The organism is Tianweitania populi (genome assembly GCF_014652875.1).
GTDB lineage: Bacteria > Pseudomonadota > Alphaproteobacteria > Rhizobiales > Rhizobiaceae > Tianweitania > Tianweitania populi.
In genome coordinates this window covers 734935-845531 of sequence record NZ_BMZQ01000001.1, presented here as the reverse complement: position 1 = coordinate 845531, position 110597 = coordinate 734935, and the positions used below count along the sequence as shown (strand labels likewise).

Sequence of the window (110597 nt, the reverse complement as noted above, 5' to 3'; positions counted from 1 at the left end):
AAAACTTTGCAGTCATCCCGGCACCACCATTGATGTTTTAGATAGGTTCTAAGAGTGGTATTGTGCACGAGGAGTTTTCCTCACATGCAATACCCGGTGATCTAGCCCTCAGCTGCAGCCGCTCGTCGATCCGCAGGTATCGCACTTCTCGCAAGTCCCATTCCGCACCATCGTGAAGTTTTGGCACTCCGAGCAGCAGTTGCCCGTATAACCCTGCATCAGGGCCTGCGAGCGGCGTTCGGCGGCGATCGCCTTTGCGTCGGCGGCGTCCTTGGCGGCGGCGTCGGTGAAGAGGGCGCCGGCGGGGGACGCGTGGCTGGCCTCAGTGATCTCGTTGGCCGATGGGCCTTCTTCGAACGTTACCTGTTCAGCCAGATCCGCCTGACGCTCTTCATACTCGCGACGGAACGCGCTTGGCTCTTCCTGGACGACCGTCTTCAGCGTCGTGACGGACGCGCTGATGGCCCGTACGTTGGAGGTGCTGACTACGGTTGGTGCCGTGCGAATGGGTGTGGTGGTCCCGGAGGGACTCGAACCCCCGACACCTGCAGCCGAACCGACTGCGCCCTGCCCGGCCGAAGCCTTGCTGCCCGTGCCCGCCGAACCCTTCGCGCTGCCCTGCTCAGTCGCGCCGCCCGACACCAGAACCGGCTTGTGGCCGCGCATCAGGCCGCGGGAATAAGGCGATGCCTTGCCCTCGTTGATGCCCTTGCCGAGCGTGGTGTTGGAGAAATCCGACACGTCGACATGCGCAAGGTCGTTGCGGCCGAGATAGGAAATCGCCAGCTCGCGGAACACGTAATCGAGGATCGAGGTCGCGTTCTTGATGGCATCGTTGCCCTGCACCATGCCGGCCGGCTCGAAGCGCGTGAAGGTGAAGGCCTCCACGAATTCTTCCAGCGGCACGCCATATTGCAGACCGATCGAAATCGCGATGGCGAAGTTGTTCATCATCGCACGGAAGGCAGCGCCCTCCTTGTGCATGTCGATGAAGATCTCGCCGAGGCGGCCATCGCCATATTCGCCGGTGTGGACATAGACCTTATGACCGCCGATGACGGCCTTCTGGGTGTAGCCCTGGCGGCGGTTCGGCATCTTTTCGCGGTCGCGCACCAGCTTCTCGACGATGCGCTCGACGATCTTTTCGGTGACCTGCGTGGCCTGAGCCGCCGCTGGCGCCTGCAGCAGTGCTTCGATCTGCTCTTCCGCCTCGTCCTCGTCATCCGAGATCAGCGATGCGTTGAGCGGCTGCGAGAGCTTGGAACCATCGCGGTAAAGCGCGTTGGCCTTGAGCGCCAGCTTCCACGACAGCATGTAGGCGCTCTTGGCGTCATCCACCGTCGCATCGTTCGGCATGTTGATCGTCTTGGAGATCGCACCCGAAATGAACGGCTGGGCAGCCGCCATCATGCGGATGTGGGATTCCACGGACAGATAACGCTTGCCGATCTTGCCGCAGGGATTGGCGCAATCGAACACAGCCAGATGCTCGTCCTTGAGGAAGGGCGCGCCTTCCAGGGTCATCGCACCGCAAACATGGACGTTGGCGGCTTCGATCTCCTTGCGCGGGAAGCCGAGGGCCGGCAGCATCTCGAACGAGAAGTCGTTGAGCTGCTCGTCGGTGAAGCCGAGCGCTTCCTTGCAGAAGTCTTCGCCGAGCGTCCACTTGTTGAATACGAACTTGATGTCGAAGGCCGACTTGAGCGCGGCGTTGACGGCAGCGATCTTCTCGTCGGTGAAGCCCTTGGCCTTGAGCGTCGATGGGTTCACACCCGGCGCCTGGTTCAGGTTGCCGTGGCCGACGGCGTAAGCCTCGATCTCGGCAATCTGGCTCTCGGAATAGCCGAGGGTGCGCAGGGCTTCCGGCACGGCGCGGTTGATGATCTTGAAGTAACCGCCGCCGGCCAGCTTCTTGAACTTCACCAGCGCGAAATCGGGCTCGATGCCGGTGGTATCGCAATCCATGACAAGGCCGATCGTGCCGGTGGGCGCGACAACCGTTGCCTGGGCGTTGCGGTAGCCGTGGAATTCACCGAGCGCGATGGCGCGGTCCCAGGCGTCGCGGGCGCGTTCGGCGAGTTCGGTCTGCTTGAGGTCGGAAGCAACCAGCGGAACCGGGTTTACCGACAGCTTCTCATAGCCGGTGGTCTCGCCGTAAGCGGCGCGGCGATGATTGCGCATGACGCGCAGCATGGCTTCGCGATTGCGGACGTAATCCGGGAACGCGCCGAGTTCGCGCGCCATCTCGGCCGAGGTCTCATAGGCAACGCCGGTCATGATCGAGGTGAGCGAGGCGCAGATTGCGCGGCCTTCCGCCGAGTCGTAGGGGATGCCGGAGGTCATCAGCAAACCGCCGATATTGGCGAAGCCGAGGCCGAGCGTGCGGTACTCGTAGGACAGCCTAGCGATTTCCTTCGAGGGGAATTGCGCCATCATAACGGAGATCTCGAGCACCATCGTCCACAGGCGAACGGTATGCTCATAGGCCTGAACCGCGATGGTGCCGTCGCTGTTGCGATAGGTCAGCAGGTTGATCGAGGCGAGATTGCAGGCGGTGTCGTCGAGGAACATGTATTCCGAGCACGGATTCGAGGCGCGGATCGGGCCCGCGGCCGGCGAGGTGTGCCAGTCGTTCATCGTCGAATTGAAGTGCAGACCCGGGTCAGCCGACGCCCAGGCGGCGTAGCCGATCTTTTCCCAGAGGTCGCGCGCCTTGAGGCTCTTGTGGACCTTGCCGTCGGTGCGGCGGATCAGGTTCCACTGGCCGTCATTTTCGACCGCGCGCAGGAAGTCGTCCTTCAGCGAAACGGAGTTGTTGGAGTTCTGGCCCGAAACGGTAAGGTAGGCTTCCGAGTCCCAGTCGGTGTCGAAGGTCTTGAAGTCGATCGCGGTCTGGCCCTGGCGCGCCATCTGGATCACGCGCTTGACGTAGTTTTCCGGCACCGCGTTCTTCTTGGCGGCCTTGATCTCGCGCTTGAGCGCGGGGTTCTTGGCGGGATCGAAGCAATCGCCTTCCGGACCTTCGCAGTTCACGCAGGCCTTCACGATGGCGTCGAGGTGACGTTTGACGATCTTGGAGCCGGTGACGAGGGCCGCGACCTTCTGCTCCTCGTTCACCTTCCAGTCGATATAGGCTTCGATATCGGGATGGTCGGCATCGACTACGACCATCTTGGCGGCGCGGCGCGTGGTGCCGCCCGACTTGATGGCGCCGGCGGCGCGATCGCCGATCTTGAGGAAGGACATCAGGCCCGACGACTTGCCACCGCCCGACAGGCGCTCGCCTTCGCCGCGCAGGTGGGAGAAGTTGGAGCCCGTGCCCGAGCCGTATTTGAACAGGCGCGCTTCACGCACCCACAGATCCATGATGCCGCCCTCGTTGACGAGGTCGTCACCCACGGACTGGATGAAGCAGGCATGTGGCTGAGGGTGTTCGTAGGAGGACTTCGACTTGGTCAGCTTACCGGTGAACGGATCCATGTAATAATGGCCTTGCCCCGGACCATCGATGCCATAGGCCCAATGCAGGCCGGTGTTGAACCACTGCGGGCTGTTGGGCGCGACGCGCTGGGTGGCGAGCATGTAAGCGAGTTCATCGCGGAAGGCCGACGCGTCTTCTTCAGACGCGAAATAGCCGCCCTTCCAGCCCCAATAGGTCCAGGTGCCGGCCAGACGGTCGAACACCTGGCGCGCATCGGTCTCGGAGCCGTAACGCTCGTCTTCCGGCAGTTCAGCAAGAGCGTCCAGATCGGCAACCGAGCGCCACAGGAAGGACGGAACGTCGTTCTCCTCGACTCGTCTCAGGCGAGCCGGAACGCCGGCTTTGCGGAAATACTTCTGTGCGAGAATATCGGCCGCGACCTGAGAGAACTGGGCGGGCACGTCGATGTCGTCCAAGCGGAACACGATCGAACCGTCGGGATTCTTGATTTCGGAAAGCGCCTTGCGGAACTCGATCTCCGCATAAGCGGACTGGCCGGGCTTGGTGAAATGCCGTGCGATGCGCATGGTTCGTCCCTTCGACGTCGTCGTCTATATCTGGGGCCTCCCGCCCGGCTCAGTGCCGCGGCGTGTGAGTCCATCCTTTGATTTCGAACCAGCATCCTGCCGGTCCATCCCACCCGACGCGGTTTTTACAGCCGCGCACACTACTGAAACTCGATCGATCGACATTGAGTCTTGCGACCTCGTCGATCCCATGGGCTGGCTTCTATCCCGCCCCTTCCGCCGCATCTAGTGCAGCAATGCCACTCATCTACAAGATATAGTGTTTAGGAAGCGTAACTTTGAGATGCTGGCAGTCCCGTGCGGCACATGAACCGCCCATCCGCCACGCTCTGCGCGGTTGTTGCACTGCTCCCGATGATCCAGCGGTTTCATACCTGGAGGCCGACAACGAACAAGGCCGGCCGCACTCTCAACAGGAGCGCATGAGCCATTAAGCACCCCCTGCCCGGGCACGGTCAACGATTCGTTTCCGGCAAATAGTCGGCACAAGATATTGATCGGAAGAGTGTGGATAACGGGGACGCTTGTTCTGTCCGGGCTTGGCGCAATTTCCACCTGACATCTGTCCACAGAAAAGCTGCATCCGTGACTTCAGTCGCGGGTCGCTTGGAAGCTCGTCTTGCACTAACAAGCAACCATGGAGAGCAACGTTTCACAGCAACACAATCAGAACATGCGCCTCCCGTTTGAAACGACATGCCGGCCATTGATGGCTTACGGACTGGCCATACTGATTGGACTGTTGTTCTTTGCGGCTTTGTTTCCGCTGTCGTTCCTGCTTGGGCAAGGCGCGTACTTCGAACAGGCCGATGCGGCACAGCATGTCAGCGGCTGGCTACTATTTGCAGCCGACAGATGGCGCTTGCCACTTCTTCTGACACAGCGGGTCGATTCGCCTACGGGTGTACCGATCTTTCTGACGGACAGCATTCCGCTGGTGGCACTCCTGCTCAAGCCCTTTTACGGGCTGCTGCCGGATGGCTTCCACTATTTTGGCATCTGGCATCTCATCATCCGGATAGGTCAGGCAGTGGGTGGCGTGTATCTGATCCGTGGATTGGGATGCCGGAGCCTGTTCGCAGCGCTGGCAGCGGCTCTTTTCTTCCTGTGCTGGCCAGCCAATCTGTTTCGGCTCGGGCATACAGCATTGGCCACTCACGCCTTGCTGCTGGTGGCACTTGCCTTCTATGTCCGCGCGCGTCTCTACGGCTGGAGAACATCCCGAACCCACCTCGCCTTCGCAGTTCTGGACGCAACAGCTTTACTGACCCATCCCTATCTCGGCATCGTCGTTCTTGCGGTTCACGTCGCCTTCGCGATCGATCGTGCATGGCTAGAACGCAAACCGCTCGAGGGCCTCGGATATCTCGCCGCAACTTCCGGCGGGCTTGCCCTTCTTCTTTGGCCGCTCGGCTATTTTGCGAATACAATCCGCTCGAGCGGCGGCTTCGCACATTACTCGATGAACCTGCTCTCGCCGCTCTGTGGCAGCGACTTTGCGCCGTGCACTCTGATGGATGCGACTGGCGGGCAATATGAGGGGATGAACGCTCTAGGCTTGGGGACATTTGTCCTTCTGCCTTTTGCGCTCTTTGTTTCCCGGCGTAGGCTCTTGCCGATGATCGGTTCCGCTCCCGGCTTGATGCTCGTGATGCTCGGCTTGACCGCGTATGCGCTATCCAACATCATCTGGTTTGGACCTGCGATCGTCGGCCACTACAAAGTCCCCCACCTCCTTATACCTTTGATCGACATCTTTCGGGTCTCAGGCCGATTCTTTTGGCTGGTGGGATACGGCATCCTTGCCTTCGGCTTAGCGGCACTTCTTCTGGAAAAGCGGACCTGGGCTAAGTTGCTCATACTTGCCGCGCTCATCGTACAGTGGGCGGACACGACGTCGTTTCGAAACGCCATTCGTGAACAAACGAGTGCGCCGGCTCTTTACGATTTCGAAGATTGGAAGACCGCGTTTCCAGATCTTCGGCACATCGACATATATCCCGCCTATCGCTGTGACACGTCCATACCGGACGCACCCTATGCCTTCCTGCAGTTGCTAGCAGCACGGGTGGGGGCCACCATCAACACATCCTATGTGGCGCGGCCATCAAGCAGATGCGGTGCAGGAGATCGTGGTGGTACAGGCAGATTGCCTGCGGACAATCTCTTCGTTGCCTTGAACGGGGAAACAACTCATCGGCCTGCTCTTATCAGCAAAGCCATTGCGGACGGTCTCTGCCGCAACGTCGCCGTGCGCGATCAAACCCTGCTGATGTGCAGCAACGATCCCCGTGTGAACTGGGCTGCACTTGGCCCTGCTGTGCAGCCAGTTCTCCCTTGAACGATCAGGCTGCTTTCCGCTCGCCCGTTGGCGAAAAGGTACGGATCATCGCGGCAAGTTCGGGTTCGCGAACTTTGTCGGCGGCTTCCGATAGCGACATCCAGCGACGCTGCCGCTGGCCGCGCTCGCGCCAGGTCTTTGCGACGGATTGCACTTCGAGCGGGTAGACCTGAACCTCGTAGGAGACGGCGTCGGAGCGCTTCTCGTAGTTGTAGGAGCCGAGCGTCTGCGGTGAGATTGTGCCTGCGATACCGGCTTCCTCGCCTGCTTCGCGCGCAGCGGCATCGAACAGGGCTTCGCCGCCTTCGGGCCAGCCTTTCGGCAGGATCCAGCGGCCGGAACCGCGGCTGGTAATCAGCATGACTTCGATGCCATCGCCGGAACGACGCCAAGGCAAGGCAGCAACCTGGAGCCGGTGCGACCGGAACCCGACAAGGCGCTGCAAGTGCATCATTAAATATCGCCCCGCCTTGCTTGCCCGCATCGCTTAGATCCCCATTTGATCGCGCGCCCAGCGTCGACCTTTGTCTTGGATATGCCCGGCGAATCTGGCCTTTCAACAACCACGCTGCATAAACGTGGGCGACAACCAGGATGGGGTCGCCCTGCTTGCGCGTGGCTGGCGCGGATAAAGAAGGGAAGCCGAATGCCGACGATCGTGCTTTATGGCCTGGCGGCTGCAGCGGAAATCGCGGGCTGCTTCGCCTTTTTTGCGTGGTGGCGGCTCGGCCAATCCGCGCTTTGGCTCATTCCCGGACTGGGGTTGCTGATCGCCTTTGCGCTGTTGCTTGCGCTGGTAGACAGCCCGGCAGCAGGGCGAACCTATGCCGCCTATGGCGGCATCTACATTGCGGCGTCACTAGTATGGCTGTGGCTGGCGGAAGGCTTTCGGCCCGATCGTTTCGATCTGGCGGGTGCTGCGATCTGCCTGATGGGAGCGGCCATCATCATCGCCGCTCCACGCTGAATCACCTTTAGCCGAACTGGCCTTCGGCGATCGGCTTCTGGAAGGTGAAGCCCATATCCCACGGGAAGAAGATCCAGGTATCCTGCGAGACTTCCGTCACGAAGGTATCCACCAGCGGCCGACCCATCGGCTTGGCATACATGGCGGCGAAATGTGCCTTGGGCAGCATGGCGCGGACAACTGCGGCGGTCTTGCCGGTGTCGGTGAGATCATCGACGATCAGGACGTCGGCGCCTTCGTTCTCGCGCAGCGCCGGCGAAATTTCCTTCAGGACCTGCATTTCGCCCTGGTCCTTATAGTCATGGTAGGACGCAACGCAGACGGTTTCGAGAACGCGGATGCCGAGTTCGCGCGCGATCACCGCCGCAGGCACAAGGCCGCCGCGAGTGATGCAGACGATCGCCTTCCACTGGTCCTTGTGGGCCGACAAACGCCAGGCGAGCGCGCGCGCATCGCGATGAAACTGATCCCAGGTAACGGGAAAGGCTTTTTCCGGAAGGGACATTGTGCGCGAACTCCAGGCAAGTTGGGTGCGCGGGGTTAGCCGCAAAAGCGGCCGTGAAGCAAGAGCTAGGCTGTTTTTGCCGCCAGCTGATCCACCATATCCGCAACTTCGGCGCGCACCGTTTCCAGCACGTCGGCATCCCGCGCGCGCACCACGAGCTCGGTGTAGAAGGCGCCATTCTCATGGCTTTTCGGATAAGAGCCGATGATCGTGTCGGGATGCGCCTTCTGGATCGCGCCCAGCGGACCGCCGATCGTGCCCTCGCCTAGCGGACAATGCACGGTGGCCGAAAGCATCTTGATGCCGGTCTTCAGTGTGGGAATGACATTGTCGAGCATGGCCTGGAAGATCGACGGCACGCCGGCCATGACATGCACATTTTCCACCGTGAAGCCGGGCGCTAGCGAAATCGGATTGTCGATATGGCTTGCGCCGATCGGCATGCGCGCCATACGCTTGCGGGCTTCGGTGAAGTCGAGACTGCGCGCGGCGTAGTGCTGTTCCAGGAGTTGGTAGGCTCTCGGATCGTAGTCGCAGGGCACGCCTAACGCTTTGGCGATCGAGTCGGCCGTAATGTCGTCATGCGTCGGGCCGATGCCGCCTGTGGTGAACAGGTAGGTGTAGCGGGCCCGCAGCGCGTTCACCGCCGCCACGATCTCGTCTTCCTCATCGGGAACGACGCGCACTTCCTTGAGGTCGATGCCGACGGCGTTCAGCATATCGGCGAGGTGGCCGATGTTCTTGTCCTTGGTGCGCCCGGACAAAATTTCATCGCCGATCACGATCATGGCGGCGGTCACGAGGTCGGTCATGCGGGCGCTCTCCTGGCTGGTGGCAGAGGTGTAAGCGCGCGAAAGCTGCGCCGCAATATGCTTGTTCCGGTGAACGATGTGTCGGCAGGTAGCGTCCTTTCATCGAACGGTGAGACACGTATCTTATTGTCTTTGACGATGCCGGAGCGACCGGCGCGAAACGCGAAGGAGCCGATGTTGGCAAAGGTACTTGTTCTCTATTATTCGAGCTGGGGCCACATGGAGCAGATGGCCAAGGCTGCTGCCGAAGGCGCGCGTCAGGCCGGTGCCGAAGTGACGATCAAGCGCGTTGCAGAACTCGTACCGGCGGAAGTCGCTCAGGCCGCCCATTACAAACTCGACCAGGAAGCCGAGATCGCCGATCCGCTTGAGCTGGAAAACTATGACGCTATCATCGTCGGCGCTTCGACGCGCTATGGCGCGATGGCCGCTCAGCTGAAGAACTTCTTCGACCAGACCGGCCCGCTTTGGGCGCGCGGCGCACTGTTGAACAAGGTCGGCTCGGTGATGGTCTCGACCGCGACCCAGCACGGCGGCGGCGAGATCGCGCTGATCACCACGCAAATCCATTTGCAGCATCACGGCATGGTCATCGTGCCGCTGTCTTACGCCTATCAGGGCCAGATGGGGAACGACGTGGTGCGCGGCGGCTCGCCCTACGGCATGACCACGACCTCGGATGGCGACGGTTCTCGCATGCCCTCGGCGCAGGAACTCGAGGGCGCGACCTTCCAGGGCAAGCGCGTAGCTGAGATCGCGGCCAAGCTGCACGGCTGAACGGTTCGCACCTGATGCTGGATGCGGGCGGCCGGTGCCGCTCGTTTTCATTTGCGGCCTTGTCGCTGAGGGGCGGCTGTTTACATGAGGGCCTTACCCACCCGCCGAGGATCCGCCCGATGTCTGCGCTGACGATTGTTCTGATCTGCGTCGGCGCATTCGTGGGTGCCGCTTTAGGGCTGATCGGCTGGGGATGGGTTTCCACGCGGCGCATCGCGGCTGAAGCCGAACGGATGGTGCCGCCGCTCGGCAAGTTCATCGAGATCAATGGCAGCCGCATCCATTACTACGAGGTCGGCGAAGGGCGCCCGCTCCTGATGATCCACGGTCTGGGCGGGCATTATCATCAGTTCCGTCAGCCGCTGATGGATGCGATCGGTCCGGGTTACCGCATGATTGCGCTCGATCGCGAGGGATCCGGACATTCGACGCGGGCGCCGGGGCAGACGGGTCGCTTGCCGGAACAGGCGGCGTTGATCAAGGCGTTCATCGACAAGCTTGAGCTAGACAGGCCAATGCTGGTTGGGCACTCGCTGGGCGGTGCGGTGGCGCTGCAAACGGCAGTTGATTATCCGCAAAGTATTGCCGGGCTGGCACTCCTTTCGCCGCTGACGCAGATGATGGATGCGCTGAAGCCGGAGTTTCGGAGGCTCTACCTGCCGTCGCCGCTGTTTCGCCGCTTTCTGTCGCATACGTTCGCCGTGCCGTTGACGGTCCGCAATGCCGACAAGGTCATGCGTTTCGTGTTCGGGCCGAACACGCCGCCGGACGATTTCGCCACCGAAGGCGGCGGCATGCTGAGCCTGCGGCCGGGGCACTTCTATGCGACTTCCAGCGATCTCGTTGCCATTCCGCTCGATCTGGCGCAGCTGCAAGCGCGCTATGGATCACTGAAGATGCCGGTGGGCGTTCTTTATGGGACGGGTGATCAAGTGCTGGACTATCGCGTGCATGGCGAACGGATGCTGAGCCAGGTCCCGAACCTCGACCTCGAACTGCTCGATCAGGTCGGACACATGCCCCAATACGCAGACACGAACCGCGTCGCCGCCTTCATCCGGCGCATCGCGGAACGGGCTTTTGCAGTTGATCGCAAGACGGCGGTAGGCTAGCCAGACGATGATGTGGGCGTGGCGGAATTGGTAGACGCAAGGGACTTAAAATCCCTCGATCTTTGATCGTACGGGTTCGATTCCCGTCGCCCACACCAGCTACAAGGACTAAGTTCTGGCCACCAAAGACACTGCGGATCAGTCGCGCTCCCAGGGCGGGATGAAGCGGCGATCCTGGTAGTTGGCGATGCAGTCCGAATGCAGCGGGCTCAGCCACTCCCGCGATTTCATGTATCCGATCGCTTCAACCGGAATGCCGCCACCGAGTGGTTCGACGACGATCTTGGTACGAAAGCTGCCGGACTTGGCGACATCTTCCAACTCATCGAGCTTGTCGAGCGTTTCCACCTCGTAAAGCTCGCCGGTGATGCGCAGGCCTTCGCCCGGTTTGTCCAGCATCATCGGGCCGTAGAAGTCGGCAGCGATGAACATCGGATAGGGTTGGGTTGTTTGGACGGGCCCGAGATACCTCGCATCCGCAAGGCCGAGTTCGAAAAAGGGAAAGCCCCGCTTGAGGGTCCCGTACACAAAGACTTTTATCATGGCGGCGGTAAAGCGAGTGCGAGCGAAGACGTTCCGCACAAGCGCACTCACGTCTTCGTAACAGCCGCATCCTGCTGACAGACCATGAAGAAAGGCGGGAAGGTTGCCCTGCCCCTTCAGAGCGCCCCGACGCCGTGTCTTGCAGTCAGCGAATATCATGATAAACGAAGTCAAGATTTCGCTACGCCACCGCAATGCGTTAGCGAAATGCATATGGGGGTGTGACAAAGATGACGATTTCAACCGCAAAGCCCAGCGCGGAGGCGATCCGTGCAGCCCGGCTGGAGAAACCTAAGAGCATGGAGCGCGAGCTTGCGGGCGAGCTTGGGATTTCGGAAGGCGAGTTCGTGGCAGCGTTCTGCGGCGCCAGTGTTGTGCGGATCGAGCCGCGTCTGGCTGACTTGCTGCCGGCTCTGGGAACGCTCGGCGAAGTGATGGCGCTGACGCGGAATGCCAGTGCCGTGCACGAGAAGGTTGGCATCTACAGGAACGTCACCGTGGGTGCCCACAACGCGCTCGTTCTTGGCGGCGACATCGATCTGCGCATCTTCCCCAAACATTGGGTTCACGCCTTCGCGGTGGAAAAAACCGACGGCGACACGGTCAAGCGCAGTCTGCAGTTCTTCGATGCGTCCGGCGAGGCCGTGCACAAGGTGCATCTGCGCCCCGCCTCCGATGTGGCAGCCTATGAAGCCCTGATCGCGCGCTTCCGCTCTGATGATCAATCAACGAGGATTGCCGTGAAAACGCTCGCGGACGAACAGCCTTCAAACGAGGCCGGCGACGCAGACGCGCTTCGCTCCAAGTGGGAGAAGCTGACGGATACGCACCAGTTCTTCGGCATGCTGCGCAGTTTGAAGCTGACGCGTCATCAGGCCGTTCACATGATCGGCGCCGATCTTGCCTGGCAGGTCGAAGTCGATGGCGCGACGACCATGATGGAGGGCGCTGCCCAGGCTCAGGTGCCGATCATGTGCTTCATCGGCAGCCGCGGCTGCATCCAGATCCATTCTGGCCCGGTGCAGACCATCAAGGCCATGGGACCGTGGATCAACGTGCTGGACGAAGGCTTCCATATGCATCTGCGCAGCGACCACATCACGGAGGTTTGGGTCGTGCGCAAGCCAACATCCGACGGGTTTGTCACCTCGCTTGAGGCCTACGATTCCAACGGCAAGCTGATCATCCAGTATTTCGGCAAGCGTCACGAAGGCGAAGGCGAGTTGCCTGCCTGGCGTAACCTGGTGGAAAGCCTGCCGCGCTTGGCGCAATCGCAGGCAGCGTGAGGTCGTGATGCGTTCGTTTTCTCTAACCGCGCTTGCCCTGCTTGCCTTTGTCAGCACGCCGCCGGCTACTCATGCCACCGAAGTCGAAACGGTGCCGAACGCCCAGCGCGTCGTGGCCGTTGGCGGGTCGATCACCGAAATCGTGTATGAGCTTGGCGAGCAAAAGCGGCTGGTCGCGCGCGATTCGACCAGCCTATACCCGCAAGAGGCGCTGACGCTGCCGGATATTGGCTATATGCGCCAACTGCCGACCGAAGGGGTGATGTCGGTTGATCCCGATGCAATCCTGCTTCTCAACGGCAGCGGCCCGCCGGAAGCGATCGAGGTCTTGAAGAAGGCGTCGGTCCCTCTGGTCGGCATTCCCGATCGTTTCAGCCGCGAAGGCATTGTCGATAAGGTGAAGGCTGTTGGCCATGCGCTGGGCGTCGATGCGAAAGCCGAGGCGCTGGCTGCCAAGCTCGACGCCGAGATCGCGTCTGCCGAAAAGACGGCAGCTGAAGCGAAGGAGAAGAAGCGCGTGCTCTTCATCCTCTCGGCGCCCGGCGGCAAGATCATGGCCTCCGGCCAAGGTACGGCTGCCGATGGCATCATCGCCATGGCGGGCGCCGAAAACGTCATGAGCGCCTTCAAGGGCTACAAGCAGGTCACCGACGAAGCGATCATCACGGCAGCACCGGATGTGATTCTGATGATGGATCGCGGCGACCATGGCGCGTCCGACGAGCAGCTGTTCAGCCATCCGGCACTGGCCGAAACGCCAGCTGGCAAGACGAAGAAGGTGATCCGCATGGAAGGAACCTATCTGATCGGCTTCGGCCCGCGCACGGCCGGTGCGGTTCGCGATCTGGCGGCGGCGCTGGCCAAGCCGTGACTGCGATGACCGCCGACATGGGCGCAACGCGCCGATCAGTGCCAGCCGGCGATCGCTCGGCGCGCGCGCGGCTGGTGATCCTCCTGCTCCTGGCCGTGCTGGCGGGCGTTGCGATCTTCAGCCTGGGCTGGGGCAGCTCGGATGCTTCTGCTGCGGCCGTCGTCTGGCATTGGATCAGCGGTGATGGCGCGGTGTCGGCGCGCGACCGGCTGATCATCGAGGATATCCGCCTGCCGCGCATGCTGCTCGGCATCCTGGTTGGCGCGTCACTGGCCGTTTCCGGCGCGGTGATGCAGGGACTGTTCCGCAACCCGTTGGCCGATCCCGGCCTGATCGGCGTGTCCACTGGCGCCAGCCTTGGCGCGGTGATCGTGATCGTGCTCGGTGGCGGGATGATTGCGCCGGTGCTCTCCTGGCTCGGCATCTATGCCCTGCCCGTCGCCGCCTTCTTTGGCAGCCTTGCATCGACCATCGTGCTTTACCGCGTGGCGACACGTCAGGGCCAGACATCGGTGGCAACCATGCTGCTGGCGGGCATTGCAATCGCCGCCTTGGCCGGCGCGTTCATGGGCCTGCTGATCTTCTGGGCCGATGATCGACAACTGCGCGACCTGACCTTCTGGGGACTGGGTTCGCTGGCTGGTGCGACCTGGACCAAGATCGCGGCAACGACACCGATCATCGTACTCGCGCTTGCAGCAACGCCATTTCTAGCACGCAGCCTTGATGCGATGGCGCTGGGCGAAGCGGCGGCGAACCATCTTGGCGTCCCTGTGCAACGCTTCAAGAACATCGCGATCGTTGCAGTAGCGGCAGCCGTTGGCTCGTCCGTGGCGGTCAGCGGCGGCATCGGCTTTATCGGCATCGTGGTGCCGCATCTGCTGCGCCTGTCGATCGGCCCTTCACACCGCTACCTGCTGCCGGCTTCGGCGCTGCTGGGAGCCGCACTCCTTCTTTTGGCGGATGCGGTGAGCCGCACGATCGTGGCGCCGGCGGAACTGCCGATCGGCATCGTGACGGCAGCGTTCGGCGCACCCTTCTTCCTGTGGATCCTGTTGCGCAGCCGCGGAGTGCTCGACCTATGAGCGCGCCCATGATCGAAGCGCGCAATGTGGGCGTGTCGCTTGGTGGGCGCGCGATCATCCGCGATGCGTCCCTGCAAGCGCCGGCGGGCAAGGTGACGGCGATCGTAGGGCCGAACGGCTCGGGCAAGACGACCTTCTTGCGCGCGATCTGCGGCGATGTCGCGTTTTCCGGCACGGTCACGATCAACGGCCACGATCTTGGCGTGATGAAGCCGTGGCAGGCCGCATCCATGCGCGCGGTGCTGCCGCAATCCACGACGCTGTCATTTCCTTACACGGTGCGCGAGATCGTGCGGCTTGGGCTGCTCAATGGTCGATCCGGCGTGCGCGCGAATGAGGTCGAGCATCTGCCAGAGATGGCTCTGGAGCGCGTCGATCTGGAGGGTTTTGCAGGGCGCTTCTATCAGGAGCTTTCCGGTGGCGAACAGCAGAGGGTGCAGCTGGCGCGCGTCCTGTGCCAGGTCTGGACGCCGGTGCTGGACGGCATGCCGCGCTATCTGCTGCTCGATGAGCCCGTGTCGAGCCTCGACATCCGCCACCAGCTGGTGATCATGAAGATCGCCAGAGATTTTGCGGCTGATGGCGGCGGCGTGATCGCCATCTTGCATGACCTCAATCTGACGGCGATGTTCGCCGATCAGGTCACGGTGATGCGGCAGGGACAGGTGGCAGCTTCAGGCGCGCCGAGTGCGGTGCTGCAGGACGAGCTAATCGAGGACGTGTTCGGCTGTGCGCTGCGGGTCGGTGCCGTGCCACCGGCTGGAATGCCGTTTGTGCTGCCGCAGTCGGCGCTGCACGCCTGAGGATCAGCCGGCCATCCGCCGCAGAATATAGGTGTCCATGATCCAGCCGTGCGCCGCGCGGGCCTGTTCGCGGCGCGCGACGATCTCGTCGGCAACGTCGGAGAGCAGTCCCTCGATCAGCAACTCGTCAGCCGTGCCGAGATAGGCGCCCCAGTAGATCCGGAAGTCGGCCACATCCAGATGGCGGAAGGAGCATTCGCCATCGAGCATCACGACGGCGGTGTCGGCGCCGACCGGGAAACCATCGCGCAGACGGCGGCCAGTGGTGATGACAACGGGGTCACCGATTCTGTTCAAGGGAATGCGGTGGCTGGCGCAGAGCTGCTGAATGCTCGTGATGCCGGGCACGACTTCAATGGCGAGGTCGAAGGGCGCAGCACGCTCCAGCCGCTCGATGATCCGCAATGTGCTGTCGTAGAGCGAAGGATCGCCCCAGACGAGGAAGGCCGCAGCGCCATCTTCCGCCGTATGCGTTGCCAGCAGATCAGCATAGGTTTCGGCGATGGCGTGATGCCAGTCGTCAACCCCCTGCCGGTACTCGCCGGACTGGTCGCGCACCGGCAGGTCGAACTCGACAATTCGAGTTCTTGCATCCGTGATGAAGCGCGCGCAGATCTGGCGCCGGACCTCGGCGAGATCATCCTTGGCCTCGCCCTTGCGCGGGATCAGCACGACATCGGCGCGGTTTAGCGCGTTGATCGCCTGCACGGTCATGTGCTCGGGATTGCCGGTGCCAATGCCGATCACAAGAAGCTTGCGCATGATCTAGCCGTCCGACACGCCGGCTTCGGCGAAGGTCGCCATGCCGTTGTGGCAGGCAATCGCGCCGCGCAGGATGTTGACCGCGAGACATGCGCCGGACGCTTCGCCGAGCCTCATGCCGAGATCGAGCAGCGGCTTCATCTGCAACGCGTCGAGCAGGCGGCGGTGACCGGCTTCGGCGGAGACATGGGCAGCCCAGGTATGCGCGAGCCCGTTCGGGTCGAGCTTGGCGAGCGGCAAGGCTGCGGCGGTGGACACGAAGCCGTCGAGCAGCACGGGGACTTGGGCGTGCCGCGCAGCGAGGATCGCGCCGAACATGGCGGCCAGTTCGCGGCCGCCGACGCGGCGCAGCGCTTCTAGCGGATCGCTAAGCGCGTTGCCGTGGCAAGTCTTCGCATCGTCGACGGCGGATGCCTTGCGCTGAAGGCCCTCATCATCAACGCCTGTGCCGCGCCCGACCCAATCCGCGCCCTCGCCGCCCAGCAACGCGCAGGACAAAGCGGCGGCGACGGTGGTGTTGCCGATGCCCATTTCGCCGAGTACGACCAGGTCTGGCCGATCCTTTACCGCCTCGTAGCCGATATTCACCGCATCGAGGAACGCCTGCTCATCCATGGCGGGCGCGATGGTGAAGTCGACGGTAGGCTGGTCGATGTCGAGCGGGATGACCGTGAGGTTCGCGCCGGCCTGTCGCGCAAGCTGGTTGATGGCAGCACCCCCGTGTTCAAAGTTGGCGACCATCTGCGCCGTGACTTCCGCCGGAAAGGCAGACACGCCGCGATTGGTGACGCCGTGCGAGCCGGCAAACACGAAGACCTCGACGCGATCGAGCTTCGGCTTTTCGCGACCTTGCCAGCTGGCTAGCCAGACCGCTAGCTCCTCCAGCTTTCCGAGGCTGCCAGGTGGCTTGGTGAGAATGCCCTGACGATCGCGCGCTTGTTCAGCCGAGGTGTCATCTGGCGCCGGCAGATCGCGGCAGGCGGTGCGGAGCTGGTCGATAGAGGTGAAGTGGGTCATCGGGGCATCTTTAGTTGAGCGCGGCGACGGCAACAATCAGCACGGTGACCTCGCCGGCCTGCTGGATCGCACCAAGCACATCGCCGGTCTGGCCGCCGATCTGCTTCAGCGCCAATGTGTGCAGGGTGATGATGACCACGGCGAGGAGGACGGCGGCAAGGATGGCGTGGCCGAACCCGAGCGGCGCCAGCGCGACGACGCCGATTAGCAGCGCCAGTGTAGCGCTTTCCTTCGGCACCAGGCCGACGCCAGCGGACACGCCGTTGGCGCGCGCGTTCGGCAGCGTGTGCATGGTGTAAGGCAGCAAGGCTCGTGACGAACAATGCGCGGCGATCAGCACGCCGAGCATGATCCAGAAGCCATAGGGTACGAGTGCGGCCATCAGGCTCGCGCGCAGCAGCAGCGAAAGCACGAGCGCGGCAACGCCGTAGGTGCCGATGCGGCTGTCCTTCATGATCCCGAGCTTGCGCTCGCGCGTGGAGCCGCCGCCGAACCCGTCCGCGACGTCCGACAGGCCGTCCTCATGCAGCGCGCCGGTAATCAGGAGCAGCACGACGAGCGCCAGCCCGGCTGAAGCGAGCGGCGGCAGGTCGAAGGCGTGGCCGACCGTCAGGGTAAGTGTCGCGGCAAGAGCGGGAACAAGCCCGGCGAGCGGCGCGGCCCACAGGGCGCGGCCAAAACCATCGGGCGCCAGACGGTAGGCCGGCATCGGCAGGCGCGTGAAGAAGCCGAGGCAGGCGTAGATTTCGCCCAGCCAGTCACGATCCCTGCCCGACCCCATCTTCATGCGCGCGCAATCGCGTGGAAATAGGTGCCGGACACGTGGCCGCGCCGTGCGCCGGAAAGTCCGAGCGCGTTGCCGATGCCGTCGGCGAGCTGTGCCAGCGGCTCGTCATGGCCGGGATCGATCACGCGGGAATAGTGGAATTCATGACCGCGCACGGCGTCGCCGGCGCGCCCGACTGGGCAGTCGGCTTGCAGCACCGCCTGCCGGTAGCCGAGATTGAGCTTACGCTTGGCGTAACTGGTCGCGTGGCCAAGCAGGCCGGCCATGTGGTGCGTGACGCCGTCGGCATCCTCCAACGCCTGCCCCAACACCATGAAGCCACCGCATTCGCCATGCACGGCGCGCGTTTCGGCAAAGCGGCGCAGGCCAGCCTTGAAGTGTTCCGATGCCGCGAGCCGACCGGCATGGAGCTCGGGATAGCCGCCGGGAAGCCAGCAGGTGTCGCAGCTTTCGTCCGGCGCTTGATCGGCCAGGGGCGAGAACGGCACGATCTCCGCGCCCGCCTCGCGCCACAAACGCGACACATGCGGATAAACGAAGGTGAAGGCCGCATCCGAGGCAAGTGCGATGCGCTGGCCGGGCGGCGGCAAGGCGCGGGTGATCGCGCCGGCGCCGGCGCTGACCGGCTGGGCCAGCCGGATCACCGCCTCAAGGTCGAGGCTCTTCTCCATCGTGTCGGCGAGACGTTCGATAAAGGCCTCCAGCGCCTCGTGCTCGCTGGCTTGAACGAGGCCGAGATGGCGTTCCGGCAGGGCCATGTCCGGGTTGCGATAGACTGCGCCCACGACCAGAATGCCGCGCGCTTCGATGGCCGCGCGGGCCTGATCCTCGTGCCGGGCGCTTGCGACCTGATTGAGGACGACACCACCGATCCGCACCTGAGGATCGAAGGTCGCGAAGCCATGGGCGACCGCCGCGGACGTGACGGACTGGCCAGAGATGTCGAGGACCAGCAGCGTCGGCAGGCTGTAACGCCGCGCGAGTTCGGCGGCAGCGCCGGAGCGTCCGGGTTCGGAGCGAATGCCGTCAAACAGGCCCATCGCGCTTTCAACAACCAGAAAATCAGAGGCTTGCGCCTGGTCGCTGATAAGATGGTCGAGCAGATCGGGCATCATGGCCCAGCTATCGAGATTGACGCCGGGCTGGCCTGTGGCGGCGTGGTGGAAGCCGGGATCGATATAGTCAGGGCCGGACTTGCCGCCGCGAACCGTATGGCCGCGTCGTGCCAGCGCCCGCATCAGGCCGATGGTGACGCTGGTTTTTCCCGAGCCGGAGCGCGGCGCGCCGATGATCAAACCGCGCGCGCTCATGGCAGGATCACCTCGCGCATGAGCGAGCCCAGCGCATGGCGATGGCGCACGATCTCGCCCACCACAATCAACGCCGGCGGCACGATGCCGGCGGCGCGCACATCGGCATCCACTTGGGCGAGTTCGGAGACCAGCAGACGTTCCTTGACAGTGGTCGCCCCCTGAATGACGGCAACCGGCGTGGTATCCGCAAGCCCGCCGTCGCGCAGGCCCGCAACGATGATCGGCAGATTGCTCATGCCCATGTAAACCACGATGGGCTGACCGGTGCGGGTAAGCGAGGCCCAGTCGAGATGATCCTGATCGTCAATGCCGTGACCTGTGGCGAGGATGATCGCCTTGTTCACGCCGCGCAGCGTGGCCGGCATTCCAGCGGCAGCGAGCGCGGCGAAGGCGGATGTGACGCCCGGCAAGAAGCGGAAAGGAACGCCCACCGCGCTGAGCGCCGAGGCTTCCTCGCCGCCGCGCCCGAACACGTTGGGATCGCCACCCTTGAGCCGGAGCACGCGCTTGTTCTCCCGCGCCAACCTCACGATCAACTCATTGATGAAGCTTTGGCTAGCGGAAGGCTGGCCGGCGCGTTTGCCGACATAATGCCTTTCGGCTTGCGGCGCGGCTTTGAGAACGGCGGCATCCACCAGCGCGTCATAAACGATGGCATCGGCTTGGCCGATGGCGGCCACGACTTCCAGCGTCAGGCCGGCCAGATGGCCGGGGCCGGCGCCTGCCAGCCAGACATGGCCGGGCTCGAAGGACGGCACCTGCACATCAAGCCGCGCGAGGGTTTCGACTAGGCTCATAGGCTGTCGCGCCCCCGGAAGCGGCGCTGATAGGCGGGATCGTAGAGCGAGCTTTCGCGAAAATCTTCTGCGCCCAAGCCGGGGCCGACGAAGATCAGCGCCGTGCGGTCGATTGGATCGGCGGCGACCTGGGCTTCGATCGTGCTGAGGGTGCCGCGCAGGATGCGCTCTTCCGGCCAAGTCGCGCGCACCACGATGGCAACGGGGCAATCTGCGCCATAGAGCGGCGTGAGGTCGGCGACGACGCGGTCGAGCGCGTGGATGGCGAGGTGGATCGCAAGCGTTGCGCCGGTCGCGCCGAAAGCAGCGAGGTTTTCACTGGCGGGCATGGCCGAGGCGCGGCCGGATACGCGGGTCAGCACAAGGCTTTGCGCGACCTCCGGGATGGTCAGCTCGCGCTTAAGGGCAGCAGCAGCAGCGGCGAAGGATGGGACGCCGGGGGTCAGCGTGTAGTCGATGCCGAGCTTTGTGAGGCGGCGGATCTGTTCGGCGACCGCGCTCCAGACGGAGAGATCGCCGGAATGAAGGCGGGCGACATCATGGCCGTCGGCGTGAGTGCTGGCATATTCTGCCTCGATCTCGTCGAGCGACATGGGTGCGGTGTCGACGATGCGGGCGTCAGTGGGGCAGTATTCGAGAAGCGCTTTCGGCACGATCGAACCGGCGTAGAGGCAGACCGGGCAGCGCGCAATAAGATCGCGGCCACGCACCGTGATGAGGTCCGGCGCGCCAGGTCCGGCGCCGATGAAATGCACAGTCATCAATCCACTCCGCGGACAGCGAGCGCGCAGGTCACGCCGTCTTGTACCAAGCGTGGCCCAAGCAGGCGCGCATCGGCGCCGCAGCTTGCCAAGGCAGCGGCTTCGCTGGCCGAGCCGAGGCCGGTTGCGGCCAGCGAGGCATCGCTACGGGTCAGACCCCCGGCGTCCGCTGCTTTCAGTTGAGCATCACTCGGCACGGCCAAGGGAATGCCGAGGATTTCGGCCGCTTCGATCAGGCCGGGTTCGTCGCTTTTGCCCGGCACAGTCGACAGCAAAGCGAGGCCATCACGCGTTAGGCCATGCGCTTCCAAGGCCGTATCGAGCACGGCGAGCACGACCATGGCGCGAGTATCTTTCGTGCAGCCGAGGCCAGCGACCATCATGGCTTCACCCATGACCATTGCACGACCGGCATGGCCGGGCGCCAGCCGCTCATGGAGCCGATCGCGGATGCCCGTGTCACGGCGAATTGCGTGAGTTCGCCGCCGTGCTGGGCGTGCAGCGCGAGCAACACCGCTTCCATTTCAAGCGTGACACTGTTGGCGACGAGGCGGCCGCCGGGCTTGAGCGCGGCGATTACGGCGTCCATCGTGCCAGCGTCCGAACCGCCGCCGCCGACAAAGATCGCGTCAGGCTGCGGCAGGTCTGCGAGCGCATCCGGGGCGCGACCCTCCACCAGCGTCAAGCCCGGCACGCCGAAGTGAGCAGCGTTGCGGCGGATGCGGGCGGCGCGTTCGGGCTCATGTTCCACGGCAATGGCGCGCAAGGAGGGGTGCGCCAACATCCACTCGATGGCGATCGAACCGGATCCGGCGCCGACATCCCATAGGAGTTCGCCGCGGCGCGGCGCGAGCGCCGACAGCGTTGCAGCGCGGATGGCGCGTTTGGTGATCTGGCCGTCATGCTCGAACAGGTCGTCGGCTAAGCCGAAGCCGAGCGGCAGGATGCGGGCGTCATTTTTCGCGACGACTTCGATGGCGAGGACGTTGAGCGGGTTGAAGGCGGGCAAGGACTCGCCTGCGGTCCAGGAGGTCACACGCTCCTGCGGACCACCGAGCGCTTCAAGAACATGCAAGCGTGAGGTGCCAAATCCGCTGTCCTTTAACAGCGCGGCGATGGTCGCTGGCCCGCTTCCGTCCGACGTCAAAGCAAGAATCCGACGGCCGGGATGCAGTAAGGGGCGAACGAGATTGACGGGCCGCCCATGCAGCGAAAGTGTTTCGATATCCTGCAAGGCCCAGCCCAGCCGGGATGCGGCGAGACTGAATGCGGAGGGTGCGGGCATCACCTCGATCTCTTCGGCATCGATCACCCGCGCGATCGTGGCGCCCACGCCGAACTGGAACGGATCACCGGAGGCTAGAACACAGACCTTGCTTCCTTGCAGGGCAACGAGGTCTTGCATGGATGGGTCGAAGGGCTCCGGCCAGGCGCGTGCTTGGCCCTGGATCAGCTCGGCGGCGAGCGCGAGATGACGACGGCCGCCCATGACGATGGCGGCGCCCTGCACTAGTTGCCGTGCGCGCGGCGACAAGCCATCGATGCCATCTTCACCGATGCCGACGACCGAAAGCCATTTGGCATCTGTTGCGGTGAGCCCAAGCGGATTATGCAGCGGCATGGGCAAACCACACCTTTTGATCCTTGGCGGCACCGGCGATGCGCGGCAACTGGCGGAGCGCCTGAGCGCGCGCGACGACCTGCGCATAACGCTGTCGCTGGCGGGCCGCACGAAGATGCCGCTGCCACAGGCGGTTAGGACGCGCGTGGGTGGCTTCGGCGGCGTGGACGGGTTGGCCGAGTATGTTCGCGCTGATCACGTCGACCTGCTGGTGGACGCAACGCATCCCTTCGCCGCGCGAATAAGCGCCAACGTCTTCGTAGTCGCGCAAGCGACTGACACGCCGTTGATCGTGCTTGATCGGCCGGCTTGGGAGAAGGCCGAGAGCTACCAGTGGATCGAGGTGGATGACGTTGCCGCGGCAGCTATGGCCTTGGGCGACGAGCCTCGCACGGTGTTTCTGACCATCGGTCGCCAGGAACTTGCGCCCTTCGCTGACCATCCGCAGCATCGTTATGTGGTGCGCAGTGTTGATCCGGCCGCTGTCACCTTGCCGAACTCGACCGTCATTCTCGACCGCGGACCGTTCGATGCCGAAGCCGAGGAAGCGTTGATGCGCAAGCATGGGGTTGAGATCGTCGTCAGCAAGAACAGCGGCGGGAATGCGACTTACGGCAAGATCCTCGCTGCGCGCCGCCTCCATCTGCCGGTCATCATGGTCAAACGCCCTCGCCCATCCGGCGCGCAGACCGTCGGAAGCATCGCGGCCGTCGAGGACTGGATCGACGCTCATGTCGCGGCCTTTACCGAGCGCGGCGCATAAACCAGCGGCTCGCGGCCGGGCCGCTCGATCAGGCGGGTTTCGGGCGAGCCGATGAGGATGCAGGTCGCCATGTCGGCCATGCCGGGATCGGCTTCGCTGAGCGGAACGATGCGGATGCGCTCGTCGGGGCGACCGGCGGCGCGACCGAACACGACCGGCACGTTTTCAGGCAGAACGGTGCGCAGGATCTCGAAGGCACGGCCGAGTTGCAGCGGGCGCGCCTTGGAGATCGGGTTGTAAAGCGCGATCACGAAGCCGGCGGATGCGGCGGCAAGAAGCCGGCTTTCAATGAGGTCCCAGGGCTTGAGATTGTCGGACAGCGACATCGTGCAGAAGTCGTGGCCAAGCGGCGCGCCAACGCGGGCGGCGACGGCGAGCATGGCGGTGACGCCCGGCACAACGGAGAAGTCGAGGTCTCGCCATTCCGCCGGTCCATGTTCGATAGCCTCGCACATGGCGGCCGCCATGGCGAAAACGCCGGCATCGCCGCCGGACACGACGGCCACATGCCGCCCCGACACGGCGAGTTCGAGCGCGGCCCTCGCGCGGTCGAGTTCCTCGCGGTTGTCGGAGGCGTGCAGGGTCTGGTCGGGTCGCACCTGGAGGCGGTCGAGATAGGGCTTGTAGCCGAAGAAATCGCTGGCGGCTTCGATCGCTGCGCGCGCTTGCGGCGTCATCTGATCAGGATTGCCGGGACCGGTGCCGATGACTGTGAGATGCCCACTCATGCAAGACCCTCGGCCATCTGCAAGGCGGCAGCCAAATTCTCGCCGGGCTTGGCAGCCCAACCCGGCACCAGCACGATGGAGAAATAGGGCGCGACGTCGTCGGCTTTGTCGGCGAGCGGCGTGATCGCCATGTTGGCCATGGTGCCGCGCTCGACATAGATCGCGCGCTCGAGCTTGCCGGCAGCGGCTAGCGCGCGGCGGATCTTCGGCAGGTTGCGGCCGACCTTCATAATGACGGCGGCATCCGTGTCCATCAGGCGGCGCGCAAGGACGTCCTCGGACAAGGTGCCGGGCAGAATGCTCAGGATGTCGTCGCCCTGCACGATCGGAACGCCGGTCGCGGACCAGCAGCCCGACATGGCGGTTACGCCCGGCACGACTTCGGTTGGGAAGCGATGGGCTAGCCGGACATGCAGGTGCATGTAGGAGCCGTAGAACAGCGGATCGCCTTCCGACAGCACGACAACCGTGTGGCCGGCACGAAGATGATCCTCAACTTGTCTAGCAATATCTTCGTAGAAGTTATTGATGGGGTTGATGTAATCCGTGTGATCCTTGTGGATCTCGGTGGTCACGGGATAGATCATCGGCAGTTCGATAACCCCCGGGCGGATATGCGTGTCGACGATGGTGCGAGCGTTGCCCTTGGCTCCACGCTTGGCGAAATACGCCACCACATCGGCCTCGGCGAGATAGCGCGCGGCCTTCAGCGTCAGGAGTTCGGGATTTCCCGGGCCAGTGCCGAGGCCGATCAGTTTGCCGAGGGTTGCGCTCATAGGCCGGGCCTCGCAAGGGCGTTCACGGCAGCGGCGGTCATGGCGCTGCCACCCATGCGGCCGCGCACCACGGCGAAGGGTATGCCAAGCTTGCTTTCGGCCAGTGCGTCCTTCGATTCCATGGCGCCGACGAAACCGACTGGCATACCGATGATGGCTGCGGGTCGCGGGGCGCCGGCGGCAATCATGTCGAGGAGGTAGAACAGGGCTGTCGGCGCGTTGCCGATGGCGACGACGGCGCCTTCCAGTTGCGGGCGCCAGAGTTCGAGCGCGGCGGCGGAGCGGGTGTTGCCGATTTCCTTGGCAAGTTCCGGCGTACGCGGATCGCGCAGCGTGCAGATCACGGGATTGGTGGCAGGCAGGCGGGCGCGGGTGACGCCTTGGGCGACCATTTCGGCGTCGCAGAGGATGGGCGCGCCGGCTTGGAGGGCAGCACGGGCGTCCGCGACGAAGCTTGGCGAGAACTCGAAAAACTGGGCGGCCTCAACGACGCCGCAGGCATGGATCATGCGGACGGCAACGTCGGCTTCGGCTTCGGAGAAGCGGGAGAGATCGGCTTCGGCGCGGATGATGGCGAAGCTTTTCTCGTAAATCGCATCGCCTGATTTGATGTAGTCCGTGGTCATGAAGCCCGCTGCATGGGTGTTTGCGTCATCAGCCTGTCGCTGAAATCGGGCGGGAGCACTATCCCGTTCGCGACGATCTTGCGAGAGCCGGGCATGCCGATCACAGAAATGAACGTGCCTGATGGCTTCGAACACTCCTTTTCGCAGCCCGAAAGATGCAGAAGAAATGGCAGATCCTGCCCAATCGCCGATTTGGCAGCGAGTTCGGCCGCTAAGGCGTGAGTATTCAGATGCGCGGAGGCGCAAGCCGGGGCTCCGGCACACGCGACGATTCGCAAACGGGGATCGTCAGGCTTGGTGATGACGTCGAACGCCGTGGATCGATAGAGCGCTGCTTCCGCCGCAGGGTGGTCCGGGCACAGCATGATCAGCATGCGTTCGGGTGACAGGCGAAGTTCGCCGATGCCGAGGGTCTGCAGATCGGCGCAGAGGGCGATCAGGGTCTCGGCGGTGACGGTGCCGAATGGCAAAGCGATCACCGCTGCGGAGCGGCCATCGGTCAGCGGCAGAATATCACTAGGATGGAAACGGTCCGGTTCCGCCTCTCGAGGCTGGGCTGGTGGCTGCACTGTCTCGAAGGTCGGCAAGAGATCGCGGCCGCGCGTCTTGCGGCCACCTTCGGCGATCGTGCGGAGCAGAGCGATGGCGGATTGAACCGCCAAGTCGGCATCATAGACGCCGACGAAGCGCGCCGTCTGAGCATCGCCGGCAATGGCGACCTGCCAGGTGTCGGCATTGAGCGCGGTCAAGCGGATATCGGCTTTGACGCCGTGGAGCATGGAAGGGCCGCCGCCATCAACGACAACGGAGACTTTGGGTCCGAACTGGGCGGCAAAGCTGGTCGCCTGGCTCTTGATGGCCTCGGCAAGCGGTCGAGGGTCGGCACGCTCTTCTGCGCAAAGGCCGGCGAGCGGTGCGATGTCGAGCGGAAGGCCAGTGCGGATGGCGAGGCCGAGCGCTTCGACGGCGGCGTTCATGTCGGCGACGGTTTCGTCGCGCAGGCCGCGGATTTGCAGGCTGCCGCGCAGGGTGACTTCGAGCAGGCCGTTGCCGCAGCGCTTTGCGGCTTCCGCAACGCCTGCGAGAGCGACTGGCGAGATCGCGCCGTTTATCGGGTTGATGCGCGCGAGCAGACCGTCACCGGTCGGCATCGGCTTGGACAAGGACGGACATTCTCCGCGCTGGCGGTGTGGGATGATGGTGGTCGTCATGCTGCCACCTCCCCAATTTCGGCTTCGGCGATCAGGGCGGCGAGATCGTCATCGGTGGAGTTGCGTAGGGGGTGCCACAGGCCGCGGCGGCGGGCCGAGGCAAAGCGTTCGGCGATGAAGCGGGCGGCGGCGGGGTTTTCGCGTAAGAGGAAGGCGCGCACGGTTTCGTCTTCGAGGTAGGCCGTGTGCAGGTCGCCGATCAGCGCGCCGGGCACGGCGTCGGTGGTTTCGGCAAAGCCGACCAAGCGGTCGACGGTTTCGGCGAATTCGGATGCGCCGCGCGGACCGTGGCGCAGCTGGCCGGCGATAAAACGCGGATTGAGGGCGCGGGCGCGGACCGTGCGGTTGATGGTCTGGGCGAGCGAACGGGCTTTCGGCGTCTCGGCCTTGGTGGTGTCGAGCACGATGAGATCGGCCTTGCCGCCGAGCACCTTGACCGCTGCCGCGAAACCGCCGATGAAGGCGACATCAGCCGAACCTTCCAGGATGTCGCGGCCGGGATCGTCGGCATTGTGGACGAGGAGATCGGCTTCCACCAGACGGTCGGCGAAGCTCCCGTCGTGACGGCCCTCGCCGTCATGGCCGCCAAAGGCGTGCGAGGCGCCGTCAAGGTAAGCGCGGCCGAGCTCGGCGCGGTCGTCCCAATCGCCGGATGCGAGCTTATCTTCCACGCCGGATCCGTAGGTGCCGGGCGCGGAGCCAAAGATGCGGGCGGTTGCCTGGCCGGAGCGCTTGGCGGTGGCGAGCGGATTGTCTCCTTCCGCTTCATCTCGCGCGGCAACGGCGGCGACGGCGGCATCGATCAGGGCGATTTGGGTCGCAAACATATCTCGGAACAGGCCGGAAATGCGCCAGGTGACATCCACGCGCGGCCGGCCGAGCTGAGCCGGCGGCAGAACCTCGATGCCAGTGACGCGGCCGGTAGCGGGATCCCATTGCGGCCGGCAGCCCATCAGCGCCAGACCCTGGGCGATCTCTTCTCCGCCGGTGCGCAGGGATGCGCTACCCCACAGGTCGATAACGAGCGCGCGGGGCCAGTCGCCGTGCTCCTGCATATAAGAGCGCAGGACTTCGGCTGACGCCTTTTCGCCGAGCGCGAAGGCGGTGGGCGTCGGCAGAGTGCGCGGGTCGGAGGTGAAGAGGTTGCGGCCGGTGGGCAGGACGTCGGTACGTCCGCGCGCAGGTGCGCCGGCGGGACCGGGGCGGATGTGGCGGCCGTCGAGAGCGGCGAGCAATGCGGTGCGTTCGGCTTCCGCGCATTGGATACGCGTGGGATCGTCACCCTCGGCACGGCCGAAAATGTGCAGGCCGTCCTTGACCGCGAAATCCTTGAGGTCGCAGAGCCAGGCATCGATGCGGACCAGTGCGGCGTCGGGATCGTCGGCGGCATCAACACCCGCCTCGCCCGCCAGCCCGGTTTTCTGCGCGGTTTCTACGATGAGCTTGGCGAGCCGGTCGCGGCGTCGGCGATCGAGGCCGTCGGCCTGGCTGTATTCGTCGACGAGGCGCTCGAGTTCCTGCTGCCCGGGCGACAAGCCTGCGCCTTCCAGAGGCGGCGTGAGATGGCCGATCGTGACGGCCGCGATGCGGCGCTTGGCCTGCGCGGCTTCGCCGGGGTTGGAGACGATGAACGGATAGATCACCGGAAGCGCGCCGGTGACGATTTCGGGGAAGCAGTTCTGCGACAGCGCAGCGGTCTTGCCCGGCAGCCATTCCAGCGTGCCATGTGCGCCGACATGGATGATCGCGTGACTGCCGACGATCTCGCGCATCCAGAAGCCGAAGGCGACGAGCGAGTGGCGCGGTGGAAGAGCGGGATCGTGATAGTCGGCGCGGCGATCGGCGGAGCGGCCGCGATCGGGCGCAAGCGCCACGGTGACATTGCCGAAGCGCAGCGCACGGAAGGCGAACCGGTCCTCGTCGGCGTCCGCTTCGGGTTCGCCCCAGGTGGCGCTCAGCTGAGTTTGAGCGACTTCAGCTAGCTCTTTAAGAAGGCTCTTATATGCCGTAACATCAATATATTCGCGCGAGCTTTGAAGATGCTGCATGAGCTCGCGGGGAAGCTCGGGAATGTCCGCGACCGTGTAGCCGGCGGCACGGAGATCGGCGAGCATGGCGAGCACGCTTGCCGGAACATCAAGGCCAACGGCATAGCCGGTGCGGCCAGCAGCCCCGGGATAATCCGGCAGGAGGATGGTGATCTTGCGCTCAGTCGGCGGGGTTTGCGCCAGGCGCAGGAAGTTGGCGATCCGTCGGGCAACGTGGGCGACGCGGTCGGGTTCCGGGCGGTTGATCTGCGCCGAACCTGGCAGCAGACCGGGCTCCTTGAAGGAGATGGCGCCCGCGAGAATGCGGCCGTCGAGTTCGGGCAGCACGACATGCATGGCGAGATCGGCCGGCGCGAGGCCGCGCTGGCCGCTTTCCCAGGCTTCACGGCGGGTCGTAGCGGTGACGATCTGGAAGACCGGCAGGCCGAACGTGTCGAACAGGGTTTCCGCACCGGGCTCGGCGCCACTGGCGAAAGCGGTGGCAGTCAGGATGGCGGCTGGGCGATGCTGGGCGACGGCTTCGCGCAGGAAGGCCTCGACCTGTGCGTCGCGCAGGCTGGACACGTAGATCGGCACGGGCTTGAGGCGGCGCGCGGTGAGTTCGTCGGCAAGCGCTTCGATCGGCGCGACATCATCGGCGAGCAGCATGGAGCGATAGAACAGGATCAGCACGGGTGAGCCGGCGCCCGCCTCGTCCGGCCGATAGTAGCCGGCGCGCGGAAGCGGTTCGGCTTCTTCCACCGCGCGCTCCTGGCCCGCCAGCATCGCCATACGCTCGACCACGCGGCGCATGTTCTCCGGTCCGCCTTCGCGGAAACAGACGAGCAGCGCCTGCCGCTCTGCGGGCTCCATAGTGGATAGGTGGGCGAGGCGCTCATCCTCGACACGGCATTCGCCGGGCAGAAGCGCCAGCTTCACGCCGTGCCGGCGCGCGGTTTCACTCAGGCGATCACAACCATAGCGCCACCAATCGTAGCCGCCGAGCACGCGCACGACGATGACCTTGGCTTGGCTCGCGATGCGCTCGACCCAGAGATCGACGGACATGGGGTGGCGCAGATCGCGCAGGGCCGCAAGGCGGAGATCCGGCAGGGTTCTGTCCGCCTTAGCCGCACGATCAAGGCTCGCAAGGTCGCTGTCGGAGAAGGACAGCGCAACCATGTCCGCAGGCTGCTGGCCGAGATCGACAGGCTCGATCAGGTCATCCAGCGAAGCTGTCGTGGTTGCGAGGATGTGCATGACGGCAGTGTACTACGCGGCGAGGATTTTCTCGATGGCCTGACGATCGAGCCCCTTCAGACCGATCACGACCAACCGCGTGCCGCGCGTTTCGTCGGCCTTCCACGGGCGGTCATAATAATGCGCGACGCGAGGGCCGACGGCCTGCACGAGAAGGCGCATCGGCTTGCCGGACACGTCTGCGAAGCCCTTGAGACGCAGGACGTTCTCGGTTTCAGCAGCCTTGGCGACCTTTTCAGCGAGCGCGTCGGGATCGTTGATCGCGGGCAGTTCGACGATGAAGGTATCGAAGTCGTCATGCTCGTGATCGAAGGCGCCGTCATGGCCCGTCTTGCGGTTTTCGATGTCGTCTTCCACCGCAAGGCCAAGGCCGAGGAATACAGCCGGATCGATCTGGCCATGGGCGGACGGCACGATTTTCACCGCACGCGGCAGATGGCCGGCGATGCGGGCTTCGGCACGGCTCACGGCTTCGGCGTCGAGCAGATCACTTTTCGAAAGCACGATGAGGTCGGCGCAGGCGATCTGGTCGTCGAAGACTTCTTCCACGGGATCGTCATGATCGAGCGACTCGTCGGCTGCGCGCTGGGCCTGCAGGGCATCCATGTCAGACGCGACCCGACCTTCGGCGAGTGCTGGGCCATCCACCACGGCCACGACGCCATCGACGGTGACGCGGTTCTTGATTGCCGGCCACTGGAAGGCCTGGATCAGCGGCTTGGGCAAAGCGAGGCCGGAGGTCTCAATCAGGATGTGATCGACCTTCGGTTCCAACGCCAGGATCTGGTCGAGGGCTGGCGCGAAATCGTCGGCCACCGTGCAGCAGATGCAGCCGTTAGCCAGTTCGACGATGTTTTCGTCCGGACAGTTCTCGACGCCGCAGCTTTTCAGGATCTCGCCATCGATGCCGACATCGCCGAACTCGTTGACGATGATGGCGATGCGTTTGTCGCCGGACTTTTCCAGCATGGAGCGCAGCAGCGTCGTCTTGCCCGCTCCGAGAAAGCCGGTGACGACGGTGCAGGGAGTGCGGTCGGCTGAGACGCTCATGGCAGGTCCTTCAAATGGTCGAATGTCGGGATGCGCGCGATCAAACCGCGCTTCAAGGCTTCGGGACGGGCGCGAAACGGCATGAACGGGTCCGATGACGTCGCGAAGAGTTCCGCACCAGCGATGATGTCACCCGCGCTTTCCTCGTCAAGCTCGCCGAACAGGTAGCTCCAGCCGCCGTCGCGCAGCATGGCGACGCTGATGCCGCGCCGGCAATTGCCGAGGCAGCCGACGCCTTGCACGGTGATGTCGGTGTCTTTTGCCGCTTCGGTGACGGCGTCAAGCAGGCGTGAGCCGGGACGCACCCCATCTGCCGGCATGTCGCGCAAGCGGCAGGAGCGGCACACGAGAACGGTCACCGCGGCCGGTTCGGGAGCCGGATCAGGCACGATCGTGGTTGCGGGTGAGTCTGCCGCCAAATTCCATACTCCTCGCCCGGATCGCCCGCCGGACATGTTCAGGATCAGTTCGCTGACGGCAGGTCTCCTGGCTCTCGGATCATCGCGCTTCTTCCGCCTTCCCAGGCTTCTGGCCCAGTGGCTCTTGGAAGGATCGCTCACCCGATCACAGTTGCGGGGACAGCTGCGGAGTGGCTTTCGCGCACCGCATTCCCTCTTAGCTCCCGGCTTTGCGGCCGGCAGACCGTCGGCAACGCTTGTACGGCTTGGCGCGAGCGGCTGTCAACGCGACGACTTCGCGCGACGCACGATGTTCAGCGCGTGTCGCGAATCCGATTGCACGACAATGTGAAAGCTCTATGCTGGCTTTGTCGACGGTTCCCGCAAGGGATCAAGGGAACGCGGTGAGGACGGTGTCCTAAGCCGCGGCTGCCCCCGCAACTGTAAGCGACGAGTTTTGCCGAGTGCCACTGGAGATAGTTCCGGGAAGGTCGGTTGAAGCGCTGGAGTCGCAAGCCAGGAAACCTGCCGTAGACGTGAACTCGTAACGTGCCCTCGGGTGGAGGGCGGAAGGATGATCATGACGACTTCGACACTCGCGCCTGCCGGCGCTTCGGTTGAGACCCATACTCAGGCTCAGACGCTGCCCTTGATGATGGCCGCGCTGCTCGGCCTCCTCGTGATCGGCTTCGTCGGCTTCTCGCATATCGAAGCCGTGCACAACGCCGGACACGATTACCGGCATTCCATGGCTTTTCCCTGCCACTAACCCAGGGACGATCTCATGACCCTTTTTCGTAACGTCGTGTTTCTCGCGGCGCTGGCCGGGCTATGCGCCGGCCTCGTTATGACCGCGCTTCAGGTCACGTCGACCGTGCCGCTGATCTTGCAGGCGGAGACCTTCGAGAATGCAGCGCCCGAAGCGCATGAGCATGGTGCGGCGGATGCGACCGCACCCGTCAGCAGCGAGGCGCCTGCCGTTCCCGCGCATGAACATGATGAGGACGGCTGGGCGCCGGCTGACGGCTTCGAGCGCACGGCCTTTACTGCACTCGCCAACATCGTGACCGGCATCGGCTTTGCGCTGCTTCTCGTGGTCGCCTCGGAATTTGCTGGCGGCATAACCACCCTGCGCCAAGGCCTGCTTTGGGGCTTCGCCGGTTTTGCCGTGTTCACCCTTGCGCCCGGTCTCGGCCTTCCGCCGGAACTACCGGCCATGCCGGCCGCCGAACTCCTGCCGCGGCAGATCTGGTGGACGGGCACGGTGCTCGCAACGGCGGCTGGTTTGGCGCTGGTGGTCTTTGGCCGCGCATCGTGGCTGGCGATTGGCGGCATCGCGCTGCTGGTCGTGCCGCATCTGATCGGCGCACCGCAGCCGGAAAGCCATGAGTCGCCGATACCGGAAGGTCTACATCATCAGTTCGTGGTGGCCGTCACCGTCACCAACCTGGTGTTCTGGGCCGTACTCGGCGTGATGACCGCGCTGCTGCGCAACCGCGTCGTGGACGATGCCGTGACAGCGCGGCCGCGGCTTGCCTGAACCGACCACACTGGGCCGGCTGACCTTTCTGCTCGGCGGCGCACGCTCTGGCAAGAGCCTGCATGCCGAGCGGCTTATTACCACCTTGCCCGCGCCCTGGACCTATATCGCCACGGCGCAACCCTTTGACGACGAGATGCGCGAGCGGATCGCGCATCATCGGGATCGGCGCGAGCAAGGCTGGCGAACGCTGGATGCGCCGTTCGATCTGGCTGAAACGTTGCGTGCTTTGCCGGCGGACACGCCAATGCTGCTCGATTGCCTGACGCTTTGGCTGACCAACATCATGCTGGCGGAGCGTGATGTTGATGCAGCAGCGGGCGAGCTGTGTTCCGTGTTGTCCGCTCCGACCGGCCCCTGGTATGTCGTGTCCAACGAAGTGGGCCTGAGCATCGTGCCGGAAAATGCGCTGGCGCGGCGGTTCCGAGACGAACAGGGGCGGCTCAACCAGAAGATCGCGGCGCTGGCCGACGAGGTTCTGTTCACCGTGGCCGGCCTGCCGATGAAAGTGAAGTGAATGACTGAAATCGACGCTGAAGAAGCCGCCCGCCATAAGGCCAAAATGGAGAAGCGCAAGCAGGTCCAGGATGCCGAAGTGGCCGAAAAAACGGTCGAGAAGGGCCTGCTGATCGTCAACACCGGTCCCGGCAAGGGCAAGACGACGGCCGCCTTCGGGCTGGCCTTGCGTATGCTGGGGTATAACAAGCGCGTCGGTGTCGTGCAGTTCGTGAAAGGCGCCTGGCATACGGGCGAAATGGATGCCTTCAAGCGCTTCGGCGATCAGGTCGTGTGGCACACGATGGGCGAGGGTTTTACTTGGGAAACGCAGGATCTGCAGCGCGATATCGCGGCGGCGGAGCGGGCCTGGGCCAAGGCGGAGGAGTTGCTGGCTGATCCGATGATCGGGCTGGTGATCCTCGATGAACTCAACATCGCGCTGCGCTACGAATATCTCAATCTCGAGAAGGTCGTGGCGACACTCAGCGCGCGGCGGCCGGACCTGCATGTCGTGGTCACCGGCCGCAACGCCAAGCCGGCGCTGGTGGACGCCGCGGATCTGGTGACGGAAATGACGGCCACGAAGCACCACTTCAAGGCTGGCGTGAAGGCGCAGCAGGGCATCGAGTTCTAGCGCGATGACTGCGCGCGCTCTCATGTTCCAGGGCACCGGCTCGGATGTCGGCAAGTCGCTGGTGGTGGCTGGCCTTTGCCGCGCCTTTGTTAATCGCGGGCTGACCGTTCGGCCGTTCAAGCCGCAGAACATGTCGAACAATGCTGCGGTGACTGACGATGGCGGCGAGATCGGCCGGGCGCAGGCGCTGCAGGCGCTGGCCTGCCGCACGCCGCTGACCGTGCACATGAACCCGATCCTGCTTAAGCCGCAAAGCCAGGTTGGCGCGCAAGTGGTGGTGCAGGGCAAGGTGATCGGCAATGCCGATGCCCGGGCCTATCAGAGCATGAAGGCAGGGCTGATGCCTCGGGTTCTGGAGAGTTTTGGGCGCTTGAAGGCGGAGGCCAACCTGGTGCTGGTGGAAGGTGCCGGCAGCGCGTCCGAAGTCAATCTGCGCGCTAACGACATCGCCAATATGGGCTTTGCGCGTGCGGGTGACGTGCCCGTGGTGCTGATCGGCGACATCGATCGCGGCGGGGTGATCGCGAGCCTGGTTGGGACCAAGCATGTCATCGAGCCCGAAGATGCCGCGATGATCTGCGGCTTTCTGGTTAACCGGTTTCGTGGCGATCCCTCCTTGTTCGATGCGGGCATGGTGACGATTGCGGAGCAGACGGGCTGGCGCGCTTTCGGACTGCTGCCGCATTTCGAGGATGCGCGGCGGCTGCCTGCCGAAGACGCCTTGGCGCTGACCGCCAAGGCTGCGCGTAAGGAAGGGTCAGGCAAGGTGCGGATCGCGGTGCCGATCCTGCCTTCGATCTCCAACTTCGACGATCTCGATCCGCTGGACGCCGAACCTGATGTGGAGCTCGTTCGCGTGTGGCCAGGAACAGCCCTGCCCGGCGATGCAGACCTTGTTCTGCTGCCGGGGTCCAAGGCGACGATTGCCGACTTGCATGTGTTGAAGGACGCAGGCTTCGGCATTGATCTGCAAGCGCATGTAAGACGCGGCGGGCATGTGCTGGGTCTATGCGGCGGGTTCCAGATGCTGGGGAAGACGATCAGCGATCCGAATGGCATCGAGGGGCCGGCCGGCGCGGTAGAGGCGCTAGGGCTGTTGGACGTCGACACGGTGCTGACGTCGGACAAGGCGCTGCATCCGGTGACCGGCACGACGGGCGATGGCGACGCGTTCCGGGGCTATGAAATGCATGTGGGGCGCACGGGCGGGCCGGGCACGAAAAAGCCGTTTGCGCAGCTGAGCGACGGGCGTTTGGATGGCGCGGTGTCAGCGGACGGGCTGGTGTCAGGCACCTATGTGCATGGCTTCTTTGCCGACGATGCGCAGCGAGCGGCTTGGTTGGCGAAGCTCGGCGGCACGTCGCAGCTGGCCGACTACGATGCAGGCGTCGACCACGTGCTGGACGGGCTGGCCGCGCATTGCGAGCGCTTCCTTGATTTGAATGCGATGCTCAGCCATGCACGGTGAAGAGCGCCAGCGCGGTCACGCCGGCCAAAGCTACCATCAACAGGTCGGCGGTCCAGTAAAGGCGAAGCGCGCGGCGGATATCGGCGGCGGTTGCATCGCGGCGACCGCCCTCGCCCATGAAGGCGTCGTGGACCTGGACGCCGCCATAGGAGCGCGGACCGTTCAGCGCAAGGCAGAGCGCACCGGCGAAGGCGGCTTCCGGCCAGCCGGCATTCGGCGAACGGTGCTTGCCCGCATCGCGCCGCACCGCCTTCCAGGCGCCCGCAGCGGAGCAGCTGGGCAGGATCGCGGCGGCGGCGATGACCAGAAGCGCGGTCAGGCGCGAAGCCGGCAGGTTGATCAGGTCGTCGAAGCGGGCGGACGCCCAGCCGAACTGCTGATAGCGCGCGTTCTTGTGGCCGATCATGGAATCCGCCGTGTTGACCGCCTTGTAGGCCGCACCGCCGGCCAGCCCGCCAACGGCCAGCCAGAAGGCTGGCGCGACGATGCCGTCGGAGAAGTTTTCCGCGAGGCTTTCGATTGCCGCGCGGCAGACGGCGGGTTCGTCAAGCTGTTCGGGATCGCGACCAACGATCATGGACACGGCGCGGCGACCGTCGGTCAGGCCTTCGGCTTCAAGCGCCTGGGCAACAGCCTGGACGTGGGTGGCGAGGCTGCGTTGGGCGGGAAGCGCGCTGGCGATGAGCGCGGTGACGATCAGCGCCCAGCCATCGCCGAGCACCGTCTGGATGGCGAAGCCGATCCCGCCAGCGGCTGCGATCAGAACGATCAGCGTCAGCCCGCCGCTGGCTTTCCGAGTTGCGTCGCGGAAGTCGGGTCGGTTAAGCGTGCGTTCCAGACGCGAGATCAGAGCGCCGATCCAGGTCACGGGGTGGCCGATGCCGGCGAACAGGCGGTGGGGATAGCCCAACGCGAGTTCGAGGATCAGAGCGAGAAGAGCGAGCAGGACGAACATGCGCAACCAGGCTGACGTGTCTGAGGTGCCGGACCATGGCGGCAGCCTGGCGCGCGCTGAAGCGCGGTTTCCAGAGGCTCCCAAGCCGTGGATCGACTTGTCGACGGGGATCAATCCGCACGCCTATCCGTTTTCGCCCCTGCCCGCCACCGCCTTCTCGCGTCTGCCGGAGCCAGCGGAAACGGCAGAGTTGGCGAGGCTTGCGGCTAGCACTTACGGCGTGGCCAATCCGAGCTGCATCGCCTGCGGACCGGGCACGCAGATCCTGCTGCCATTGGTGATGCGGCTGGTTGAGCTCGGTCGCGCGGCCGTGCTGTCGCCGACTTACGCGGAACATGCGCGTGCCGCCGCTTTGGTGGGGCATCAGGTCACCGAAACCGGCGCGATTGACGATCTTTATGACGCCGTTCTGGCCGTCATCGTAAACCCAAACAACCCGACGGGGCGCGTGGTACCGCGCGCGAAACTGCTCGATCTCGCAAAACATCTCCATGCCAAGGGCGGGCTGCTGGTGGTGGACGAGGCCTTCATGGAGGTTGGTCCAGAAGGCGAAAGCGTTGCCGGTGATGTCGGTGACGGCGGCTTGGTGGTGCTGCGTTCCTTCGGCAAGTTCTTCGGATTAGCGGGGGTGCGGTTGGGGTTTGTTCTAGCCGAGAGATGGCGTGCGGAGTGGCTGAATGCGCAGCTTGGACCCTGGGCCGTCTCTGGGCCGACGCTGCATATTGCCAAAGAGGCGTTGGCGGACGAGGCTTGGAAAGAGGCCATGCGGCGACGGCTTGGCGAAGAAGCGGCGCGAATTGACCGCGTCTTGAGCGCTCGCGGCTTGGAGATTGTCGGCGGGACAAGCCTGTTCCGCTATGTCCAGTCGGCTCATGCGGCGGCCTTGTACCAACTGCTTGGCGAGCACGGCATTCTGGTGCGGCCCTTCCGCTTTGCCGATGACGTGCTGCGGATCGGCTTGCCAGCGGATGACGATGCGCTGAGCCGGCTTGAGGCGGCACTGACTGCATTCAGAGCGCAGGCATGATCCACGTTACGCCGCTGTCGCATCTGCCGGAAACGCTGGCTGCTTCGAAGGCGCGGCGGATGATTGCGCTGCAGTCGATCGGGGCAACGTTTGAACGGCCAGAGGGTATCGAAGCGGACGACTATCTTCAGCTTGCCATGCATGACATAGCGGAGGAGCGCGAGGGTTATGTCGCGCCGTCGCGCGAGCAGGTGGCGGCGATCCTGGCGTTTGCCGAACGCGTTTCAGCGGACGATCCGATCCTGATCCATTGCTATGCCGGGATCAGCCGTTCGACGGCGGCGGCCTATGCCATTGCGGCTGCACTTCGGCCGGACCTCAGTGAAGAGGCGCTGGCACAGGAACTGCGCTGGCGCTCGCCATCCGCGACGCCAAACCCGCGCATTGTCGCGCTGGCCGACGGTCTGCTTGGGCGGCAAGGCCGGATGGTGGCTGCGATCCGCTCGATCGGGCGCGGAGCGGAGGCTTTCGAGGGCACACCCTTCACCTTGTTGGGATAGTGGCAGGAAGTGTGAGGTTGGCCGGAACCAAGATCGTGTCTGCCGGTTGAACGCGGCCAACAAGGAGACAGGTCATGGCCGAGAAAACGCTCGAAGAGATCGCCGCCGCAATGAAGGGCATCGACATCGCGATGCTGACCACCGTCACCGAAGACGGCAGCCTCGCAAGCCGTCCCATGAGCAACAATGGTGACGTCGATTTCGACGGCGACTCCTATTACTTCACATACGAAGAATCGCGCATGGTCGCGGATATCGAGGAAGAGCCCGCCGTAACGCTGGGCTTTGCTGGCGATGACGGCTTCTATGTCGCTGTTTCCGGCGATGCTGACTTGATCCGCGACAAGGAAGAGTTCGAAGCCCATTGGAACCCGGACCTCGACAAGTGGTTCGAAGACGGCATCGACACACCGAACATCGTGATGATCAAGGTTGAGGCCGATCGTCTGAAATGGTGGAAGGGCGAAGAAGCCGGGGAATTCACGGACTTCTAATCAGGACGTCCTGCGTTTGATGGATGCAAAAAAGGGCCGGATTGATCCGGCCCTTTTTTGTTGCTTAGAGCGCAATGCGGTACTTTGCGAAGCCGCCCTCACCCTCGCCGGCCGGCTCGATCTTGACCGCCTTCACATCGCCGATGAAGGCTCGCGCCTTCGGTCCGGTTTCAAACAGAACGCTGGTGTTCGGCAGGGATGCAAAGGACCAGTTGGCGTCGGCAGACGGGTTGATCGTGCCTTGGTCGACAATGTAGCGCACGATCACGTCGCGGTTGGTGTCCGGGGCTTCGAAGATCACCTTGGACTCGTTGATCTCCGGGAAGTTGCCACCGCCGCCCGCGCGGTAGTTGTTGGACACGACGACGAACTTGGCGGCCGGATCGATCGGCTTGTTGTCGAACATCAGGTCCTTGATGCGGTTGGACTGGGCATTCAGCACCTCGCCTTTGACGCCATATTTCGGCGGCTGCGAAAGGTCTATTCTGTAGGTTACGCCGTCGATGACGTCGAAATTGTAGGCCGGGAATTCCGTGTTGATCAGCGGCTGATCGGCCTTACCAGGCTCGACCTGCCGGAAGATGCCTGCCGACATTTCCAGCCATTCCTTAACCTGCGCGCCGGTGACTTCCAGCGCGCGCACGGTGTTGGGATATAGGTAGAGGTCGGCCACATTGCGGATCGCGATGTCGCCCGCCGGAACGTCGGTGTAGTAATCCGCGCCGCCGCGACCGCCGGACTTGAAGGGTGCCGCGGCAGACAGAACCGGCAGGTCCTTCCACTGCGTCTCCTTCAAGAGATCCTTGATGTACCAGGTCTGTGCCTGGCTCACGATCTGCACGGATGGATCGTCGGCCACCAGCGCGAAATAGGAGTAGAGCGGCGCGGAGGTCTTGCCGACCGGGCGGCGGACATAATCCAGCGTGGCCTTGTGCTCGGCATCGACGGCCTCGACTACCTTCTGCTCGTCCTTGACGGTTGCCACAGTGTCGCGGCCCTTGCGCTCGGAGATCGGTCGCGCTTCGGACGTGCCGGATACAACCTTCCATTTGCTGCCGTCGCGCTCGAGCAGCAGGTCGATCAGGCCCATATGCGAGCCCCAGAAGCCGCCCATCACGGCCTGCTTGCCCTGCAGCGTGCCCTTCTTAGGATCGACGCCCTGCAGATCCTGGAAGTCCTTCGGGCCTGGGAAGACCAGGTGCTGGTGGCCGGTGAAGATTGCGTCGATGCCGTCCACGCCCGCCAGGAAGAAGGAGGCGTTTTCCATCATGTCGGTCTTCTTGGTGTCGATGCCGGAATGCGAGAGCGCGATCACGACGTCGGCGCCCTCTTCCTTCATCTGCGGCACCCAGGCTTCCGCCGCCTGCACGATGTCGCGCGTCGCGACATTGCCGCTGAGGTTCCTGGCGTCCCACACCATGATCTGCGGCGGCACGAAGCCGATGATGCCGATCTTGATCGGGTGCTCGGCGCCCGAGCCGTCTTTGATCTGCTTGTCGAGGATCAGGTAGGGTTTGAGGTAAAGCTTGTCGTCGCGCGGATTGGCGGCGAGTTCCGTGCCGCGGATGAGGTTGGCGCAGACGAAGGGATAGTTCGCGCCTGCCAGCACCTTGTCCATGAAGGACAGGCCGTAGTTGAACTCGTGATTGCCGAGCGTCGAGCAGTCATAGCCGAGCGTGTTCATCGCCTTGATGACCGGGTGAACGTCGCCCTTCTTCATGCCGCGCTCATAGGCGATGTAGTCGCCCATCGGGCTGCCCTGGATGAAGTCGCCATTGTCGACCAGCATGGAATTGGTGGCTTCGTCACGAACCGCCTTGATCAGCGATGCCGTGCGCGACAGGCCCATCGTGTCGTTCGGCTTGTCGGCATAATAGTCGTAAGGCAGCACGTTCACGTGGATGTCGGTGGTTTCCATGATGCGCAAGTGTGCCTGGTTGGCCTGAGCGCGGGCGGAAAATGGATGCAGCGCGATGAGACCGGCCGTCACCGCCGTGCCGGCCAGAAAGCCGCGGCGGGACATGGCGAGTTGCGTGTTCATGAAACTGCTCCTGATCTGCAAACGAGTCTTAGGCGGAGTGTTGCGCTGCCAAGCACATCATGTCCAGCATCCAAGTAACCGCAGGATCATCGCGAAGAGATGACACGCTGCTGCCTGCAGGTCCAAGTCATACAAGCTCGGTCTTCAATCCGAACGCCGTCCGGTCGATGATCTCGCGCATGGCGAAGGACGTGTTGATCTTGATGACGTGTGGCATGGCCGTCAGCCATTCCTTGTGGATCCGCTCGTAGTCGGCCAGATCGCGCGCGGCGATGCGCAGGATGTAGTCGTATTCACCGGTCATCAGATGGCAGGACAGGACGTTCGGGCAACGTTTGATCGCAGCCTCGAACTCCGACAGGGTTTTCTCGAATTGACCGGACAGTGAGACATGAACGATCGCCGTCATCGGATGCCCGAGGCCGGCGGCCGAGATCTGGGCATGGTAACCGCGGATGGTGCCGGATTTCTCCAGCATATCGAGGCGGCGTGAGCAGGCGGATTGGGAGAGGCCAACCTTCTCAGCCAGAGCTGCATTCGACATGCGGCCGTCCTTCTGAAGAGCGCTAAGGATCGCAAGATCGATCTTGTCCAAAGCCATGATCCGCGATTCCTTCGACAAACGTCCTTCTACGCGCAAGACTATGTCACGAAGTCGCGCGAGAGCAATTGACATCGCAAGGACCTGCGACACCTCCTAGGCATACAGTCGCTGCTCTGCGGAACGCCAAGATAATGGGAGTGCAAACATGCGCGTCGGCTGCCCCAAGGAAATCAAGAACCACGAATATCGCGTCGGCCTCACCCCAGGTGCGGTCCGCGAATATGCGGCACACGGTCATCAGGTGATGGTGGAAACCGGAGCGGGTGCCGGCATCGGTGCTGGTGACGACGCGTACCGCGCCGCCGGTGCGACGATCGCCAAGACTCCGGAAGAGGTGTTCGCCAAGTCGGACATGATCGTGAAGGTCAAGGAGCCGCAGCCCAATGAATGGGTGCAGCTGCGCGAGAACCAGATCCTTTACACCTACCTGCACCTGGCGCCTGATCCGGATCAGACCAAGGGTCTGCTCGCTTCGGGTGTCACCGCCGTTGCCTATGAAACCGTGACAGACGAGCGCGGCGGCTTGCCGCTGCTGGCACCCATGTCTGAGGTGGCGGGACGTCTCGCAATCCAGGCCGGTGCGACCTCATTGCAGAAGGCCAACGGCGGCCGCGGCGTGCTGCTGGGCGGCGTGCCGGGCGTGCTGCCGGGCAAGGTCGCCGTAATCGGCGGCGGTGTTGTCGGCCTTCATGCCGCGAAGATGGCGGTTGGGCTGGGTGCCGATGTCACGATCCTCGACCGCTCCATTCCGCGCCTGCGCCAGCTCGACGACATCTTCAACGGCCGCGTTCATACGCGCTACTCGACCGTCGAGGCGCTGGAAGAAGAATGCTTCTCGGCTGATCTCGTTGTGGGTGCCGTGCTGATTCCCGGTGCGGCAGCACCCAAGCTGGTCAGCCGCGAAATGCTGTCTGGCATGAAGAAAGGTGCGGTGCTGGTCGACGTCGCAATCGACCAGGGCGGCTGCTTCGAGACCAGCCACGCCACCACCCATGCCGACCCGACCTATGAGGTCGAGGGCGTGATCCACTACTGCGTCGCCAACATGCCGGGCGCCGTGCCGGTGACCTCCGCCCACGCCCTCAACAATGCGACGCTGCATTATGGCCTGGCGCTGGCCGACAAGGGCCTCAAGGCGCTGGTGGACGAGCCGCATCTGCGCAACGGCCTCAACGCCCACAAAGGCCGCATCACCAATGCCGCAGTAGCCGACGCGCTGGGCTACGACCTTGCCGAGCCGAAGGCAGTGCTGGCTGCCTGAACGGCACTCAGCGTTTGATGAAGGAGCCCGCCGGAGCGGTCCGGCGGGTTTTCTTTATGGCTGAACCATAACACCGCCCGTCGTCGGCTGGCGGCATCCCGTCGTCGTCGGCCAAGTCAGCGGCAGGCCGCGTGCAGAGCGTACCGCCAGATAGGCCCAAGCCTCGGCCTCGGTAGCATCACCATCGAGGCCGACATCTTCGGCTGCCAAAACCTCACCATCAATGGTTTGGACGAGTCTGCGAAGATCGCCGGCGATATGCGGGTTCTTGCGACCGCCGCCGCAGAGGATCCAGAGCTTTGGTGTCTCCGGCATCTGCTTGCGCGCGGCGAACACCGCTTCGGCTGCGAGCGCCGCCAGCGTGCGCGCGCCATCGTTGAGAGACAAGCCTGTCACGGCGGACAGGTCGAAGTCGCTGCGATCGAGTGACTTTGGGGCAAGCTGGGCGAAGAAGGGCAGTTGAAGGTAGGTATCGACAACAGACTGGTGCACGCTGCCCCTAGCCGCGGCTGCGCCATCGGCATCGAAGGCGAGCCCTCCTTCACGCTGCATCCATTGGTCGATCAACTGGTTGCCGGGACCGCTATCAAAGGCGACGGGATCGCCGGCTGCGGGCACATAGGTGACGTTGGAGATGCCGCCGATATTGACGAAGACGGTCGGAGTTTTGCGGTAGGAATCAGAGAGGCTTTTGGCCAGCGCGGCATGGTAAGCTGGCACCAGCGGTGCGCCCTGCCCGCCGGCGTTCATGTCGGCTGCGCGCATATCATACACGACGCGAGTGCCGGTTCGTTGTGCAAGCAGTGCGCCGTCGCCGAGTTGAACCGTGAGACCCTCGGCTGGTCGATGTAGGACGGTCTGGCCATGGAAGCCGATCAGGTCAGGTTCCCAGTCCGGGAAGTTGGCGAGGAACGCTGCGACAGCTTCGGCGTGGCGCAGTGTGAGATCGCGTTCCAGCTCGGCAAGATCGCTAGGCCTTTCGTCGCGTTGCTTGATCGCTTTTGCAGTTTGCAACGCGGTTTCGATGCGGGAGCGGAAGGCATCATCATAGGGCACAAACAATGACGGGCCGCGCTCGACGTTGCTCTCGCCGTCGGTACGCATGGCCGCGATATCGATGCCGTCCATGGACGTGCCACTCATCAGGCCGAGGGCCGTCGTCAGCGTCATCACCCGTCTCCCTTTGATTCCCTTGCCTGCGATGCTAAAGCGCAGCCGTCTTCCCAATCGTTAATAGGTGGAAGCCCATACCTCCCTCAAGCCTGACCGAAAGTCTGGAACCATGTCTGCCTTCAAGTCCGATTTCCTGCGCACGCTGCAAGAGCGTGGCTTCATCCACCAGGTCTCCGATGAGACTGGCCTGGACGAGCTCTTCTCGCGCGAGATCGTGACGGCCTATATCGGCTTCGACCCAACGGCGGCGAGCCTCCACGCAGGCGGCCTGATCCAGATCATGATGCTGCACTGGATGCAGCAGACCGGGCATCGTCCGATCGCGCTGATGGGCGGCGGTACGGGCATGGTGGGTGATCCGTCCTTCAAGGACGAAGCGCGCAAGTTGATGACCCCGGAAACCATCCAGTCGAACATCGACGGCATCAAGAAGGTTTTTTCGAATTACCTGACCTTCGGCGAGGGCCCGCGCGATGCGCTGATGGTCAACAATGCCGACTGGCTGCTGGGGATCAACTACCTCGACTTCCTGCGCGATGTCGGCCGCCATTTCTCGGTCAACCGCATGCTCTCGTTTGACTCAGTCAAGACGCGGTTGGATCGCGAGCAGTCGCTGTCCTTCCTCGAATTTAACTACATGATCCTGCAGGCCTACGACTTCGTGGAGCTCAGCAAACGCACTGGCACGCGCCTGCAGATGGGCGGCTCGGATCAGTGGGGCAACATCATCAACGGCATCGATCTCGGCCACCGCATGGACACGCCGCAGCTTTTTGCCTTGACCTCCCCGCTGCTGACCACCTCCTCCGGCGCCAAGATGGGCAAGTCGCTGTCGGGTGCGGTCTGGCTCAACCCCGATATGCTGTCGGCCTATGATTTCTGGCAGTACTGGCGCAACACGGAAGATGCCGACGTCTCACGCTTCCTGAAGCTCTACACGACGTTGCCGATGGACGAGATCGCACGTCTGTCGGCGCTTGGGGGTTCGGAGATCAACGAGGTCAAGAAGATCCTCGCCACCGAGATCACGGCCATGCTGCACGGGCGCGACAATGCGGAACAGGCTGCCGAAACCGCGCGTAAGACCTTCGAGGAAGGCGCTCTTGCAAGCGACCTGCCGACGATAGATGTGCCGACTGCCGATCTGGAAAGCGGCATTGGCCTGCTCGCGCTGATGGTGACCGCAAAGCTTGCCGCGTCTAACGGCGAAGCGCGCCGGCATGTTCAGGGTGGCGCGGTGCGCATCAACGACAAGCCGGTAAGCGACGAGCGCACGCTGGTGGGCACCGCCGAGATCGGCGAAGCCGGCGTGATCAAGCTGTCGCTCGGCAAGAAGAAGCACATCCTGGTGCGCGCGGCTTAAGGCTGAAGCGCATGCTTCCCTTCTCCCCTTGTGGGAGAAGGTGGATCGACGCACCAGCGTCGAAACGGTTGAGGGTATCGGCGCGGAGCGTTCCAAGCTGAAGCACCCCTCATCCGACTTCGCTCCGCTCAGCCACCTTCTCCCGCAAGGGGAGAAGGAAAGGCGCTCTTGCTAAAACTCGAAGATCGAGCGGAAGATGCCGGGGGCGATGGCCGAGATGGGGTTAATCTGAAGGTCGGGCTTCTTGGCATTGCCCATCAGACGGAATGTGATGCCGATCAGCGCGCCGTCGCGGCCGTTGCCAAGGATCTGGCCGATGATCGGAATCTCGCCGAAGATGCGGTTGACGCCGTAGGCCGGCAAAAAGGTGCCGGTCATGTCCATGTTGCCCTGAGGGTCATAGAATGTGCCCTGAAAGCTCGCACCGATTACCGGCCCGCGCACCACGCCTTCGCGCAGCATCAGCGAGCCCGGTCCTTTCTGGATCCGGGTGAAACCCCGCTCGAAGGCGACGCTGCTGGTGTCGATCTCCCGCTTCAACGCATCGTTGAGCGACTTGCCGTCCGGCGGCGGGTTGGAAACCAGCGAGCGCAGCTTGGGCTCGTCGACGATGCGGAAGTCGCGCGCATCGACACTGCCGACCATCGGCTTGCCAGTGCGGCCGGCCAGTTCCAGCTCAATGCGGCCGCCATACATATGCTCGTAGACATCGGCAAAGCGCAGGAAGCCGCCGGCATCAGTCGCCTGCACGCGTAGCGAATTGCTGCCGCCAGCATTGTCGGTTTGCACAGCCACTGCGCCGCCTGACCCCATGACGCCGCTGAGTCGCAGCGCGCCAGCACCGCTGTCATAGGTGACCTTGAGATTGTTGATCGCTTCGTTGAAGAAGCCGTTGGCTTGGTCAATGGCGACATCGAGCGCCACCGGCATCGCCTCGCCTGTGCCAGATGCCGAGGCGGCAGACTCGGCCAGATAGTGCTTCACCAGGGACCGCGCATCGAACTGCTTGCCGCGCACGCGCACAGTGTAGGTCTTGCCGCTGCGCTCAAGGTCGATCGACGTGTCGTCGCCCCTATTGAGCCGCACCGTGCCGAGCTTTGCGGAAGCCAATCCGCCGGAGTTCAGGCGCAGGTCGCCGGCAACTGAAAAGCTGTCGCCGCTCAAGCGGAAGTCCTGGAGATCCGTGACGCCATCATGCGCACTCAGGCCGAAGCGTAGCTTGGCAGGCACGCCGGCGCCCTTTTGCCATCCAACCCAGGGCACGCGAACCTCGGTGCCGGTAAGATCGGCCGTAACCTCCTGCCGGTCGCCCTGCGTGGCATCGACATCGAGCAGCATCGACCCTGAGATGAGCGGATCGAGTGCCGGGAAATGCTTGCGGCGCGCCGCTTCGTCCAAGGTCAGCTGAATGGACCGTTTGCGGGCAACATCCGTGGTCGTGCCCACCGGCTCGGTGAGGTTCAGCCGGGCCGGTATGCCGTTGAGATTGGCATTGGCGGCGATTTCCGCGCGGCGCTGATCGATCGATGCCGTTCCAGCTGCGTCGGTGACCGTCTGACCCGAAAAGGGCTTTGCCATAGCCAGCTTGTCGAAAGCGAGATCGACGCTCCAATGCACTCGCGCGCGGTCGACTTCGCGGCTGAGCGGGATGTCGGCATTGACCGTGCCCCAGATTTCGCCGCTGAGATCCTTGGGCTCCATGCCGATGAAGCGCAGCGCGTTGATCGGTTCGCGTGACGCGAGATCGCCAACCGCCTTGGCGTCGCCGGCAAGATCGAGCGTCATTAAGCCGACCGGGCCGCCCGCCTGATGGCCGGGAATGCGCATGGTGCCATTCGACACGGTTACACGCCGATCCTCCGCCATGAGGGCCTCGCCTTTCGACAAGGAGATGCCGACATCATTGCCGCCGAAGGTGATGACGCCGGCTGCGTTCTGCACCGTGGGCAAAGTATCGAGCACGTGGATGCGCGTGCCTTCCACCACGAAGCGACCATTGGCTTCTTCGGCCTTGAACGGGATGCCGTCGCCCAAACGGCCGGGCGGCAGCGAAAGGTTGATCTCGCTTTCGATCAGCCGGCCTTCGGACACGTTCTTGTGCACCCAGCCGCGCGCATTGGGCGCGACGATGAAGGGCCACAGCTGCTTGGCCGAGGCCACCGGCATCGACGTGGTGCCGAGGATGGCGCGGATGCCAGGAGCGCGGCGGCCATCGAAGATGATCTCGCCCTGCCCGGCGAACTGTCCGTCATCGGTGCTGAGCTTGAGATCGTCGATCACAAGCTGGGTGGGATCGGGCAGATATTTGCCGGCGATGCGCGAGGTGATCGCAATGGGCGGCTCGGCGAGGCCTTCAGCTGCCAAGCGCGACCCGTCGCTGACTAGCTCGAAGCGGTATGCACGTGCCGCACCCGGTGCATCTGCCGCGACTGGCTGCGGGCCGACCCCGCCGCTGAAGCTGAGCGTGGTCTCGCCGGTTTGAACTGCCGCGCGCTTGATCGCCAGTTCGCCGGAGCCGGTTCGAAGCTGCATGCTGAGCTCGGCGGCACCTGCAATGATGCCGTTCTTGCCGAGGTCAATGGCGGCCCCGGTCATGGAGGCGGTTGCGCTGAGATGGCTCGGCTCGCCGTTGATGCCTTCGTGGCCGTCGATATCCATGGCGATGGTGCCAAGCGACGGATCGACCTTGGCGTTACCATCATCGATCACCGGATCATCGCGGAAGATGGGGTCGGAATCGAGTTCAAACGTCAAGGACGAGATCTGCGTGCCGCCGGGACGCTCGGCATTGCCGGCCAGCGTGATCGTGCGTCCGTTGACAACGAGCTCGGCATTGATCGTCAGCGCATCCGCAACGCGCTGCAGCGTGGCCGAGCGGATCACGAAGGTCGTGGTCTTCTCCAGACCCGGAAGAACGATCTCGACATTTTCCAGCGCGAGCCGCCTGGTCTGGCCGGAGTCCAATCCGCTGAAGGTACGGTGAAGACCCTCGAAGATCGCCGCCAGCACTTTGTCGGGATCAACGAGGCCCTGCTCGTTCTTCAACCCGGCAGCCCAGTCCTGCTCACCATTCTGCTGCAAGGCGCCGGCCACGATGCGCGCATCGGCAAGCGTGGCATTGCCGATTTGGATGCGACCTTGCAGCAACTGCAGAGGTGCAAGGCCGAAGCGAACCTCACCAGCCGAAATCTGCGGCCCGCCTGGATTGACTGCGCCGAGCTTCAGGTCCGCGAGGCTCAAGGATAGAAAGCGCGAGGAGTCGAAGGAAACGCCGAGCCGCCCCAGCGAAGCAGACACCGGTTCACCCGCAAAGCGGCTGCCGCTCCGCTCGGCCTGTTCGCGCAAACGATCCATGCCGATGGACGGGATGCCGTAGGCCGCAAGGAAGAACACGGCGGCTAAAAACAAGCCGATCAGGAGGCTGAAAACTACGCCGAGGCGGTGAAGGTGGCGTCGCTTTCGGCGCTTGGGCTGAGGAGACGTCGCCACTTGCGGCCGGGCAGCAGAAGGCAAAGCGCCGAGATCAGCGATCTCGTTGCGCCGGAAGCGGATTCTCTGATGCTCGCGCGGCTCGTTTTCCAACGGGGTCGACGGTTCCTGATCGGCTGATGGACGAATCCGGCTGGGCTCTATATCTCGCGAGAAACGTCACGAGGTAAACGGGTTAGGTTATGGCTGAGCTACAAATTGGCGACACTGCACCGGATTTCGAACTCCCACGCGATGGGGGCGGAACTATGTCGCTGCAATCGCTGCGCGGACGTCCGGTGGTGCTTTACGCTTACCCCAAGGATGACACGAGCGGCTGCACCGCGCAGGCCATCGACTTCACGCGGCTGAAGCCGGACTTCGAACAGGCCGGCGTGACAGTCGTCGGCATTTCGCCCGACAGCGTGAAGAAGCACGACAAGTTCAAGCAAAAGCACGAGCTCGGCATCGATTTGATCGCCGATGAAGACAAGTCCGTGCTGGCGGCGCTCGATGTGTGGAAGGAAAAGAGCATGTACGGCCGCAAATATATGGGCGTCGAGCGCTCCACCTTCCTGATCGACAAGGACGGCAAGATCGCCCGGATCTGGCGTAAGGTTTCCGTGCCCGGTCATGCCGAGGAAGTTCTGGAAGCTGCGCGTGCATTAAGCTGACTGTCAGAAACGCGTCACAGCAGGGCGGCTGAGCGACTTGTTTTTGTGCCTCCGCGTGATAGGTCATCCCCTGGCTTAAGGGGTGAAGGAGCGGACTTTGACCGTCATTCGCGCATTCCCGTCGCGCACCGTCGACACCGACACGCTGGGCGGGCGCTTGTCGCGCACGCGCGATGCGAGCGGGATCAGTCTGCAAACGCTGGCGCGGCGCGTCGGCGTGAAGAAGCAGACGATTATCGATTGGGAAAACGACCGTTCCGAACCAAGTGTCGAGCGCCTGACGCTGGTCGCCAGCGTTCTCGATGTGACGCTGATGTGGCTGATGCATGGTGTTGGCGATGCGCCGGCTGACGAAATCGGACCCGACCCCCTCGCCTCGATGACTGCCCAGATCGAGCGACTGCGCCGCATCCACGAAGATACCGGGCAGATCATCGAGCGTTTAGGACGCGAGATCGAGCGGCTTCATCGCGGGGAATGATCGCCTGCTGACTTGCCGATCATGAACGTCAAGCTGATCGCGGCTTTCGGAGGCATCAAGCCTGTTCCCTGGCTGGCCTGGGGCCATAACAACATGGCGCCGCGACTCGTCCTGCATCCCGACAAAATTGAATATCGCCTGTTTCGAACGCGGTTCAGGCCATACGCCGAGGTCGCGCTGGTCGATTATCGGAGCACATGGCGTACCTTCAACGTCGTGCTGAGCTTTGAAGGCGCTCTAACCACGTTTATCGGGAATACGGGCGAGGAACGAACCGCGCGCGAGGCGATCGCCTGTCTGGCCGAACGCGGCTGCCCCTTGTCTGAACGAGCAGATTGCCTGCTGAAATCAACGCCGGCCTGATGAGACGTTCAACAGCCGGTCAGTTCGCCTTGGCGGCTTCCGGTGCTGGCACGTCCGAGGTCTTCTTGCAGGCTTTCAGCCATACGTCATAGACCGGATGTTCCACGGCATTGAGGCCGGGGCTTTCGGCGAACATCCAGCCGGTGAAGATGCGGCGGATCTTGCGATCGAGCGTTATTTCGTCGACTTCCACGAAGGAGTCGGTTTTTGGCTCCTGGTTTTCCGGGCTGGCATAGCAGACGCGTGGCGTTACCTGCAGTGCACCGAACTGCACGGTCTCATCGACATAGACGTCGAAATTGATGATGCGGCCGGTGATCTTGTCGATGCCGGCAAATTCCGCGACCGGGTTCTTGATGCGCTGGACAGGCACGGCAGGCTGGGGGGCTTCCGTTTCGGGAGCCGGCACCTGTCCCTGCGGGACCTCTTGTCCGGGCTGTAGTTGCTCGCCTTGCGGTGGCGTATCGAAGCCCTGGATGCCTTCGAACCCCTGGGGGCCTTCCTGAGCCTGAGCTGCCGGTATGATCAGCATCGCGATCAAACCAGCCATCAGGCTCCGCTTCGCACTCAGCATCATCGATCCAATTCCACCGCAAGCCGCGAGGCACGGCCTTTTTCAACTGTCTCGCGTAGAGGAGAATTGTGGCGAGAAATCTCGTGAGCGCCCGTCCGGGAGATCAGCCGCCCGGCGTCCAAGCATCGTAATCGCCGGTAACCCGCGGACGCTCTTTCTCGTTCAGGATCGAGCCCTTTGGACGGTAAGCGCCAGCCGAGCCCGTAAGGTTCGGCGTATGAGCCTTCTCCCATTCGCGCGGCGTGTAGGTTTCAGCCGAAGGAGGCGTATCGACGCGATGATGCATCCAGCCGTGCCAGCCGGGCGGAATGGCGGATGCCTCGGCATAGCCTTTATAGATCACCCAACGACGCGGCTCTCCGTCGCCATTCTTGTCGCCTTCGTAATAAACATTCCCGAACTCGTCTTCGCCCACCTTCTTGCCGAAGCGCCAGGTGTTGAAACGCGTTCCGAGCGTTTGACCATTCCACCAGGTGAAGAACTGGGTGAAGAACTTTGACATCACGTCATCCCTTAAGGGCGGGTATCCGCTTGTTCGTTGGCCGCGTTATGGCGCTGACTGCCTTGCTTGGCAAGAAGGCGCACCGCTCAGACCAGTGACTTCTCGTAGATCAGCACGGTTCGCGGCAATGCGCCGCCATGTTCCTCACGCCCGACCTGGGTGAAGCCTTCGGTCTCATAGAAGGCGACGGCGCGGCTGTTCCTTTCTTCCACTTCCAAACGCAGCAACTCCGATTCGAAGAAGGACTGCTCGATCTCTTCCAAAAGCATGCCGCCGATGCCGCTGCCTTGAAATGCCGGCAGCACGTAAAGCTGGAACAGCGTGACGGTGCGCGCATCGTCGCCGATCGCTGCGGCGTAAGCACAACCGCAGAGCCGCTCGCCGTCATCGGCCACGAGATAATCCGAACGATCGCGATCAATCATAGCCTGCAAGGCCTTCGGCGAATGCCACTCGGCCGTCAGTTCTTCCACCATGGCGGGACCGTAGAGACCATCATAGGTCGCGTGCCAGGTCTCCGCCAGCAGGGCGCGGATCGCGGGAATGTCCCGCGAACCCGCAGTGCGGACGAAAACGCTCACTCGGTGATCCCGAGCTTGGCCTTGACCAGGTCGTTGACGGCCTGCGGAGCCGCCTTGCCGCCCGTCGCCTTCATGACCTGACCCACGAACCAGCCGGCCATGCTCGGCTTGGCGCGCGCCTGCTCGGCCTTGTCGGGGTTGGCCGCAATCACATCGTCCACGGCCTTCTCGATGGCGCCGGTGTCGGTGACCTGCTTCAAGCCGCGCGACTCAACGAGCTCCCGGGGATCGCCGCCCTCATTCCAGACGATCTCGAACACGTCCTTGGCGATCTTGCCGGAGATCGTGCCGTCCTTGATGAGGTCGACGATAGCGCCGAGCTGTTCGGGCGATACCGGAGAATCCTCGATGTCGCGGCCGGCCTTGTTCAGCGCGCCGAGCAGTTCGTTGATGACCCAGTTGGCCGAAATCTTGCCGTCGCGGCCCTTCGCAACCTGCTCGAAGTAAGCGGCGATCGCCTTTTCCGAAACGAGGATCGAGGCGTCATAAACCGACAGGCCGAGATCGTTGACGAGCCGGTTGCGCTTGTCGTCCGGCAGTTCCGGAAGATCGGCAGCCAACGCATCGACATAGGCCTGGTCGAATTCGAGCGGCAACAGGTCTGGATCGGGGAAGTAGCGATAATCATGCGCTTCTTCCTTGGAGCGCATGGAGCGGGTTTCACCCTTGTTGGGGTCGAACAACCGCGTTTCCTGGTCAATCTTGCCGCCATCTTCGAGGATTGCGATCTGGCGGCGGGCTTCGTAGTCAATGGCTTGGCCAACGAAGCGGATCGAGTTGACGTTCTTGATCTCGCAGCGCGTGCCGAACTCACCGCCCGGCTTGCGGACGGACACGTTGACGTCGGCGCGCAGCGATCCCTCGTCCATGTTGCCATCGCAAGTGCCGAGATAGCGCACGATGGTGCGGAGCTTGGTGACATAGGCTTTTGCCTCGTCGGCCGAGCGCATGTCTGGCTTCGACACGATCTCCATCAAGGCGACGCCCGAGCGGTTCAGGTCCACGAAGGACATGGTGGGGTGCTGGTCGTGGATCGACTTGCCGGCATCCTGTTCCAGATGCAGGCGCTCGATGCCGACTTCGATATCCTCGAAGTTGCCCTGACGATCCGGCCCGACAGAAATGATGATCTGGCCTTCGCCGACGATCGGCTGCTTGAACTGCGAGATCTGGTAGCCCTGCGGCAGATCGGGATAGAAGTAGTTCTTCCGGTCGAACACCGACTTGTGGTTGATCTGCGCCTTCAGGCCGAGGCCGGTGCGAACGGCCTGGCGCACGCATTCCTCGTTAATCACCGGCAGCATGCCGGGCATCGCCGCATCCACGAGGCTGACATTCTCGTTGGGCGCCGAGCCGAACGTCGTGGACGCGCCGGAGAACAGCTTGGCCTCCGACGTGACCTGCGCGTGGACTTCGAGGCCGATGATCACTTCCCAGTCGCCGGTGGCGCCGGGGATCAGGCGTTTGGGATCGGGCGTGCGGGTGTCAACTAACGTCATGATGAAGGTCCGGTCGAAGCGCGCGGCGAGCCGCATCTTGTTTGCCAAATCGGCTAAAGCAATCGGCCGCGCTTCGCAAGGCAAGCCGAAGATCCCACCTGTTCAACTCCAGGACTCCGTACAATTTGAACGGATCCCAAATCGAACAAACAGGCTGGAACCGGACCCGTTCAAGCCGTCGCGATGTAGAGCTTGATCTCTTCGCTCTCGCGTTCGACATCTTCGATGCGGAGTTTCACCACGTCGCCGATGGAAATAATGCCGTCGAGTTGGCCATCGCGCTCCACCGGAAGATGGCGGAAGCGGCCATTGGTCATGATCTCTAGCAATTCGCTGGCCGTCTGGTTCTCGCTGCAGGTCGTGACATCGCTGGTCATGACGGCCGAAACCCGCTGTTCCAGCGCCAGCGCACCGTCGCGGCCGACAACTCGCACGATGTCGCGCTCCGACAAGATGCCGGCAATCCGCCCATCACCATCGGTGACGACCAGAGCGCCGATCCTTTGTTCGCCAAGGCTTTTGGCAGCGTCAGCCAGGGTTTGATCAGGGCCGATCGTCGCGACGGCACGGCCCTTGGTTTCCAGGATTTTTCGTACGGTCATGCGCTTGCTCCTCCTGTTAGCGCCACCCGCCCATCGCCTTTGAGCGACGGTGAAGAAGCATCGTGCCAAGCTCGGAGCGGTCTGGCAACGGCGTTAAGCTAGGCGCGCCCTTTGCGGCTCCGCTTCACCGAACAGACCGATGAAGAGGAACCCGACCAGAAAACCGCCAACATGCGCTTCCCAGGCCACCGCGCCCATGTCCTCGGGCGTCAGGTAGCCCAGGCCGGATATAAGATTGACGGCCATCCAGACCACAAGAAACACGATCACCGTGCGCGAGGTCAGGCTCTCCATGATCGTCAGCGGCGGACCGGAAAAGCGCCCGCGACCCAAGCTTCGGTCAATGTTGAAACCGAAGCGGGCCGCAGCGCCCATCATGCCGGAGATTGCGCCTGAAGCACCTACCAGCGGAATTTCCGAACCGGCATGCAGAGCATAATGCAGCGCCACCGCGCCCCAGGCAGTCACCAACCAGAAAGCTAGAAAACGCAAGGCACCCAATCGGTTAGCGAGCGGAGAACCGAACGCGGCCAGCCAGACCATGTTGACGATCAGATGCGACCAGCCGCCGTGGAGTAAGGCGTAGGTGATCGTGCTGGTCACCGCATAGATGTCGAAGAGGTAATCACCGGAATAGCGAATCGGGATGAAGGCCGCGCGCACCAGCAGGCTGATGTCCTGCTCCTCGGTCAGAACATACTGGCGCACGAGATGCACGCCCGCGCAAAGCGCGATCATCAGCAGCACGGCGCCGGGTATGTTGAAGACGGGCTCGCGCGGCGGGGAAAGGACCCGGGCGGGTTCGGCCGCGGTGGCGCGGTGATTCTCTTCTGGGATGCTCATGAACTCTAGATCGGCCTAAAAAGAAGGCCGTTCAAGGTTTCCCTCAAACGGCCTGGTCGAGCCCCCACGCTCCCCCAAAACTTTGCTGTAACCCGCGCTTCTCTGCGGTTGTTGCCACTTTGGCCGCCACTTCTCGTCAGCGCAACGTAAACCCTTTGTTAACCTTAACTGCCCTGCTCCGTGAACAAGCAAGGCACTTGACTGGCACGCTTCCTGCTCCGCGCAGCATGAACAGCGTCGGGCAGCTCCAACTTGTTCACCGATGGCACACCGCCGGCGATCATGGAGAACGGGAACTTATGAGACTGCAGGGTTCGATAGAGCTATTCCAATACTGGAATCGGCTGCGCGATGGGCGCCCTGCTCCGCTACGCACGGAAATCGAGCCTGCGGACATCAAGAACCTGCTTGCCGACACGTTCATCCTTGAACTTGATACGCGCGGGGGTCCCGTGTTCCGCCTGGCAGGCACGCGCCTCTGCGCCACCTATGGACGCGAGCTGAAAGGCTATTCCTTTGCATCCATGTGGACGCCGCGCGACCAGAAGATCGTCGCGCGTTTGTCCAACAACGCCTTCCACGACAAGAACGTCGTTTCGATGAGCTTTCGCGGTGTCAGCGAGACCGGTCGCGAGCATCCGTTCGAACTGCTGCTTCTGCCCATCGACGGCGGTCGCGACAGTCTGCGCGCGCTGGGCATCGTCAGTGCCAAGGAGCGGCCGTTCTGGATGGGCGCGGACCCCATCCGCGAGAATGTGCTTCAGTCGGTGCGGGTTATCGATCCCGAGATCGAGCCGATTTTCCTGAAGAACCGGCCGGCCATCGAAGTGCCCTCGCTGGCGCCGGGCGATCGCCACTTCAAGCCGCTCGATGTGTTTTCCGGGCCCGGCCGGCGCATCCGTCACCTTGTGGTTCTGGACGGCGGACGCGGTGAATGATGGGGACGATCGCCCCAAATTCGTGAACGGAACCGGAACACAGGTCGCATGGCCGCGCTTGCCGTGCCATATTTGCACGGTGATTCGCAGTACCGGGACCTGGTTTGGAATGACCGATACAAACGACCTCTTCGGATTATTCGATGCTCCGCCGGCGCGCGCCAAGTCGAAGCCGGTTGATCCGATCCTGCAGGCTGCGCGTGAGCGCGCCGCAAAAAAGACCTTGCCGAACGTAACGCCGGAAGCAACCGCAGCTGAGACACCTTCTCCGCCTCAGCCCGTCGTGTCCGCTCCGCTTGCAGCACCGAGCGTGCCGGCAGCCCCTGCCCCGCGTGCTCCTAAAGCGCAGCCGTCGCGCGACGGCGCCGAAAGCTACAGCGCAGCCGACATCGAGGTGCTGGAAGGGCTGGAACCGGTGCGCCGTCGCCCTGGCATGTATATCGGCGGCACCGATGAAAAGGCGCTGCATCATCTGTTCGCGGAAGTCATCGACAACTCGATGGACGAGGCGGTGGCCGGCCATGCGACCTTCATCGAAGTGGAACTGTCCGCCGACGGCTTCCTGAGCGTGACCGACAATGGCCGCGGCATCCCGGTCGATCCGCATCCGAAGTTCAAGGACAAGTCCGCGCTCGAAGTCATCATGACCACGCTGCATGCCGGCGGCAAATTCGACTCCAAGGTCTACGAGACGTCCGGCGGTCTGCATGGCGTTGGCGTGTCCGTGGTCAACGCGCTGTCGGACGTGCTGGAAGTAGAGGTCGCGCGCGGTCGCCAGTTGTGGCGCCAGCGCTTCTCGCGCGGCATCGCGCAAGGTCCGCTGGAAAGCCTGGGTGAAGTCCATAACCGCCGCGGCACCAAGGTGCGCTTTCATCCTGACGAGCAGATCTTCGGCAAGGGCGCGGCCTTCCAGCCGGAGCGCATCTACAAGATGGCGCGTTCCAAGGCGTTCCTGTTCGCCGGCGTCGAGATTCGCTGGTCCTGCGACCCCGCCCTGCTAAAAGAAAAAGACGAGACTCCGCAGCGCGCAGTCTTCCACTTCCCCGGCGGCTTGAAGGATTATCTCACCGGCCAACTCGGCAGCGAGATGCAGGTCACGCGCGAGATCTTTGCCGGCAAAACGGACAAGCAGGGTGGCCACGGCGCGCTGGAATGGGCTGTCACCTGGTATGGCGGCGACGGCTACGTCAATTCCTACTGCAACACGATTCCCACGCCCGAAGGTGGTACGCATGAAGCCGGCTTCCGCACTGCGCTTACGCGCGGCCTCAAGGCCTATGCGGACCTGACCGGCAACAAGCGCGCGTCGATCGTCAGCGCCGATGACGTGATGATTTCGGCGGCCGGCATGCTGTCGGTGTTCATCCGCGAACCGGAATTCGTCGGCCAAACCAAGGACAAGCTGGCGACCGGTGAAGCGCAGCGCATCGTTGAAAACGCGATCCGCGACCCGTTCGATCACTGGCTGGCCGACAATCCGCAGGAAGCCTCCAAGCTTCTGGATTGGGTTATCGCGCGCGCCGACGAGCGCTTAAAGCGCCGGCAGGAAAAGGAAGTCAGCCGCAAGAGCGCCGTGCGCAAGCTGCGCCTGCCCGGCAAGCTGGCCGATTGCACGCAGACGGCGGCGCAAGGTGCGGAGCTCTTCATCGTCGAGGGCGACTCGGCCGGTGGCTCCGCCAAGCAAGCGCGCGACCGCGCAAGCCAGGCAATCCTCCCCTTACGCGGTAAGATCCTCAACGTCGCGTCGGCCGGTTCGGAAAAGCTTGGTGCGAACCAGCAGATTTCTGATCTGATCCAGGCACTCGGCTGCGGCACCCGGTCGAAATATCGCGACGAAGACCTGCGCTATGATCGCGTGATCATCATGACCGACGCCGATGTCGACGGCGCCCATATCGCCTCGCTCCTGATCACCTTCTTTTATCAGGAGATGCCGAACCTGATCCGCGACGGCCACCTCTACATGGCCGTGCCGCCGCTTTATCGCATCAGCCAGGGCGGCAAGGTCATGTATGCGCGCGATGACGCCCACAAGGATCAGTTGCTGAAAGCTGAATTCACCGGTCGCGGCAAGATCGAGATAGGCCGCTTCAAGGGCCTTGGCGAGATGATGGCGGCGCAGCTCAAGGAGACCACGATGGACCCGAAGAAGCGCATGCTTTTGCGCGTCGAGGTTCAGGACGAGGTCGATGCCACGAAGGCGGCGGTGGATGCGTTGATGGGCACCAAGCCCGAACTGCGCTTCCGCTTCATCCAGGACAATGCGGAATTTGCCGAGGCGCTGGATATTTAAGCACGGTTAAGCCGCTGCGATCGCCCGTGCGTGGTGACGGGCGTTTTCGCGCAGGGCATCCAGGTGAATGCGGCGGATGAGGCTGGCGACTTCGCCGGTCGGGTCATCCTTCAGCGCCTGTAGCATCGCCCAGGTCACTTCCTGCGTGCCGGCAACGCGCTTGCCGTTTGCGACGTCGCGCCATACGGAAAGCGCGCTGGTAATCACGGGCTGGAGGTTTTGCGGCAAGCCGGCCGAGCGCATCAGCGCACAAAGCGCCACATCGCGGCCGCGCGCCAGAAGCGCGCCGACATGGCGTTCGCTTTGCCCTGTCAGCGCAACAAGAGCCGCGCCGAAGAAGTCGATTTTGCCCGCAGCAACCGAGCGAAGAAGAAAGCCGGTGGTGAGTTCGCCGCGCAGGCGCAGATGCTCGATCAAGGCCGGATGCTCGTCGCTGCGGGTGCGGTCAATCAGGGTCAGCGATGCCTTGGTGCAGGCCTCGCGCGCCATGCGCGCCGCCCTCGCCTCGCCCATGACGCCAAGAAGAAACGGCGAGCGTCCCAGCGTTTCGCCGAGTTGCACCAGAAGCAGATGACGGCAGTCGGACGGCAGATCGGCTAGACCGAGCATCGCTTCGCGCAGATGGGCACGCTCACCGAATCGCTCCACCATGCGCCGGAAGCTGACGGCAGCGATGTCGGCACCGGGATTTTGCAAGAGCGCGATGCAGGCTTCCGCTTCCCCGACTTCGGCAATGGCTGCGGCCAGGCTGATCCCGACCCAGGCTCGGCGGGCGACGACGCATTGCACTGGCGTCGGCGCAACAGCAAAGCGGTCGATCAGGTCGGCGTCGGTCAAAAGCGGCGAACGGCCGAGCACAAGCGTTGCGACTTCGATCTGGTCGGCAGCCAAAGCAGCGATGATCTGCGGCGGTGCCTTGCGACTCATGGATAAGGCTTCCGCCATGGCCAGCCGCACCTTGGACGAAGGATCGTCGAGCAGCAGCGTGAGGGCCGCTTCCGCCGCACAGCGATCCTCGAACTCCAGCGTTCCGTCGATGTAAGCACGCGACAAGGCGGCAGCGGCAGCGGCGCGTTCGCAAACGCGGGCTGTGTCGATCCATCTCAGGAAATGTGCCACGACAACCATGCTTTTCGCCCTGTCCTTCCACGCTTGAACCCTAGGACAGCAATGGTTTACGAACGGTTCACCATAATTGCGGGAGGCGTGGCATGGCGGGGCTTTATCTCGAACAGTTCGAAGTGGGCGCGGTGATCCGCCACACGTTGACGAAGAGCGTGACCGAAAGCGACAACATGCTGTTCTCGGTCATGACGCTCAACCCACAGCCGCTGCATATCGATTTCGACTTCGCGGCCAAGAGCGAGTGGGGCCGGCCCCTCGTCAATTCGCTGTTCACGCTCGGCCTGATGATCGGCATCTCCGTTCATGACACGACGCTCGGCACCACGATCGGCAATCTTGGGATGACGAACACCGAGTTTCCCCATCCGGTTTTTCATGGCGACACGATCCGCTGCGAAACCGAGATCAAGTCGGTGCGCGAATCGCGCTCGCGCTCGGATCGCGGCATCGTCGAGTTCGAGCATCGCGCCTTCAACCAGGACGGCGTTCTGGTGGCCCGCTGCACGCGCCAAGCCATGATGCTCAAGACACGGCAAGCCTGATTGATGCGCTCGCTTTTGTTTGTGCCGGGTGATTCCACCCGCAAGCTGGACAAGGGTCTTGCATCGGGCGCCGATGTGCTTTTGATCGACCTGGAAGACAGCGTCAGTCCCGCCAACAAGGAAGCCGCGCGCAAGCTGACGGCCGAGTTCCTCGCGGCCAATCGCAACGCTGGCGGGCCGCAGCTTTATGTCCGCGCCAATGACCTGCGCTCAGGCCTGATCGACGACGATCTTGAAGCGGTGATGAGCGGTGCGCCGGTTGGCATTCTGTTGCCGAAAGCGGCAGCCAGCAGCGACGTCGATCACCTTTCCACGAAGCTGCGCGTGCATGAAGCCGAGCATGATCTGGCGGATGGCAGCACACGGATCATCGCGCTGATCACGGAAACGCCGGCAGCCGTGCTGGCGGCGTCCACATGGCAGCAGCGCCACCCGCGCCTTGCAGGTCTCACCTGGGGTGCCGAAGATCTGTCGGCCGAGACCGGCGCGGAGCGCACACGCACGCAAGACGGCCAATTGACTGACGTCTTCCGCCTGGCGCGCGCGCTCACCGTCCTCGCAGCATCCGCAACAGAGGTCGCGCCGCTGGATACCGTCTTCGTCGACTTCCGCGATGAGGACGGGTTGCGCCGCGAATGCCTGGATGCCGCGCGCGATGGCTTCACCGGTAAGATGGCCATCCATCCCGCACAGGTGGCGGTGATCAACGAGGCCTTCACGCCGGACGCACAGGCAATCGCCCGCGCGCAAGCGATCGTTGAAGCCTTTGCCGCAGCCGGTGATCCCGGCGTAGTGGGTATCGACGGCAAGATGTTCGACCGCCCGCATCTAAAGCGCGCGCAGCGACTGCTGGCACGCGCCGGATCGGCGGCTTAGCCGCGATCCTCTTCCCAGCGTGGCCGACGCATCGCGAAGGTCTCGGTTACGCTGGCATAGTCCATATAGCCGAGCCGGGCCGTGCTGCCCGCCTTGACGATGTCGAACAGGCCATCGGTCAGGTAGGCGTCCGCAAGGTGCACACCGATCACCTGCCCGATCACGACATGCGCTTCCGACTTCGTGCCATCCAGCGTCTTCGGTCGGAAGATCTCGGTGACCTTACACTCCAGCGCGGCATGCGCTTCCGCCACGCGCGGCGCTTGAACCAGGCGTGACGACGCCATCGTCAAACCGGCATAATCGAACTCGTTGGTGCCGCGCGGCGCGTTCACCGAACTGCGGTTCATGGCTTGCGCCAGATCGCGGCTGACGAGGTTGGCGACGAACTCGCCGCTTTCTTCCGCAAAGCTCGAACTGTCCTTAGCCCCTTCCGACGAGAACCAGATCAGCGGCGGATTGCCGGAAAAGGCGTTGAAGAAGGAGTAAGGTGCGAGGTTCACGCGACCATCCACCGACTTCGTGGAAATCCATCCAATCGGCCGTGGCGCGACGATTGCCTTGAACGGATCATGCGGCAGGCCGTGGCCATTGGCGGGTTCGTAAAACATGAGCTTACTCCGCCGGTCCCGAATAATCGCTGACGATGTCGCTGAGGTCCGGACGCGGACGCTCGAAAATCTCGCCCTGATGCGTTCCGATATGGATGAAGCCGATGACGCGCTCATCCGACTTCAGCCCCAGGATGCGCCGTCCCTCCGGCTGATCCGAATACCAGTTGGAAATCCAGTTGGCCGCATAGCCAAGCGCGTTGGCCGCCAGCACCACATTCATGGCCGCAGCACCGCCGGACAGAAACTTCTCCCAATCCGGGATCTTCGGGTGTGGCTTCGGAACGCTCACAACGCCGATCACCAGCGGCGCGCGTGAGAATCGGGTCAGTTCCTGCTGACGACGCCCTTCCTGCAGCGGACCTTCTAATTGTTCGGCAAGCTCCACGAGCTTCTTGCCGACTTCAACGCGCGCATCCCCACGGTAGAGAATGAAGCGCCACGGCGCGAGCTTGCCATGGTCGGGTACGCGCGACGCGATATGCAGAATGGTCTCGATCTCCGAGTCGGAAGGGCCAGGCCCCATCATCTCGTTGATAGGCGCGGACTTGCGGGTAGACAGAAAGTCGATGATGTCGGAAGACATGAAAACAAACTCCTGAAGCAGCGGGATGCGGGATGCGTGCCTCAGCCGTAAATGCCTGGGTCATGCTGCACGGAAACGTCTTGAAATTGCCATCGCGCCCCTGTCCAAAGCAAGCCGGTGATTAGGGTCAGACCATCGTAAAATGATTTCGACGGCACTGCGTTCGACAACATTAGGCGTTGCGCTTCTGGGCATGGTCATGAGCAACGCCATCGCACAGCAAGGCGGCGGGCCTGGCGGTGGCGGTCCAGGCGGGCCCGGCGGACCGGGCGGCGGGCCCAATGGTGGTCAGTCCGAAGGTGGCCTGGGTGTGCCGCCGGAAGGTCATAGCGGGCGCCGACCCTTGTTCGCTCCCCCTCAAGTTGATGATGCTCCTGCCGATGATGACGGCTTTCCCGATGCGCCGCTGCTCGAAGGCACGCCACCGGCAACGCCGGGCTTCGGCGGAGACGCACCCGCGGCGACGATGCCAGACGTCAAACTGCCGGGCATCACCAACTATGCGCCGGCCAACCAGCAAACGCCGCTGGCCACAGGTAATCTCGGCGAAATTACGCTCGGTGCGCAGCTGACGGAGAATGCCAAGGAGATCCCGCGCGGACTGGTTTGGCGCGTGTTCAAGCCGGATGCTGGTGAAGACGGCAAACTGCCTCTGGTGGCTTCGGCGCAAGGCGGAACGAGCGTGTTCCAGCTGGAGCCCGGCAGTTATCTCGTTCATGCCGCTTATGGCCGCGCGGGCGTCACCAAGCGTATCAGCGTGACGCGGGAGCCGAAGCGCGAAAGCCTCGTGCTTGACGCCGGCGGGCTGAAGCTCGACGCGGTTCTGTCGGGCGGCATGCGCATTCCCTCGGACAAACTGCGATTCTCGATCTTCGACAGCCATTCCGATGCAACCGGTGAACGCGCGCTGATCATTCCCGATGTTAGCCCAGGCACGGTCGTTCGGCTGAACGCTGGCACCTACCACGTGGTGTCGACTTACGGCACGGTGAATGCCGTGATCCGCTCCGACATCCGCGTGGAAAGCGGCCAGCTGACGGAAGCAACGGTCGAGCACAAGGCCGCGCAGATGACGATGAAGCTGGTGCGCGAAGCCGGCGGTGAGGCCATCGCCGATACGGCCTGGTCCGTGGTCAACGGGTCCGGCGATATCGTTCAGGAGAATGTTGGCGCTTTTGCCTCTATGGTGCTGGCGGAAGGCACCTACACGGCCGTCGCGAAAAACCGCGACCGCATTTATAGCCGCGACTTCACAGTGCTTGCCGGCCGCAATCAGGATGTCGAAGTTCTGGCAACTGAAGGCCAGCCGGCGAGTCCTGCTGAGGTCACCAGCGAATAGCTGATTGGGTTAAGCCCTAGTACAGCGGATCGATTACCGCTCCGCCGGAGCGCGCATCATCGCCATCCGGTGAAAGGTCGAACACGGCAGCGCGCAGATGCGCCGTCAGCGCCTTTCGGTCTCGGATCGGCTCCAGCGACGACCAAGGCAGGACGTCGCCGATGCGCGCATGGACCGAACCGCCGGACAGCTTAGTGAACTCTCGCACCAGCATCGACATGCGGGCGGTCAGCGAGATGTGGCTCGCCAGGTGGAACAGGCGGCCGTTCTGGCCGGCAAAGTGGATCGGTACAACGCTGGCCTGCGCATCCTGGATCAGTCGCGCCGGAAACAGCTTCCACGGCCAATCCGCTGCACGCCCCCAAGGCTTCGTCGCGGTTGCGACGGCACCCGCCGGGAAAACGACGATCGTCACGCCCTTCCGGATCAGCTCGAGCGCTTCGCGCCGCACAGCCAGATTGTTGCGTTGCGCTTCCTTGGTTTCATGAAAGTCGATCGGTAGCGAATAAGGCCGCATTTCCGGAATGCGCAGAAGCTCGGAGTTGATCAGCACGCGGAATGGGCGGCCAAGCTGCTCGGCCAAAGCCAGCATCGCGATGCCGTCGCCGATGCCATAGGGATGGTTGGCGATCAGCATCAGCCGATCGTCGGGTGCCGCTTTCGGTAACGCACCCTGCACGGCCAGATCGATGTCGATCAGCTCGAGCATACGCCCGAAAACCCGCTCGTTCGAAGGCACGATCTCGCCGCACCAGATCCGGTACAGCGCCTCGTAGTGACGGCGGCCCGAAAGCTGTTCGGACAGTGTGATGATCTTGCGGCCGAGCCAACTCTCCACGGCATCGGCGTAGGAGAGCGCGGAAAGACCGGAATTAAGCGTGGCTTGGCTGCTGTGCATGGTCATTCATGCGCAGCAGCCAGTGACAGGCGTGTGAAGCCTGCGTGATGGTCAGATGACGGTCAGTCGGTCTGACGTGCGAGATCGGGCGGCGTGGCTTCCGCAACCAGCATGGACAATGCCTCGTCCAGTGACATCGCCGACTGATCGCGCGAACCCAACCGGCGGATATTGACCGCCCGCTCTTCCGCTTCGCGCTTGCCGCAAACGAGTATCACCGGCACCTTTGCCAGGCTGTGCTCGCGCACCTTGTAGTTGATCTTCTCGTTGCGAAGGTCGAGTTCGGCCAGCAGACCAGCCTTCTTCAGCACCTTCTGCACTTCGCGCGCATACTCGTCCGCCTCGGAGGTGATGGTGGCGACCACAACCTGAACCGGCGCGAACCACAGCGGCATATGGCCGGCAAAGTTCTCGATCAGGATGCCGAGGAAGCGCTCCATCGAACCGCAGATGGCGCGATGGATCATCACTGGCTGCTTCTTCTCGGAATCGGAACCGATATAGAAGGCGCCGAAGCGCTCCGGCAGGTTGAAGTCGACCTGTGTCGTGCCGCACTGCCATTCGCGGCCGATCGCATCCTTCAGTGTGTATTCAAACTTCGGTCCGTAGAACGCGCCCTCGCCCGGCAAAATGCCGGTCTTGATCTCCGGCGACTGCGCTTCGATCGTCTTGAGCACATCCATCATCACGCTCTCGGCGCGGTCCCACAGCGCATCCGAACCAACGCGCTTTTCAGGACGCGTCGACAGCTTGATCGTGATGCCCTCGAAGCCGAAGTCCTTATAGACCGACAGGATCAGGTCGTTGATCTTCAAGCATTCCTCGGCCATCTGCTCGTCGGTGCAGAAGATATGCGCGTCGTCCTGCGTGAAGCCGCGCACGCGCATCAGGCCATGCAGCGCGCCGGATGGCTCGTAGCGATGCACCGCGCCAAATTCCGCAAGGCGGATCGGCAGTTCGCGATACGACTTCAAGCCATGCTTGAAGATCTGCACATGGCCGGGGCAATTCATCGGCTTGAGCGCGAAGACGCGTTCATCTTCGGTCTCGTCACCGGCGACCGTGACCTTGAACATGTTGTCGCGATACCAGCCCCAATGGCCGGACGTCTCCCACAGGCTGTGATCAAGCACCTGCGGCGCGTTCACCTCCTGGTAGTCGCCCTCGAGGCGGCGGCGCATGTAGCTGACGAGGTTCTGGAACATCTTCCAGCCCTTGGAATGCCAGAAAACGACGCCCGGACCTTCTTCCTGGAAATGGAACAGGTCCATCTCGCGACCGAGACGGCGATGATCGCGCTTCTCAGCTTCTTCCAGCACATGCAGATACTGGTCCAGCTGCTCCTGGGTCGCCCAGGCCGTGCCGTAGATGCGCGTCAGCATCGGGTTGTTTGAATCGCCGCGCCAATAGGCACCCGCGACCTTCATCAGCTTAAAGGCGTTGCCGATCTGGCCGGTCGAGGCCATGTGCGGACCGCGGCAAAGATCGAACCAGTCGCCCTGGTAGTAGATCTTCAGATCCTGACCCTCGGGGATCGCATCGATCAACTCGACCTTGTAGCCCTCCCCCTTGTCGGCAAACACCTGCTTGGCGCGAGCGCGATCCCAGACTTCCCTGGTGAACGGCTTGTTACGCTGGATGATCTCGCGCATCTTCTTCTCGATGACCGGGAAGTCATCGGGCGTGAAAGGCTCTTTGCGGGCAAAGTCGTAATAGAGGCCGTTTTCGATAACTGGGCCGATCGTCACCTGCGTGTCGGGCCACAGTTCCTGCACGGCTTCCGCGAGGACGTGCGCGGTATCATGGCGGATCAATTCCAGCGCGCGCGGATCATCGCGCGTCAGGATTTCGATCTTGCCGGAAGTGCCGAGCGGTTCGCTGAGATCGCGGATGGTGCCGTCGACGGCATAGGCGACCGCTTTCTTGGCAAGCGACTTCGAGATCGACTCGGCCAAAGCGGCGCCGGTTGCTGCGCCATCATAGTCGCGCACGGAGCCGTCGGGGAATGTGAGGGAAACCTGGGACATGCTGTTCTCCATTATCCAGTCCCGCATACGAACGCGGGTGGTCGCGCGCCATGTCAGGGCGCTGCGCGCATGTAGCGGGCGAAAGCCCATGCGTAAAGCCTAGTCGGCGCTGCGCGGCTTGCGTCCGAATGCCCAAAGGCGCCACGGCCTCCAAGGCGATGCACGCGATCCGAGATCGTCCGGCACGACATCGATGCCATGCGTGCCGCCAGGACCGCAGCGGATGACGCGGAACAAGGACAGCCAGCCGCCAGACCAGAGGCCGTGCCGGGCAATGGCTTCATAGGCATATTCCGAACAGGTCGGATAATGCCGGCAGCCATTGCCGAGGAAGCCGGAAAGCGTCAATTGATACAGGCGCACGCAGCCGGTGCCGAACAAGCGGCCGGGCGTGCGAGGCCATGGGGCTGAAAAGTTACGGGATCTGCTCGCCGGCATCGATCAGTATCGGCTCCAATGCGCCACGCATCTCGGGAATGCTGATCCTAGCCGTTTCCCATAGCGTCTTGTGCCAGATGGTCTCATAGCCGTGCACCAGAATATGGCGGATCCCGACGGCCTTTCGCAATTCAAGCTGCACCGCATACATCGCGAAATCAGGGTATTTACGAACGATGCCATTCGACACCTCGCCGACAAGTTCGATCGCCTTGGAGAGAGCGAGTTGCTCAATCTCGCGGGCACTCAGCGTCTGGCAGGTCATTTCTTGTGTGACCCGCTCAACGCGTAGGCACGCCTCATGCAAACCTACCAGCCGATCTATCAGTTCTTCAGGTAAGGCAGTCTCGGTCATAACGGTTTGAAGGATCGCTCGAGGCGACGAAGAACGCGCTCCGAGAAGTCTTTTTCCGAATGGACATCGACCGGCGCGCCGATCTGTTCAGCAAGGTCTTCGCCAAGCTGAGCCATATCGAATAGCGTCATCACGCCCGCGATTTGAACCACAAGATCCAGATCGCTCGCTTCGGTGTCCTCCCCGCGCGCCACGGATCCAAACACCCGTGGATTGCTCACCGGATACTTTGCTAAAATCGCCAGCACCTCATCCCTATGCTTGGCCAACGCTTCCGACGGACGCATGGCGGCTTCTCCTCAGGCAGCCTTGTTAGCGTTGGCGCGCTCGATCTGGTCGATCGCATCCACCACGGCATCGAAGGTCAGCATGGTCGATGCGTGCCGCGCTTTGTAGTCGCGTACCGGCTCCAAATACTTCAGATCCTCGAAGCGTCCGTCCGGCGGGATTCCATTTTCCTTCAGCATGGCGTGCATGGTCTGACGCAAGATGCGCAACTCGTCGGCGGTCGAGCCAACGACGTGCTGTGCCATGATCGCCGATGAGGCCTGGCCAAGCGCGCAGGCCTTCACGTCATGGGCGAAATCGGTGATGATGCCGTCTTCCATGCAGAGGTCGACGAGCACCGTGGAGCCGCAAAGTTTCGAATGCGCCTTGGCCGTAGCATGGGGCGTGTCGAGGCGCCCAGTGCGGCCGATATTTCCGGCGAATCCAAGAATTTTCGCGTTGTAGACTGCATCGATCATGTTGTTTCTCCGCAGCGGCGCAGCTTAAGCATGGTTTGCCGCGCGAACGCCTTCCTTTCGCGCTCGGCTCTTCATATATAGGAGCACGGTTCATAAAGCGGCAAGCGCAGCTGTCGTAAGCAGATTTCTGAACCCAAACCGCCGCATTCGGCTGGAGCTCGCTCCCGCAAAACCGAACTCAGGCAGTGATCCGTTTAACTCGTCCCTTCCGCGAAAGGGACTACGGGAGACGCCTTTATGGACGCCGTTCTGAAATCGTTGCCCCTCCGCGCTTCCAGCGAACCCAAGCGCCCGACCCAGGCCGAGGTCGAAGCGGCCGTGCGCACGCTCCTGCTTTGGGCAGGCGACAATCCCGAGCGCGAAGGCCTGCTCGATACCCCAATGCGGGTCGCCAAGGCCTATAAGGAAATGTTCGACGGCTACAACAAGGATCCGGCCGAAGAACTTGGGCGCACCTTCGAGGAAGTCGAAGGCTATCAGGACATGGTGATCGAGCGGGACATTCTGTTCCACTCGCATTGCGAACATCACATGGTGCCGATCATCGGCCGTGCGCATGTCGGCTATCTGCCGGATGGAAAGGTTGTCGGTCTGTCCAAGCTGGCGCGCGTGGTCGACATCTTCGCGCACCGCCTGCAAACGCAGGAAGCCATGACGGCGCAGGTCGCAAACACCATCCAGGACACTCTCAAGCCGCGCGGCGTAGCCGTGATCCTGGAAGCGGAACATATGTGCATGGCCATGCGCGGCATCCGAAAGCAAGGCGCGACCACGCTGACTTCCACCTTTACCGGCGTATTCGCCGATAGCCCCGACGATCAGATCCGTTTCATGACCCTGCTGCGCACCAGCAGCAAGGCGTGAGATGAGCGAGCCAACTTTCCCGGCAGCACCCAGTGACAAGCGGGAGCTGGAAGAAGGCGCGGTGTTGTCGCCGCGCTTCAACAGCGATGGGCTGGTGACAGCCGTCGTGACTGATGCCAGGGACGACCACCTTCTGATGGTTGCCCATATGAATGCGCAAGCGCTTCAGCTCACACTCGACACGGGCATCGCCCATTACTGGTCCCGTTCCCGCAATCAGCTGTGGAAGAAGGGCGAGACCTCCGGCAACACGCAGCAGGTTCAGGAAATCCGGGTTGATTGCGATCAGGATGCCTTGTGGGTGCGCGTCACGGTCGATGGGGATGGGCTGACCTGCCACACCGATCGCCGTAGCTGTTTTTATCGGGTCGTGGATCGCGATGCGGACGGCGTCCGCCTCGTTCCGGCCGACGAAGGCTGATCGCAGCTCATCAGGGTCCGACTCCCTTTCATGCAATGTTCATGACGCCTTCTGCATAGTCGGCTGATCATGGACCGCACTATGTCTCCCGCCGATCTGATCCAAATTCCTTCCCCGAAGAGGCAAGGCATCGCGCTTGCGCTTGGCGGTGGCGCGGCGCGTGGCTGGGCGCATATCGGCGTACTGCGTGCGCTGGATGAAGCAGGCATCGCCGTCGATATGATCGCCGGCACCTCGATCGGCGCGCTGGTTGGCGGTTGCTACCTCGCCGGCAAGCTCGATGAGTTGGAAGCGTTCGCACGCGGCCTGACCAAGCGACGCATCTTCGGCTTGCTCGATCTGCGGCTTGGCGGCAACGGCTTGTTCGGCGGCATGAAGCTCGATGCGCGGCTTCAGGAGCATCTTGCCGGCAAGAGCTTCAAGAACCTGTCTAAGCCTTTCGTGTGCGTCGCTGCCGAGCTTCGGACTGGACATGAGATCTGGGTGACCGATGGTTCGCTGGTGACGGCGATGCGGGCATCCTACGCCCTGCCCGGCGTGTTCGAGCCCGTTCCATGCAACGGCCGCGTGCTTGTGGATGGTGCGCTGGTCAATCCCGTGCCGGTTTCGGTCTGTCGTGCTTACGAGCAGCCGCTCGTGGTGGGCGTGAACCTGCATTACGATCTGTTTGGCCGCGCCGCCGTGATCAAGCACAGCGCAGGTGAGTTGGTGATTGCGCGCGATGCGCCACGGCCGAAGACGGCGGCAACACCGCCGACAGGACGCGAGTCGCGGCTGGGCGTGACCGGTGTGATGGTGGAAGCTTTCAACATCATTCAGGATCGGTTGTCGCGCTCGCGCCTGGCAGGCGATCCGCCGGACCTGTCGTTGCAGCCGAAGCTCGGCCATATCGGTCTGTCGGAATTCCACCGCGCCGATGAGGCGATCCAGATCGGCTACGAGACGGCGAAGGCACAGGCAAGCGAGCTGCTCCGCCTGCAATCTGTCATGGTTTGAGCGAGGGTTCCGCGGCATCCATGATGCGAAATTGAACGCTGCGGCTGCCGTTCCAGTAGTTGGCTGACAGCGAGCCGGCGAGGTGAACTGTCTTGCCGATGCTGCGCTTCAGGAAGATCCCGAGGTCGCTTTCGGCCACGCGGAAGGCCATGCCGGAAAGCTGGCCGCCGCTCTCGGAGCGCACCTGCACGCGCAGGTGACCGCCGTTGCCGACTTCGCGGACATCGGCGACACGGTGGCGCGGCAGCACGACGACGGGGTTAGCGTGGCCTGCGCCGAAAGGGCCAACCTTCTCAAGCGCATCGAGCATGGTGAAGTTCGCGCCTTCGGCTGACAGCGCGCCATCGATCGGCAAGGTCTCGTCGGCACGCAAGGCATGAACGTCGCTGGCGCGCTCTTCGAAGAAGGCGCGTAGCTGGCCAAGCTTGGCGCGTTCAAGCGTGATACCGGCCGCCATAGCGTGGCCACCACCCTTGGTGAGGATGCCAGCCTCGACCCCTTCGCGGACCAGTTTGCCGATATCAAAGCCCGGAATGGACCTTCCGGAGCCCGATCCGACGCCGTTTGGATGAAAATGGATGGCGAAGCTCGGTCGCCTTGCATGTTCCTTCAAGCGGGCCGCGATCAGGCCGACGATGCCCGGATGCCACTTGTCGCTGGCGGTCACCAGCACCGCAGGACCTTGCCCGCCGAAGAGTTCGGCGTCGGCTTCGGAACGCGCCTGGGCAAGCATCTCCTGCTCCATGGCCTGACGCGCGGCATTCAGGCGATCGAGCGTTTCGGCGATCTTCTGCGCCTCGACAGGATCGTCGGTGGAAAGCAGACGGCTGCCGAGGGCTGCGTCGCCGATACGACCGCCGGCATTGATGCGCGGACCGATCAGGAAGCCGAGGTGAAACACGTTGAGTGGTTCGCCGATGCGCGAAACGCGCGCCAGGATCGACAGGCCTGAATTCTGGTTTTGTCGGGCAACGATCAGACCTTTGGCGACGAAGGCGCGGTTGACGCCGATCAGGGGCACGACATCGCAGATGGTGGCAAGCGCCACGAGGTCGAGCATCTCGAGGAGGTTCGGCGGTGTCTTGCCGCGTGCGCGAAGCAGCTTTGCAACCTGCACCAGCGTGACGAACACGACGCCGGCCGCACACAAATGGCCTTGCCCCGACAGATCGTCCTGCCGGTTCGGATTAACCACTGGCGTTCCCGCTGGCAGTTCGCCGCCGACCTGGTGATGGTCGAGCACGACAACATCCGAACCCGCCTGATTGGCCGCCTCAATCGACGGCGCGCTGTTGGTGCCGCAATCGACGGTGACGATCAGCTTTGCACCGCGCCCGACAAGTTCGCGCATCGCATCGGGATTGGGGCCGTAGCCCTCGAAGATGCGATCCGGGATGTAGATTTCGGATGGCATGTGGAAATGGTCGAGGAAGCGCTTCATCAGCGCCGAGGACGCCGCGCCGTCCACATCGTAATCCCCGAAGATCGCGACGCGTTCTCCGCGCTCGATGGCATGCGCGATGCGCTCGGCCGCCGGCAGCATATCGGTGAAGCTGGCGGGGTCGGGAAGCAGTGCGCGGATGGTCGGATCGAGGAAGCCCAACGCCGTGTCGGCTGTGATGCCGCGACCGGCCATGACGCGCGCAACGAGATCCGGCACGCCATGACCCTGCGCAATAGCCAGCGCCAGGTTTTCCTGACGCTCGTTGAGCCGGTGTTCCCAGGCAAGGCCGTTGATCGAGCGGCGAATGTCCAGGAAGTGCCTACGGTTGTGCATTTTGCGCGGCGAGTCCATCATCGCGTCAATATAAGATCTCGCGGCCTTCACAGTCAGAATTTGTCGAGGTCCTGATGTCGCGCCTTGATCTCGCGCACCGTGCCGGACGAAGAGCGCATGACGATCGTGTGGGTCTGAATGGAGTCGCGGCCGAACTTGACGCCGGACAGCAGGTTGCCGTCCGTCACGCCGGTTGCCGCAAACAGCACATCACCGCGAGCCATGTCTTCCATCTGGTAGATCTTGTGCGGATCGGAAATGCCCATCGTGGCCGCACGCGCGACCTTTTCTTCGGAGTTCAGCAGCAGACGACCCTGCATCTGACCGCCAATGCAGCGTAGAGCCGCCGCGGCCAGCACGCCTTCCGGCGCGCCGCCCGAGCCAAGATAGATATCGATGCCGGTTTCGTCCGCGTCGGTGGTGTGGATGACGCCAGCTACATCGCCATCACCGATTAATCGGATGGAAGCGCCGGTGGCACGCACTGCGTCGATTAGCCGAGCATGGCGCGGGCGATCGAGGATGCAGGCGGTGATCTCGTTCACCGGCACGCCCTTAGCCTTGGCCACCGCTTCGATGTTTTCGACGGCTGGCGCATCGATATTGATGATGCCTTGCGGATAGCCGGGGCCGACCGCGATCTTGTCCATGTAGACGTCGGGCGCATAAAGCAGACTGCTTTTTTCAGCGATGGCTATGACCGCCAGCGAGTTCGGCAGGTTCTTGGCGCAGATGGTCGTGCCTTCGAGCGGGTCGAGCGCGATGTCGACTTCCGGACCTTCCTTCGTGCCGACTTCCTCGCCGATATAAAGCATCGGCGCTTCGTCGCGCTCGCCCTCGCCGATCACCACCGTGCCGTTGATCGGCAGACGGTTGAGTTCGGACCGCATGGCGTCCACGGCGGCCTGGTCGGCAGCCTTCTCATCGCCGCGCCCGCGCAAACGCGCGGCGGCCACGGCGGCGCGCTCGGTGACGCGAACGAGTTCAAGCGTAAGGATGCGGTCGAGGCCGGCGGGTTTTGCCATCGTACGGACTTCCCAAAGGAGCTAAGCGCGGCCCCGTGTGGCCGCGGCTATCAAAGCTGGTTGTGGCGCAGGCCTGTGTTCGCTTCAAGAGCGACAGCGCCGGCTTTGAGGGTCCGCAGCGCAATTCATCTAATCAGCTGCGCTTCCTTCGTCGAAGCCGAGCAGGTTCCAGCTTTGCACCATATGCGGCGGCATGTCGGCTGTTACATCGATGGCGCCGCGATCCGGATGCGGAATCACGATCCGTCTTGCATGGAGATGCAGCCGGTTCTGCAGGCCGCCCGGGAATTCCCAGTTCTGATCTGCTTCGAAATATTTGGGGTCGCCGATGATGGGGCAGCCTAGTTCCACGGCGTGCACGCGCAGCTGGTGGGTGCGGCCGGTATAGGGCTCCATTTCCAGCCAGCTCAGTTGCTGACCTGCCTGCTCGACGATGCGGTAGTTAGAGATGGCGTGGTCGGCGCCCTTCTCACCATGTTTGGCGATGCGCATGCGGTCGCCATCCGGCGTCGTTTCCCGCACCAGCCATGAGGAGATACGCCCTTCGCGCTGCTTCGGTACGCCCTTGACGAGGGACCAATAGGTCTTCTGAGTTTCGCGGTGTTTGAAGGACTCTGCCAGCTTCATCGCAGCGAGCCGGGAACGCGCGACAACAAGGACACCGGACGTATCGCGGTCGAGGCGATGAACAAGGCGGGGCTTCTCGCCTTTCTTGTTACGCCAGGCTTCCAGCATGCCATCGACGTGACGCGACACACCCGAGCCGCCCTGCACCGCCAGACCTGCGGGCTTGTTGAACACGAACACCTTGTCGTCTTCGTGGATCAGCATTTTGGCAAGAAGATCGCCGTCGTCCTGGCCGCGGATCGTGCGCGCGGTCAGCGGACCGCCGGCGCCCTTCTCGTCAATGCCGAGCGGCGGAATGCGGATCGATTGGCCAGGCTGAATGCGCGTATCGGCCTTGGCGCGGCTGCCGTCGATGCGAACCTGGCCGGAGCGCAACAGCTTTTGAAGGTGGCCAAAGCCGAGCCCGGGATAATGGGACTTGAACCAGCGATCGAGACGCATGCCCGCCTCGCCCGCATCCACCGATTTTACTTCAACGCCTGCCATACTTCACGCTCTGTTTGAACCGCAGATAGCATCACGGCAGGATGCGCGCGACCCACAATCCCGCAAACACTGCAATCAGGGACACGATGACGCTTGTGGCCGCATAGCCGAGCGCGCCGACGACCTCGCCGCGTTGCCAGAGCGTCGCGAAATCGAGCGAGAAGGCGGAAAAGGTCGTGAACCCGCCAAGCACGCCGGTGGCCACGAACAGCCGCAAGGCATCAGACGTTCCGCTGCGCCGCGACAGCCAACCGATGAACAGCCCCATAATGAGCGAACCCAAGACATTGATGAGGATCGTCCACCACGGAAATGCCGAAGCGGAGATGCGGGCGCTGCCGGTATTCACGAGATGCCGCAACGACGCCCCGATCGCACCGCCCGCAGCTACAAGAAGAAGGTTGATCATCAGCGTTGTTCGTTTCTCTGTGCCAGCACTAGGATTGTCTTACACGATAGGAGTGTGTGGGGTATCCGGCGTGGCATGATCCTGGCGCAGCGCCATACTGTCAAAGAACACGCTGCAACGGTTCGCACGCCAACAGCAGGCACAGGTTTCCGCCTTCCCGCGCGCTAGGCTTGGGAAGCGGACGCAAAATCCCCGCGCCTTTGATGATTTTAGATACGGCGCGGGTGGTTTCGCGTCCGTCGGTGCGCTTGCCGCGGCACCGGTGGGCTGTTCGGATGGCTCTCCCCCTGGAAAGGTCCGAAACAGGCTGAACCGGCTCGTGGCCCGGGCTTAGGGAGGACTGATTACCTCAAGATCGCGCTACCGCAGCGCAACCAGCCCGGACACCGCCGCCCTTCTCTGATCCCCGGTGCGCACCAGAGTTCCCAACAAGGGCGATGGGTGAAGGATAAGCGCAGTGGTCGCGGCGTGGATAGAATACAGCTCACGATGATGGCCGCATCAACAATGTCAAAGGTTTAGCCGCACGCTTTCCGGCTCGTCATCCTCGGGCTTGACCCGAGGATCCATGCCGTGACGGCCAAGTTTGGATTGGCTAATCGGCACCAACAGCGAGGACAGGACCGGTCAGGCTTGGATTCTCGGGTCTACGCCTTTGCTGGCGCTGCGGCTCCGCCCAAGGATGACGAAGAGTGTGCAAGGCCCGCGTGGGCAACAACACCCTGCGCATGTCACACTCGCCGCGCTCATACCGCAGGTTGAGGTCGGATAAGCGCGTCGTATCAATCAGTCGAGCGACTCATGCGCGTCGGCGTGGCCCATCTGCCAGTAGCCGGATGCACGCATCCATGACTTGGGATGGCCGCGCTCGTTCAGGATGTGGTCGCGCACGGCGCGGGCGACGCTGGCTTCCGCGCCGACCCAGACGAACATATCGCTGACGAACTCGCTCTCGCGGAGCGCGGCAAGGACCGGCTCAGGATTGGCGCTGTCGGTGGGATCGCGGTGAACCCAGGTCAGATGAACCTCGGCGCGGCTCGCAAAGCTTTGCTCTTCCTGCGCGTCCGAGACGGCGATGATGGCGTGAACCACGGCGTCGGCGCCCAGTTCCTCGATGCGGCGACCGATGGCCGGCAGGGCCGTCTCGTCGCCAACCAGCAGCCAGCGCTTTACGCGATCGGAAACGATCAGGGAGCCGCGTGGGCCGCCGATCTCCAACGTGTCGCCCACTTGTGCACTGGCAGCGAACGAGCCGGCAGGTCCTCCTTCATGCAGCACGAAATCAATGGCCAGCGTGCCCACCGCGGCATCGTAGTGTCGTGGCGTGAAATCGCGCATTTCCGGCTTGCCGTCGGTGCCGGGGAAGAAAAGCTTGATGTGGTCGTCAGGTGCGGCGCTGAGGAAGTTGTCGAGTTCAGCGCCGCTCAGCGTGATCCGAACCATGCGCGGCGTAACACGTTCTACCGCCTGGACGGTTAGGGTTCTGCGACGCAGTTCATGCTTGACGCGCTGGGTGATGGGTTCGGAGGGTCGTAGATCGTTCACGTTAGAAGTCCTTAGCGGGTTGTTCGGCCCACCGGACGCACCGCGCAGGCCGAAGCAAGTTCGGTCATGCGCGTTGAGTGACGTTAACGCTTACGTGCTGATGCCATCGGCAAGGGCAGTCCGCTTTCATTACCACCTGCGGCCCGAATAACAACCGCGCGCTTGTCATTGCCGCGCTTTCCGCAGCTTTTCCCAGTAATCCAGGCGCTTGCGGATTTCCCGCTCGAAGCCCCGGTCCACTGGCTCGTAGAAGGTCTGGCGCCCTAGCCGATCCGGAAAATAGTCCTGGCCGGAAAACGCGTCAGGCTGATCATGGTCATAGGCATAGCCATCGCCATAATTTTCCTGCTTCATAAGCTTGGTCGATCCGTTGAGGATGAGCTTGGGCGGCATCAGGGAGCCATTTTCCTTGGCCGTCCGCATGGCTCCCTTAAATGCGGTATAAACCGCGTTCGATTTGGGCGCGGTCGCGAGATACACGCAGGCCTGTGCAAGGGCCAACTCACCTTCAGGCGAGCCGAGATAGTCGTAGGCATCCTTGGCGGCGTTGGTGATGACAAGCGCCTGCGGATCGGCCAAGCCGATGTCCTCGACCGCCATTCGAACAAGCCGGCGGCCGATATAAAGCGGGTTTTCGCCGGCATCGAACATGCGGCAGAGGTAATAAAGCGCGGCATCCGGATCCGAACCGCGCACCGACTTGTGCAGCGCCGAGATCAGATTGTAGTGGCCGTCCTGGCTCTTGTCGTAAACCGGCGCGCGACGCTGGACGATGCGGACCAAGCCTTCGGGATCAAACACTTCGCCTGGCTTGGCGGCGCGCCAGACCTCCTCCGCCAGGGTCAGCGACGCACGTCCGTCACCATCGGCCATGCGCACCAACATGGCGCGCGCTTCATCATCCACCGGCAGCGGTCGGGCTTCCAGGCTTTCGGCGCGATCCAGCAGTTTGCCGATGCTGTCTTCGGTATGGGCCTTGAAGGTGAGCACGCGGGCGCGGGACAGAAGCGCGGCGTTGAGCTCGAATGACGGGTTCTCGGTTGTAGCGCCGATCAACACGACCGTGCCGTCTTCCATCACCGGCAGAAATGAATCCTGCTGCGCCCTGTTGAAACGGTGGATTTCATCGACGAAGAGAAGTGTCTGACGTCCATTGCTTCGGCGCAGGCGCGCGGCATCGAACGCCTTCTTCAAATCGGCAACACCGGAGAAGACCGCAGAAATCTGCTCGAAGGCGAAGTTGGTCTGGTTGGCCAGCAGCCGCGCGACCGTGGTTTTTCCGGTTCCGGGGGGACCCCAGAAGATCATGGAGCCGAGCGTGCCGGAGGCGATCATGCGGGTGAGCACGCCATCCTCGCCGGTGATGTGCTCCTGCCCCACCACCTCGGCTAGAGTTTGCGGCCGCATGCGATCTGCCAGCGGCCGCGCGGCTTCCGCCTTTCCGGGCTTCGAATCGTTGCTGCCGCCGAACAGGTCCGCCATCAGTAGCGCAACGTTTGTTGGATTAAGCGACCGTCGCGCTCGATGGTGATGCGCCACCGGCTGCCGCCCTCTTCCGTCAAGGCAACAAGATCGGCGGCCTTGGTGACGGGCTCACCATTCAGTTCGCGCACGATGTCGTTGCGGCGGAAACCGACCTGCGCGGCGGGTGAACGCTGCGCCACATCGAGGATGATCACGCCTGTGCTGGTGATCGGAAGGTTCAGACGCTGCGCCAGTCGCGGCGACAGTTCGGCGATCTTTGCGCCTGACAATGGGCTATCGCCCTTGATGTCGACCTCGCCCGCTTCGCTTTCCGGCGCGCGTTCGAGCGTCACAGACACGGTGACTTCCTTGCCGCTGCGCAGCACGTTAACCGTGGCCTGAGCGCCGATGTCGAGCGTGGCCAAGCGGTAGCCAAGGCCATCAGGGCTGTCGATTGAAGCACCGTTCATTGCCACCACGACGTCGCCCGGTCGCAAGCCGGCCTTATCGGCAGGGCCATCATCATAAACATTGGACACGAGGGCACCAACCGGGCGCGGCATGCCGAGCGCTTCCGCTACCGCGGCCGTCACCGGATCGAAGGTGGCGCCGATAAATGGACGCTCGAAATAATCGTTGCCGGCCTTGGCGGACGCGACGACGGCTTTCACGATGTTGGAGGGGATGGCGAAGCCGATGCCGATGGAGCCACCTGAGCGGCTGTAGATGGCGGTATTGATGCCGATCAGATTGCCGCGCATGTCGATCAGGGCACCGCCGGAATTGCCCGGATTGATCGCGGCATCCGTCTGGACGAAGAAACCGAAATCGCTGACGCCGATATGCGTGCGCGCCAAGGCCGACACAATGCCGCTGGTGGTGGTCTGGCCGACGCCAAACGGATTGCCAATCGCCAGAACGAGATCGCCGACTTCCAGCGCCTCGGAGTTGCCGACGGAGATCGTCGGGAACGCTTCCGCGCCCTCGATCTTCAGCACAGCAAGATCAAGCGATTCGTCCTTCAGCAGGATCTTGCTTTCGAACTCGCGACCGTCGGCAAGCGCGACCTTAATCTCGTCGGCATCCTTGATGACGTGGTTGTTGGTGACGATCAGGCCGTCGGCATCGACGATCACACCGGAACCGAGTGCTGACTGTGCGCGTGGCGGCAACTGCCGGCCGAAGAACTGCTCGAAGAAGGGATCACCGGCGAAAGGCGAAGGCACGCCACGAGCCTGACGAGAGGCATAAACGTTGACGACGGCCGGCGCCGTCCGTTGCACGAGGGGCGCGTAAGACAGCTGGATCTCGTCGCGCCCGAAAGGCACACGGCGCTGCGGTTCTGACGGTGCGGTTTCAGGCGCAGGTGCAGGTTTTTCCGCCTGCTCGCCCCCGCCGATCAAGTCGCCTAAGAGCGAGCGAAATCCGGTTTGCTCTTCCTGCGCGAGCGCGAGCGAGCTGAGACCCAGACCCGCCATAAGCGCGGAAACAACCAGCACCGAACGCGGTTTAAAATCCATGAACCGACTCCTCGAAAACAGCACGACCTATGTAAGCCATCACGCTGACGATGCCAGGATCAACGGCAGCGATCGAAGCGCCGGAAACAAAAAAGGAGCCTTTCGGCTCCTTTTTCATGTCTGCAGTTCGATGCCGATCAAGCGGCTTCGTTGTCCTGCTCGGCCAGTTCTGCTTCGTGGCGTGCACGGTCAGCAGCGCCCTTGGCCGACACGTCGCGATCAACGAACTCGATTACGGCCATTGCGGCATTGTCGCCATGACGGAAACCGGCCTTCATGATGCGCAGGTAGCCGCCGTTGCGGGTAGCGTAGCGCGGAGCGATCGTGTCGAACAAGCGTTTGGCCATGGTCTCGCTGCCAATGGCGGCAATTGCCTGGCGGCGCGCATGCAGGTCACCACGCTTGCCCAGCGTCACGAGCTTCTCCACGATCGGGCGAAGTTCCTTGGCCTTGGGCAGGGTCGTCACGATCTGCTCGTGTTCGATCAGCGAGGCTGCCATGTTGGTGAACAGCGCCTTGCGGTGGCTGTGGGTCCGATTGAGCCGGCGATGGGCACGTCCATGACGCATGGCTAATCTCCTTTAGGGTTGAAGCCGGAAGCGCGTCGCGCTCCCTGGGCTGATGTTGGTCTTAATACTGGTCTTCGTAACGCTTGGCGAGGTCTTCGATGTTCTCCGGCGGCCAATCCGGCACTTCCATGCCGAGATGCAGGCCCATGGCGGCGAGCACTTCCTTGATCTCGTTGAGCGACTTGCGGCCGAAATTCGGAGTGCGCAGCATTTCTGCTTCCGACTTCTGGATGAGGTCGCCGATGTAGACGATGTTGTCGTTCTTCAGGCAGTTCGCCGAACGCACCGACAGTTCCAGCTCGTCGACCTTCTTGAGAAGCGACGGGTTGAAAGCGAGCTCGGTGACCTGCTCGGAAACCTGCTCCTTCTGCGGCTCGTCGAAGTTGACGAACAGGCCGAGCTGGTCCTGCAGGATGCGGGCTGCGAAAGCGACGGCATCTTCACCGGTGATCGAACCATTGGTTTCTATCGACATGGTGAGCTTGTCCTTGTCGAGCTCTTCGCCGTGACGCGTGTTCTCGACCTTGTACGACACCTTCTTCACAGGCGAGTACAGGCTGTCGACCGGGATCAAGCCGATCGGAGCGTCTTCGGCGCGGTTGCGATCGGCAGGAACGTAGCCCTTGCCGGTGTCAACCGTGAACTCCATGCGGATCTCGGCGCCCTCGTCGAGCGTGCAGATCGCGTGATCGGGGTTCAGGATCTCGACATCGCCCACCGTCTGTATGTCGCCCGCCGTGACCGTACCCGGTCCCGACTTGCGCACAACCATGCGCTTGGGGCCATCGCCTTCCATGCGGATCGCGATCTCCTTGATGTTCAGGACGATGTCGGTGACATCTTCGCGAACACCGGGGATCGACGAGAATTCATGCAGCACGCCGTCGATCTGCACTGCGGTCACAGCCGCGCCGCGCAGCGACGACAAGAGAACACGACGCAGGGCGTTGCCCAGCGTCAAACCGAAACCGCGCTCGAGCGGCTCGGCAACAAGCGTCGTCAGGGTCTTGTTCTTCGACGAGAACTCCACCTTGTTCGGCTTGATCAGTTCTTGCCAGTTCTTCTGGATCATTGATTGGTCCTTCCTCGTTGCCACCATCCAATCGTGGCAATCATCGGTTCGGAAACTACGAAGCGCCAGGCTTTGGCCCGGCGCATTCGCGGATCGATCTGTGCGGCTTAGACGCGGCGCTTCTTGCGCGGGCGGCAGCCATTGTGCGGGATCGGCGTCACGTCGCGAATCGAGGTAATAGTGAAACCAGCAGCCTGCAAAGCGCGCAGAGCGGATTCACGACCCGAACCCGGACCGGACACTTCAACTTCCAGCGTACGCATGCCGTGTTCCTGCGCCTTCTTTGCGCAATCTTCGGCGGCCATCTGGGCAGCGAACGGGGTGGACTTGCGCGAGCCCTTGAAGCCCTGCGCACCAGCCGACGACCAGGCAATCGCGTTGCCCTGCGCGTCGGTGATCGTCACCATCGTGTTGTTGAAGGTCGAATTGACGTGGGCAACGCCCGAGGAGATGTTCTTGCGTTCGCGACGGCGAATGCGACCGGCTTCCTTAGCCATGGTAGTCCTTTCTTATTGATCTCTACGCCGCCGTAATACCAGCGGCTCCACCTTGAAAGACGCGGCCGCGGGACAAACCCACAGCCGCCTCTCCAATTACTTCTTCTTGCCGGCGATAGCCTTGGCAGGACCCTTGCGGGTGCGGGCATTGGTGTGCGTGCGCTGGCCGCGAACCGGCAGCGAACGGCGATGACGCAGGCCGCGATAGGAACCGAGATCCATCAGGCGCTTGATGTTCATCGAGGTTTCGCGACGCAGATCACCCTCGACCTGGTAGTCGTGGTCGATCGCTTCGCGGATCTGCAGAACTTCAGCGTCGGTCAGCTGGTTCACGCGACGCTCGGCAGGAATGCCGACCTTCTCGACGATCTCCTGGGCAAAGTGCTTGCCAATGCCGTGAATGTACTGAAGCGCAATAACAACGCGCTTGTTGGTCGGGATATTAACGCCGGCAATACGTGCCATGATGGTCACTCCATGTGAGCCGGACATTCCGGCATTGTTGTTATCCCGCGTCCGGTGGAGGCCGGCCCTTGCGAGGTCTTCCAAAACAGGTCGAGGCGAACGGCATCCATGCCGCACCGCTCATCAACCCACTGAATAAATGGAGACGCGCCGCTATAGTCTTCTATGAGCGCCGCGTCAACTCCAGGCACGTCCCCGGCCTTAAGCTCCGTTAATGCTTTGCAGGCCCTACGATCTGCTCAATCTCAGCCGTTACCGCATCCATCTCGGCCATCCCGTCGATGACCCGAAGCTGGCCGGTCTTTTCGTAGTAGGCTGACAAAGGCGCTGTCTTGGCGCGGTATTCTTCCAAACGTTTGCCGAACGATTCGGCGTTGTCGTCGGCCCGAACCGTTCCGCCAGCTGCCTTTGTGTCGGCAACCCGCTTTTCGATACGCTTCATCAAGGCCGTTTCATCGACCTTAAGCTCGATGACGGCATCGAGTGCGAGGTCTTTGCCTTCCAGAATGTCGTTCAGGGCCTGCGCCTGAGGAACCGTACGCGGGTAACCGTCGAGGATGAAACCGTTCGCGCAATCCGCCTGATCGACCCGCTCGGACACGATCTGGTTGACGATCTCATCCGATACGAGCTGGCCTGCATCCATCACGGACTTAGCCTTCAGGCCGATGTCCGATTCTGCCTTCACAGCAGCCCGCAGCATGTCCCCCGTGGAAAGCTGCGGAATGCCATGACGTTCAACCAATCGCTGCGCTTGCGTGCCTTTACCCGCCCCCGGCGGCCCAAGCAGAATCAGCCTCATCGTCCCCTCTTCCCTCCACGCAGCTTCGACTTCTTGATCAGACCCTCATATTGATGAGCGATCAAGTGGCCCTGGATCTGAGCAACCGTGTCGAGCGTAACGCTCACCACGATCAGCAGCGACGTACCACCAAGGTAGAACGGCACGCCGGTCGCCGAGATCAAGAACTCCGGCAGAAGGCAGACCAACATGATGTAAATCGCGCCGACGACCGTAATGCGAGTCAGCACATAGTCGATATAATCGGCAGTCCGTTCACCCGGACGGTAGCCCGGAATGAAGCCGGAATGCTTCTTCAGCTGGTCGGCGGTGTCCTTCGGATTGAAGACGATCGCCGTATAAAAGAAACAGAAGAAGATGATCAGCGAGGCATAGGCCAGCATGTAGAGCGGCTGACCATGTCCGAGGGCGGCCAAGACACTGCTTGCCCAGGACGGCAGCTTTGTAGTGTCCGTGAAGCCGGCAGCTGTTGCCGGCAGGAGCAACAGGGACGACGCGAAGATCGGAGGAATGACGCCCGCGGTGTTCAGCTTGAGCGGCAGATGCGAAGTGTCGCCCTGGAACATGCGATTGCCGACCTGGCGCTTCGGATACTGGATCAGTAAGCGACGCTGGGCGCGCTCAAAGAACACGATCACAGCAATCACTACGACGGCCAGAACCAGGATCGCCAGAATCAGTCCGGTCGACAGAGCGCCCGTGCGTCCGAGTTCCAGCGTACCGCTCAATGCACGGGGCAAACCGGCCACGATACCGGCAAAGATGATCAGCGAAATACCATTGCCGATGCCGCGCGCGGTAATCTGCTCGCCCAGCCACATCAGGAACATGGTGCCGCCGAGAAGCGTGATGACGGTGGACACGCGGAAGAACCAACCGGGATCAGCCACCAGGTTGGCGCCGCCCTCAAGACCAACAGCAATGCCATATGCCTGGACGGTTGCCAGAAGCACGGTGCCGTAGCGGGTATATTGATTTATGACCTTGCGGCCCTGCTCGCCTTCCTTCTTCAGCGCTTCAAGGCTCGGAATGACCGAGGTCATGAGCTGCACGATGATGGAGGCGGAAATATACGGCATGATGCCGAGAGCAAAAATCGCCATGCGCTCGACGGCGCCGCCAGCAAACATGTTGAACATGCCCAGCACGCCGCCCGACTGCTGCTGGAACGCCTGCGCGAAGGCTGTCGGGTTGATGCCCGGCATCGGGATATACGTTCCGAGGCGATAAACAAGCAGCGCGCCAATGGTGAACCAGATTCGGCGCTTCAGATCCTCGGCCTTGGCAAAGGCAGCGAAATTCAGATTGGATGCGAGCTGCTCTGCGGCAGATGCCATGGGGAAAACTCCGCTGACGCCTGAAAGGCGCTTCCTTACGCAACAAGGCGCCCGACAGAGCGGGCGCCGCGTGTTGCCGAAGTCCCGAGATAGGCTCCGGCAGGAAAAGATGCAAGCAAGGCCTGATCCAAGTTGATGCGTGGATCAGTGACCTCTTGTCGCTTACTCGGCGGCTGCTTCCGGAAGCTTCAGCGAGCCACCGGCCTTTTCGATCTTCTCGCGGGCCGACTGGCTGGCGCCGGCAACATCGAAGGAAAGCTTCGACGTCAGCTCACCGTCGCTCAGAACGCGAACGCCATCCTTGGCGCGGCGAATCACGCCAGCCTTGATGAGCGCTTCGCCGGTGACCGTCTCGTCAGCCGAAAGCTTGCCGGCATCAACAGCAGCCTGGATGCGGCCGAGCGATACAGTGTTGTAGCTCTTGGCAAACAGGTTGTTGAAGCCGCGCTTCGGAAGGCGACGGTACAAAGGCATCTGACCGCCTTCGAAGCCGTTGATGGCAACGCCGGAACGGGCCTTCTGGCCCTTCACGCCGCGGCCACCGGTCTTGCCAGTGCCCGAGCCGATACCGCGACCGAGGCGCTTACGCGAATGCGTCGAGCCCTCGTTGTCCTTGATCTCGTTCAGTTTCATGTGACCTCTCCTGGCGCTCAGGCCTCGTCCACAACGCGGACGAGATGTTGAACGCGGGCGATCATGCCACGCACGGAAGGCGTATCCTGCAGCGTGCTGCGGCGATGCATCTTGTTCAGTCCGAGACCGATCAGCGTTGCGCGCTGTTCCTTCGGACGGCGAATGGGGCTGCCGATCTGCTCGACAACAAGCGTCTTACCGCTTTCGTTGGTCGCCATGATCCCGCTCCTTATTCGTCAACGGTCACGGCCGAGCCGCGACGCGCCTGCAAGGCCGAGAACTTGATGCCGCGAGCAGCAGCAACGTCCTTCGGATGAACCTGGCTCTTCAACGCGTCGAACGTGGCGCGAACCATGTTGTACGGGTTGGACGAACCCATCGACTTGGCGACGACGTCGTGCATGCCAAGCGTCTCGAACACGGCGCGCATTGGACCGCCGGCGATGATGCCGGTACCAGCCTTGGCGGCGCGCAGGAGAACGCGGCCAGCACCATGGCGGCCTTCCACGTCGTGGTGGAGCGTACGGCCCGAACGCAGCGGCACGAAGATCAGATCGCGCTTGGCAGCTTCAGTTGCCTTGCGGATCGCTTCCGGCACTTCGCGTGCCTTGCCGTGGCCAAAGCCAACGCGGCCCTTCTGGTCGCCAACGACCACGAGAGCGGCGAAGCCGAAACGGCGACCACCCTTCACGACCTTCGCGACGCGGTTGATGTGTACGAGCTTGTCGACGAAACCGTCATCACGCTCTTCGCGGTCACGGCCACGATCGCGGCCGCCTTCCCGACGTTCTTGTGCCATATCCTGTTCCTTGTTTTTTTCCGGAAGCACAGCTGCAAAAAATCCGGCCTACGACAAAGCGTAGGCCGGGGTGAAAAACTGAGATTAGAAGCTGAGACCGCCTTCGCGGGCAGCATCTGCCAAGGCCTTGACGCGGCCGTGGAAGATGTAGGCGCCGCGGTCGAACACGACCCGCGTCACACCAGCCTGGGCAGCACGCTCTGCAACGAGCTTGCCGACGGCAGCAGCAGCAGCCGTGTCAGCGCCCGTCTTCAGCGATCCCTTGAGATCGCCTTCGAGCGTCGATGCAGCAGCCAGCGTGTGGCCGTTGGCGTCGTCGATGATCTGAGCGTAGATGTTCTTCGACGAGCGATGAACGGACAGGCGCGGACGGTCACCGGCAACCGCCTTGATCTGGCGACGGATGCGGGCGGCGCGCTTCTTAAGAGCAACCTTGTTAGCCATAACCGGCGATCCTTACTTCTTCTTGCCTTCCTTGCGGACAATCCGCTCGCCAGCATAACGAACACCCTTGCCCTTGTAGGGCTCGGGGCCGCGATACTCGCGAATTTCGGCAGCGACCTGGCCGACAACCTGCTTGTCGATACCGGTCACGACGATTTCCGTCGGCTTCGGCGTCGCAATGGTGATTCCGGCCGGGGTCTCGTAAACCACGTCGTGGCTGAAGCCAAGAGCCAACTGCAGGTTCTTGCCCTGCATGGTGGCGCGGTAACCAACGCCCGTGATCTCGAGACGACGCTCGAAGCCGTCCTTTACACCCGTCAGGATGTTGACGATCTGGGTCCGCGACATGCCCCACTTGGAGCGTGCGTCCTTCGATTCGTCGCGCGGCTGGACCGAGATCTCGCCACCTTCCGACTTGACGAGCACTTCGTCGTTGACGACGAACTTCAGCTCGCCCTTTGGTCCCTTCGCCGTGACGGTCTGGCCGTTCACGTCGGCGGTCACGCCCTGGGGCACCGGAACCGGTTTCTTGCCAATACGAGACATTGGTCTTGTCCTCGTTGTTCTTGTCCGCCGATCAGAAGATCTGGCAGAGGATTTCGCCGCCGACGTTCTGCTCGCGCGCCTCGTGATCGGCCATCACGCCCTTCGGCGTCGACAGGATCGAGATGCCGAGGCCGTTGGCCACGTGCGGGATCGTCTTCATCGAAACGTAGACGCGGCGGCCAGGCTTGGACACGCGGCTGATCTCGCGGATCACCGGAGCACCTTCGTGGTACTTCAGTTCGATTTCGATCTCGGCCTTGCCGTTCTCGAATTCCGAAACGCTGTAATCGCGAATGTAGCCTTCAGACTTCAGAACATCCAGAACGCGCTGGCGCAGACGCGAAGACGGCGTGGAAACCGTAAGCTTGCGACGGCCAAGTGCGTTACGGATGCGGGTCAGCATATCGCCGAGAGGATCGGTCATGGACATAACTGTCTCTCCTTACCAGCTCGACTTGACCAGGCCGGGGATCGCGCCCACGGAACCCAGATCGCGCAGTGCAATACGCGACATGCGCAGCTTGCGGTAGAAGGCGTGCGGACGGCCGGTGACTTCGCAACGGTTGTGGATGCGAACCTTCGATGAATTGCGCGGCAGTGCGGCAAGCTTGAGCTGCGCACGGAAACGCTCCTCGATCGGACGATCCTGATCCATCACGATGTCCTTCAGCTCCTTACGCTTTGCAGCGAAACGAGCCACGGTCTTGCGGACCTTTTTGTCTTTCTGGACTGAGCTGGTCTTTGCCATTTCAGATTTTCCTTTGCTCGCTGCCGTTACTGGCGAAACGGGAAGTTCAGGGCCTTCAGGAGAGCCCGTGCTTCTTCATCCGTCTTTGCAGTCGTACAAACGATGATGTCCATTCCCCATACCTGATCAACCTTGTCGTAGTTGATCTCGGGGAACACGATGTGTTCCTTGATGCCCATGGCAAAATTGCCACGGCCATCGAAGCTCTTGGCATTCAGTCCGCGGAAATCGCGGACGCGCGGCAGAGCGATCGTGACCAGACGGTCGACGAACTCATACATGCGCTCCTTGCGAAGCGTGACCTTAGCGCCAATCGGCATGTTCTCACGAACCTTGAAGCCGGCGATCGACGTGCGCGCACGGGTCACAACTGCCTTCTGGCCAGCGATCATGCCGAGGTCTTCGGCAGCAACCGAAGGCTTCTTCGAGTCTGCCGTTGCTTCGCCAACACCCATGTTGATCACGACCTTGTCCAGGCGCGGGATCTGCATCTCGTTGGCGTAGTTGAACTGCTCCTGGAGCGTCGCGCGGATCTTGTCCTGGTAAACGGACTTAAGACGCGGCGTGTATTGCTGCTCAGCCATTGATGACGTCTCCCGAGCGCTTGGCGATGCGCACCTTCTTGCCGTCACGAATGTCGAAACCGACGCGTGTCGGCTTGCCGTCCTTGGGATCGGCGAGCGCAATGTTGGACAGGTGGATCGGCGCCTCTTTCGAGATGATGCCGCCTTCCTGCGATTGGGTCTGCTTCTGGTGCTTGCGCACGATGTTCACGCCGCGAACAACAGCCTTATCGTCCTTCGGCATGACCTGAAGGACTTCGCCGCTGCGACCCTTGTCCTTGCCCGAGAGAACGACGACGTTGTCGCCTTTGCGGATCTTGTTCATTGGTCCGTTCTCCTCAGAGCACTTCTGGCGCGAGCGAGATGATCTTCATGTGGTTCTTCGAGCGCAATTCGCGCGGAACCGGTCCGAAGATACGCGTGCCAATCGGCTCTTTCTTGTTGTCGATCAGCACAGCCGCGTTCTTGTCGAACCGGATTGCGCTGCCGTCAGCGCGACGAATTTCCTTCGCGGTGCGAACCACGACGGCCTTCATCACGTCACCCTTCTTCACGCGGCCACGCGGGATCGCTTCCTTGATCGACACGACAATGATGTCGCCGACGGATGCGTACTTCCGCTTCGAGCCGCCCAGCACCTTGATGCACATAACGCGACGCGCACCGGAATTATCCGCCACGTCGAGGTTCGACTGCATCTGAATCATGACTGGCCGCCTTCTTCTTTTCTCTCACGGGAAGGCCAAATACCCTCCCCGGCTTGTCAAAACGTTTCTTAGTTGGCTTCTTCGGCCGCAATCACCACCCAGCGCTTGTCGCGCGAGATCGGCGCCGACTCCTGGATGAAAACCACATCGCCAACCTTGTGGGCGTTGTTTTCGTCGTGAGCCTTGTACTTCTTCGACAAGCGGACGGTCTTCTTCATCACCGGATGGGTGAAGCGACGCTCCACCTTCACGACGACGGTCTTCTCGTTCTTGTCGCTAACGACAGTGCCCTGCATGACGCGCTTCGGCATGGTTTTCTTCCTTATGCCTTCTGACCAGCCGATTTCTCGGCGGCGATCGTCTTGATCCGGGCGATGTCGCGGCGGATCTGCTTGACCCGCGCGGTCTTTTCCATCTGACCGGTCGCCTTCTGGAAGCGCAGGTTGAACTGCTCCTTCTTGAGGTCGGCCAGCGTGTCGTTCATCTGGTCCTGGCTCATCGCCCGGACATCGGCGGTCTTCATGATCCTCGCCCTTCCTTATTCTGCGATGCGCTGGATGAAGCGGGTCTTAACCGAAAGCTTGGCAGCACCAAGGCGAAGCGCCTCACGTGCGATATCTTCCGGAACGCCGTCGATCTCGAACATCACGCGGCCCGGCTTAACCCGGCACGCCCAATAGTCAACAGCGCCCTTACCTTTACCCATACGAACTTCGGTCGGCTTCGAGGTCACCGGAAGATCCGGGAACACACGGATCCAGACACGACCCTGACGCTTCATCTCACGAGTGATCGCGCGGCGGGCCGCTTCGATCTCACGTGCGGTGACGCGATTCGGCTCCAAAGCCTTCAAGCCAAAGCCACCGAAGTTCAGGTCGGTACCACCCTTGGCCAGGCCATGAATGCGGCCCTTGAACTGCTTGCGGAACCTTGTGCGCTTTGGCTGCAGCATTGTTCTCTACTCCAAATTCTCTAAAGCGACCAGCTTACGCGTGTTCGCGACGGCGGTTGCTCGATGGCTGTTCAGCCTCGCTTGCGCGACGCTCGGAAGCCATCGGATCATGCTCGAGGATCTCGCCCTTGAAGACCCAGACCTTTACGCCGCAGATGCCGTAAGCCGTATGGGCTTCAGCCGTGCCGTAATCAACATCGGCGCGCAGCGTGTGCAGCGGAACGCGACCTTCACGGTACCATTCCATACGAGCGATTTCCGCGCCGCCCAAACGACCCGCGCAGTTGATGCGGATGCCTTCGGCACCAAGACGCATCGCCGACTGCACGGCACGCTTCATGGCACGACGGAAAGCGATACGACGCTCGAGCTGCTGCGCGATCGACTGTGCAACCAGCGTGGCATCCGTTTCCGGCTTGCGCACTTCAACGATGTTGAGGTGCGTTTCGGACTTGGTCATCTCCATCAGCTTCTTGCGAAGCTTTTCGATGTCCGCGCCCTTCTTGCCGATGATCAGGCCAGGACGAGCAGCGTGAATGGTCACGCGGCACTTCTTGTGCGGGCGCTCGATCACAACCTTGGAGATCGCGGCCTGCTTCAGCTCAGCCATCAGATACTTGCGGATCTTGATGTCTTCGTGCAGCAGCTGACCGTATTCACCGGTGTTCGCATACCAGCGCGAATCCCAGGTGCGGTTGATGCCGAGGCGCAGACCGATCGGGTTGATTTTCTGGCCCATCAGGCGGCCTCCACTTTCTCTTCCTTTTCGCGAACCACGATCGTCAGGTGCGCGAACGGCTTTTCGATGCGGCTGGCACGACCGCGGCCACGGGTATGGAAACGCTTCATCACGATCGACTTGCCGACATAAGCCTCGGCAACCACCAGGGCGTCGACATCGAGATCATGGTTGTTCTCGGCATTGGCGATTGCCGATTCCAACGTCTTCTTGACGGTGCCGGCGATACGCTTCTGCGAGAATTCGAGATCGGCAAGCGCAGCCTGCACCTTCTTGCCGCGGATCAGCGCAGCAACCAGATTCAGCTTTTGCGGGCTGATGCGGATGGTGCGCAGAACGGCGCGCGCCTCGTTATCAGCAAGCCGGCGCGGAGCTTTGGCCTTGCCCATCGTTATTTCCTCTTCGCCTTCTTGTCCGCACCGTGACCGTAGTAGGTACGGGTCGGAGAGAACTCGCCGAACTTGTGGCCAACCATGTCTTCCGACACGGAGACCGGAATGTGCTTCTGGCCGTTGTAAACACCGAAGGTGAGGCCGACGAACTGCGGCAGGATCGTGGAGCGACGGCTCCACATCTTGATCACCTCGTTGCGGCTGCCTTCACGAACCTTGTCGGCCTTCTTGAGAAGATAGCCGTCAATGAACGGGCCTTTCCAGACTGAACGGGTCACTGTCGTACCTCTACCTTAGCTCTTGCGCTGGTGGCGCGAGCGCATGATGAACTTATCGGTCGACTTGTTGGACCGCGTCTTCTTGCCCTTGGTCGGCTTACCCCATGGGGACACCGGATGGCGACCACCGGACGTACGACCTTCACCACCACCATGTGGGTGATCAACCGGATTCATGACAACGCCGCGATTGTGCGGACGCTTGCCACGCCAAACGGTACGACCAGCCTTACCGTCATTGATGTTGCCGTGGTCCGGATTGGACACGGCGCCAACAGTTGCCATGCACGTTCCGTGCACGATGCGCTGTTCGCCAGAGTTCAGACGCAGGATCGCCATGCCCTGATCGCGACCGACCAGCTGGGCATAGGAACCGGCGGACCGAGCGATCTGACCGCCCTTGCCCGGCTTCAGCTCCACATTGTGGATGATCGTGCCGACCGGCATCGCCTGCAGCGGCATTGCATTGCCTGGCTTCACGTCAACCGAAGCGCCGGCAATGATCTTGTCGCCGGCAGCAATACGCTGCGGAGCCAGGATGTAGGCCAGTTCGCCGTCGTCATACTTGACGAGTGCGATGAACGCCGTGCGGTTCGGGTCATATTCCAAACGCTCAACCGTGCCCGACACGTCGAACTTGCGACGCTTGAAGTCGATCAGACGGTAAGTGCGCTTGTGACCACCACCGATGAAACGAGCGGTGATGCGGCCGTAGTTGTTGCGGCCGCCGCTCTTGGTCAAACCTTCGGTCAGAGCCTTGACAGGCTTGCCCTTGTAAAGACCCGAGCGATCGACGATCACCAGCTGGCGCTGGCTCGGCGTCGTCGGGTTGTAAGACTTGAGTGCCATTGTTCTTGTCCTTCCGGCCTACTTACAGACCCGTCGAAACGTCGATCGTGTCGCCGTCGGCCAGGGTGATAACAGCCTTCTTGACGTCGCTCTGGCGGCCAATGGTTCCGCGGAAGCGCTTCACCTTGCCCTTGCGGACCAGGGTGTTCACTGCCGTCACCTTGACGCCGAACAGCGATTCAATCGCTGCCTTGATCTCAGGCTTGGTCGCCTTCTTGGCGACGTTGAAGACCACCTGGTTCTGCTCCGAAGCCATGGTCGACTTTTCGGTGATCGCCGGGCTGACGATCACGTCGTAGTGGCGCAGGTCCGTCATTTGAAGCGTTCCTCGAGAGCTTCCACGGCCGACTTCGAAAGAACGAGCGTACCGCGGCGCATGATGTCGTAGACGTTGATGCCCTGGATCGGCAGAACGTCGATGTTCGGGATGTTCGAGGCAGCCCGGGCGAAGTTCTGGTCGAGCTCAGCACCGCCGATAACCAGCGCATTGGTGAGGCCGAGACCAGCGAAGTTCGCGATCAGCGCCTTGGTCTTTGCGTCCTGAACAGCCAGATCGTCGATCACGATCAGGTTGGAAGCCTTGGCCTTGGCCGACAGCGCGTGCTTCAAGCCGAGAGCGCGAACCTTCTTCGGCAGATCATGCTCGTGGCTGCGCGAAACCGGGCCGTGAGCCTTACCACCGCCGCGGAACTGCGGCGCGCGAGCCGAGGAGTGACGAGCGCGGCCCGTACCCTTCTGCTTGTACATCTTGGCGCCGGTGCGGGAGATCTCCGCACGGCCCTTGGCCTGGTGCGTGCCCTGCTGGCGCTTGGCAAGCTGCCAACGAACAACGCGAGCAACGATGTCTTCGCGCGGCTCCAGTCCGAAGATGCCCTCGTTGAGCGAGAGCTGGCCGGCTTCACCGCCGGCAAGAGTTTTGACCGTCAGATCCATTATTCGGCCCCTTCAGTAGCCGGAGCTTCATTGGAAGCCTGAGCTGCGGCGCGGATGGCGGCCGGCTTCGGCGCGCTGTCGGGCAGCGAAACCTTGGCGGCATCGCGAACCATGATCCAGGCACCCTTGGAACCCGGAACCGCACCGCGGATCAGGATCAGGCCACGATCGGTATCGGTCGAAACGACTTCCACGTTCTGGGTCGTGACGCGAACGTCGCCCATGTGGCCGGCCATCTTCTTGCCCTTGAACACCTTGCCCGGATCCTGGCGCTGACCAGTCGAGCCGTGAACGCGGTGAGAAACCGAGTTACCGTGGGTGGCGCGGCCACCACCGAAGTTGTGACGCTTGATAACGCCCTGGAAGCCCTTACCGATCGAGGTTCCCGTCACGTCGACCTTCTGGCCGGCGACGAAATGTTCGACCGTGATCTCGGCACCGATGTCGAGCAGGTTCTCAGGGGTAACCCGGAACTCAGCGACCTTGGCCTTCGGCTCAACGGAAGCGGTTGCAAAATGGCCGCGCAAAGCCTTGGAGGTGTTCTTCACCTTCGCAAGGCCGACGCCGAGCTGCACCGCCGTGTAGCCGTTCTTTTCCTGGGTGCGCTGAGCGACCACCTGGCAGTTCTCCATGCGGAGCACCGTCACGGGCACATGCTCGCCGGCATCGTTGTAGATGCGCGTCATCCCCAACTTCTGTGCAATTACACCTGAACGCATCGGTTCGTTTCCTTCAGAGTTCGCTGTCGGCCGCAGCCGTCACGCCTCTCGTTCTTCCTCAGGTCTGGAGCCGCAAAGGGCGTCACATACCTGTCGCGAAAGCCTCTTAAAGCTTGATCTCAACATCCACGCCGGCGGCGAGATCGAGCTTCATCAGCGCATCAACCGTCTGCGGGGTGGGATCCACGATGTCGAGAAGACGCTTGTGTGTGCGCATCTCGAACTGTTCGCGGCTCTTCTTGTCGATGTGCGGCGAGCGGTTCACGGTGAACTTCTCGATGCGAGTCGGCAGCGGGATTGGGCCACGTACATTCGCACCGGTGCGCTTCGCCGTCGACACGATCTCGCGCGTGGAAGCGTCGAGTACACGATGGTCGAACGCTTTCAGGCGGATGCGGATATTTTGTCCGTTCATTGCGTCACTTCCTTGCGCTTAGCTCCCGCGGCCAGTTTGCCGCGGGACTAAAGCCCGTGCCTATTACTCGGTGATAGCGACGACGACGCCGGCGCCGACGGTGCGGCCGCCTTCGCGGATTGCGAAGCGCAGCTTTTCTTCCATGGCGACCGGAACGATCAGTTCAACGTCGACCGTCACGTTGTCGCCCGGCATCACCATCTCGGTGCCTTCGGCCAGCGACACGATGCCCGTCACGTCCGTCGTGCGGAAGTAGAACTGCGGACGGTAGTTCGTGAAGAACGGCGTATGACGGCCACCCTCTTCCTTGGTCAGGATGTAGGCCTCTGCCTTGAACTTCTTGTGCGGCTTCACCGAACCCGGCTTGGCCAGAACCTGGCCGCGCTCGACGCCTTCACGATCAACGCCGCGAACCAACGCGCCGATGTTGTCGCCAGCCTGGCCCTGATCGAGCAGCTTGCGGAACATTTCAACGCCCGTCACCGTCGTGGACGAGGTGTTGCGGATGCCGACGATCTCAACCGTCTCGCCGACCTTGATGATGCCGCGCTCGACGCGACCCGTCACAACCGTACCGCGGCCCGAAATCGAGAACACGTCTTCGATCGGCATCAGGAACGGCTGGTCAATCGGACGCTCAGGCGTCGGGATATAGGCGTCGACCTCTTCCATCAGCTTGCGGATGGCGTTCTCGCCGATTTCCTTGTTGCTGTCCTCGAGAGCAGCCAGAGCCGAACCCTTGACGATCGGAATGTCATCGCCCGGGAATTCGTTCTTCGACAGAAGCTCGCGCACTTCCAGCTCAACCAGCTCGAGCAGCTCGGCGTCGTCGACCTGGTCGACCTTGTTCAGGAACACAACGATCGAAGGAACGCCAACCTGACGGGCGAGCAGAATGTGCTCGCGGGTCTGCGGCATCGGGCCGTCGGCAGCCGACACAACCAGGATCGCGCCGTCCATCTGCGCGGCACCGGTGATCATGTTCTTCACATAGTCGGCGTGGCCGGGGCAGTCGACGTGTGCATAGTGGCGGTTCGGCGTCTCGTATTCGACGTGTGCCGTCGAGATCGTGATGCCGCGTGCCTTTTCTTCAGGAGCAGCGTCGATCTGGTCATACGCCTTGAACTCACCGAAGTACTTCGTGATCGCGGCCGTCAGCGACGTCTTGCCGTGGTCAACGTGACCAATCGTGCCAATGTTCACATGCGGCTTGTTACGCTCGAATTTACCTTTAGCCATGTGACTTCTCCTAACTTTCTTGCCCGCGCTGGGGCATCAATGGGTGACGGCGTAAGCGCGCGGGCTTTACGCGAATTTCTTCTGGATTTCCTGAGCGACCGCGGTCGGAACCGGCTCATAGTGGTCGAACAGCATCGTGTATTGTGCACGTCCCTGGCTCATCGAGCGCAGGTTGTCGACGTACTTGAACATGTTCGCCAGCGGAACCATCGCATTGATGACGACGGCCACACCGCGCGTTTCCTGGCCCTGGATCTGGCCACGACGGCTGTTCAAGTCGCCGATCACGCTACCGACGTAGTCTTCCGGCGTGACAACCTCGACCTTCATGATCGGCTCGAGAAGCTGTGCACCAGCCTTTTTGGCAGCATCACGGAAGCAAGCACGCGAAGCAATTTCGAACGCGAGAACCGAGGAGTCAACGTCGTGGAATGCACCGTCGATCAGGGTCGCCTTGACGCCGAGCATCGGGAAGCCAGCAACTGGACCCGAGGAAAGAACGCTCTCGATCCCCTTCTGAACGCCGGGGATGTATTCCTTGGGAATAGCACCGCCGATGATCTTAGATTCGAAAACGAAATCTTCGCCTTCCGGGTTCGGCTCGAAGATCAGCTTCACGCGAGCGAACTGACCCGTACCACCGGTCTGCTTCTTGTGGGTGTAGTCTTCCTCGGTGCGGCGCGTGATGGTTTCACGATAAGCAACCTGAGGAGCACCAACAGTCGCCTCGACCTTGAACTCGCGACGCATGCGGTCAACGAGAATGTCGAGGTGAAGTTCACCCATGCCGGCAATGATGGTCTGACCCGACTCTTCGTCCGTTTTGACGCGGAAGGAAGGATCTTCAGCAGCCAGGCGGTTGAGCGCGAGGCCCATCTTTTCCTGGTCGCCCTTGGTCTTAGGCTCGATCGCGATCTGGATGACCGGCTCGGGGAATTCCATGCGCTCCAGGATAACCGGCTTCAGGGGATCGCAAAGCGTGTCGCCCGTGGTGGTTTCCTTGAGACCAGCCAGAGCAACGATGTCGCCTGCAAAGGCTTCTTCGATGTCTTCGCGAGAGTTGGAGTGCATCTGCAGCATACGGCCGATGCGCTCGCGCTTGCCCTTCACGGTGTTCTCGAGCGACGTACCCTTAGTCAGCTTGCCCGAGTAGATGCGGGCAAAGGTCAGCGAACCAACGAAAGGATCGTTCATGATCTTGAAGGCCAGCATCGACAGCGGCTCTTCATCGTCAGCGTGACGCTCAATTTCACCTTCGGTCTTGGCGTCGATGCCCTTGATCGCAGGCACATCTGCCGGTGACGGAAGGAACTCGACGACCGCGTCCAGAAGCGGCTGGACACCCTTGTTCTTGAAGGCGGAACCACAGAACATCGGGAAGAACTTGACCGCGATCGTACCCTTGCGGATCAGCGCACGGATCTTATCGTTGTCGGGCATCTTGCCCTCGAGATAGTCGTTCATCGCATCGTCGTCCATTTCGACGGCGGCTTCGATCAACTTCTCGCGGTATTCCTCAGCGCGATCCTTCAGATCGGCCGGGATTTCAACGACGTCCCAGGCAGCGCCCAGGCTCTCGTCACGCCAAACCAGCGCGTTCATCTCGATGAGATCGACAACGCCCTTAAAATCGTTCTCGGCACCGATCGGCAGCTGCATAGCAACAGCCTGCGCACCAAGACGGGTCGCGATCATCTCATAGGAGCGATAGAAATCAGCGCCGATCTTGTCCATCTTGTTGCAGAAGATCATGCGCGGAACATGATACTTGTCTGCCTGGCGCCAAACGGTTTCGGTCTGCGGCTCAACACCAGCATTGGCGTCGAGAAGAGCGATCGCACCGTCGAGAACGCGCAGCGAGCGCTCGACTTCAATGGTGAAGTCGACGTGGCCGGGCGTATCGATGATGTTGAAGCGGCGCATCTTGCCATCGCGACCCTTCCAGAAGGTCGTGGTAGCAGCGGACGTGATCGTGATGCCACGCTCCTGCTCCTGCTCCATCCAGTCCATCGTAGCGGCGCCGTCATGGACTTCGCCGATCTTGTGGGACTTGCCGGTGTAGTAGAGGACGCGTTCGGTCGTGGTCGTCTTGCCAGCATCGATGTGAGCCATGATGCCGAAGTTACGATAGTCTTCGATTTTATATTCGCGGGCCATAGGAATGCCTCTCTCTTCCGCCGATTACCAGCGGTAGTGCGCGAATGCGCGGTTGGCTTCAGCCATCTTGTGGGTGTCTTCGCGCTTCTTGACGGCAGTGCCACGATTGTTGGCAGCATCCATCAATTCGCCCGAAAGACGATCAACCATCGTGGTCTCGTTGCGATTGCGAGCGGCCGTGATCAGCCAACGAATGGCCAAAGCCTGGCGACGCTCTGGGCGCACATCAACCGGAACCTGGTAGGTCGCACCACCAACGCGACGCGAACGCACTTCGACGTGCGGCGCAACGTTGTCGAGAGCCTGACGGAACACGGTGACCGGTTCCTGCTTGGTACGGCTCTGAACCTGATCCAGCGCGGAGTAGACGATGGTCTCGGCGACCGACTTCTTGCCGTGCAGCATGATGGCGTTCATGAACTTCGTGACGACGAGATCACCGAACTTCGGATCCGGGTTGATCTCGCGCTTTTCTGCACTGTGACGACGGGACATAGCTTCTGTCTCTCAATCAAAGGTCGGCGCCAAAGGCTGCCTGACCGGACCTGGCTTACTTCGGGCGCTTTGCGCCGTACTTCGAACGGCGCTGCTTGCGGTTCTTCACACCCTGCGTATCGAGAACGCCGCGGATGATGTGGTAACGCACACCCGGAAGATCCTTCACGCGGCCGCCGCGGATCATGACCACGGAGTGCTCCTGAAGGTTGTGACCCTCACCCGGGATGTAACCGATGACTTCGAAGCCATTGGTCAAGCGGATCTTGGCGACCTTACGCAGAGCCGAGTTCGGCTTCTTCGGGGTCGTTGTATAAACACGCGTGCAGACGCCACGCTTCTGTGGGTTGGCCTGCATGGCCGGTACCTTGTTGCGCTTCACCGGCGCAATGCGCGGCTTGCGGATCAACTGGTTTACGGTAGGCATTAACCGTCGTCCTCTTATCTCACTCGGGCCCGTTTCCAGGCATATACAAGCGCCGTTAGCATACGCGTTTGCGGGCAAGAAACCGCTCTCGCGGCTTTGCCCAATCAAATGCAGAGGAAGCAGTTTCCTGCCTCATGCGCGCCGGCAATGTTATTCGCTCGTAGAAACGAACCCTGTTTGAGGACAGTGTCCAGGACGTGTCGTCCCGAAGCGGAAGTCCTCACATCGGCTCTGTGAGGCGGCTTCTACTGCGTGAGTCCCCTTTCGTCAACCCCGAAAGGCGGCTGCTCTGGGATTAGTCGGCAGCTGGTGGTGAATAGGTGGTCTTAAGCAAGATAATTTCCTTCGTTGAAGCCGGCGTCTTGGAATCTTTCCGCATTCTTAATGCTAAACCGCTTCGCAACGACCGACAAACATATGGAAGGCTGGAATCATGAAGATGGAATCAGGTGAGAACGACAACGAGTCGCCTCCGGTGACGATCATCGTCGGTCGCGCCTGGATGCAGAAGGACGGCGATTCGGAGGAGGTTCACGTTTTGCTTGTTGCCCCTGACGATGACTCGGCTGTTCGCACCGCGTTGGAAGCCCTATCGCGCGAGGGCTATGTGGAAGCGGAACTCGATCAGATCGGCGAGATGCAGGGAATGCCGGATGAAGAACCGCATGCCTCCGCCTATCAGGGCGCCGTTGAAGGCGAGATCGCGATCGTCCGGCTGACTTAGCAATCTGCGCTTTGCTGAAACGAAAAAGGCCGCCCCGAAAGGCGGCCTTTTTCTTATTGCTTGTTGCGCCTTATTCGGCGGCGTTGGTCATGTCGGCCAACATCGGCTCGGCAACTTCCGAACCGGTCGACTTGCGGCGCTCGTCGAGGATCAACTCGTCGCGCGAGGTCGCAATACGGCGGATCTGCGTCATCTGACCGCCAGTACCGGCCGGGATGAGACGGCCGACGATGACGTTCTCCTTGAGACCCTGCAACGTGTCCATCTTACCGGCAACCGCCGCCTCGGTGAGAACGCGCGTGGTTTCCTGGAACGACGCTGCCGAGATGAAGGACGGCGTCTGCAGCGAGGCCTTGGTAATACCAAGCAACACCGGCTGACCTGCGGCAGGCGTCTTGCCTTCCTCGATCAAGCGATCGTTGATCTCGTCGAGTTCGACCTGATCGACATGATCGCCCGGAATGTAGGTCGAGTCGCCCTGCTCCGTGATCTCAACTTTCTGCAGCATCTGGCGAACGATCACCTCGATGTGCTTGTCGTTGATCAACACGCCCTGCAGTCGGTACACTTCCTGGATCTCGTTCACGAGGTAAGAAGCCAGCGCCTCGACGCCCTTGATGGCAAGGATGTCGTGCGGTGCCGGATTGCCGTCCAGGATGTAGTCGCCCTTCTCGATGACGTCGCCGTCCTGGAGATGGAACGGCTTGCCCTTCGGGATGAGATACTCGACCGGCTCCATGGCCTCGTCATGCGGCTCGATCACGATGCGACGCTTGTTCTTGTAGTCGCGACCGAAACGAACCGTACCGTCGATCTCTGCGATAACCGCGCAATCCTTGGGACGACGCGCTTCGAAGAGTTCCGCCACGCGCGGCAGACCGCCCGTGATGTCCTTCGTCTTGGCGCTTTCCATAGGAATACGGGCCAGCACGTCGCCAGGCTTAACGGATGCGCCGGGCTCCACTGACAGGATGGCTTCCACCGACAACATGAAGCGAGCGTCGCCGCCACGTGCCAGCTTGGCAATCTTGCCCTTGGCATCGAACACCGTGATCGCCGGCTTGAGGTCCGAACCACGAGGGGTCGAGCGCCAGTCGATGACTTCACGCTTGGTGATGCCGGTCGCCTCGTCCGCAGTTTCCTGCACGGAGATGCCGTCCACCAGATCTTCGAACTCCACGCGGCCTTCCAGCTCGGTGAGGATCGGACGGGTATACGGATCCCATTCGGCAATACGCTGACCACGACGAACTGCATCGCCGTCATCGACGTAAATGCGCGAACCGTAGGTCACGCGGTGGGTCGCACGCTCCTTGCCCGTCTCATCCAGGATGAGAACAGCCATGTTGCGGCCCATGACAATCAGATTGCCATCGGAGTTGCGCACCACGTTGCGGTTGCGGATCTGCACCTGGCCTTCATACGAAGCTTCCAGGAACGACTGATCGACGACCTGCGCCGTGCCGCCCATGTGGAAGGTACGCATGGTGAGCTGGGTGCCCGGCTCGCCGATCGACTGAGCCGCGATAACTCCGACCGCTTCGCCCTGGTTGACCGGGGTACCGCGTGCCAGATCGCGACCGTAGCAAACGGCGCAAACGCCGACGCGCACTTCGCAAGTCAGAGCCGAGCGGATGCGAACAGCCTGGATGCCAGCCTTCTCGATCTTCTCGATGTCGCGCTCGTCCATCAGCGTGCCGGCCTTGACCAGCAGATCGCCCGACAGCGGATGGTTCACGTCGTCCAGAGCCGTACGGCCAAGGATGCGCTGCCCGAGCGATGCCACGACCTGACCAGCATCCACGATCGGCTGCATGGTAAGGCCCTTCTCGGTGCCGCAATCGATCGCATTGACGATGCAATCCTGCGCCACGTCGACGAGACGGCGGGTCAGGTAGCCCGAGTTCGCGGTCTTCAAGGCGGTGTCGGCGAGACCCTTACGGGCACCGTGGGTCGAGTTGAAGTACTCGAGAACGGTCAGACCTTCCTTGAAGTTCGAGATGATCGGCGTTTCGATGATCTCGCCCGACGGCTTGGCCATAAGGCCGCGCATGCCGGCGAGCTGACGCATCTGCGTCGGCGAACCACGAGCACCCGAGTGGCTCATCATGTAGATCGAGTTCATCGGCTTTTGACGGCCGTCTTCGTTGAACTCGACTGCCTTGATGCGGCCCATCATTTCCTCGGCGACCTTTTCCGAGCACTTGGCCCAGGCGTCGACCACCTTGTTGTACTTTTCGCCCTGGGTAATCAGGCCGTCATTGTACTGCTGCTCATATTCCTTCGCGAGCGTCTCGGTGTCCGAAACCAGCTTTTCCTTGGTGTCCGGAATGACCATGTCGTCCTTGCCGAACGAAATGCCGGCGCGGCAGGCATGGCTGAAGCCGAGCGCCATGATGCGATCGCAGAAGATCACCGTCTCTTTCTGACCGCAGTGGCGATAGACCGTATCGATCATCTTGGAGATGTTCTTCTTGGTCATCTCCTGATTTGCGGTGTCGAAAGGAACGTTGACGTTCTTCGGCAGCAGCTCGGCGATGATCATGCGGCCAGGCGTCGTGTCATGGATCTTCGACACGACATTGCCTTCGGCGTCCACCGTCTTGAAGCGACCCTTGATCTTGGCGTGCAGTGTGACGGCCTTGGTTTCAAGAGCGTGCTGAAGCTCGCCCATATCCGCAAAGACCATGCCCTCGCCCGGCTCGTTCTGGTTGACGATCGAAAGGTAGTACAGACCCAGCACCATGTCCTGCGACGGCACGATGACCGGCGCACCGGAAGCAGGGTGCAGGATGTTATTGGTCGACATCATCAGAACGCGCGCTTCGAGCTGCGCTTCCAACGACAGCGGCACGTGAACGGCCATCTGGTCGCCATCGAAGTCAGCGTTGAAGGCGGTGCAGACCAGCGGGTGAAGCTGGATTGCCTTGCCTTCGATCAGCGTGGGTTCGAACGCCTGGATGCCAAGACGGTGCAGCGTCGGGGCGCGGTTCAGCAGAACCGGATGCTCGCGAATGACCTCGTCGAGGATATCCCAGACTTCTGGACGCTCTTTTTCGACCAGCTTCTTTGCCTGCTTGACGGTGGAGGAATAACCCTTGGCGTCGAGGCGGGCATAGATGAAGGGCTTGAAGAGCTCGAGCGCCATCTTCTTCGGCAGACCGCACTGGTGCAGCTTGAGCTCCGGACCGGTCACGATAACCGAACGACCGGAATAATCGACGCGCTTGCCAAGAAGGTTCTGACGGAAGCGGCCTTGCTTGCCCTTGAGCATGTCGGACAGCGACTTCAGTGGACGCTTGTTGGCACCCGTGATGACGCGGCCGCGGCGGCCGTTGTCGAACAGTGCATCCACCGCTTCCTGAAGCATGCGCTTCTCGTTGCGGATGATGATGCCAGGCGCACGCAACTCGATCAGCCGCTTGAGGCGGTTGTTACGGTTGATGACGCGGCGATACAGGTCGTTCAGATCGGAGGTCGCAAAGCGGCCACCGTCCAGCGGAACCAGCGGGCGCAGGTCCGGCGGGATCACTGGGACGATCTTCATGATCATCCATTCCGGACGGTTGCCCGACTCCATGAAGTTCTCGACCACCTTGAGGCGCTTGAGATACTTCTTCTGTTTCAGCTCGGACGTAGTGGACGCCAGTTCCGTGCGCAGATCGCCGGCGATCGTGTCAAGGTCCATCGAAGCCAGAAGCTCGTGGATCGCTTCGGCGCCGATCATCGCAGTGAAGCTGTCTTCGCCATACTCATCAACGGCGATCATGTACTCTTCCTCGCTCAGGAGCTGGTGCTCCTTCAGCGCGGTCAAGCCAGGCTCGGTGACGATGTAGTTCTCGAAATACAGAACGCGCTCGATGTCCTTCAAGGTCATGTCGAGCAGCGTGCCGATGCGCGACGGCAACGACTTCAGGAACCAGATATGCGCGACTGGCGCAGCCAGCTCAATGTGGCCCATGCGCTCACGACGAACGCGCGACAGCGTGACTTCAACGCCGCACTTTTCGCAGATGACGCCCTTGTACTTCATGCGCTTGTACTTGCCGCACAGGCACTCGTAGTCCTTGATCGGCCCGAAAATGCGCGCGCAGAACAGGCCGTCACGTTCCGGCTTGAACGTACGGTAGTTGATCGTCTCCGGCTTCTTGATCTCGCCGAACGACCAGGAAAGGATCTTCTCCGGCGAGGCCAGCGAGATCCGGATGGAGTCGAAGGTCTGTACCGGCGTCTGAGGGTTGAAGAGATTCATGACCTCTTGGTTCATGCCGTTCTCCTTATCGGGGTCCGCAAACCCCTCAATTTAAATCTCGCTCCGAGCGGCCCGCCCGGCATGTGTCGTGGCCGTCTTCTCGGGCCACAACGAGGCGGGATCATGATCCCGCCGAAATCGAAAGGTGCGCCGCCGTGGCGACGCACCAACAAGCCGTTTTACTCGGCAGCGTCCGGAAGCCGAACGGGCTCTTCGCCCTTCGAGTTCTCGAGCTGGACGTTGAGGCCCAGCGACCGCATTTCCTTGACGAGAACGTTGAAGCTCTCCGGAATACCGGCTTCGAACGTATCGTCGCCGCGTACAATCGACTCGTAGACCTTGGTACGGCCTGCAACGTCGTCCGACTTCACCGTCAGCATTTCCTGCAGCGTGTAAGCTGCACCGTATGCTTCCAGAGCCCAGACCTCCATCTCGCCGAAGCGCTGGCCACCGAACTGCGCCTTGCCACCCAGCGGCTGCTGGGTCACCAGCGAGTAAGGCCCGATCGAACGCGCGTGGATCTTGTCGTCCACCAAGTGATTGAGCTTGAGCATATATATGTAGCCCATCGTCACTTTGCGATCGAACGGTTCACCTGTGCGTCCGTCATAGAGCTGCGACTGACCCGACGAATGCAGACCGGCTTGTTCCAGCATCGCATTGATGTTGGCTTCGTTGGCACCGTCGAACACCGGCGTGGCAATCGACACGCCGCGCTTCATCTGGTCGGCGAGAAGCAGAACGCTCTCGTCGTCATAGTCGCGAACCGGCTCGTTGCGATCGTTGTCCGGCAGCAGTTCCTCGAGCGTGGCGCGCAGCGGCTTAATATCGCCACCGGTCTTGTACGCCTCGATCAATTCACCGATCTGACGGCCCATGCCCGCGCAGGCCCAGCCCAGATGCGTTTCCAGAATCTGGCCGACGTTCATGCGGGATGGCACGCCCAACGGGTTGAGCACGATGTCGGCATGCGTTCCGTTTTCCAGGAACGGCATGTCTTCCACCGGCACGATCCGCGAGACCACGCCCTTGTTGCCGTGGCGGCCGGCCATCTTGTCGCCCGGCTGCATCTTGCGCTTCACGGCCACGAAGACCTTGACCATCTTCATGACGCCCGGAGGCATCTCGTCGCCGCGCTGGACCTTCTCGACCTTGTTCATGAAGCGCTGCTCAAGCGCCTTCTTGGAGTCGTCGTACTGACCCCGAAGTGCTTCGAGTTCGCTCTGAGCCCGCTCGTCATCGACGGCAAACTGCCACCACTGCGAACGCGGATAGTCGGTAAGCATCTCACGGGAAAGCGTGGTGCCCTTCTTGAAACCCTTCGGACCAGCAACGGCTTCCTTGTCCGTCAGCATGTCCGCCAAACGGGCATACACGTTGCGGTCGAGGATCGCCTGCTCGTCGTCACGGTCCTTGGCGAGACGCTCGATTTCCTCGCGCTCGATGGCCATGGCGCGCTCGTCCTTCTCAACGCCGTGGCGATTGAAGACGCGCACTTCCACGATCGTGCCGAAGGTTCCGGGCGGCATGCGCATGGAGGTGTCACGCACATCGGAAGCCTTTTCGCCGAAGATCGCGCGCAGAAGCTTTTCTTCCGGCGTCATCGGGCTTTCGCCCTTCGGCGTGATCTTGCCGACGAGAATGTCACCCGGCGCCACTTCCGCACCGATGTAGACGATACCCGCTTCATCGAGGTTCTTCAGCGCTTCTTCCGACACGTTCGGAATGTCGCGCGTGATTTCCTCAGGTCCAAGCTTCGTATCGCGAGCCATGACCTCGAACTCCTCGATATGGATCGAGGTGAAGACGTCATCGGCGACAATGCGCTCGGACAGAAGGATCGAGTCCTCGTAGTTGTAGCCGTTCCAAGGCATGAACGCGACGAGCACGTTGCGGCCAAGTGCCAGATCGCCGAGGTCGGTCGACGGACCGTCCGCGATGATGTCGCCCTTCTGGATGCGGTCGCCGACGCGAACAAGCGGACGCTGATTGATGCAGCTCGACTGATTGGAGCGCTGGAACTTCATCAGACGATAGATGTCGACGCCCGACTTTCCGGCTTCGAGATCTTCCGTTGCGCGAATAACGATACGCGTCGCGTCCACCTGGTCGACGATGCCGGTACGGCGTGCACCGATTGCGGCGCCCGAGTCACGGGCAACGATCGGCTCCATGCCGGTGCCGACGAACGGCGCTTCGGCGCGAACCAACGGCACAGCCTGACGCTGCATGTTGGAGCCCATCAGAGCGCGGTTGGCGTCGTCGTTTTCCAGGAACGGGATCAGCGCGGCAGCGACCGACACCATCTGCTTGGGCGACACGTCCATGAGATCGACGTTTTCGCGCGGCGTCATCAAGACTTCGCCAGCGTTACGGCAGATCACGAACTCGTCCACGAACGAACCATTGTCGTCGAGCTCGGCGTTCGCCTGCGCAACGTAGTGCTTCGCTTCTTCCATCGCCGACAGATACACGACGTCGTCCGAAACCCGGCCGTCCTTGATGCGACGATACGGGCTTTCGATAAAGCCGTACTTGTTGACGCGTGCGAAGGTCGCCAGCGAGTTGATCAGACCGATGTTCGGGCCTTCCGGCGTTTCGATCGGGCAGATACGGCCGTAATGCGTCGGATGCACGTCGCGGACTTCGAAGCCGGCGCGTTCGCGGGTCAAACCGCCAGGTCCGAGAGCCGAAAGACGACGCTTATGCGTGATCTCCGACAGCGGATTGGTTTGATCCATGAACTGCGACAGCTGCGAGGAACCGAAGAACTCACGCACGGCGGCAGCGGCAGGCTTGGCGTTGATCAGGTCCTGCGGCATGACGGTGTCGATCTCGATCGACGACATGCGCTCCTTGATCGCACGCTCCATGCGCAGCAGACCGACGCGGTACTGGTTCTCCATGAGCTCGCCGACCGAGCGCACACGGCGGTTACCGAGATTGTCGATGTCGTCGATCTCGCCCTTGCCGTCGCGCAGCTCAACCAGCGTCTTCACGACGGCCAAGATGTCCTCGCGGCGCAGAACGCGCACGGTGTCTTCGGCGTCGAGTTCCAGACGCATGTTCATCTTGACGCGACCCACGGCCGAAAGGTCGTAGCGCTCGGCATCAAAGAACAGCGAGTTGAACATCGCTTCCGCCGTTTCGAGCGTTGGCGGCTCACCCGGGCGCATGACGCGGTAGATGTCGAACAGCGCGTCCTGACGGCTTTCGTTCTTGTCGACGTTCAGCGTGTTGCGGATATAGGCGCCCACATTGACGTGGTCGATGTCGAGAACCTCGACTTCGTTGCCGCCGCTTTCCAGCAGAACCTTGAGCGTCTTCTCGTCGATCTCGTCGCCGGCCTCGAGGAAGATCTCACCCGTGGCGTAGTTGACGATATCTTCGGCAAGGTAGTTGCCGATCAGATCGTCTTCCGTCGCCTTGAGTGCCTTCAGGCCCTTTTCGGACAGCTGACGGGCCTGACGCGCGGTGATCTTCTTGCCGGCTTCGACGACGATCTCGCCGGTGTCGGCGTCGACCATGTCGGTCACAGCCTTCATGCCGCGGAAACGCTCGGCCGAGAACGGAATGCGCCAATGATCGCCGGCACGCTTGAAGGTGATCTTGTTATAGAAGGTCGAGAGGATCTCCTCGCCATCCATACCAAGGGCCATCAACAGCGAGGTCGCAGGAATCTTGCGGCGACGATCGATGCGGGCGTGCACGACGTCCTTGGAGTCGAACTCGATGTCGAGCCACGAGCCGCGATAAGGAATAACGCGCGCAGCAAACAGCAGCTTGCCCGATGAATGCGACTTGCCCTTGTCGTGATCGAAGAAGACGCCCGGCGAACGGTGCATCTGCGAAACGATGACGCGCTCGGTGCCGTTGATGATGAAGGTGCCGTTGGACGTCATGAGCGGCATGTCGCCCATGTAAACGTCCTGCTCCTTGATGTCCTTGACGGATTTCGAGCCGGTGTCCTCGTCAATATCGAACACGATCAGGCGCAGCGTGACCTTGAGCGGAGCGGCAAAGGTCAAATCGCGCTGACGGCATTCGTCAACGTCGAACTTCGGATCTTCGAATTCGTACTTCACGAATTCCAGCATGGAAGCGCCGGAGAAGTCGGAAATCGGGAACACCGACTTGAAAACAGCCTGGAGCCCTTCGTTCTGACGTCCGCCTTCCGGCTCATCGACCATAAGGAACTGATCATAGGATGCCTTTTGAACCTCAATGAGGTTCGGCATCTCCGCAACTTCCGGAATATCTCCGAAGAATTTGCGCACGCGCCTGCGACCATTAAAAGTCTGCGTCTGGGCCATCGTCGCTCCTTGCTGCCTTACTGGCTTACCTCGCCCGCCATCGCTGCCGGGGTGCCGGATCGCTCCGGCCTATCTCTGAAACGGGCAGAAACCCATTTCCTAAAAGCCCCGCTGCGGCCCTCAGGAAAAAGGTTTCCCATCTTTCCTTCGTCGCAACCGGCGGATGGTTGAACCACCCGCCGGAAACAAGCGACGAAACGCTTACTTCAGTTCAACCTTGGCGCCTGCGCCTTCTAGCTGAGCCTTGAGCTTGTCAGCGTCAGCCTTGGAAACGGCTTCCTTGACAACCTTCGGCGCGCCTTCGACCAGGTCCTTGGCTTCCTTGAGGCCGAGACCGGTGATCGCACGCACTTCCTTAATGACGTTGATCTTCTGTGCGCCGGCATCCGTGAGGACGACGTCGAACTCGGTCTTCTCTTCAGCAGCTTCAGCCGGAGCAGCAGCGCCGCCAGCAGCAGCAACAGCAACAGGAGCAGCAGCGGAAACGCCCCACTTCTCTTCCAGCAGCTTCGACAGCTCAGCCGCCTCGAGGACGGTCAGGGCCGACAGGTCGTCAACGATCTTTGCGAGATCAGCCATGTTACTAGTTCCTTATGGTTGGTTCGAAACGTGTTCTGTTGATTGCGAGGAACGGCCTCAGGCCGCCTCGTCCTTCCGGGCATAGGCGCCAAACACGCGGGCGAGGTTGCCCGCCGGTGCGTTGACGACTGCGGCGATACGGGTCGCGGGGGTCTGGATCATGCCAACGATCTTCGCACGAAGTTCATCGAGCGACGGCATGGTTGCCAGAGACTTGACACCCTCGGCGTTCAACGCCGTGGCACCCATTGCGCCGCCGAGAATGACGAGCTTGTCATTCGTCTTGGCGAAATCGGATGCAACCTTGGGAGCCGCAACCGGATCGTCCGAGTAAGCGATGAGCGTCTGTCCCTTGAACAGGGCGTTCATCTCCTCGGAGTCCGTACCCTGAAGAGCGATAACGGCGAGGCGGTTCTTCGCGACTTTGACGGTGCCACCTGCAGCGCGCATCTTCGTACGAAGATCGTTCATTTGCGCCACAGTCAGACCGGCATAGTGGGCCACGACCACAGAACCCGTGCTTTTAAACACGTCGTTCAGGCCCGTGACGAATTCGCGTTTTTCCGCTCTATCCACTGCCTATCTCCAGTTGGCAGTCCACTTCTTGCGAAGCAGTCTGCCGGTTGCCTTTTGCCGGCGGGCGATCTGAAAGACCATCCGGTCGGCGTTCGAGGATCCTGTCCCCTTTCGCCATGCTGCTCGTTGCCGAACAGCACGCAGACAAAAGGCACTCACGGTTCGAACCGACAGCACGATGCCGCAGCATCGAGAAATCAGCCCTCACCCGTCTCATGCAGGCTTTGCGATTAAGGTCCCGCTCGTTTTGGAACCGCCTGCAGTCTCGGACAGGATTGCGGATCATTTCTGGTCCGCATATCCGGACGCCGAAGCGCCCGGAATTGGTAGGCCAGCCTCTCGGGCCAGCCGTTGCTTCCCTTAGGAAGCCGGGTTCAGGGTCGAGAAATCGACCTTGAGGCCTGGGCCCATGGTCGAGGTCAACGCGATCTTCTGAACGTACACACCCTTGGCGCCGGCCGGCTTGGCGCGAACAACCGCGTCAGCGAAAGCCCGGATGTTTTCCACCAGAGCGGTCGACTCGAAGGACGCCTTGCCAACGCCAGCATGAATGATGCCGGCCTTTTCAACGCGGAACTCGACAGCGCCGCCCTTGGACGCCTTGACGGCGCCGGCAACGTCGACGGTCACGGTGCCGACCTTCGGGTTCGGCATCATGCCGCGCGGGCCGAGGACCTTACCGAGACGACCGACCAGCGGCATCATGTCCGGGGTGGCGATGCAGCGATCGAAGTCGATCTCGCCCTTCTGGACGGTTTCAACCAGATCTTCCGCGCCAACAATGTCGGCACCGGCAGCGCGGGCTTCATCAGCCTTGTCACCACGAGCAAACACAGCAACGCGAACCGTACGTCCCGTGCCGTTAGGCAGGTTCACCACGCCGCGGACCATCTGGTCAGCATGGCGTGGATCAACGCCGAGGTTCATAGCGACTTCGATGGTCTCGTCGAACTTGGCAGTGGCGCGCTCCTTGAGCAGCTTCACGGCCTCGGCGAGATCGTAGTTCTTGTCGACATCAATGCCCTTGCGAGCGAGCGTGATGCGCTTTCCAGCCTTCTTAGCCATGATCTCAGCCCACCACTTCCAGGCCCATGGAGCGGGCCGAGCCCTCAACCATGCGCATCGCTGCATCGACGTCGTTTGCGTTCAGATCCTTGAGCTTCGCTTCGGCGATCTCACGAACCTGCGCCTGCGTGATACGGCCGGCCACGCCACCCTTGCCGGGAAGCTTCGAGCCGGACTCGATCTTGGCGGCCTTCTTCAGGAAGTAAGACACCGGCGGCGTCTTCATGACGAAGGTGAACGACTTGTCCTGATAATAGGTGATCACGACGGGGACGGGCGAACCCTTCTCCATCTCCTGGGTCTGCGCGTTGAACGCCTTGCAGAACTCCATGATGTTGATGCCGCGCTGACCAAGAGCCGGGCCGATCGGAGGCGACGGGGTTGCCGACGCTGCCTTGACCTGGAGCTTGAGCTGGCCTGCAATTTTCTTAGCCATATACTCTGCCTTCTTTATACCGGACTGATGCCGGCGGTTGCAGTGCGGTGGTTTGGTTGATGCGACCGGCTAAAGTCGCTCGTTCCTCCCACCGGCCTTTGCAGGAGAACCCTCCTGCTTACACACGAACCTTCAAGTCCGCGTGAAACGATCAGACCTTCTCGACCTGACCGAATTCGAGATCCACCGGCACGGCGCGTCCGAAGATGGAAACTTCGACCTTGAGGCGCGAACGCTCCTCGTCCACTTCCTGGACAAAGCCCTTGAAGGAAGCGAACGGACCGTCGGAGACGCTGACTTCCTCGCCGAACTCGAACGTCACCGAAGGCTTCGGACGCTCGACGCCTTCTTGCACCTGGTGCATGATGCGCTCGGCTTCCTTGTCCGTGATCGGCACAGGCTTGGAATCGCCCAGGAAGCCCGTCACCTTGGGCGTATTCTTGATCAGCGAGAACACGGCGTCCGACAGGTTGGCGCGCACCAGGACATAGCCCGGGAAGAACTTGCGCTCGGCATCGACCTTGCGGCCGCGGCGGACCTCGGTGACCTTTTCGGTCGGCACAACGATCTGCTCGATATGTTCCGACAGACCCTTCTGCTTGGCCTTCAGCTCGATGTCCTCAGCGACCTTCTTTTCGAAGTTCGAATAGGCATGGACGATATACCACCGTGCGGTCATCTCAGATGCTCTCCGTTTGTGGCCGTTAGCGTCCGAGGCCGAGGATCAGCTCGATGGTGTAACCCATCGCGAAGTCGGCAACGAAAAAGAACAGGCAGGCGATAAAAGCGAAAACCAAAACCATGAGCGTCGAGATCATCGTCTCGCGCCGGGAAGGCCAAGTGACCTTCGCTGTTTCCTGCCGCACCTGCTGCAGGAACGTTAATGGATTTGAAGTTCTGGACGCCATCTGTCGCTCAATTTTCGCGTTCCCGAGGGAACCAGTTTGCTGCACGCCTGTTGTCGCATGCTTGAAGAATTCCGACGCCGAACACGCCCCGTATTCGGCAATGCGCGGTCCGAATCACATGCAGGCATTCGCCCATGCAGTTCGGGCGCGTTGAACTCGGTTTCTCGAGTCCCACGCGCCGCGCAACGGTTGATATAAAACCGATTCTAGATCGGCGCAAGGGCTGGTTTAAGGGAAACAAGGGGAAAAGCGTGGCAGGGGCAGCAGGGCTCGAACCTGCGACCTGCGGTTTTGGAGACCGCCGCTCTACCAACTGAGCTATACCCCTAAGGGCGTCAAAGCGCCGGCCCGCTTCCTACGGATGTCGCGCCCGTCTGTAAAGAGCGAAGTCGCTTTCCGCTCAGATCAAACGACGAAAAAGACCAGGATAGGTTACCACGAAGCCATCGGCATCGACCTCGATCTCGCTTTGGAAGTCACTGTCGCGCGACTGGTAGAGGTAGAGGCTCCCCTTCTTGAGGCAGGTGTAACGCTGCGGATCTGCGGAAACGGCTATGTCAGGCAGATCGACATAGGCCGTTTCTATATCGGCGCTCTTACCCTCCGCCAGGTTCAGGCGGCGTATGGCAAGCGTGTTGGTCAGGGCCGATGCGGAAAGATCAGGCGCCAGGGCATAATCGAGCTCCATCACGGGCACGGAGCTGCTGAGCCACCTTCCCTTTGCATCCATGACCAGCAACAGTGACCGTTCCTCACCGATCACCGCGACGCTGAGAGATTGCGTATGCCACGCGCTGTCGAAGCGGAGCGCGTATCGGCAGGCAAAAGGCTTGGCGGCTGTCGGCGCGACGATGACGCCCTCCGCCAGGAAATCGAGCCCCTCGGAGCGGATCACGCAATGCTCCAG

120 protein-coding genes, 2 tRNA genes and 2 riboswitches (2 of these 124 only partly in view) are annotated in these 110597 nt (G+C 62.1%); of the genes, 32 read left to right on the top strand and 90 right to left on the bottom strand.

All coding sequences use genetic code 11. The annotated features are described in order from the left end of the window. Together IE166_RS04270 and IE166_RS04265 are read right to left on the bottom strand one after the other, a co-directional pair. On the bottom strand, positions 1-16 hold the 5' end (the start) of the coding sequence (locus IE166_RS04270; protein WP_189501907.1) for a hypothetical protein. It extends 509 nt beyond the left edge of the window; the window shows 16 of its 525 coding nt (coding positions 1-16); its start codon is at positions 14-16; its stop codon lies off the left edge, out of view. A gap of 92 nt (positions 17-108) precedes the next feature. Further along, positions 109-4008, bottom strand: coding sequence for a vitamin B12-dependent ribonucleotide reductase (locus IE166_RS04265; RefSeq protein WP_189501905.1), 3900 nt, complete (start codon positions 4006-4008; stop codon positions 109-111). A 637-nt stretch (positions 4009-4645) separates the two neighbouring features. On the opposite strand from IE166_RS04265, the gene IE166_RS04260 reads away from it, so the two are divergent. Continuing rightward, positions 4646-6349, top strand: a complete 1704-nt coding sequence (locus tag IE166_RS04260; RefSeq protein WP_189501903.1) for a DUF6311 domain-containing protein — start codon at positions 4646-4648, stop codon at positions 6347-6349. Between the two features lie 4 nt (positions 6350-6353). Here IE166_RS04260 and IE166_RS04255 read toward each other — a convergent pair whose 3' ends face one another. Continuing rightward, positions 6354-6803: an NUDIX hydrolase gene (locus IE166_RS04255; RefSeq protein ID WP_244641319.1), complete on the bottom strand. Its 450-nt coding sequence runs from the start codon at positions 6801-6803 to the stop codon at positions 6354-6356. A 192-nt stretch (positions 6804-6995) separates the two neighbouring features. Here IE166_RS04255 and IE166_RS04250 point away from each other — a divergent pair, with 192 nt between their 5' ends. After that, entirely contained in the window at positions 6996-7316 is a 321-nt protein-coding gene (locus IE166_RS04250; RefSeq protein ID WP_189501899.1) for a YnfA family protein, read from the top strand. A 7-nt stretch (positions 7317-7323) separates the two neighbouring features. Here IE166_RS04250 and gpt read toward each other — a convergent pair whose 3' ends face one another. Both gpt and IE166_RS04240 read right to left on the bottom strand, forming a co-directional pair. Continuing rightward, a complete protein-coding gene (gene gpt, locus IE166_RS04245; RefSeq protein WP_189501897.1) occupies positions 7324-7821 on the bottom strand; it encodes a xanthine phosphoribosyltransferase in 498 nt (165 codons plus the stop codon). A gap of 65 nt (positions 7822-7886) precedes the next feature. After that, complete coding sequence (locus IE166_RS04240; protein ID WP_189501895.1) at positions 7887-8633, bottom strand: competence/damage-inducible protein A; 747 nt, start codon at positions 8631-8633, stop codon at positions 7887-7889. A gap of 177 nt (positions 8634-8810) precedes the next feature. Here IE166_RS04240 and wrbA point away from each other — a divergent pair, with 177 nt between their 5' ends. The 3 genes from wrbA to IE166_RS04225 all read left to right on the top strand — a co-directional run bounded on the left by wrbA (position 8811) and on the right by IE166_RS04225 (position 10620). After that, positions 8811-9410, top strand: coding sequence for an NAD(P)H:quinone oxidoreductase (gene wrbA, locus IE166_RS04235; RefSeq protein WP_189501894.1), 600 nt, complete (start codon positions 8811-8813; stop codon positions 9408-9410). A 119-nt stretch (positions 9411-9529) separates the two neighbouring features. Next, positions 9530-10522 carry an alpha/beta fold hydrolase gene (locus tag IE166_RS04230; RefSeq protein WP_189501892.1) on the top strand — a complete coding sequence of 331 codons (993 nt, stop codon included), beginning with the start codon at positions 9530-9532 and terminating at the stop codon, positions 10520-10522. Positions 10523-10534: 12 nt separating this feature from the next. Further along, a tRNA-Leu gene (locus IE166_RS04225) sits at positions 10535-10620 on the top strand. 40 nt (positions 10621-10660) lie between these two features. Here IE166_RS04225 and IE166_RS04220 read toward each other — a convergent pair. Next, positions 10661-11065, bottom strand: a complete 405-nt coding sequence (locus IE166_RS04220; protein ID WP_189501890.1) for a gamma-glutamylcyclotransferase family protein — start codon at positions 11063-11065, stop codon at positions 10661-10663. Positions 11066-11295: 230 nt separating this feature from the next. On the opposite strand from IE166_RS04220, the gene IE166_RS04215 reads away from it, so the two are divergent. The 4 genes from IE166_RS04215 to IE166_RS04200 are packed head-to-tail and all read left to right on the top strand — an operon-like array spanning position 11296 to position 15110. Beyond that, the gene (locus IE166_RS04215) at positions 11296-12351 is read left to right on the top strand and encodes a hemin-degrading factor (protein ID WP_189501888.1); all 1056 of its coding nucleotides are present in this window, start codon (positions 11296-11298) and stop codon (positions 12349-12351) included. A 7-nt stretch (positions 12352-12358) separates the two neighbouring features. Continuing rightward, positions 12359-13222, top strand: a complete 864-nt coding sequence (locus IE166_RS04210; protein WP_189501886.1) for a heme/hemin ABC transporter substrate-binding protein — start codon at positions 12359-12361, stop codon at positions 13220-13222. Positions 13223-13227: 5 nt separating this feature from the next. Continuing rightward, complete coding sequence (locus IE166_RS04205) at positions 13228-14307, top strand: FecCD family ABC transporter permease (RefSeq protein ID WP_189503235.1); 1080 nt, start codon at positions 13228-13230, stop codon at positions 14305-14307. An 8-nt stretch (positions 14308-14315) separates the two neighbouring features. Beyond that, the gene (locus IE166_RS04200; RefSeq protein ID WP_189503234.1) at positions 14316-15110 is read left to right on the top strand and encodes a heme ABC transporter ATP-binding protein; all 795 of its coding nucleotides are present in this window, start codon (positions 14316-14318) and stop codon (positions 15108-15110) included. 3 nt (positions 15111-15113) lie between these two features. Here IE166_RS04200 and cobF read toward each other — a convergent pair whose 3' ends face one another. The 8 genes from cobF to cbiE are packed head-to-tail and all read right to left on the bottom strand — an operon-like array spanning position 15114 to position 22168. After that, positions 15114-15872 carry a precorrin-6A synthase (deacetylating) gene (gene cobF / locus IE166_RS04195; RefSeq protein ID WP_189501884.1) on the bottom strand — a complete coding sequence of 253 codons (759 nt, stop codon included), beginning with the start codon at positions 15870-15872 and terminating at the stop codon, positions 15114-15116. A 3-nt stretch (positions 15873-15875) separates the two neighbouring features. After that, positions 15876-16889 carry a nicotinate-nucleotide--dimethylbenzimidazole phosphoribosyltransferase gene (gene cobT, locus IE166_RS04190; protein WP_189501882.1) on the bottom strand — a complete coding sequence of 338 codons (1014 nt, stop codon included), beginning with the start codon at positions 16887-16889 and terminating at the stop codon, positions 15876-15878. 10 nt (positions 16890-16899) lie between these two features. Then, positions 16900-17676, bottom strand: coding sequence for an adenosylcobinamide-GDP ribazoletransferase (gene cobS, locus IE166_RS04185; RefSeq protein ID WP_244641318.1), 777 nt, complete (start codon positions 17674-17676; stop codon positions 16900-16902). Beyond that, positions 17673-18986, bottom strand: coding sequence for a cobyrinate a,c-diamide synthase (locus IE166_RS04180; protein WP_189501880.1), 1314 nt, complete (start codon positions 18984-18986; stop codon positions 17673-17675). Before IE166_RS04180 ends, cobS begins: the two co-directional genes overlap by 4 nt. Then, positions 18983-19786, bottom strand: coding sequence for a uroporphyrinogen-III C-methyltransferase (gene cobA / locus IE166_RS04175; RefSeq protein ID WP_189501878.1), 804 nt, complete (start codon positions 19784-19786; stop codon positions 18983-18985). Before cobA ends, IE166_RS04180 begins: the two co-directional genes overlap by 4 nt. Further along, complete coding sequence (gene cobM / locus IE166_RS04170; protein ID WP_189501877.1) at positions 19783-20547, bottom strand: precorrin-4 C(11)-methyltransferase; 765 nt, start codon at positions 20545-20547, stop codon at positions 19783-19785. The genes cobA and cobM overlap by 4 nt, the downstream gene beginning before the upstream one ends. Then, a complete protein-coding gene (locus tag IE166_RS04165; RefSeq protein ID WP_189501875.1) occupies positions 20547-20930 on the bottom strand; it encodes a cobalamin biosynthesis protein in 384 nt (127 codons plus the stop codon). Before IE166_RS04165 ends, cobM begins: the two co-directional genes overlap by 1 nt. Beyond that, entirely contained in the window at positions 20927-22168 is a 1242-nt protein-coding gene (gene cbiE, locus IE166_RS04160; RefSeq protein ID WP_189501873.1) for a precorrin-6y C5,15-methyltransferase (decarboxylating) subunit CbiE, read from the bottom strand. Before cbiE ends, IE166_RS04165 begins: the two co-directional genes overlap by 4 nt. On the opposite strand from cbiE, the gene IE166_RS04155 reads away from it, so the two are divergent. Further along, entirely contained in the window at positions 22167-22931 is a 765-nt protein-coding gene (locus IE166_RS04155; protein WP_189501871.1) for a cobalt-precorrin-6A reductase, read from the top strand. The two genes, cbiE and IE166_RS04155, sit on opposite strands and share 2 nt — an antisense overlap. Here IE166_RS04155 and IE166_RS04150 read toward each other — a convergent pair. From IE166_RS04150 to IE166_RS04120, 7 genes are read right to left on the bottom strand one after another with little or no spacing between them, the layout of a single operon-like run. Next, positions 22898-23659 carry a precorrin-3B C(17)-methyltransferase gene (locus tag IE166_RS04150; RefSeq protein ID WP_189501869.1) on the bottom strand — a complete coding sequence of 254 codons (762 nt, stop codon included), beginning with the start codon at positions 23657-23659 and terminating at the stop codon, positions 22898-22900. The genes IE166_RS04155 and IE166_RS04150 overlap by 34 nt on opposite strands. Then, positions 23656-24435, bottom strand: a complete 780-nt coding sequence (locus tag IE166_RS04145) for a precorrin-2 C(20)-methyltransferase (RefSeq protein WP_189501867.1) — start codon at positions 24433-24435, stop codon at positions 23656-23658. The genes IE166_RS04150 and IE166_RS04145 overlap by 4 nt, the downstream gene beginning before the upstream one ends. Then, entirely contained in the window at positions 24432-25061 is a 630-nt protein-coding gene (locus IE166_RS04140; RefSeq protein WP_189501865.1) for a precorrin-8X methylmutase, read from the bottom strand. Before IE166_RS04140 ends, IE166_RS04145 begins: the two co-directional genes overlap by 4 nt. After that, positions 25058-26272 carry a precorrin-3B synthase gene (gene cobG / locus IE166_RS04135; protein WP_189501864.1) on the bottom strand — a complete coding sequence of 405 codons (1215 nt, stop codon included), beginning with the start codon at positions 26270-26272 and terminating at the stop codon, positions 25058-25060. The genes IE166_RS04140 and cobG overlap by 4 nt, the downstream gene beginning before the upstream one ends. Beyond that, on the bottom strand, positions 26269-29559 hold the full coding sequence (cobN, locus tag IE166_RS04130; RefSeq protein WP_189501862.1) for a cobaltochelatase subunit CobN: 3291 nt from the start codon (positions 29557-29559) through the stop codon (positions 26269-26271). The genes cobG and cobN overlap by 4 nt, the downstream gene beginning before the upstream one ends. Before the next feature lie 12 nt (positions 29560-29571). Further along, positions 29572-30609 carry a cobalamin biosynthesis protein CobW gene (cobW, locus tag IE166_RS04125; RefSeq protein ID WP_189501860.1) on the bottom strand — a complete coding sequence of 346 codons (1038 nt, stop codon included), beginning with the start codon at positions 30607-30609 and terminating at the stop codon, positions 29572-29574. Further along, the gene (locus tag IE166_RS04120) at positions 30606-31028 is read right to left on the bottom strand and encodes a DUF1636 family protein (RefSeq protein WP_244641317.1); all 423 of its coding nucleotides are present in this window, start codon (positions 31026-31028) and stop codon (positions 30606-30608) included. Before IE166_RS04120 ends, cobW begins: the two co-directional genes overlap by 4 nt. Before the next feature lie 40 nt (positions 31029-31068). Beyond that, positions 31069-31271: riboswitch (cobalamin riboswitch) on the bottom strand. Between the two features lie 94 nt (positions 31272-31365). Then, positions 31366-31554, top strand: a riboswitch (cobalamin riboswitch). A gap of 33 nt (positions 31555-31587) precedes the next feature. Between IE166_RS04120 and IE166_RS04115 the strand changes: the two genes are divergently transcribed. From IE166_RS04115 to IE166_RS04095, 5 genes are read left to right on the top strand one after another with little or no spacing between them, the layout of a single operon-like run. Further along, on the top strand, positions 31588-31776 hold the full coding sequence (locus IE166_RS04115; protein ID WP_189501855.1) for a CbtB domain-containing protein: 189 nt from the start codon (positions 31588-31590) through the stop codon (positions 31774-31776). 15 nt (positions 31777-31791) lie between these two features. Further along, positions 31792-32547, top strand: coding sequence for a CbtA family protein (locus tag IE166_RS04110; protein WP_189501853.1), 756 nt, complete (start codon positions 31792-31794; stop codon positions 32545-32547). Beyond that, a complete protein-coding gene (cobU, locus tag IE166_RS04105; RefSeq protein WP_244641316.1) occupies positions 32540-33064 on the top strand; it encodes a bifunctional adenosylcobinamide kinase/adenosylcobinamide-phosphate guanylyltransferase in 525 nt (174 codons plus the stop codon). Before IE166_RS04110 ends, cobU begins: the two co-directional genes overlap by 8 nt. Continuing rightward, positions 33065-33679, top strand: coding sequence for a cob(I)yrinic acid a,c-diamide adenosyltransferase (gene cobO / locus IE166_RS04100; protein ID WP_189501852.1), 615 nt, complete (start codon positions 33065-33067; stop codon positions 33677-33679). It abuts the gene before it with no gap. Between the two features lie 4 nt (positions 33680-33683). Then, entirely contained in the window at positions 33684-35147 is a 1464-nt protein-coding gene (locus IE166_RS04095) for a cobyric acid synthase (protein ID WP_189501850.1), read from the top strand. Here the strand turns inward: IE166_RS04095 and cbiB are convergent. Then, entirely contained in the window at positions 35131-36102 is a 972-nt protein-coding gene (cbiB, locus tag IE166_RS04090; RefSeq protein WP_189501848.1) for an adenosylcobinamide-phosphate synthase CbiB, read from the bottom strand. The genes IE166_RS04095 and cbiB overlap by 17 nt on opposite strands. On the opposite strand from cbiB, the gene cobD reads away from it, so the two are divergent. The 3 genes from cobD to IE166_RS04075 all read left to right on the top strand — a co-directional run bounded on the left by cobD (position 36101) and on the right by IE166_RS04075 (position 38123). Continuing rightward, positions 36101-37129: a threonine-phosphate decarboxylase CobD gene (cobD, locus tag IE166_RS04085; protein ID WP_189501846.1), complete on the top strand. Its 1029-nt coding sequence runs from the start codon at positions 36101-36103 to the stop codon at positions 37127-37129. The two genes, cbiB and cobD, sit on opposite strands and share 2 nt — an antisense overlap. Beyond that, on the top strand, positions 37126-37629 hold the full coding sequence (locus IE166_RS04080) for a tyrosine phosphatase family protein (RefSeq protein WP_189501844.1): 504 nt from the start codon (positions 37126-37128) through the stop codon (positions 37627-37629). Before cobD ends, IE166_RS04080 begins: the two co-directional genes overlap by 4 nt. 74 nt (positions 37630-37703) lie before the next feature. Then, complete coding sequence (locus tag IE166_RS04075; RefSeq protein ID WP_189501843.1) at positions 37704-38123, top strand: pyridoxamine 5'-phosphate oxidase family protein; 420 nt, start codon at positions 37704-37706, stop codon at positions 38121-38123. Between the two features lie 64 nt (positions 38124-38187). Here IE166_RS04075 and IE166_RS04070 read toward each other — a convergent pair whose 3' ends face one another. Both IE166_RS04070 and IE166_RS04065 read right to left on the bottom strand, forming a co-directional pair. Continuing rightward, positions 38188-40164 carry a bifunctional 2',3'-cyclic-nucleotide 2'-phosphodiesterase/3'-nucleotidase gene (locus IE166_RS04070; RefSeq protein WP_189501841.1) on the bottom strand — a complete coding sequence of 659 codons (1977 nt, stop codon included), beginning with the start codon at positions 40162-40164 and terminating at the stop codon, positions 38188-38190. 127 nt (positions 40165-40291) lie between these two features. Beyond that, positions 40292-40765, bottom strand: a complete 474-nt coding sequence (locus IE166_RS04065) for an Lrp/AsnC family transcriptional regulator (RefSeq protein ID WP_189501840.1) — start codon at positions 40763-40765, stop codon at positions 40292-40294. A gap of 148 nt (positions 40766-40913) precedes the next feature. Here IE166_RS04065 and ald point away from each other — a divergent pair, with 148 nt between their 5' ends. Further along, on the top strand, positions 40914-42029 hold the full coding sequence (ald, locus tag IE166_RS04060) for an alanine dehydrogenase (RefSeq protein ID WP_189501838.1): 1116 nt from the start codon (positions 40914-40916) through the stop codon (positions 42027-42029). Between the two features lie 54 nt (positions 42030-42083). On the opposite strand, the gene IE166_RS04055 is transcribed toward ald, so the two are convergent. Then, positions 42084-43199 carry an anhydro-N-acetylmuramic acid kinase gene (locus tag IE166_RS04055; RefSeq protein WP_385964429.1) on the bottom strand — a complete coding sequence of 372 codons (1116 nt, stop codon included), beginning with the start codon at positions 43197-43199 and terminating at the stop codon, positions 42084-42086. A 112-nt stretch (positions 43200-43311) separates the two neighbouring features. On the opposite strand from IE166_RS04055, the gene tyrS reads away from it, so the two are divergent. Continuing rightward, entirely contained in the window at positions 43312-44565 is a 1254-nt protein-coding gene (tyrS, locus tag IE166_RS04050; RefSeq protein ID WP_189501834.1) for a tyrosine--tRNA ligase, read from the top strand. 171 nt (positions 44566-44736) lie between these two features. Here the strand turns inward: tyrS and IE166_RS04045 are convergent, their stop codons facing one another. Further along, positions 44737-48147 (bottom strand): YhdP family protein, encoded by a 3411-nt coding sequence (locus IE166_RS04045; RefSeq protein ID WP_189501832.1) that lies wholly within the window; start codon positions 48145-48147, stop codon positions 44737-44739. 89 nt (positions 48148-48236) lie between these two features. Here IE166_RS04045 and IE166_RS04040 point away from each other — a divergent pair, with 89 nt between their 5' ends. The 3 genes from IE166_RS04040 (at position 48237) to IE166_RS04030 (ending at position 49551) form a co-directional block, all read left to right on the top strand. Then, positions 48237-48707: a peroxiredoxin gene (locus tag IE166_RS04040; RefSeq protein WP_189501830.1), complete on the top strand. Its 471-nt coding sequence runs from the start codon at positions 48237-48239 to the stop codon at positions 48705-48707. Positions 48708-48804: 97 nt separating this feature from the next. After that, positions 48805-49188 (top strand): helix-turn-helix domain-containing protein, encoded by a 384-nt coding sequence (locus IE166_RS04035; RefSeq protein WP_189501828.1) that lies wholly within the window; start codon positions 48805-48807, stop codon positions 49186-49188. Positions 49189-49209: 21 nt separating this feature from the next. Beyond that, the gene (locus tag IE166_RS04030) at positions 49210-49551 is read left to right on the top strand and encodes a hypothetical protein (protein ID WP_189501826.1); all 342 of its coding nucleotides are present in this window, start codon (positions 49210-49212) and stop codon (positions 49549-49551) included. Between the two features lie 19 nt (positions 49552-49570). Here the strand turns inward: IE166_RS04030 and IE166_RS04025 are convergent, their stop codons facing one another. From IE166_RS04025 to IE166_RS04000, 6 genes are all read right to left on the bottom strand, one after another. After that, a complete protein-coding gene (locus tag IE166_RS04025; protein ID WP_244641398.1) occupies positions 49571-49960 on the bottom strand; it encodes a DUF2155 domain-containing protein in 390 nt (129 codons plus the stop codon). Between the two features lie 268 nt (positions 49961-50228). Next, entirely contained in the window at positions 50229-50627 is a 399-nt protein-coding gene (locus tag IE166_RS04020; RefSeq protein ID WP_189501824.1) for an NADH:ubiquinone oxidoreductase subunit NDUFA12, read from the bottom strand. 86 nt (positions 50628-50713) lie between these two features. Beyond that, positions 50714-51208 (bottom strand): GNAT family N-acetyltransferase, encoded by a 495-nt coding sequence (locus IE166_RS04015; protein WP_189501822.1) that lies wholly within the window; start codon positions 51206-51208, stop codon positions 50714-50716. Further along, positions 51205-52707 (bottom strand): Asp-tRNA(Asn)/Glu-tRNA(Gln) amidotransferase subunit GatB, encoded by a 1503-nt coding sequence (gene gatB, locus IE166_RS04010; protein WP_189501820.1) that lies wholly within the window; start codon positions 52705-52707, stop codon positions 51205-51207. Before gatB ends, IE166_RS04015 begins: the two co-directional genes overlap by 4 nt. A gap of 170 nt (positions 52708-52877) precedes the next feature. After that, entirely contained in the window at positions 52878-53309 is a 432-nt protein-coding gene (locus IE166_RS04005) for a CBS domain-containing protein (protein WP_189501818.1), read from the bottom strand. Positions 53310-53402: 93 nt separating this feature from the next. Beyond that, positions 53403-54152 carry a rhomboid family intramembrane serine protease gene (locus IE166_RS04000; protein ID WP_189501815.1) on the bottom strand — a complete coding sequence of 250 codons (750 nt, stop codon included), beginning with the start codon at positions 54150-54152 and terminating at the stop codon, positions 53403-53405. 299 nt (positions 54153-54451) lie between these two features. On the opposite strand from IE166_RS04000, the gene IE166_RS03995 reads away from it, so the two are divergent. Both IE166_RS03995 and parE read left to right on the top strand, forming a co-directional pair. Further along, entirely contained in the window at positions 54452-55090 is a 639-nt protein-coding gene (locus IE166_RS03995) for a PAS domain-containing protein (RefSeq protein ID WP_189501813.1), read from the top strand. A gap of 109 nt (positions 55091-55199) precedes the next feature. Then, the gene (gene parE / locus IE166_RS03990) at positions 55200-57383 is read left to right on the top strand and encodes a DNA topoisomerase IV subunit B (protein WP_244641315.1); all 2184 of its coding nucleotides are present in this window, start codon (positions 55200-55202) and stop codon (positions 57381-57383) included. 6 nt (positions 57384-57389) lie between these two features. On the opposite strand, the gene IE166_RS03985 is transcribed toward parE, so the two are convergent. Then, positions 57390-58511, bottom strand: coding sequence for a DUF2336 domain-containing protein (locus tag IE166_RS03985; RefSeq protein WP_189501811.1), 1122 nt, complete (start codon positions 58509-58511; stop codon positions 57390-57392). A gap of 83 nt (positions 58512-58594) precedes the next feature. On the opposite strand from IE166_RS03985, the gene IE166_RS03980 reads away from it, so the two are divergent. Further along, positions 58595-59050, top strand: coding sequence for a MaoC family dehydratase (locus tag IE166_RS03980; RefSeq protein WP_189501809.1), 456 nt, complete (start codon positions 58595-58597; stop codon positions 59048-59050). Between the two features lie 3 nt (positions 59051-59053). Further along, entirely contained in the window at positions 59054-59926 is an 873-nt protein-coding gene (locus IE166_RS03975) for an HpcH/HpaI aldolase/citrate lyase family protein (protein WP_189503229.1), read from the top strand. Here IE166_RS03975 and IE166_RS03970 read toward each other — a convergent pair. Continuing rightward, entirely contained in the window at positions 59923-60537 is a 615-nt protein-coding gene (locus tag IE166_RS03970; protein ID WP_189501807.1) for a flavin reductase family protein, read from the bottom strand. The two genes, IE166_RS03975 and IE166_RS03970, sit on opposite strands and share 4 nt — an antisense overlap. Positions 60538-60541: 4 nt before the next feature. After that, positions 60542-61123: a nitroreductase family protein gene (locus IE166_RS03965; protein ID WP_189501805.1), complete on the bottom strand. Its 582-nt coding sequence runs from the start codon at positions 61121-61123 to the stop codon at positions 60542-60544. Positions 61124-61589: 466 nt separating this feature from the next. On the opposite strand from IE166_RS03965, the gene IE166_RS03960 reads away from it, so the two are divergent. Then, positions 61590-62462, top strand: coding sequence for a hypothetical protein (locus IE166_RS03960; RefSeq protein WP_189503228.1), 873 nt, complete (start codon positions 61590-61592; stop codon positions 62460-62462). 16 nt (positions 62463-62478) lie between these two features. Here IE166_RS03960 and IE166_RS03955 read toward each other — a convergent pair whose 3' ends face one another. The 6 genes from IE166_RS03955 to IE166_RS03930 form a co-directional block, all read right to left on the bottom strand. Further along, on the bottom strand, positions 62479-63366 hold the full coding sequence (locus tag IE166_RS03955) for a lysophospholipid acyltransferase family protein (protein WP_244641314.1): 888 nt from the start codon (positions 63364-63366) through the stop codon (positions 62479-62481). 56 nt (positions 63367-63422) lie between these two features. Further along, positions 63423-65387, bottom strand: a complete 1965-nt coding sequence (thrS, locus tag IE166_RS03950) for a threonine--tRNA ligase (protein WP_385964416.1) — start codon at positions 65385-65387, stop codon at positions 63423-63425. A 99-nt stretch (positions 65388-65486) separates the two neighbouring features. Beyond that, positions 65487-65825, bottom strand: a complete 339-nt coding sequence (gene yidD, locus IE166_RS03945) for a membrane protein insertion efficiency factor YidD (protein ID WP_189501801.1) — start codon at positions 65823-65825, stop codon at positions 65487-65489. Continuing rightward, positions 65803-66180: a HepT-like ribonuclease domain-containing protein gene (locus IE166_RS03940; protein ID WP_189501799.1), complete on the bottom strand. Its 378-nt coding sequence runs from the start codon at positions 66178-66180 to the stop codon at positions 65803-65805. The genes yidD and IE166_RS03940 overlap by 23 nt, the downstream gene beginning before the upstream one ends. Next, positions 66177-66467, bottom strand: coding sequence for a nucleotidyltransferase family protein (locus IE166_RS03935; protein WP_189501797.1), 291 nt, complete (start codon positions 66465-66467; stop codon positions 66177-66179). The genes IE166_RS03940 and IE166_RS03935 overlap by 4 nt, the downstream gene beginning before the upstream one ends. A 12-nt stretch (positions 66468-66479) precedes the next feature. Beyond that, on the bottom strand, positions 66480-66926 hold the full coding sequence (locus IE166_RS03930; RefSeq protein ID WP_189501795.1) for an iron-sulfur cluster assembly scaffold protein: 447 nt from the start codon (positions 66924-66926) through the stop codon (positions 66480-66482). Positions 66927-67163: 237 nt separating this feature from the next. Between IE166_RS03930 and folE the strand changes: the two genes are divergently transcribed. The 3 genes from folE to IE166_RS03915 all read left to right on the top strand — a co-directional run bounded on the left by folE (position 67164) and on the right by IE166_RS03915 (position 69207). Beyond that, positions 67164-67790: a GTP cyclohydrolase I FolE gene (folE, locus tag IE166_RS03925; RefSeq protein WP_189501793.1), complete on the top strand. Its 627-nt coding sequence runs from the start codon at positions 67164-67166 to the stop codon at positions 67788-67790. A gap of 1 nt (position 67791) precedes the next feature. Further along, complete coding sequence (gene hisI, locus IE166_RS03920) at positions 67792-68211, top strand: phosphoribosyl-AMP cyclohydrolase (protein WP_189501791.1); 420 nt, start codon at positions 67792-67794, stop codon at positions 68209-68211. A gap of 69 nt (positions 68212-68280) precedes the next feature. Next, positions 68281-69207, top strand: coding sequence for a patatin-like phospholipase family protein (locus IE166_RS03915; protein WP_189501788.1), 927 nt, complete (start codon positions 68281-68283; stop codon positions 69205-69207). On the opposite strand, the gene recJ is transcribed toward IE166_RS03915, so the two are convergent. From recJ to rpsL, 39 genes are all read right to left on the bottom strand, one after another. Next, positions 69197-70984, bottom strand: coding sequence for a single-stranded-DNA-specific exonuclease RecJ (gene recJ, locus IE166_RS03910; protein ID WP_189501786.1), 1788 nt, complete (start codon positions 70982-70984; stop codon positions 69197-69199). The genes IE166_RS03915 and recJ overlap by 11 nt on opposite strands. 53 nt (positions 70985-71037) lie before the next feature. Continuing rightward, positions 71038-72009, bottom strand: coding sequence for a class II fructose-bisphosphatase (glpX, locus tag IE166_RS03905; RefSeq protein ID WP_189501784.1), 972 nt, complete (start codon positions 72007-72009; stop codon positions 71038-71040). A 129-nt stretch (positions 72010-72138) separates the two neighbouring features. Next, positions 72139-73122 (bottom strand): RluA family pseudouridine synthase, encoded by a 984-nt coding sequence (locus tag IE166_RS03900; RefSeq protein ID WP_189501782.1) that lies wholly within the window; start codon positions 73120-73122, stop codon positions 72139-72141. Between the two features lie 31 nt (positions 73123-73153). Continuing rightward, a complete protein-coding gene (crcB, locus tag IE166_RS03895; RefSeq protein ID WP_189501780.1) occupies positions 73154-73531 on the bottom strand; it encodes a fluoride efflux transporter CrcB in 378 nt (125 codons plus the stop codon). A 786-nt stretch (positions 73532-74317) separates the two neighbouring features. After that, positions 74318-75076, bottom strand: coding sequence for a siderophore-interacting protein (locus IE166_RS03890; RefSeq protein ID WP_244641313.1), 759 nt, complete (start codon positions 75074-75076; stop codon positions 74318-74320). Positions 75077-75241: 165 nt separating this feature from the next. After that, complete coding sequence (locus IE166_RS03885; protein WP_189501778.1) at positions 75242-76558, bottom strand: replication-associated recombination protein A; 1317 nt, start codon at positions 76556-76558, stop codon at positions 75242-75244. After that, positions 76558-78060: a DegQ family serine endoprotease gene (locus tag IE166_RS03880; protein ID WP_189501776.1), complete on the bottom strand. Its 1503-nt coding sequence runs from the start codon at positions 78058-78060 to the stop codon at positions 76558-76560. Before IE166_RS03880 ends, IE166_RS03885 begins: the two co-directional genes overlap by 1 nt. Next, positions 78050-78178 carry a hypothetical protein gene (locus tag IE166_RS20780; RefSeq protein WP_280514855.1) on the bottom strand — a complete coding sequence of 43 codons (129 nt, stop codon included), beginning with the start codon at positions 78176-78178 and terminating at the stop codon, positions 78050-78052. The genes IE166_RS03880 and IE166_RS20780 overlap by 11 nt, the downstream gene beginning before the upstream one ends. 19 nt (positions 78179-78197) lie before the next feature. Beyond that, a complete protein-coding gene (rplQ, locus tag IE166_RS03875) occupies positions 78198-78629 on the bottom strand; it encodes a 50S ribosomal protein L17 (RefSeq protein ID WP_189501774.1) in 432 nt (143 codons plus the stop codon). Positions 78630-78690: 61 nt separating this feature from the next. After that, entirely contained in the window at positions 78691-79701 is a 1011-nt protein-coding gene (locus tag IE166_RS03870; protein WP_189501772.1) for a DNA-directed RNA polymerase subunit alpha, read from the bottom strand. Between the two features lie 107 nt (positions 79702-79808). After that, positions 79809-80198: a 30S ribosomal protein S11 gene (gene rpsK, locus IE166_RS03865; protein ID WP_189501771.1), complete on the bottom strand. Its 390-nt coding sequence runs from the start codon at positions 80196-80198 to the stop codon at positions 79809-79811. A 96-nt stretch (positions 80199-80294) separates the two neighbouring features. Then, positions 80295-80663: a 30S ribosomal protein S13 gene (rpsM, locus tag IE166_RS03860; protein WP_189501769.1), complete on the bottom strand. Its 369-nt coding sequence runs from the start codon at positions 80661-80663 to the stop codon at positions 80295-80297. 211 nt (positions 80664-80874) lie between these two features. Next, the gene (locus IE166_RS03855) at positions 80875-81465 is read right to left on the bottom strand and encodes an adenylate kinase (protein WP_189501767.1); all 591 of its coding nucleotides are present in this window, start codon (positions 81463-81465) and stop codon (positions 80875-80877) included. Continuing rightward, a complete protein-coding gene (secY, locus tag IE166_RS03850; protein ID WP_189501765.1) occupies positions 81462-82802 on the bottom strand; it encodes a preprotein translocase subunit SecY in 1341 nt (446 codons plus the stop codon). Before secY ends, IE166_RS03855 begins: the two co-directional genes overlap by 4 nt. A gap of 162 nt (positions 82803-82964) precedes the next feature. After that, positions 82965-83435, bottom strand: coding sequence for a 50S ribosomal protein L15 (rplO, locus tag IE166_RS03845; RefSeq protein ID WP_189501763.1), 471 nt, complete (start codon positions 83433-83435; stop codon positions 82965-82967). Between the two features lie 17 nt (positions 83436-83452). Next, a complete protein-coding gene (gene rpmD, locus IE166_RS03840; RefSeq protein ID WP_189501761.1) occupies positions 83453-83653 on the bottom strand; it encodes a 50S ribosomal protein L30 in 201 nt (66 codons plus the stop codon). Between the two features lie 11 nt (positions 83654-83664). Beyond that, positions 83665-84234, bottom strand: coding sequence for a 30S ribosomal protein S5 (gene rpsE, locus IE166_RS03835; RefSeq protein WP_189501759.1), 570 nt, complete (start codon positions 84232-84234; stop codon positions 83665-83667). Between the two features lie 84 nt (positions 84235-84318). Further along, entirely contained in the window at positions 84319-84678 is a 360-nt protein-coding gene (gene rplR, locus IE166_RS03830) for a 50S ribosomal protein L18 (RefSeq protein WP_189501757.1), read from the bottom strand. 12 nt (positions 84679-84690) lie between these two features. Next, a complete protein-coding gene (gene rplF, locus IE166_RS03825) occupies positions 84691-85224 on the bottom strand; it encodes a 50S ribosomal protein L6 (RefSeq protein WP_189501755.1) in 534 nt (177 codons plus the stop codon). 31 nt (positions 85225-85255) lie between these two features. Further along, complete coding sequence (gene rpsH, locus IE166_RS03820; RefSeq protein ID WP_189501753.1) at positions 85256-85654, bottom strand: 30S ribosomal protein S8; 399 nt, start codon at positions 85652-85654, stop codon at positions 85256-85258. A gap of 12 nt (positions 85655-85666) precedes the next feature. Beyond that, complete coding sequence (rpsN, locus tag IE166_RS03815) at positions 85667-85972, bottom strand: 30S ribosomal protein S14 (protein ID WP_189501751.1); 306 nt, start codon at positions 85970-85972, stop codon at positions 85667-85669. A 26-nt stretch (positions 85973-85998) separates the two neighbouring features. Further along, positions 85999-86556 carry a 50S ribosomal protein L5 gene (gene rplE, locus IE166_RS03810; protein ID WP_189501749.1) on the bottom strand — a complete coding sequence of 186 codons (558 nt, stop codon included), beginning with the start codon at positions 86554-86556 and terminating at the stop codon, positions 85999-86001. After that, a complete protein-coding gene (gene rplX / locus IE166_RS03805; RefSeq protein WP_189501747.1) occupies positions 86549-86860 on the bottom strand; it encodes a 50S ribosomal protein L24 in 312 nt (103 codons plus the stop codon). The genes rplE and rplX overlap by 8 nt, the downstream gene beginning before the upstream one ends. Positions 86861-86873: 13 nt before the next feature. Further along, positions 86874-87242 carry a 50S ribosomal protein L14 gene (rplN, locus tag IE166_RS03800; RefSeq protein ID WP_189501745.1) on the bottom strand — a complete coding sequence of 123 codons (369 nt, stop codon included), beginning with the start codon at positions 87240-87242 and terminating at the stop codon, positions 86874-86876. Positions 87243-87310: 68 nt separating this feature from the next. Further along, positions 87311-87553, bottom strand: coding sequence for a 30S ribosomal protein S17 (rpsQ, locus tag IE166_RS03795; RefSeq protein WP_189501743.1), 243 nt, complete (start codon positions 87551-87553; stop codon positions 87311-87313). Positions 87554-87564: 11 nt separating this feature from the next. After that, positions 87565-87765, bottom strand: a complete 201-nt coding sequence (rpmC, locus tag IE166_RS03790; protein ID WP_189501741.1) for a 50S ribosomal protein L29 — start codon at positions 87763-87765, stop codon at positions 87565-87567. 15 nt (positions 87766-87780) lie between these two features. Then, the gene (gene rplP, locus IE166_RS03785; RefSeq protein ID WP_189501739.1) at positions 87781-88194 is read right to left on the bottom strand and encodes a 50S ribosomal protein L16; all 414 of its coding nucleotides are present in this window, start codon (positions 88192-88194) and stop codon (positions 87781-87783) included. A gap of 34 nt (positions 88195-88228) precedes the next feature. Further along, positions 88229-88933 (bottom strand): 30S ribosomal protein S3, encoded by a 705-nt coding sequence (gene rpsC, locus IE166_RS03780; RefSeq protein ID WP_189501737.1) that lies wholly within the window; start codon positions 88931-88933, stop codon positions 88229-88231. After that, positions 88933-89322 (bottom strand): 50S ribosomal protein L22, encoded by a 390-nt coding sequence (gene rplV / locus IE166_RS03775; RefSeq protein ID WP_189501734.1) that lies wholly within the window; start codon positions 89320-89322, stop codon positions 88933-88935. Before rplV ends, rpsC begins: the two co-directional genes overlap by 1 nt. A 2-nt stretch (positions 89323-89324) precedes the next feature. Continuing rightward, positions 89325-89603: a 30S ribosomal protein S19 gene (gene rpsS, locus IE166_RS03770; protein ID WP_189501733.1), complete on the bottom strand. Its 279-nt coding sequence runs from the start codon at positions 89601-89603 to the stop codon at positions 89325-89327. A 15-nt stretch (positions 89604-89618) separates the two neighbouring features. Further along, on the bottom strand, positions 89619-90452 hold the full coding sequence (rplB, locus tag IE166_RS03765; protein ID WP_189501731.1) for a 50S ribosomal protein L2: 834 nt from the start codon (positions 90450-90452) through the stop codon (positions 89619-89621). Positions 90453-90474: 22 nt separating this feature from the next. Then, the gene (locus IE166_RS03760; RefSeq protein ID WP_189501729.1) at positions 90475-90768 is read right to left on the bottom strand and encodes a 50S ribosomal protein L23; all 294 of its coding nucleotides are present in this window, start codon (positions 90766-90768) and stop codon (positions 90475-90477) included. Next, on the bottom strand, positions 90765-91385 hold the full coding sequence (gene rplD / locus IE166_RS03755) for a 50S ribosomal protein L4 (RefSeq protein ID WP_189501727.1): 621 nt from the start codon (positions 91383-91385) through the stop codon (positions 90765-90767). The genes IE166_RS03760 and rplD overlap by 4 nt, the downstream gene beginning before the upstream one ends. After that, entirely contained in the window at positions 91385-92104 is a 720-nt protein-coding gene (gene rplC / locus IE166_RS03750; RefSeq protein ID WP_189501725.1) for a 50S ribosomal protein L3, read from the bottom strand. The genes rplD and rplC overlap by 1 nt, the downstream gene beginning before the upstream one ends. Positions 92105-92210: 106 nt before the next feature. Next, complete coding sequence (gene rpsJ, locus IE166_RS03745; protein ID WP_007066362.1) at positions 92211-92519, bottom strand: 30S ribosomal protein S10; 309 nt, start codon at positions 92517-92519, stop codon at positions 92211-92213. A 63-nt stretch (positions 92520-92582) separates the two neighbouring features. Continuing rightward, positions 92583-93758, bottom strand: coding sequence for an elongation factor Tu (gene tuf / locus IE166_RS03740; protein WP_189501699.1), 1176 nt, complete (start codon positions 93756-93758; stop codon positions 92583-92585). 66 nt (positions 93759-93824) lie between these two features. Continuing rightward, positions 93825-95915 (bottom strand): elongation factor G, encoded by a 2091-nt coding sequence (gene fusA, locus IE166_RS03735; RefSeq protein WP_189501724.1) that lies wholly within the window; start codon positions 95913-95915, stop codon positions 93825-93827. A 24-nt stretch (positions 95916-95939) separates the two neighbouring features. Next, positions 95940-96410, bottom strand: coding sequence for a 30S ribosomal protein S7 (gene rpsG / locus IE166_RS03730; RefSeq protein WP_189501722.1), 471 nt, complete (start codon positions 96408-96410; stop codon positions 95940-95942). A 55-nt stretch (positions 96411-96465) separates the two neighbouring features. Next, the gene (rpsL, locus tag IE166_RS03725) at positions 96466-96837 is read right to left on the bottom strand and encodes a 30S ribosomal protein S12 (protein ID WP_008837709.1); all 372 of its coding nucleotides are present in this window, start codon (positions 96835-96837) and stop codon (positions 96466-96468) included. Positions 96838-97270: 433 nt separating this feature from the next. Between rpsL and IE166_RS03720 the strand changes: the two genes are divergently transcribed. Next, positions 97271-97561: a transcriptional regulator gene (locus IE166_RS03720; RefSeq protein WP_244641312.1), complete on the top strand. Its 291-nt coding sequence runs from the start codon at positions 97271-97273 to the stop codon at positions 97559-97561. 70 nt (positions 97562-97631) lie between these two features. On the opposite strand, the gene rpoC is transcribed toward IE166_RS03720, so the two are convergent. The 10 genes from rpoC to IE166_RS03670 all read right to left on the bottom strand — a co-directional run. Further along, a complete protein-coding gene (gene rpoC / locus IE166_RS03715; RefSeq protein ID WP_189501715.1) occupies positions 97632-101828 on the bottom strand; it encodes a DNA-directed RNA polymerase subunit beta' in 4197 nt (1398 codons plus the stop codon). A 164-nt stretch (positions 101829-101992) separates the two neighbouring features. Continuing rightward, entirely contained in the window at positions 101993-106126 is a 4134-nt protein-coding gene (rpoB, locus tag IE166_RS03710; RefSeq protein WP_189501713.1) for a DNA-directed RNA polymerase subunit beta, read from the bottom strand. Positions 106127-106327: 201 nt separating this feature from the next. Then, on the bottom strand, positions 106328-106705 hold the full coding sequence (rplL, locus tag IE166_RS03705) for a 50S ribosomal protein L7/L12 (protein WP_189501711.1): 378 nt from the start codon (positions 106703-106705) through the stop codon (positions 106328-106330). A 57-nt stretch (positions 106706-106762) separates the two neighbouring features. Beyond that, positions 106763-107281, bottom strand: coding sequence for a 50S ribosomal protein L10 (gene rplJ, locus IE166_RS03700; RefSeq protein WP_189501709.1), 519 nt, complete (start codon positions 107279-107281; stop codon positions 106763-106765). A gap of 360 nt (positions 107282-107641) precedes the next feature. Beyond that, positions 107642-108346 (bottom strand): 50S ribosomal protein L1, encoded by a 705-nt coding sequence (rplA, locus tag IE166_RS03695; RefSeq protein ID WP_189501707.1) that lies wholly within the window; start codon positions 108344-108346, stop codon positions 107642-107644. A 4-nt stretch (positions 108347-108350) separates the two neighbouring features. Then, positions 108351-108782: a 50S ribosomal protein L11 gene (rplK, locus tag IE166_RS03690; RefSeq protein WP_189501705.1), complete on the bottom strand. Its 432-nt coding sequence runs from the start codon at positions 108780-108782 to the stop codon at positions 108351-108353. A gap of 151 nt (positions 108783-108933) precedes the next feature. Further along, complete coding sequence (gene nusG, locus IE166_RS03685) at positions 108934-109461, bottom strand: transcription termination/antitermination protein NusG (protein WP_189501703.1); 528 nt, start codon at positions 109459-109461, stop codon at positions 108934-108936. 25 nt (positions 109462-109486) lie between these two features. Further along, a complete protein-coding gene (gene secE, locus IE166_RS03680) occupies positions 109487-109690 on the bottom strand; it encodes a preprotein translocase subunit SecE (protein WP_189503224.1) in 204 nt (67 codons plus the stop codon). A 252-nt stretch (positions 109691-109942) separates the two neighbouring features. Continuing rightward, positions 109943-110018, bottom strand: a tRNA-Trp gene (locus IE166_RS03675). A 72-nt stretch (positions 110019-110090) separates the two neighbouring features. Further along, positions 110091-110597: the 3' portion of a putative glycolipid-binding domain-containing protein gene (locus IE166_RS03670; protein WP_189501701.1), read on the bottom strand. 57 nt of this gene lie beyond the right edge of the window; 507 of the gene's 564 nt are visible here — the last part of the coding sequence; its start codon lies beyond the right edge, outside the window — the gene reads right to left on this strand; its stop codon occupies positions 110091-110093.

Excerpts from the sequence above, each read along its gene's own strand:
- IE166_RS04265 (WP_189501905.1), bottom strand. The coding sequence starts at position 4,008 with ATGCGCATCGCACGGCATTTCACCAAGCCCGGCCAGTCCGCTTATGCG.
- IE166_RS04260 (WP_189501903.1), top strand. The coding sequence starts at position 4,646 with ATGGAGAGCAACGTTTCACAGCAACACAATCAGAACATGCGCCTCCCG.
- IE166_RS04255 (WP_244641319.1), bottom strand. The coding sequence starts at position 6,803 with ATGATGCACTTGCAGCGCCTTGTCGGGTTCCGGTCGCACCGGCTCCAG.
- IE166_RS04250 (WP_189501899.1), top strand. The coding sequence starts at position 6,996 with ATGCCGACGATCGTGCTTTATGGCCTGGCGGCTGCAGCGGAAATCGCG.
- gpt (WP_189501897.1), bottom strand. The coding sequence starts at position 7,821 with ATGTCCCTTCCGGAAAAAGCCTTTCCCGTTACCTGGGATCAGTTTCAT.
- IE166_RS04240 (WP_189501895.1), bottom strand. The coding sequence starts at position 8,633 with ATGACCGACCTCGTGACCGCCGCCATGATCGTGATCGGCGATGAAATT.
- IE166_RS04230 (WP_189501892.1), top strand. The coding sequence starts at position 9,530 with ATGTCTGCGCTGACGATTGTTCTGATCTGCGTCGGCGCATTCGTGGGT.
- IE166_RS04220 (WP_189501890.1), bottom strand. The coding sequence starts at position 11,065 with ATGATAAAAGTCTTTGTGTACGGGACCCTCAAGCGGGGCTTTCCCTTT.
- IE166_RS04215 (WP_189501888.1), top strand. The coding sequence starts at position 11,296 with ATGACGATTTCAACCGCAAAGCCCAGCGCGGAGGCGATCCGTGCAGCC.
- IE166_RS04210 (WP_189501886.1), top strand. The coding sequence starts at position 12,359 with ATGCGTTCGTTTTCTCTAACCGCGCTTGCCCTGCTTGCCTTTGTCAGC.
- IE166_RS04205 (WP_189503235.1), top strand. The coding sequence starts at position 13,228 with ATGACCGCCGACATGGGCGCAACGCGCCGATCAGTGCCAGCCGGCGAT.
- IE166_RS04200 (WP_189503234.1), top strand. The coding sequence starts at position 14,316 with ATGATCGAAGCGCGCAATGTGGGCGTGTCGCTTGGTGGGCGCGCGATC.
- cobF (WP_189501884.1), bottom strand. The coding sequence starts at position 15,872 with ATGCGCAAGCTTCTTGTGATCGGCATTGGCACCGGCAATCCCGAGCAC.
- cobT (WP_189501882.1), bottom strand. The coding sequence starts at position 16,889 with ATGACCCACTTCACCTCTATCGACCAGCTCCGCACCGCCTGCCGCGAT.
- cobS (WP_244641318.1), bottom strand. The coding sequence starts at position 17,676 with ATGAAGATGGGGTCGGGCAGGGATCGTGACTGGCTGGGCGAAATCTAC.
- IE166_RS04180 (WP_189501880.1), bottom strand. The coding sequence starts at position 18,986 with ATGAGCGCGCGCGGTTTGATCATCGGCGCGCCGCGCTCCGGCTCGGGA.
- cobA (WP_189501878.1), bottom strand. The coding sequence starts at position 19,786 with ATGAGCCTAGTCGAAACCCTCGCGCGGCTTGATGTGCAGGTGCCGTCC.
- cobM (WP_189501877.1), bottom strand. The coding sequence starts at position 20,547 with ATGACTGTGCATTTCATCGGCGCCGGACCTGGCGCGCCGGACCTCATC.
- IE166_RS04165 (WP_189501875.1), bottom strand. The coding sequence starts at position 20,930 with ATGATGGTCGCTGGCCTCGGCTGCACGAAAGATACTCGCGCCATGGTC.
- IE166_RS04155 (WP_189501871.1), top strand. The coding sequence starts at position 22,167 with ATGGGCAAACCACACCTTTTGATCCTTGGCGGCACCGGCGATGCGCGG.
- cbiE (WP_189501873.1), bottom strand. The coding sequence starts at position 22,168 with ATGCCGCTGCATAATCCGCTTGGGCTCACCGCAACAGATGCCAAATGG.
- IE166_RS04150 (WP_189501869.1), bottom strand. The coding sequence starts at position 23,659 with ATGAGTGGGCATCTCACAGTCATCGGCACCGGTCCCGGCAATCCTGAT.
- IE166_RS04145 (WP_189501867.1), bottom strand. The coding sequence starts at position 24,435 with ATGAGCGCAACCCTCGGCAAACTGATCGGCCTCGGCACTGGCCCGGGA.
- IE166_RS04140 (WP_189501865.1), bottom strand. The coding sequence starts at position 25,061 with ATGACCACGGACTACATCAAATCAGGCGATGCGATTTACGAGAAAAGC.
- cobG (WP_189501864.1), bottom strand. The coding sequence starts at position 26,272 with ATGACGACCACCATCATCCCACACCGCCAGCGCGGAGAATGTCCGTCC.
- cobN (WP_189501862.1), bottom strand. The coding sequence starts at position 29,559 with ATGCACATCCTCGCAACCACGACAGCTTCGCTGGATGACCTGATCGAG.
- cobW (WP_189501860.1), bottom strand. The coding sequence starts at position 30,609 with ATGAGCGTCTCAGCCGACCGCACTCCCTGCACCGTCGTCACCGGCTTT.
- IE166_RS04115 (WP_189501855.1), top strand. The coding sequence starts at position 31,588 with ATGACGACTTCGACACTCGCGCCTGCCGGCGCTTCGGTTGAGACCCAT.
- IE166_RS04110 (WP_189501853.1), top strand. The coding sequence starts at position 31,792 with ATGACCCTTTTTCGTAACGTCGTGTTTCTCGCGGCGCTGGCCGGGCTA.
- cobO (WP_189501852.1), top strand. The coding sequence starts at position 33,065 with ATGACTGAAATCGACGCTGAAGAAGCCGCCCGCCATAAGGCCAAAATG.
- IE166_RS04095 (WP_189501850.1), top strand. The coding sequence starts at position 33,684 with ATGACTGCGCGCGCTCTCATGTTCCAGGGCACCGGCTCGGATGTCGGC.
- cobD (WP_189501846.1), top strand. The coding sequence starts at position 36,101 with ATGCGCAACCAGGCTGACGTGTCTGAGGTGCCGGACCATGGCGGCAGC.
- cbiB (WP_189501848.1), bottom strand. The coding sequence starts at position 36,102 with ATGTTCGTCCTGCTCGCTCTTCTCGCTCTGATCCTCGAACTCGCGTTG.
- IE166_RS04080 (WP_189501844.1), top strand. The coding sequence starts at position 37,126 with ATGATCCACGTTACGCCGCTGTCGCATCTGCCGGAAACGCTGGCTGCT.
- IE166_RS04075 (WP_189501843.1), top strand. The coding sequence starts at position 37,704 with ATGGCCGAGAAAACGCTCGAAGAGATCGCCGCCGCAATGAAGGGCATC.
- IE166_RS04070 (WP_189501841.1), bottom strand. The coding sequence starts at position 40,164 with ATGAACACGCAACTCGCCATGTCCCGCCGCGGCTTTCTGGCCGGCACG.
- IE166_RS04065 (WP_189501840.1), bottom strand. The coding sequence starts at position 40,765 with ATGGCTTTGGACAAGATCGATCTTGCGATCCTTAGCGCTCTTCAGAAG.
- ald (WP_189501838.1), top strand. The coding sequence starts at position 40,914 with ATGCGCGTCGGCTGCCCCAAGGAAATCAAGAACCACGAATATCGCGTC.
- IE166_RS04055 (WP_385964429.1), bottom strand. The coding sequence starts at position 43,199 with ATGACGCTGACGACGGCCCTCGGCCTGATGAGTGGCACGTCCATGGAC.
- tyrS (WP_189501834.1), top strand. The coding sequence starts at position 43,312 with ATGTCTGCCTTCAAGTCCGATTTCCTGCGCACGCTGCAAGAGCGTGGC.
- IE166_RS04040 (WP_189501830.1), top strand. The coding sequence starts at position 48,237 with ATGGCTGAGCTACAAATTGGCGACACTGCACCGGATTTCGAACTCCCA.
- IE166_RS04030 (WP_189501826.1), top strand. The coding sequence starts at position 49,210 with ATGAACGTCAAGCTGATCGCGGCTTTCGGAGGCATCAAGCCTGTTCCC.
- IE166_RS04020 (WP_189501824.1), bottom strand. The coding sequence starts at position 50,627 with ATGTCAAAGTTCTTCACCCAGTTCTTCACCTGGTGGAATGGTCAAACG.
- gatB (WP_189501820.1), bottom strand. The coding sequence starts at position 52,707 with ATGACGTTAGTTGACACCCGCACGCCCGATCCCAAACGCCTGATCCCC.
- IE166_RS04005 (WP_189501818.1), bottom strand. The coding sequence starts at position 53,309 with ATGACCGTACGAAAAATCCTGGAAACCAAGGGCCGTGCCGTCGCGACG.
- IE166_RS04000 (WP_189501815.1), bottom strand. The coding sequence starts at position 54,152 with ATGAGCATCCCAGAAGAGAATCACCGCGCCACCGCGGCCGAACCCGCC.
- IE166_RS03995 (WP_189501813.1), top strand. The coding sequence starts at position 54,452 with ATGAGACTGCAGGGTTCGATAGAGCTATTCCAATACTGGAATCGGCTG.
- parE (WP_244641315.1), top strand. The coding sequence starts at position 55,200 with ATGACCGATACAAACGACCTCTTCGGATTATTCGATGCTCCGCCGGCG.
- IE166_RS03985 (WP_189501811.1), bottom strand. The coding sequence starts at position 58,511 with ATGGTTGTCGTGGCACATTTCCTGAGATGGATCGACACAGCCCGCGTT.
- IE166_RS03980 (WP_189501809.1), top strand. The coding sequence starts at position 58,595 with ATGGCGGGGCTTTATCTCGAACAGTTCGAAGTGGGCGCGGTGATCCGC.
- IE166_RS03975 (WP_189503229.1), top strand. The coding sequence starts at position 59,054 with ATGCGCTCGCTTTTGTTTGTGCCGGGTGATTCCACCCGCAAGCTGGAC.
- IE166_RS03970 (WP_189501807.1), bottom strand. The coding sequence starts at position 60,537 with ATGTTTTACGAACCCGCCAATGGCCACGGCCTGCCGCATGATCCGTTC.
- IE166_RS03965 (WP_189501805.1), bottom strand. The coding sequence starts at position 61,123 with ATGTCTTCCGACATCATCGACTTTCTGTCTACCCGCAAGTCCGCGCCT.
- IE166_RS03960 (WP_189503228.1), top strand. The coding sequence starts at position 61,590 with ATGCCAGACGTCAAACTGCCGGGCATCACCAACTATGCGCCGGCCAAC.
- IE166_RS03955 (WP_244641314.1), bottom strand. The coding sequence starts at position 63,366 with ATGACCATGCACAGCAGCCAAGCCACGCTTAATTCCGGTCTTTCCGCG.
- thrS (WP_385964416.1), bottom strand. The coding sequence starts at position 65,387 with ATGTCCCAGGTTTCCCTCACATTCCCCGACGGCTCCGTGCGCGACTAT.
- yidD (WP_189501801.1), bottom strand. The coding sequence starts at position 65,825 with ATGCCGGCGAGCAGATCCCGTAACTTTTCAGCCCCATGGCCTCGCACG.
- IE166_RS03940 (WP_189501799.1), bottom strand. The coding sequence starts at position 66,180 with ATGACCGAGACTGCCTTACCTGAAGAACTGATAGATCGGCTGGTAGGT.
- IE166_RS03935 (WP_189501797.1), bottom strand. The coding sequence starts at position 66,467 with ATGCGTCCGTCGGAAGCGTTGGCCAAGCATAGGGATGAGGTGCTGGCG.
- IE166_RS03930 (WP_189501795.1), bottom strand. The coding sequence starts at position 66,926 with ATGATCGATGCAGTCTACAACGCGAAAATTCTTGGATTCGCCGGAAAT.
- folE (WP_189501793.1), top strand. The coding sequence starts at position 67,164 with ATGGACGCCGTTCTGAAATCGTTGCCCCTCCGCGCTTCCAGCGAACCC.
- hisI (WP_189501791.1), top strand. The coding sequence starts at position 67,792 with ATGAGCGAGCCAACTTTCCCGGCAGCACCCAGTGACAAGCGGGAGCTG.
- IE166_RS03915 (WP_189501788.1), top strand. The coding sequence starts at position 68,281 with ATGGACCGCACTATGTCTCCCGCCGATCTGATCCAAATTCCTTCCCCG.
- recJ (WP_189501786.1), bottom strand. The coding sequence starts at position 70,984 with ATGCACAACCGTAGGCACTTCCTGGACATTCGCCGCTCGATCAACGGC.
- glpX (WP_189501784.1), bottom strand. The coding sequence starts at position 72,009 with ATGGCAAAACCCGCCGGCCTCGACCGCATCCTTACGCTTGAACTCGTT.
- IE166_RS03900 (WP_189501782.1), bottom strand. The coding sequence starts at position 73,122 with ATGGCAGGCGTTGAAGTAAAATCGGTGGATGCGGGCGAGGCGGGCATG.
- crcB (WP_189501780.1), bottom strand. The coding sequence starts at position 73,531 with ATGATCAACCTTCTTCTTGTAGCTGCGGGCGGTGCGATCGGGGCGTCG.
- IE166_RS03885 (WP_189501778.1), bottom strand. The coding sequence starts at position 76,558 with ATGGCGGACCTGTTCGGCGGCAGCAACGATTCGAAGCCCGGAAAGGCG.
- IE166_RS03880 (WP_189501776.1), bottom strand. The coding sequence starts at position 78,060 with ATGGATTTTAAACCGCGTTCGGTGCTGGTTGTTTCCGCGCTTATGGCG.
- IE166_RS20780 (WP_280514855.1), bottom strand. The coding sequence starts at position 78,178 with ATGAAAAAGGAGCCGAAAGGCTCCTTTTTTGTTTCCGGCGCTTCGATC.
- rplQ (WP_189501774.1), bottom strand. The coding sequence starts at position 78,629 with ATGCGTCATGGACGTGCCCATCGCCGGCTCAATCGGACCCACAGCCAC.
- IE166_RS03870 (WP_189501772.1), bottom strand. The coding sequence starts at position 79,701 with ATGATCCAGAAGAACTGGCAAGAACTGATCAAGCCGAACAAGGTGGAG.
- rpsK (WP_189501771.1), bottom strand. The coding sequence starts at position 80,198 with ATGGCTAAGGAAGCCGGTCGCATTCGCCGTCGCGAACGCAAGAACATC.
- rpsM (WP_189501769.1), bottom strand. The coding sequence starts at position 80,663 with ATGGCACGTATTGCCGGCGTTAATATCCCGACCAACAAGCGCGTTGTT.
- IE166_RS03855 (WP_189501767.1), bottom strand. The coding sequence starts at position 81,465 with ATGAGGCTGATTCTGCTTGGGCCGCCGGGGGCGGGTAAAGGCACGCAA.
- secY (WP_189501765.1), bottom strand. The coding sequence starts at position 82,802 with ATGGCATCTGCCGCAGAGCAGCTCGCATCCAATCTGAATTTCGCTGCC.
- rplO (WP_189501763.1), bottom strand. The coding sequence starts at position 83,435 with ATGAAACTGAACGAGATCAAGGACAACGAGGGCTCGACGCATTCGCGT.
- rpmD (WP_189501761.1), bottom strand. The coding sequence starts at position 83,653 with ATGGCGACCAACGAAAGCGGTAAGACGCTTGTTGTCGAGCAGATCGGC.
- rpsE (WP_189501759.1), bottom strand. The coding sequence starts at position 84,234 with ATGGCACAAGAACGTCGGGAAGGCGGCCGCGATCGTGGCCGTGACCGC.
- rplR (WP_189501757.1), bottom strand. The coding sequence starts at position 84,678 with ATGGCTAACAAGGTTGCTCTTAAGAAGCGCGCCGCCCGCATCCGTCGC.
- rplF (WP_189501755.1), bottom strand. The coding sequence starts at position 85,224 with ATGTCTCGTATTGGCAAGAAACCGGTTCCGGTGCCCCAGGGCGTGACC.
- rpsH (WP_189501753.1), bottom strand. The coding sequence starts at position 85,654 with ATGTCCATGACCGATCCTCTCGGCGATATGCTGACCCGCATCCGTAAC.
- rpsN (WP_189501751.1), bottom strand. The coding sequence starts at position 85,972 with ATGGCAAAGACCAGCTCAGTCCAGAAAGACAAAAAGGTCCGCAAGACC.
- rplE (WP_189501749.1), bottom strand. The coding sequence starts at position 86,556 with ATGGCTGAGCAGCAATACACGCCGCGTCTTAAGTCCGTTTACCAGGAC.
- rplX (WP_189501747.1), bottom strand. The coding sequence starts at position 86,860 with ATGAACAAGATCCGCAAAGGCGACAACGTCGTCGTTCTCTCGGGCAAG.
- rplN (WP_189501745.1), bottom strand. The coding sequence starts at position 87,242 with ATGATTCAGATGCAGTCGAACCTCGACGTGGCGGATAATTCCGGTGCG.
- rpsQ (WP_189501743.1), bottom strand. The coding sequence starts at position 87,553 with ATGCCGAAGCGCGTCATGCAGGGCACTGTCGTTAGCGACAAGAACGAG.
- rpmC (WP_189501741.1), bottom strand. The coding sequence starts at position 87,765 with ATGAAGACCGCCGATGTCCGGGCGATGAGCCAGGACCAGATGAACGAC.
- rplP (WP_189501739.1), bottom strand. The coding sequence starts at position 88,194 with ATGCTGCAGCCAAAGCGCACAAGGTTCCGCAAGCAGTTCAAGGGCCGC.
- rpsC (WP_189501737.1), bottom strand. The coding sequence starts at position 88,933 with ATGGGCCAGAAAATCAACCCGATCGGTCTGCGCCTCGGCATCAACCGC.
- rplV (WP_189501734.1), bottom strand. The coding sequence starts at position 89,322 with ATGGGCAAGGCCAAAGCTCCGCGCCGGCTTGCTGATAACGAGGCGCGC.
- rplB (WP_189501731.1), bottom strand. The coding sequence starts at position 90,452 with ATGGCACTCAAGTCTTACAACCCGACGACGCCGAGCCAGCGCCAGCTG.
- IE166_RS03760 (WP_189501729.1), bottom strand. The coding sequence starts at position 90,768 with ATGACGGACCTGCGCCACTACGACGTGATCGTCAGCCCGGCGATCACC.
- rplD (WP_189501727.1), bottom strand. The coding sequence starts at position 91,385 with ATGGATCTGACGGTCAAAACTCTTGCCGGCGGTGAAGCCGGCCAGCTC.
- rplC (WP_189501725.1), bottom strand. The coding sequence starts at position 92,104 with ATGCGTTCAGGTGTAATTGCACAGAAGTTGGGGATGACGCGCATCTAC.
- rpsJ (WP_007066362.1), bottom strand. The coding sequence starts at position 92,519 with ATGAACGGACAAAATATCCGCATCCGCCTGAAAGCGTTCGACCATCGT.
- tuf (WP_189501699.1), bottom strand. The coding sequence starts at position 93,758 with ATGGCTAAAGGTAAATTCGAGCGTAACAAGCCGCATGTGAACATTGGC.
- fusA (WP_189501724.1), bottom strand. The coding sequence starts at position 95,915 with ATGGCCCGCGAATATAAAATCGAAGACTATCGTAACTTCGGCATCATG.
- rpsG (WP_189501722.1), bottom strand. The coding sequence starts at position 96,410 with ATGTCCCGTCGTCACAGTGCAGAAAAGCGCGAGATCAACCCGGATCCG.
- rpsL (WP_008837709.1), bottom strand. The coding sequence starts at position 96,837 with ATGCCTACCGTAAACCAGTTGATCCGCAAGCCGCGCATTGCGCCGGTG.
- IE166_RS03720 (WP_244641312.1), top strand. The coding sequence starts at position 97,271 with ATGAAGATGGAATCAGGTGAGAACGACAACGAGTCGCCTCCGGTGACG.
- rpoC (WP_189501715.1), bottom strand. The coding sequence starts at position 101,828 with ATGAACCAAGAGGTCATGAATCTCTTCAACCCTCAGACGCCGGTACAG.
- rpoB (WP_189501713.1), bottom strand. The coding sequence starts at position 106,126 with ATGGCCCAGACGCAGACTTTTAATGGTCGCAGGCGCGTGCGCAAATTC.
- rplL (WP_189501711.1), bottom strand. The coding sequence starts at position 106,705 with ATGGCTGATCTCGCAAAGATCGTTGACGACCTGTCGGCCCTGACCGTC.
- rplA (WP_189501707.1), bottom strand. The coding sequence starts at position 108,346 with ATGGCTAAGAAGGCTGGAAAGCGCATCACGCTCGCTCGCAAGGGCATT.
- rplK (WP_189501705.1), bottom strand. The coding sequence starts at position 108,782 with ATGGCTAAGAAAATTGCAGGCCAGCTCAAGCTCCAGGTCAAGGCAGCG.
- nusG (WP_189501703.1), bottom strand. The coding sequence starts at position 109,461 with ATGACCGCACGGTGGTATATCGTCCATGCCTATTCGAACTTCGAAAAG.
- secE (WP_189503224.1), bottom strand. The coding sequence starts at position 109,690 with ATGGCGTCCAGAACTTCAAATCCATTAACGTTCCTGCAGCAGGTGCGG.